At 70.7% G+C, this 113,446-nt stretch carries 103 protein-coding genes and 3 pseudogenes (1 of these 106 cut by a window edge); 52 read left to right on the top strand and 54 right to left on the bottom strand.

The annotated features are described in order from the left end of the window. Nucleotides 1–591: glycoside hydrolase family 43 protein (locus I4J89_RS19890; RefSeq protein WP_196415505.1), on the top strand; the 591-nt coding region annotated here is incomplete at its 5' end. Here the strand turns inward: I4J89_RS19890 and I4J89_RS19895 are convergent. The 3 genes from I4J89_RS19895 to I4J89_RS19905 form a co-directional block, all read right to left on the bottom strand. After that, nucleotides 592–1,989, bottom strand: a complete 1,398-nt coding sequence (locus I4J89_RS19895; RefSeq protein WP_196415506.1) for a hypothetical protein — start codon at nt 1,987–1,989, stop codon at nt 592–594. Nucleotides 1,990–2,079: 90 nt separating this feature from the next. Further along, on the bottom strand, nt 2,080–2,484 hold the full coding sequence (locus I4J89_RS19900) for an aminotransferase-like domain-containing protein (protein WP_196415507.1): 405 nt from the start codon (nt 2,482–2,484) through the stop codon (nt 2,080–2,082). Continuing rightward, the gene (locus I4J89_RS19905; RefSeq protein ID WP_196415508.1) at nt 2,412–3,452 is read right to left on the bottom strand and encodes an aminotransferase-like domain-containing protein; all 1,041 of its coding nucleotides are present in this window, start codon (nt 3,450–3,452) and stop codon (nt 2,412–2,414) included. The genes I4J89_RS19900 and I4J89_RS19905 overlap by 73 nt, the downstream gene beginning before the upstream one ends. A 44-nt stretch (nt 3,453–3,496) precedes the next feature. Between I4J89_RS19905 and I4J89_RS19910 the strand changes: the two genes are divergently transcribed. Then, entirely contained in the window at nt 3,497–4,657 is a 1,161-nt protein-coding gene (locus tag I4J89_RS19910) for an MFS transporter (protein WP_196415509.1), read from the top strand. On the opposite strand, the gene I4J89_RS19915 is transcribed toward I4J89_RS19910, so the two are convergent. The 3 genes from I4J89_RS19915 to I4J89_RS19925 all read right to left on the bottom strand — a co-directional run bounded on the left by I4J89_RS19915 (nt 4,617) and on the right by I4J89_RS19925 (nt 6,001). Next, the gene (locus I4J89_RS19915) at nt 4,617–5,135 is read right to left on the bottom strand and encodes an SgcJ/EcaC family oxidoreductase (protein ID WP_196415510.1); all 519 of its coding nucleotides are present in this window, start codon (nt 5,133–5,135) and stop codon (nt 4,617–4,619) included. The genes I4J89_RS19910 and I4J89_RS19915 overlap by 41 nt on opposite strands. 66 nt (nt 5,136–5,201) lie before the next feature. Beyond that, nucleotides 5,202–5,624 carry a MarR family winged helix-turn-helix transcriptional regulator gene (locus I4J89_RS19920; RefSeq protein ID WP_196415511.1) on the bottom strand — a complete coding sequence of 141 codons (423 nt, stop codon included), beginning with the start codon at nt 5,622–5,624 and terminating at the stop codon, nt 5,202–5,204. Further along, nucleotides 5,621–6,001: a hypothetical protein gene (locus I4J89_RS19925; protein WP_196415512.1), complete on the bottom strand. Its 381-nt coding sequence runs from the start codon at nt 5,999–6,001 to the stop codon at nt 5,621–5,623. Before I4J89_RS19925 ends, I4J89_RS19920 begins: the two co-directional genes overlap by 4 nt. A gap of 70 nt (nt 6,002–6,071) precedes the next feature. Between I4J89_RS19925 and I4J89_RS19930 the strand changes: the two genes are divergently transcribed. The 4 genes from I4J89_RS19930 to I4J89_RS19945 all read left to right on the top strand — a co-directional run bounded on the left by I4J89_RS19930 (nt 6,072) and on the right by I4J89_RS19945 (nt 8,299). Continuing rightward, complete coding sequence (locus tag I4J89_RS19930; protein ID WP_309238384.1) at nt 6,072–6,899, top strand: helix-turn-helix transcriptional regulator; 828 nt, start codon at nt 6,072–6,074, stop codon at nt 6,897–6,899. Nucleotides 6,900–6,919: 20 nt separating this feature from the next. Next, entirely contained in the window at nt 6,920–7,345 is a 426-nt protein-coding gene (locus I4J89_RS19935; RefSeq protein WP_196415514.1) for an Rrf2 family transcriptional regulator, read from the top strand. Continuing rightward, a complete protein-coding gene (locus I4J89_RS19940; RefSeq protein ID WP_196415515.1) occupies nt 7,342–7,953 on the top strand; it encodes an NIPSNAP family protein in 612 nt (203 codons plus the stop codon). The genes I4J89_RS19935 and I4J89_RS19940 overlap by 4 nt, the downstream gene beginning before the upstream one ends. A gap of 112 nt (nt 7,954–8,065) precedes the next feature. Beyond that, complete coding sequence (locus I4J89_RS19945; protein ID WP_196415516.1) at nt 8,066–8,299, top strand: hypothetical protein; 234 nt, start codon at nt 8,066–8,068, stop codon at nt 8,297–8,299. Nucleotides 8,300–8,303: 4 nt separating this feature from the next. On the opposite strand, the gene I4J89_RS19950 is transcribed toward I4J89_RS19945, so the two are convergent. Then, the gene (locus I4J89_RS19950; RefSeq protein ID WP_196415517.1) at nt 8,304–8,900 is read right to left on the bottom strand and encodes a hypothetical protein; all 597 of its coding nucleotides are present in this window, start codon (nt 8,898–8,900) and stop codon (nt 8,304–8,306) included. 152 nt (nt 8,901–9,052) lie between these two features. Between I4J89_RS19950 and I4J89_RS19955 the strand changes: the two genes are divergently transcribed. From I4J89_RS19955 to I4J89_RS19975, 6 genes and pseudogenes are all read left to right on the top strand, one after another. Next, on the top strand, nt 9,053–9,442 hold the full coding sequence (locus I4J89_RS19955) for a hypothetical protein (protein ID WP_196415518.1): 390 nt from the start codon (nt 9,053–9,055) through the stop codon (nt 9,440–9,442). A 1,084-nt stretch (nt 9,443–10,526) separates the two neighbouring features. Further along, nucleotides 10,527–10,721, top strand: a complete 195-nt coding sequence (locus tag I4J89_RS19960; RefSeq protein WP_196415519.1) for a hypothetical protein — start codon at nt 10,527–10,529, stop codon at nt 10,719–10,721. Next, the gene (locus tag I4J89_RS19965; protein ID WP_309238385.1) at nt 10,688–13,426 is read left to right on the top strand and encodes a helix-turn-helix transcriptional regulator; all 2,739 of its coding nucleotides are present in this window, start codon (nt 10,688–10,690) and stop codon (nt 13,424–13,426) included. The genes I4J89_RS19960 and I4J89_RS19965 overlap by 34 nt, the downstream gene beginning before the upstream one ends. A 184-nt stretch (nt 13,427–13,610) precedes the next feature. Further along, nucleotides 13,611–13,850: pseudogene (locus I4J89_RS51970) on the top strand (hypothetical protein); the annotation flags it as partial. 76 nt (nt 13,851–13,926) lie between these two features. Beyond that, complete coding sequence (locus I4J89_RS19970; protein WP_309238386.1) at nt 13,927–15,345, top strand: GGDEF domain-containing protein; 1,419 nt, start codon at nt 13,927–13,929, stop codon at nt 15,343–15,345. A 45-nt stretch (nt 15,346–15,390) separates the two neighbouring features. Further along, nucleotides 15,391–17,007 (top strand): methyl-accepting chemotaxis protein, encoded by a 1,617-nt coding sequence (locus I4J89_RS19975; RefSeq protein WP_196415520.1) that lies wholly within the window; start codon nt 15,391–15,393, stop codon nt 17,005–17,007. 4 nt (nt 17,008–17,011) lie between these two features. Here the strand turns inward: I4J89_RS19975 and I4J89_RS19980 are convergent, their stop codons facing one another. Continuing rightward, nucleotides 17,012–17,839, bottom strand: a complete 828-nt coding sequence (locus I4J89_RS19980; RefSeq protein WP_230859291.1) for a phytanoyl-CoA dioxygenase family protein — start codon at nt 17,837–17,839, stop codon at nt 17,012–17,014. Nucleotides 17,840–17,888: 49 nt separating this feature from the next. On the opposite strand from I4J89_RS19980, the gene I4J89_RS19985 reads away from it, so the two are divergent. Beyond that, complete coding sequence (locus tag I4J89_RS19985) at nt 17,889–18,905, top strand: LacI family DNA-binding transcriptional regulator (protein ID WP_373688146.1); 1,017 nt, start codon at nt 17,889–17,891, stop codon at nt 18,903–18,905. Between the two features lie 32 nt (nt 18,906–18,937). Here I4J89_RS19985 and I4J89_RS19990 read toward each other — a convergent pair whose 3' ends face one another. Beyond that, the gene (locus I4J89_RS19990; RefSeq protein ID WP_196415523.1) at nt 18,938–19,126 is read right to left on the bottom strand and encodes a hypothetical protein; all 189 of its coding nucleotides are present in this window, start codon (nt 19,124–19,126) and stop codon (nt 18,938–18,940) included. 195 nt (nt 19,127–19,321) lie between these two features. Continuing rightward, nucleotides 19,322–20,572, bottom strand: coding sequence for a metallophosphoesterase (locus tag I4J89_RS19995; protein WP_196415524.1), 1,251 nt, complete (start codon nt 20,570–20,572; stop codon nt 19,322–19,324). A gap of 241 nt (nt 20,573–20,813) precedes the next feature. Between I4J89_RS19995 and I4J89_RS20000 the strand changes: the two genes are divergently transcribed. The 5 genes from I4J89_RS20000 to I4J89_RS20020 all read left to right on the top strand — a co-directional run bounded on the left by I4J89_RS20000 (nt 20,814) and on the right by I4J89_RS20020 (nt 25,781). Continuing rightward, nucleotides 20,814–22,265 carry a glycosyl hydrolase gene (locus I4J89_RS20000; protein WP_196415525.1) on the top strand — a complete coding sequence of 484 codons (1,452 nt, stop codon included), beginning with the start codon at nt 20,814–20,816 and terminating at the stop codon, nt 22,263–22,265. Between the two features lie 264 nt (nt 22,266–22,529). Further along, a complete protein-coding gene (locus I4J89_RS20005) occupies nt 22,530–23,054 on the top strand; it encodes an AGE family epimerase/isomerase (protein WP_230859292.1) in 525 nt (174 codons plus the stop codon). 58 nt (nt 23,055–23,112) lie between these two features. After that, nucleotides 23,113–24,021: a PfkB family carbohydrate kinase gene (locus I4J89_RS20010; protein ID WP_196415526.1), complete on the top strand. Its 909-nt coding sequence runs from the start codon at nt 23,113–23,115 to the stop codon at nt 24,019–24,021. Next, on the top strand, nt 24,018–24,944 hold the full coding sequence (locus tag I4J89_RS20015) for an extracellular catalytic domain type 1 short-chain-length polyhydroxyalkanoate depolymerase (RefSeq protein WP_196415527.1): 927 nt from the start codon (nt 24,018–24,020) through the stop codon (nt 24,942–24,944). Before I4J89_RS20010 ends, I4J89_RS20015 begins: the two co-directional genes overlap by 4 nt. A gap of 60 nt (nt 24,945–25,004) precedes the next feature. Beyond that, nucleotides 25,005–25,781 carry a hypothetical protein gene (locus I4J89_RS20020; protein ID WP_196415528.1) on the top strand — a complete coding sequence of 259 codons (777 nt, stop codon included), beginning with the start codon at nt 25,005–25,007 and terminating at the stop codon, nt 25,779–25,781. A gap of 509 nt (nt 25,782–26,290) precedes the next feature. On the opposite strand, the gene I4J89_RS20025 is transcribed toward I4J89_RS20020, so the two are convergent. The 5 genes from I4J89_RS20025 to I4J89_RS20045 are packed head-to-tail and all read right to left on the bottom strand — an operon-like array spanning nt 26,291 to nt 34,206. After that, the gene (locus tag I4J89_RS20025; protein WP_196415529.1) at nt 26,291–28,777 is read right to left on the bottom strand and encodes a carbohydrate binding domain-containing protein; all 2,487 of its coding nucleotides are present in this window, start codon (nt 28,775–28,777) and stop codon (nt 26,291–26,293) included. Then, nucleotides 28,774–31,149, bottom strand: a complete 2,376-nt coding sequence (locus tag I4J89_RS20030) for a glycoside hydrolase family 2 protein (protein ID WP_196415530.1) — start codon at nt 31,147–31,149, stop codon at nt 28,774–28,776. Before I4J89_RS20030 ends, I4J89_RS20025 begins: the two co-directional genes overlap by 4 nt. Beyond that, a complete protein-coding gene (locus tag I4J89_RS20035; protein ID WP_196415531.1) occupies nt 31,146–31,967 on the bottom strand; it encodes a carbohydrate ABC transporter permease in 822 nt (273 codons plus the stop codon). Before I4J89_RS20035 ends, I4J89_RS20030 begins: the two co-directional genes overlap by 4 nt. Then, nucleotides 31,964–32,896, bottom strand: coding sequence for a carbohydrate ABC transporter permease (locus I4J89_RS20040; RefSeq protein ID WP_309238387.1), 933 nt, complete (start codon nt 32,894–32,896; stop codon nt 31,964–31,966). The genes I4J89_RS20035 and I4J89_RS20040 overlap by 4 nt, the downstream gene beginning before the upstream one ends. Continuing rightward, the gene (locus I4J89_RS20045) at nt 32,893–34,206 is read right to left on the bottom strand and encodes an ABC transporter substrate-binding protein (protein ID WP_196415532.1); all 1,314 of its coding nucleotides are present in this window, start codon (nt 34,204–34,206) and stop codon (nt 32,893–32,895) included. Before I4J89_RS20045 ends, I4J89_RS20040 begins: the two co-directional genes overlap by 4 nt. Nucleotides 34,207–34,440: 234 nt before the next feature. Between I4J89_RS20045 and I4J89_RS20050 the strand changes: the two genes are divergently transcribed. Further along, a complete protein-coding gene (locus tag I4J89_RS20050) occupies nt 34,441–35,592 on the top strand; it encodes an ROK family transcriptional regulator (RefSeq protein WP_196415533.1) in 1,152 nt (383 codons plus the stop codon). Between the two features lie 141 nt (nt 35,593–35,733). Beyond that, the gene (locus tag I4J89_RS20055; protein ID WP_196415534.1) at nt 35,734–36,774 is read left to right on the top strand and encodes a YncE family protein; all 1,041 of its coding nucleotides are present in this window, start codon (nt 35,734–35,736) and stop codon (nt 36,772–36,774) included. A 32-nt stretch (nt 36,775–36,806) separates the two neighbouring features. Here the strand turns inward: I4J89_RS20055 and I4J89_RS20060 are convergent, their stop codons facing one another. The 4 genes from I4J89_RS20060 to I4J89_RS20075 form a co-directional block, all read right to left on the bottom strand. Next, nucleotides 36,807–37,880, bottom strand: a complete 1,074-nt coding sequence (locus I4J89_RS20060) for a CinY protein (RefSeq protein WP_196415535.1) — start codon at nt 37,878–37,880, stop codon at nt 36,807–36,809. Nucleotides 37,881–37,988: 108 nt separating this feature from the next. Beyond that, a complete protein-coding gene (locus tag I4J89_RS20065) occupies nt 37,989–38,459 on the bottom strand; it encodes a GvpU-like protein (protein WP_196415536.1) in 471 nt (156 codons plus the stop codon). A gap of 64 nt (nt 38,460–38,523) precedes the next feature. Continuing rightward, on the bottom strand, nt 38,524–39,954 hold the full coding sequence (locus I4J89_RS20070) for a GGDEF domain-containing protein (protein WP_196415537.1): 1,431 nt from the start codon (nt 39,952–39,954) through the stop codon (nt 38,524–38,526). A gap of 69 nt (nt 39,955–40,023) precedes the next feature. Beyond that, complete coding sequence (locus I4J89_RS20075; RefSeq protein ID WP_196415538.1) at nt 40,024–40,308, bottom strand: antibiotic biosynthesis monooxygenase; 285 nt, start codon at nt 40,306–40,308, stop codon at nt 40,024–40,026. A gap of 66 nt (nt 40,309–40,374) precedes the next feature. Between I4J89_RS20075 and I4J89_RS20080 the strand changes: the two genes are divergently transcribed. After that, a complete protein-coding gene (locus tag I4J89_RS20080) occupies nt 40,375–40,821 on the top strand; it encodes a MarR family winged helix-turn-helix transcriptional regulator (RefSeq protein WP_196415539.1) in 447 nt (148 codons plus the stop codon). On the opposite strand, the gene I4J89_RS20085 is transcribed toward I4J89_RS20080, so the two are convergent. Next, a complete protein-coding gene (locus I4J89_RS20085) occupies nt 40,811–42,022 on the bottom strand; it encodes a low temperature requirement protein A (RefSeq protein WP_196415540.1) in 1,212 nt (403 codons plus the stop codon). The genes I4J89_RS20080 and I4J89_RS20085 overlap by 11 nt on opposite strands. Nucleotides 42,023–42,116: 94 nt before the next feature. Further along, entirely contained in the window at nt 42,117–42,824 is a 708-nt protein-coding gene (locus tag I4J89_RS20090) for a hypothetical protein (protein WP_196415541.1), read from the bottom strand. 93 nt (nt 42,825–42,917) lie between these two features. Between I4J89_RS20090 and I4J89_RS20095 the strand changes: the two genes are divergently transcribed. The 7 genes from I4J89_RS20095 to I4J89_RS20125 all read left to right on the top strand — a co-directional run bounded on the left by I4J89_RS20095 (nt 42,918) and on the right by I4J89_RS20125 (nt 49,797). Beyond that, nucleotides 42,918–43,154 carry a hypothetical protein gene (locus I4J89_RS20095; RefSeq protein ID WP_230859293.1) on the top strand — a complete coding sequence of 79 codons (237 nt, stop codon included), beginning with the start codon at nt 42,918–42,920 and terminating at the stop codon, nt 43,152–43,154. 21 nt (nt 43,155–43,175) lie between these two features. After that, entirely contained in the window at nt 43,176–44,915 is a 1,740-nt protein-coding gene (gene frdA / locus I4J89_RS20100; RefSeq protein WP_196415542.1) for a fumarate reductase (quinol) flavoprotein subunit, read from the top strand. A gap of 1 nt (nt 44,916) precedes the next feature. Next, nucleotides 44,917–45,660 carry a succinate dehydrogenase/fumarate reductase iron-sulfur subunit gene (locus I4J89_RS20105; RefSeq protein WP_196415543.1) on the top strand — a complete coding sequence of 248 codons (744 nt, stop codon included), beginning with the start codon at nt 44,917–44,919 and terminating at the stop codon, nt 45,658–45,660. Further along, the gene (locus I4J89_RS20110; RefSeq protein ID WP_196415544.1) at nt 45,657–46,058 is read left to right on the top strand and encodes a fumarate reductase subunit C; all 402 of its coding nucleotides are present in this window, start codon (nt 45,657–45,659) and stop codon (nt 46,056–46,058) included. The genes I4J89_RS20105 and I4J89_RS20110 overlap by 4 nt, the downstream gene beginning before the upstream one ends. Continuing rightward, nucleotides 46,055–46,420, top strand: a complete 366-nt coding sequence (gene frdD, locus I4J89_RS20115) for a fumarate reductase subunit FrdD (protein ID WP_196415545.1) — start codon at nt 46,055–46,057, stop codon at nt 46,418–46,420. Before I4J89_RS20110 ends, frdD begins: the two co-directional genes overlap by 4 nt. A 60-nt stretch (nt 46,421–46,480) precedes the next feature. Further along, on the top strand, nt 46,481–48,040 hold the full coding sequence (locus I4J89_RS20120) for a beta-N-acetylhexosaminidase (RefSeq protein ID WP_196415546.1): 1,560 nt from the start codon (nt 46,481–46,483) through the stop codon (nt 48,038–48,040). A gap of 212 nt (nt 48,041–48,252) precedes the next feature. Further along, nucleotides 48,253–49,797 carry an MDR family MFS transporter gene (locus I4J89_RS20125; protein ID WP_507236529.1) on the top strand — a complete coding sequence of 515 codons (1,545 nt, stop codon included), beginning with the start codon at nt 48,253–48,255 and terminating at the stop codon, nt 49,795–49,797. A 39-nt stretch (nt 49,798–49,836) separates the two neighbouring features. Here the strand turns inward: I4J89_RS20125 and I4J89_RS51530 are convergent, their stop codons facing one another. The 6 genes from I4J89_RS51530 to I4J89_RS20155 form a co-directional block, all read right to left on the bottom strand. Further along, nucleotides 49,837–50,622: a CAP domain-containing protein gene (locus tag I4J89_RS51530; RefSeq protein WP_196415547.1), complete on the bottom strand. Its 786-nt coding sequence runs from the start codon at nt 50,620–50,622 to the stop codon at nt 49,837–49,839. 152 nt (nt 50,623–50,774) lie between these two features. After that, a complete protein-coding gene (locus I4J89_RS20135) occupies nt 50,775–51,587 on the bottom strand; it encodes a matrixin family metalloprotease (RefSeq protein ID WP_196415548.1) in 813 nt (270 codons plus the stop codon). A 28-nt stretch (nt 51,588–51,615) separates the two neighbouring features. After that, the gene (locus I4J89_RS20140) at nt 51,616–53,034 is read right to left on the bottom strand and encodes a hypothetical protein (RefSeq protein WP_196415549.1); all 1,419 of its coding nucleotides are present in this window, start codon (nt 53,032–53,034) and stop codon (nt 51,616–51,618) included. Beyond that, a complete protein-coding gene (locus I4J89_RS20145; RefSeq protein ID WP_196415550.1) occupies nt 53,034–53,246 on the bottom strand; it encodes a hypothetical protein in 213 nt (70 codons plus the stop codon). Before I4J89_RS20145 ends, I4J89_RS20140 begins: the two co-directional genes overlap by 1 nt. Nucleotides 53,247–53,330: 84 nt before the next feature. Next, nucleotides 53,331–54,326: a hypothetical protein gene (locus I4J89_RS20150; protein ID WP_196415551.1), complete on the bottom strand. Its 996-nt coding sequence runs from the start codon at nt 54,324–54,326 to the stop codon at nt 53,331–53,333. Continuing rightward, nucleotides 54,323–54,679, bottom strand: coding sequence for an STAS domain-containing protein (locus I4J89_RS20155; protein ID WP_196415552.1), 357 nt, complete (start codon nt 54,677–54,679; stop codon nt 54,323–54,325). Before I4J89_RS20155 ends, I4J89_RS20150 begins: the two co-directional genes overlap by 4 nt. 138 nt (nt 54,680–54,817) lie before the next feature. Here I4J89_RS20155 and I4J89_RS20160 point away from each other — a divergent pair, with 138 nt between their 5' ends. The 4 genes from I4J89_RS20160 (at nt 54,818) to I4J89_RS20175 (ending at nt 59,996) form a co-directional block, all read left to right on the top strand. Further along, a complete protein-coding gene (locus I4J89_RS20160; RefSeq protein WP_196415553.1) occupies nt 54,818–55,579 on the top strand; it encodes an ATP-binding protein in 762 nt (253 codons plus the stop codon). Between the two features lie 5 nt (nt 55,580–55,584). Further along, nucleotides 55,585–56,790: a PP2C family protein-serine/threonine phosphatase gene (locus I4J89_RS20165; RefSeq protein WP_196415554.1), complete on the top strand. Its 1,206-nt coding sequence runs from the start codon at nt 55,585–55,587 to the stop codon at nt 56,788–56,790. A 79-nt stretch (nt 56,791–56,869) separates the two neighbouring features. Continuing rightward, nucleotides 56,870–58,567, top strand: coding sequence for a polysaccharide deacetylase family protein (locus I4J89_RS20170; RefSeq protein ID WP_196415555.1), 1,698 nt, complete (start codon nt 56,870–56,872; stop codon nt 58,565–58,567). A gap of 58 nt (nt 58,568–58,625) precedes the next feature. Then, nucleotides 58,626–59,996 (top strand): FAD-binding oxidoreductase, encoded by a 1,371-nt coding sequence (locus tag I4J89_RS20175; protein WP_196415556.1) that lies wholly within the window; start codon nt 58,626–58,628, stop codon nt 59,994–59,996. Nucleotides 59,997–60,008: 12 nt separating this feature from the next. On the opposite strand, the gene I4J89_RS20180 is transcribed toward I4J89_RS20175, so the two are convergent. After that, a complete protein-coding gene (locus tag I4J89_RS20180) occupies nt 60,009–60,947 on the bottom strand; it encodes a DUF1295 domain-containing protein (protein WP_196415557.1) in 939 nt (312 codons plus the stop codon). Nucleotides 60,948–61,080: 133 nt separating this feature from the next. Between I4J89_RS20180 and I4J89_RS20185 the strand changes: the two genes are divergently transcribed. The 4 genes and pseudogenes from I4J89_RS20185 to I4J89_RS20200 all read left to right on the top strand — a co-directional run. Beyond that, on the top strand, nt 61,081–61,386 hold the full coding sequence (locus I4J89_RS20185) for an STAS domain-containing protein (protein ID WP_196415558.1): 306 nt from the start codon (nt 61,081–61,083) through the stop codon (nt 61,384–61,386). Between the two features lie 138 nt (nt 61,387–61,524). After that, nucleotides 61,525–62,283: an RNA polymerase sigma factor SigF gene (locus tag I4J89_RS20190; protein WP_230859294.1), complete on the top strand. Its 759-nt coding sequence runs from the start codon at nt 61,525–61,527 to the stop codon at nt 62,281–62,283. A gap of 29 nt (nt 62,284–62,312) precedes the next feature. Then, nucleotides 62,313–62,651: an STAS domain-containing protein gene (locus I4J89_RS20195; protein ID WP_196415560.1), complete on the top strand. Its 339-nt coding sequence runs from the start codon at nt 62,313–62,315 to the stop codon at nt 62,649–62,651. A gap of 82 nt (nt 62,652–62,733) precedes the next feature. Further along, nucleotides 62,734–64,014 (top strand): annotated as a pseudogene (locus I4J89_RS20200) (dihydrolipoyl dehydrogenase family protein); the annotation flags it as partial. Nucleotides 64,015–64,097: 83 nt separating this feature from the next. Here the strand turns inward: I4J89_RS20200 and I4J89_RS20205 are convergent. Next, nucleotides 64,098–65,471, bottom strand: a complete 1,374-nt coding sequence (locus I4J89_RS20205) for a glycosyl hydrolase family 18 protein (RefSeq protein ID WP_196415561.1) — start codon at nt 65,469–65,471, stop codon at nt 64,098–64,100. 286 nt (nt 65,472–65,757) lie between these two features. Here I4J89_RS20205 and I4J89_RS20210 point away from each other — a divergent pair. Both I4J89_RS20210 and I4J89_RS20215 read left to right on the top strand, forming a co-directional pair. Beyond that, nucleotides 65,758–65,939 (top strand): annotated as a pseudogene (locus I4J89_RS20210) (IS481 family transposase); the annotation flags it as partial. A gap of 510 nt (nt 65,940–66,449) precedes the next feature. Further along, the gene (locus tag I4J89_RS20215; protein ID WP_196415562.1) at nt 66,450–67,196 is read left to right on the top strand and encodes a hypothetical protein; all 747 of its coding nucleotides are present in this window, start codon (nt 66,450–66,452) and stop codon (nt 67,194–67,196) included. 203 nt (nt 67,197–67,399) lie between these two features. Here I4J89_RS20215 and I4J89_RS20220 read toward each other — a convergent pair whose 3' ends face one another. From I4J89_RS20220 to I4J89_RS20235, 4 genes are all read right to left on the bottom strand, one after another. Then, the gene (locus I4J89_RS20220) at nt 67,400–67,966 is read right to left on the bottom strand and encodes an RICIN domain-containing protein (RefSeq protein WP_196415563.1); all 567 of its coding nucleotides are present in this window, start codon (nt 67,964–67,966) and stop codon (nt 67,400–67,402) included. A 538-nt stretch (nt 67,967–68,504) separates the two neighbouring features. Continuing rightward, nucleotides 68,505–69,245 (bottom strand): MBL fold metallo-hydrolase, encoded by a 741-nt coding sequence (locus tag I4J89_RS20225; protein ID WP_196415564.1) that lies wholly within the window; start codon nt 69,243–69,245, stop codon nt 68,505–68,507. Beyond that, nucleotides 69,242–70,030, bottom strand: coding sequence for an alpha/beta hydrolase (locus I4J89_RS20230; protein ID WP_196415565.1), 789 nt, complete (start codon nt 70,028–70,030; stop codon nt 69,242–69,244). Before I4J89_RS20230 ends, I4J89_RS20225 begins: the two co-directional genes overlap by 4 nt. A 69-nt stretch (nt 70,031–70,099) precedes the next feature. Continuing rightward, nucleotides 70,100–72,772 carry an ATP-binding protein gene (locus tag I4J89_RS20235; RefSeq protein ID WP_196415566.1) on the bottom strand — a complete coding sequence of 891 codons (2,673 nt, stop codon included), beginning with the start codon at nt 72,770–72,772 and terminating at the stop codon, nt 70,100–70,102. Nucleotides 72,773–72,904: 132 nt separating this feature from the next. On the opposite strand from I4J89_RS20235, the gene I4J89_RS20240 reads away from it, so the two are divergent. After that, complete coding sequence (locus I4J89_RS20240) at nt 72,905–73,744, top strand: patatin-like phospholipase family protein (RefSeq protein WP_196415567.1); 840 nt, start codon at nt 72,905–72,907, stop codon at nt 73,742–73,744. A gap of 75 nt (nt 73,745–73,819) precedes the next feature. Then, nucleotides 73,820–74,194 carry an STAS domain-containing protein gene (locus tag I4J89_RS20245; RefSeq protein WP_196415568.1) on the top strand — a complete coding sequence of 125 codons (375 nt, stop codon included), beginning with the start codon at nt 73,820–73,822 and terminating at the stop codon, nt 74,192–74,194. Between the two features lie 39 nt (nt 74,195–74,233). Here the strand turns inward: I4J89_RS20245 and arfA are convergent, their stop codons facing one another. Genes arfA through I4J89_RS20265 form a run of 4 tightly spaced genes read right to left on the bottom strand, consistent with a single transcriptional unit; the run spans nt 74,234 to nt 78,919 of the window. Continuing rightward, the gene (gene arfA, locus I4J89_RS20250) at nt 74,234–75,742 is read right to left on the bottom strand and encodes an arabinosylfuranosidase ArfA (RefSeq protein ID WP_196415569.1); all 1,509 of its coding nucleotides are present in this window, start codon (nt 75,740–75,742) and stop codon (nt 74,234–74,236) included. A 3-nt stretch (nt 75,743–75,745) separates the two neighbouring features. After that, nucleotides 75,746–76,630, bottom strand: a complete 885-nt coding sequence (locus I4J89_RS20255) for a carbohydrate ABC transporter permease (protein WP_196415570.1) — start codon at nt 76,628–76,630, stop codon at nt 75,746–75,748. Next, complete coding sequence (locus I4J89_RS20260; RefSeq protein WP_309238388.1) at nt 76,630–77,571, bottom strand: carbohydrate ABC transporter permease; 942 nt, start codon at nt 77,569–77,571, stop codon at nt 76,630–76,632. Before I4J89_RS20260 ends, I4J89_RS20255 begins: the two co-directional genes overlap by 1 nt. Before the next feature lie 10 nt (nt 77,572–77,581). After that, nucleotides 77,582–78,919: an extracellular solute-binding protein gene (locus I4J89_RS20265; RefSeq protein ID WP_196415571.1), complete on the bottom strand. Its 1,338-nt coding sequence runs from the start codon at nt 78,917–78,919 to the stop codon at nt 77,582–77,584. 198 nt (nt 78,920–79,117) lie between these two features. Here I4J89_RS20265 and I4J89_RS20270 point away from each other — a divergent pair, with 198 nt between their 5' ends. From I4J89_RS20270 to I4J89_RS20280, 3 genes are all read left to right on the top strand, one after another. Beyond that, complete coding sequence (locus I4J89_RS20270; RefSeq protein WP_196415572.1) at nt 79,118–80,248, top strand: glycoside hydrolase family 12 protein; 1,131 nt, start codon at nt 79,118–79,120, stop codon at nt 80,246–80,248. Between the two features lie 111 nt (nt 80,249–80,359). Continuing rightward, the gene (locus I4J89_RS20275; protein ID WP_196415573.1) at nt 80,360–82,702 is read left to right on the top strand and encodes a glycoside hydrolase family 9 protein; all 2,343 of its coding nucleotides are present in this window, start codon (nt 80,360–80,362) and stop codon (nt 82,700–82,702) included. 136 nt (nt 82,703–82,838) lie between these two features. Then, nucleotides 82,839–83,522 carry a SprT family zinc-dependent metalloprotease gene (locus tag I4J89_RS20280; protein WP_196415574.1) on the top strand — a complete coding sequence of 228 codons (684 nt, stop codon included), beginning with the start codon at nt 82,839–82,841 and terminating at the stop codon, nt 83,520–83,522. A gap of 5 nt (nt 83,523–83,527) precedes the next feature. Here the strand turns inward: I4J89_RS20280 and I4J89_RS20285 are convergent, their stop codons facing one another. The 4 genes from I4J89_RS20285 to I4J89_RS20300 form a co-directional block, all read right to left on the bottom strand. Continuing rightward, on the bottom strand, nt 83,528–86,128 hold the full coding sequence (locus I4J89_RS20285) for a putative bifunctional diguanylate cyclase/phosphodiesterase (protein WP_196415575.1): 2,601 nt from the start codon (nt 86,126–86,128) through the stop codon (nt 83,528–83,530). Between the two features lie 79 nt (nt 86,129–86,207). Then, nucleotides 86,208–87,563 carry an alpha/beta hydrolase gene (locus tag I4J89_RS20290; protein WP_196415576.1) on the bottom strand — a complete coding sequence of 452 codons (1,356 nt, stop codon included), beginning with the start codon at nt 87,561–87,563 and terminating at the stop codon, nt 86,208–86,210. 61 nt (nt 87,564–87,624) lie between these two features. Then, on the bottom strand, nt 87,625–88,458 hold the full coding sequence (locus I4J89_RS20295) for a helix-turn-helix transcriptional regulator (RefSeq protein ID WP_196415577.1): 834 nt from the start codon (nt 88,456–88,458) through the stop codon (nt 87,625–87,627). Between the two features lie 2 nt (nt 88,459–88,460). Beyond that, the gene (locus I4J89_RS20300; RefSeq protein WP_196415578.1) at nt 88,461–89,246 is read right to left on the bottom strand and encodes a DeoR/GlpR family DNA-binding transcription regulator; all 786 of its coding nucleotides are present in this window, start codon (nt 89,244–89,246) and stop codon (nt 88,461–88,463) included. A gap of 56 nt (nt 89,247–89,302) precedes the next feature. Here I4J89_RS20300 and I4J89_RS20305 point away from each other — a divergent pair, with 56 nt between their 5' ends. The 4 genes from I4J89_RS20305 (at nt 89,303) to I4J89_RS20320 (ending at nt 92,750) form a co-directional block, all read left to right on the top strand. Next, nucleotides 89,303–90,178, top strand: coding sequence for an SIS domain-containing protein (locus tag I4J89_RS20305; protein ID WP_196415788.1), 876 nt, complete (start codon nt 89,303–89,305; stop codon nt 90,176–90,178). Further along, nucleotides 90,175–91,062, top strand: coding sequence for a 1-phosphofructokinase family hexose kinase (locus tag I4J89_RS20310; RefSeq protein ID WP_196415579.1), 888 nt, complete (start codon nt 90,175–90,177; stop codon nt 91,060–91,062). Before I4J89_RS20305 ends, I4J89_RS20310 begins: the two co-directional genes overlap by 4 nt. A gap of 11 nt (nt 91,063–91,073) precedes the next feature. Beyond that, a complete protein-coding gene (locus I4J89_RS20315; RefSeq protein WP_196415580.1) occupies nt 91,074–91,907 on the top strand; it encodes a class II fructose-bisphosphate aldolase in 834 nt (277 codons plus the stop codon). A gap of 243 nt (nt 91,908–92,150) precedes the next feature. Next, the gene (locus I4J89_RS20320; protein WP_196415581.1) at nt 92,151–92,750 is read left to right on the top strand and encodes a hypothetical protein; all 600 of its coding nucleotides are present in this window, start codon (nt 92,151–92,153) and stop codon (nt 92,748–92,750) included. 79 nt (nt 92,751–92,829) lie between these two features. Here I4J89_RS20320 and I4J89_RS20325 read toward each other — a convergent pair whose 3' ends face one another. From I4J89_RS20325 to I4J89_RS20345, 5 genes are read right to left on the bottom strand one after another with little or no spacing between them, the layout of a single operon-like run. After that, on the bottom strand, nt 92,830–93,906 hold the full coding sequence (locus I4J89_RS20325) for an amidohydrolase family protein (protein WP_196415582.1): 1,077 nt from the start codon (nt 93,904–93,906) through the stop codon (nt 92,830–92,832). Next, a complete protein-coding gene (locus tag I4J89_RS20330; protein ID WP_196415583.1) occupies nt 93,903–94,820 on the bottom strand; it encodes a carbohydrate kinase family protein in 918 nt (305 codons plus the stop codon). The genes I4J89_RS20325 and I4J89_RS20330 overlap by 4 nt, the downstream gene beginning before the upstream one ends. Then, nucleotides 94,817–96,100, bottom strand: coding sequence for an alpha-glucosidase/alpha-galactosidase (locus I4J89_RS20335; protein WP_196415584.1), 1,284 nt, complete (start codon nt 96,098–96,100; stop codon nt 94,817–94,819). Before I4J89_RS20335 ends, I4J89_RS20330 begins: the two co-directional genes overlap by 4 nt. A 57-nt stretch (nt 96,101–96,157) precedes the next feature. Then, entirely contained in the window at nt 96,158–97,498 is a 1,341-nt protein-coding gene (locus I4J89_RS20340) for a DUF4832 domain-containing protein (RefSeq protein ID WP_196415585.1), read from the bottom strand. A gap of 10 nt (nt 97,499–97,508) precedes the next feature. Next, nucleotides 97,509–99,389 (bottom strand): DUF4832 domain-containing protein, encoded by a 1,881-nt coding sequence (locus I4J89_RS20345; RefSeq protein WP_196415586.1) that lies wholly within the window; start codon nt 99,387–99,389, stop codon nt 97,509–97,511. 102 nt (nt 99,390–99,491) lie between these two features. On the opposite strand from I4J89_RS20345, the gene I4J89_RS20350 reads away from it, so the two are divergent. The 5 genes from I4J89_RS20350 (at nt 99,492) to I4J89_RS20370 (ending at nt 105,471) form a co-directional block, all read left to right on the top strand. Further along, nucleotides 99,492–100,373 carry a carbohydrate ABC transporter permease gene (locus I4J89_RS20350; protein WP_196415587.1) on the top strand — a complete coding sequence of 294 codons (882 nt, stop codon included), beginning with the start codon at nt 99,492–99,494 and terminating at the stop codon, nt 100,371–100,373. Then, a complete protein-coding gene (locus I4J89_RS20355; RefSeq protein WP_196415588.1) occupies nt 100,370–101,239 on the top strand; it encodes a carbohydrate ABC transporter permease in 870 nt (289 codons plus the stop codon). Before I4J89_RS20350 ends, I4J89_RS20355 begins: the two co-directional genes overlap by 4 nt. Before the next feature lie 21 nt (nt 101,240–101,260). Further along, nucleotides 101,261–102,607, top strand: a complete 1,347-nt coding sequence (locus I4J89_RS20360; protein WP_196415589.1) for an ABC transporter substrate-binding protein — start codon at nt 101,261–101,263, stop codon at nt 102,605–102,607. A gap of 147 nt (nt 102,608–102,754) precedes the next feature. Next, nucleotides 102,755–104,251, top strand: a complete 1,497-nt coding sequence (locus I4J89_RS20365) for a glycoside hydrolase family 36 protein (protein WP_196415590.1) — start codon at nt 102,755–102,757, stop codon at nt 104,249–104,251. A 59-nt stretch (nt 104,252–104,310) separates the two neighbouring features. Further along, nucleotides 104,311–105,471, top strand: coding sequence for an ROK family transcriptional regulator (locus I4J89_RS20370; RefSeq protein ID WP_196415789.1), 1,161 nt, complete (start codon nt 104,311–104,313; stop codon nt 105,469–105,471). 7 nt (nt 105,472–105,478) lie between these two features. On the opposite strand, the gene I4J89_RS20375 is transcribed toward I4J89_RS20370, so the two are convergent. The 8 genes from I4J89_RS20375 to I4J89_RS20410 form a co-directional block, all read right to left on the bottom strand. Continuing rightward, nucleotides 105,479–106,123 (bottom strand): response regulator, encoded by a 645-nt coding sequence (locus I4J89_RS20375; protein ID WP_309238406.1) that lies wholly within the window; start codon nt 106,121–106,123, stop codon nt 105,479–105,481. Nucleotides 106,124–106,125: 2 nt separating this feature from the next. Beyond that, nucleotides 106,126–107,514, bottom strand: coding sequence for a sensor histidine kinase (locus tag I4J89_RS20380; RefSeq protein ID WP_196415592.1), 1,389 nt, complete (start codon nt 107,512–107,514; stop codon nt 106,126–106,128). A gap of 14 nt (nt 107,515–107,528) precedes the next feature. Then, nucleotides 107,529–108,329 (bottom strand): ABC transporter permease subunit, encoded by an 801-nt coding sequence (locus tag I4J89_RS20385; protein ID WP_230859296.1) that lies wholly within the window; start codon nt 108,327–108,329, stop codon nt 107,529–107,531. Beyond that, complete coding sequence (locus tag I4J89_RS20390; RefSeq protein WP_196415593.1) at nt 108,326–109,063, bottom strand: ABC transporter ATP-binding protein; 738 nt, start codon at nt 109,061–109,063, stop codon at nt 108,326–108,328. Before I4J89_RS20390 ends, I4J89_RS20385 begins: the two co-directional genes overlap by 4 nt. A gap of 204 nt (nt 109,064–109,267) precedes the next feature. Then, nucleotides 109,268–110,155 carry a carbohydrate ABC transporter permease gene (locus I4J89_RS20395; protein WP_196415594.1) on the bottom strand — a complete coding sequence of 296 codons (888 nt, stop codon included), beginning with the start codon at nt 110,153–110,155 and terminating at the stop codon, nt 109,268–109,270. Then, a complete protein-coding gene (locus I4J89_RS20400; RefSeq protein WP_196415595.1) occupies nt 110,155–111,060 on the bottom strand; it encodes a carbohydrate ABC transporter permease in 906 nt (301 codons plus the stop codon). Before I4J89_RS20400 ends, I4J89_RS20395 begins: the two co-directional genes overlap by 1 nt. Nucleotide 111,061: 1 nt before the next feature. Further along, on the bottom strand, nt 111,062–112,462 hold the full coding sequence (gene ngcE, locus I4J89_RS20405; RefSeq protein WP_196415596.1) for an N-acetylglucosamine/diacetylchitobiose ABC transporter substrate-binding protein: 1,401 nt from the start codon (nt 112,460–112,462) through the stop codon (nt 111,062–111,064). Then, a protein-coding gene (locus I4J89_RS20410) for a serine hydrolase domain-containing protein (RefSeq protein WP_196415597.1) crosses the window boundary here: on the bottom strand, nt 112,459–113,446 show its 3' portion. The gene runs 770 nt beyond the window's last position; 988 of the gene's 1,758 nt are visible here — the last part of the coding sequence; its start codon lies off the right edge, out of view; it ends in the stop codon at nt 112,459–112,461. Before I4J89_RS20410 ends, ngcE begins: the two co-directional genes overlap by 4 nt.

Raw genomic sequence — 113,446 nt, forward strand, 5'->3', positions numbered from 1 at the left:
GACCTCGGCAACGAGTGGGCGCTGGACGCCAGCGTGCTCAAGGTGGGCAGCAACCTCTACCTGATGGGCACCTACAACGCCGGCGGCTCCTACGGGCAGTCCAACTTCATCCAGCGCCTGACCAACCCCTGGACGCTCACCGGCTCCCGGGTCCGGCTCAGTTCGCCGACGCTGTCCTGGGAACGGCAGACCGGCGCGGTCAACGAGGGCCCGGAACCGCTCTACCGCAACGGCCGGGTCATGGTCGTCTACTCGGCGTCGGCCTGCTGGGGCCCGGACTACAAGCTCGGCCTGCTCACCCTGACCGGCAGCGATCCGATGAATCCGGCGCACTGGACGAAGAGCCCGAACCCGGTGTTCCAGCGCAACGACGCCAACGGGGTCTTCGCGCCCGGCCACAACGGCTTCTTCAAGAGCCCCGACGGCACCGAGGACTGGATCGTCTACCACGCCAACGACTCCGCCGGCGGCGGCTGCGACATGAACCGTTCCACCCGAGCCCAGAAGTTCACCTGGAACACCGACGGCACCCCCAACTTCGGCACCCCTGTCCGCCTCGGAGTCACCCTGACCGCTCCCTCCGGGGAGTAGTCAGACCGGGCCGTGCCGCGGTGTCGACGGCGGATCGGCCTCCGGCGGAACCAGCTCACCGACGCGACGGATGTACTCGGCCTGTTCAGCGTCGGTGAGCTGGTATTCCGTGGCGCAGGCGACGAGAGCAGCGCCGGCATCGGACAGGGACTCGGCGGTGTTGCGCAGGATGCCGGCCAGCATGTTCCGCGCCTCGCCGAACCTGGCCAGGGACCGCCCGAAATAGGTCGCTGCCGACCCACCAGGAGCGCACGTGTCCAGCGCCGCCGCGGCAGCGGTGTACTGACCCGCGGCGCCGGGCAGGTTGACGTACCCCGCCCGGTACACGTCGGCGACGGCCACGACGACGTCCGGGTTCATCGGGACGTCGTACCTGTCGATCGTCAAGGTTTCCATGGTGTGCGGTCCGTCGGCCAGAGCAGGGCGTTCCAGCCGCAGGTCCGGGCTCGCGAACCCCGTCCTGCTGTCCAGATCCTGGTCCAGCAGGCCGGCAAGCGTCGCGTCCAGCTCAGCGAGTCCCTGTTCGACGGTGGTGACGACCTGGTGAGTCGACTCGATGATCTGCGGGGCGGCGGTGCCCTCGATCGGGGCCTCGTTCGGAGGCTCGTCCTGCTTGCCCCGCACGTAACCGGCGACGCTGGTGGTGAACGAGATGGTGCCCATGATCGCCGACAACGGGGGGAAGAGCGACAGCGCACCACTGATCATCGACGTCCAGGACAGGGCCTCCACGTCATCGGCCTGCCCAGGGCCGCCGGACTCGCCGTTGAGCCGTGCGATGCAGGTGTCCGCGATGGTCAGCAGGTACCGGTGGGCGGTGGTGACCGCCTCGTGGCAGCTCTGCGCGACCACGGCGAGGGACAGGGCGTACGCCTGCTGCTGTCGTGACGCCAGGTGGAAGGGCTTCAGGAAACGGGTCTGGAACGACGTCGCGGCCTTGCCGGTCCACTGTTGCTCGTTGATCAAGCCGTCGACCGGCAGGACCCATTCACCGAAGGCGTACTCGATGCGGTCGTAGACGCTTGTCGGTGCCCCGCCCGCGCGTGCCACCTGGTGTTCGGTCCCGCCCAGCTTGCCGACCATGACCGTGTAGTCCAGCGGATCCAAGCCGTAGAACGCCTCGATCCGGGAACGCAACGTCATCAGGTTGTCGCTGAGGATCCGCCACTCCTCCCGCATCGGCCGCGCCGCCTCGTCGGGGCTGAGCGCCGGAGGCACCACTACCGGATCCTGCGGCTGCCTCGGGTCGGGCACCACGTTGCCCTGGTCGTCCAGCATGAACTTGTTGACCTGTAGATAGTCCTTGAACCACTGCAACGCCAGGCGTTCGATCTCGGCCAGCTTGGGCGGCATCTCGTCCACGAGACGCTTCGGCACCAAGTCGATCAGGATTCTCATCGCACCCACTCCCCCGAAGTCGGTATCGTCCTCTTTCGATCGTGGCACGCACGGTGATCGATAGACAGGTCGCCGACCGGCAACTCGGGCTCAGCCGCGGATGGTGGCGGCCAGTTCGCGGACGCCGGCTCGCAGGCGGGACTCGGTCATCTGGGAGTAGCCGAGGATCAGGGTGGGCGGATGGCCGCCGCCGATCCGGTAGTCGCTCATCGTGGCCAGGGCGATTCCCCGGGACCGGGCGCGCGCCGCGACGGCCGCCTCGTCGACGGTGTCCGGCAACTCCACCGTGACGTGCAGCCCGGCGGCGATGCCGCGGATGGTGGCCGCCGGCAGCGACTCGGCCAGGGCCGCGATCACCGCGTCGCGGCGGCGCCGGTAGCGCAGTCGCATGCGGCGCAGGTGCCGGTCCAGGTCGCCGCGCTTCAGGAAGTGCGCGAAGGCCAGCTGTTCGATGCGGGCGGTGCCCTGGTCGTGCAGCAGCTTCTCCTCGCGCACAACGTCCACCAGTGACGGCGGGAGGACCATCCAGCCCAGCCGCAGGGCGGGAGGGAAATTTTGCTGGCGGTTCCGGCGTACACCACATGGTTTTGATCCAGGCCTTGAAGCGCGCCCACCGCCGGCCGGTCGTAGCGGTATTCGGCGTCGTAGTCGTCCTCGATGGCGATCGCGCCGCAGGCGCGGAGCCAGGTGATCAGTGCGGTGCGGCGCTCCGGCGCCAGCACCACCCCGGTGGGGTGCTGATGCGCGGGCGTGAGAATCACCGCGCCGACCTGGGCGGCCTCCAGTAGGTCGGCCTTCAGGCCCAGATCGTCCACCGGTACGCGCACCGCCTCCAGCCCCGCGCGGCTGATGATCCGGTCCTGCTCCTGGTTGCCGGGGTCCTCGCACGCGATCCGCCGGGCGCCGCGTGTGGCAAGTGCCCGGCAGATCAGCCCCAGGCCCTGCTGGTAACCGCTGGTGATCATGATCTGTTCGCGCCCGGCCACCACCCCGCGGACACGGCCGAGGTAGTCGGCCAGGCCGTCGCGCAGCGCGTCGATGCCGAAGACGTCGCCGTAGCCGAGGTCGGCGACGGTGATCTCGTTGACCGCGTCGCGCAGGCAGCGGGCCCAGGCGGCGCGCGGGAACGAGGAGACGTCGGGGCGGGCGGGCATGAAGTCGAAGCGGACCGCGAGCGCGGTGTCCGGCCTCGGCGCTGCCGTCGCGGCGTGCGGGAACGGCCCGGGCGCGACCCGCGGCTGGGCGCCCTGCCGCAGGGCGAGATAGCCCTCGGCGGCCAGCTGGGCGTACGCGTCGACGATGACCTTGCGGGAGACGCCGAGTTGCCGGGCCAGGTCGCGGGTCGACGGCACCGGCGTGCCGGCCCGGAGGCTGCCGTTGCGGACGGCGTCCCGGATCCGGCCCTGGATCTGCGCGGTCAGGGTGCCGGGACGGTCCTTCGAGACGGTCAGCAGGAACTCCACTGGTCCCCTTTTCGGTCGCGGCACTGGATCTGTTATTTGTACCAGTGAAGGACGACCGTGAGGACATGCTCTTCTCCGCGTCGGTCGTCGCCCGCCTCCCCCTCGCCACGTTCAGCATCGGCCTGCTCGTGCACGTCGAGCAGCTGTCCGGTTCGTACACCGCGGCCGGCGCGGTCGCCGGTGCCCTCGCGGTCGCGCAGGGCGCCGGCGGTCCGCTGCTGGGGCGCCTCGTGGACCGGCGCGGGCAGACCGTGGTGTTGTTGAGCTCGGCGACCGTCGCCGGAGCCGGGCTCATCGCGGTGGCCATGATGCCCGCCGGTACGCCGCTGCCGGCCCTGCTCGCGCTGGCCGCGCTCATCGGGCTGGCCACTCCGCCGGTCGGGGCGTGCATGCGTACGCTGATTCCGGTTCTGCGCCCGGGGGCGGACAGCCGGCGCCGGGCGTACGCCGCGGACGCCGCCGCCACCGAGCTGACCTGGGTGTCCGGGCCACCGCTCGCCCTCGGCCTCGGCGCCCTGGCCGGCACCGGCACGGCGCTCACCGCCGCCGGGATGATCCTGATCGCGGCCACCGCCCTCTTCGCCTCGTCCCGGGCCTCCCGTGGCTGGCAGCCCACCCGGACGCGGCGGGCGCGGGTCAGCGCCCTGGCCTCACCGGACATGCGCACGCTGGTGACCGTGATGATCGGCGTCGGCGTGGTGTTCGGCGCCACCGAGGTCGCGGTGACCGCCTCGGCCGGTCCGGCCGCCGGACTGCTGCTCGGCCTCTGGGGTGCCGGTTCGCTGGCCGGCGGGGTCGCCGCCACCCGGCTGGGCGGCGGCGCGACCGACGGACGCCGCTTCGCCTTACTGCTGGCCGCGCTGGGCGTGGGACACCTGCTCCTCGTCGCCGCGTCGGCCCGGGTGATCGTGGCGGCCGCATTGATCGCTGTCGCGGGTTCCATGATCGCGCCGGTCCTGGCGAGCTCCTACGCGATGGTCGACTCCGCCGCACCCGCCGGTACGGCAACCGAGGCGTTCGCCTGGCTGGCCACCGCGACCGCGATCGGCACCGCGGGCGGTGCGGCGGCCGGTGGCGCGCTCGCCGATCTGGCCGGCCCCGCGTCCGGCTTCGTCCTCGCCGGTGCCGCCGGACTGGTCGCGGCGGTCGTCGCCGTGACCCGGATCAGCGGGTCGCCGGCACCTCAACCGGCCGCAGCGGTCTGACCCGGGTGTTCTGGAAGGAGGTGTAGAGCCAGCGCCCGTGGCGCTTCACCGCGACGTTCGTGTTGACCGAGAGGGCCTCGCCGGTGCAGGCGGACTCGCCGGGCCAGAGCACACAGCCGCTCCGCACGATGACCGCGAGGTCGGACTCGACGAACCGGATCCGCTCGTCCTGCTGGAGCAGGCGCGTGCCGCGCAGATAGGTGGTGAAGTAGTAGCCCATGCCCTCCTCGATCCCGGCGCGGGTGCTCATGTGGTCGCCGTTGAACGTGACGAGGTCGGCGTCGGGCGTGTAGAGCGCCGCGTACGCCCGGGCGTCGCCGCGCGCCCAGGCCTCGTCCTGGCGATCGCGGAGATCGCGCAGGGCGGCGAGGTCGCGGTCCCGGCCGGTTCCGGCCGACGCGGGAGCGGTCGCGGGCAGCAGGGCGGCGATGATTACCGCCACGGCGGCGCCTGTCATGCGGCTGGCGTATCGACTCATGCCATCACGGTAGGAAGCCGTGACGCCTCGCCGGAACGCCCTGCGGAGGGATCCCGGAGTCCTCCCTCAGAGGTACTCGTAGGAGCGGTCGATCAACTCCGTCATCGCCTGCTGGAAGTCGCTGCGCCGCCGCGGGCTCCAGGTCTCGGTGAGCCGGTCGAAGACCCGCTCCTGCCACTCATGTGCCTGGCTCAGCATGGTGTGGCCGGCGGGGGTCACCGTCGCCCAGCGCCGGCGGCCGTCCGAGGCGGATGCCCGCATGGTCAGATATCCGGCCTCGGCCGCGCTCTTGATCAGCCGTGATGCGCCGCTCTGGTCGATACCGATCTCGTGGGCGACGGCATTGACCGTCGCCTCGATCCCCCGCCGGGTCAGCGAGTGGACCGCCTCGGTGACCAGCACGAGCCGGCCCTGCTCGGCCTCCGACGACCTGCGTGACCAGTGCCGGACGAACGCGAACAACACCTGTCCCGGCCCCGGGTCGCTCATTCGGTGGCCGCCATCTCGCGGCAGATGTAGGCCAGCTCGAGCGCCGACCTGAGGTCGGGCAGCCGGAGCGAGGCGGTCACCTTCTCGCCGGTCACCCGGAACACCGTCGCCACCCGGGTCGGGGAGGTGCTCTCCGGCCAGGTCGCGTCCTCCTCGACGACCATGAGGCGCTCACTGACCGGATGCCATGACCGCGGCACCAGCTTGATCCCGGAGCGTTCCACCCACCCGGCGAACTCTTCGGGGCTGATCGGGCCGGCGCCCTTGGGCCCCAGGACGGCGATCGGATCGCCGACCGCCCGGGCCGAACGCTCCGGGTCGGCGCTGTTCACGCTCGCATGCCACTCGTTGATGGCTGCTTCAAGTGCTGAGTCCATCGCCGAAGTGTATGCGAAACGCATATTCTTGGCACCGAGAGTTGTCATACCCCGCGCGTACGTTCGGCTCGTGCTCTCGTCCGCTGTCCTGGCCGCTCGGCCCGAGTTCACCGTGGCCGCGGTGACCTGCCGCGAGGACCACCGCGGCTGGTCCGCGGCGGAGTCGCACGACCGCTTCCGGGTCGTCATCGTGCGCCGGGGCAGGTTCCGCAGACAGACCGGCGGTGTCCGTGCCGACCTCGACCCCACCGTCGCCTACCTCGGCGTGCCCGGCGAGGTGGAGCGCTTCGCCCATCCCGCGGGCGGCGACATCTGCACCTCGGTCACCGTGACCCCGGCACTGTGGCGGAGCATGGCCGGGGACCGGCAACCGGTGCGGCCGATCGTCTACGTCGACGGAGCGGTGGATCTGGCCCATCGGCGGGTCCTCGTCGCCGCCCGGACGGGAGACGTCGATTTCGCACTCGCCGAGCGACTGTTGACGCTGATCGGCCATGCGATCACGCAGGCCGTCGCCAAGCCCGTCCCGAGCGCACGCTCCGGCGACCGCCCGCTCGTCGGTGCCGCCCGCGAGGCGATCGGCACCGGCCATCCCGCCTCCGGCGCCCTGCTGCCGCTGGCGGCTCTGCTCGGCGTCTCGCCATACAGGTTGAGCCGGGCGTTCACCGCCGAGCTCGGGGTGTCGCTGACCCGATACCGCAACCGGGTCCGTGTCGCCCGCGCCCTGGACCGGCTGGAGGCCGGTGAGACCCGGCTCGCGATGCTCGCCGCCGACCTCGGCTTCGCCGATCAGGCTCACCTGTGCCGCACCGTGCGTGCCCACGTGGGGCACACGCCGACCGCACTGCGCCGCCTGCTGACACGGACGGTCGAGCCCGGCGTTGCGTCGCACCCTTGATTGTAATAGAAATGGTTACGATGGCTTCGAACAGCAGAGTGACGATCGCGGCGCACGCACTGGCGTGGCTGGAGCTCGCCCGCCGGCGCGGGCACCCGTCGCTGACCTCCGACGAGGTGGCCGCGAGCGTCAACACGAACCCGGTCATCCTGCGGCGCAGCCTCGGTGACCTGCGCCGGGCCGGCCTGGTCACGGTCCGGCGCGGCACCGGGGCGGGCTTCTCGCTGGCCCGGCCGGCCGAGGAGATCTCGATGTACGACGTGTGGACGGCCGTCTCAGCGGAGCCGCTGCTCGCGCTGCACCACTCAGAGCCGAACCTGGAATGCCCGGTGGGCCACGGCATCCGGCCGGTCCTGACCGACGTGTACGACGAGGCGACCGCCGCGTTCGGAGCGGCGCTGGCCCGGCGCACGATCGCCGACATCTTGGAGAGGATCCTGACGTGATCGTGGAGCTTCGGCAGTACACGCTGCGCCCCGGGCGCCGCGACGAGCTGATCGAGCTGTTCGACAAACAGTTCGTCGAGTCGCAGGAGGAGCTGGGCATGGCGGTGCTCGGCCAGTTCCGCGACCTCGACCAGCCCGACAGATTCGTCTGGCTGCGCGGCTTCCCCGACATGGCGGTGCGCGGCCGGGCACTGCGCGAGTTCTACGGCGGCCCGGTGTGGAAGGAACACGGTCCCGCGGCGAACGCCACGATGATCGACTCCGACGACGTGCTGCTGACGCGCGCGATCGTGCCGCCGCCGGCGTTCCCCCGTGACGGCGAACGCGCGGACTCGGCCATGCGGGCAACGATCTGGTACCGCGATCGGCCGTTCGACGACACGTTCACCCAGTGGTTCGCCGGCCTGAACACCGGCGCCGTCGCGGTCCTGTCGACGGAGTACGCCGAAAACAACTTCCCGGCCCTGCCGGTGCGCGAGGGCGAGCACGCGTTCGTCTGGTTCACCCGGCCGGTAAACGCCGGCGAAATCGAGGCACCCGAGCGATTCGGCGTGGTGAAAACCGAGCAGCTACGTCTGATGCCGACCGCCCGATCCGCGTTTCGGTGAAGCCTTCACCGATGACGACGGGTACCACGGCCGCTGTCAGTACATGTCGTTCGTCGTCGAATATCACATAAATTGGAAGGACCGGCGATATACCCACGAGGAAGTCGAGAGAATGGTGCGCCGGGAACCCGAAGAAGACGGCTGCGTCGGTGCCGTCGAGCTGCCCCGGGTGGACACCCCGGCGGGGGCGATTCTCGACGAGAAGATCGGAGCCCGCGCCTGGTCCGAGAACGCGATCGTCGAGGTCGGGTTCGAGAACCTCCCGTCCACCATGGAGACGCTGACTTCCCGCGCTGACGACATGACCGCCCTGCTGAAAGATCTGCTGACCGCCCTGAGGCGATAGCCGGTCAGAGGAGGTCGCCGCCGGCACGCCGGATGCCGAAGTTGCGGGATATCAGGTCGGTCACCAGAGACGACATCATGTTCCCGTCCCCTCCGGTGGCGCTCCACAGCAATGCCGCCACCGGTCCCTCTACCCGCACCGTCACCGCGGGCAGGACTCGCGCCTCGACCGACTGTGTGGGTTTGAGAACACCGGGCACCGGTGCCGGCCCTGCGGCGAGCGACGGTTTGTGGCATGGCAGGCATCCGCCGGTCGCGCCGGTGAGGACGTACCGGGTCACCGCCGCGCGGTGCACCGGCTTCCACTGGTGGTCCCCGCATCCGGAACAGGTGACACCCGGAAGATAGGCCGCGGCGGCCGAGTGCGCGTCCGCCGCCTCTCGCGTTTCTTCGGCATGCTCGCCACACCGCCGCGGATCGCCCGGGTCAATGGCGAGCGCGAGCCACCGTGGCTGCGCGCCTCCGGGAACGCACGCCCAGTAGCGTTGCGCCCGCGCGAAACCGTCAGTAGTCGCCCCAGGGCGCCGACGTAGCGCCAGAGCGAGCAACACTCGCCCATCTGGGCCGATCGTCAGCGCGAAGCGGTCCGCCAGTTCGGTCACGGCCCGACCATCGGCAGCGCGACGTCCGGGACAAGCAAATCCGCCCGACGAAATCGTCCCCAGCGCCGCAGCAGGTGCGGTGCTTGTCAACATTTTGTCCCACACCCCTGCGGCATGCTGCCGGTCAGCACATCGTCTATTGAGGAGGCTTCATGAAACTGCTCCGTGCCCTGCGCACCGCCGTGGCCGCGACAGCCGTCTCCGCCGCGCTGACCCTGGGACTAGCCGCACCCGCCCACGCCGCGAACGTCGACTGGGACTGCGGGAGTTACCCCGGCTATTGGCACCTCTGCGGTACCTACACCGGCACCAAGGAGGTGTACTACAGCGGCCAGGCCGGTCTCGTGAAGAACTCCGGCAGATGGGAAGTCGTGAACCAGCCGGACAGCGGTTTCACGCTCGTCCTGCGTGTGTGGCCGGACAGCACGCGCTCGATCGACTACCCGGCGAGCACCAACGGCCGCATCCTGTCCTACAACATCTACGCCATCCAGATCGTCGTCGTCGGTCACGAGACGAGCAACCGGATCTTCGTCTCGTAAGAGAACACGGGGACTTCGACTCGACTGGCTCCTGCCAGTCGAGTCGGATGCTGAGCGGCAGCCGGTGGTCACGGCGTCCGGGCCGGCCACGCTCCCCCGCCGCACGAGCCGATCGAGCAGTTTGGTCTCACTGCGCGGCAAACGCTCACGCTCGTCCGCCGGCAGCTCCGCGAGAGCGTCCCAGAAACCGCACGCATCGAGCACGCCGGCCCCGCACGATGGTCGCCTAAACCCTTTCGAAGTACGCGTAACCGGCGTCCCGCCGAAGCCGACCCCGTTCCCGCTCTCCCAGCGCCAGCCCGGCTCCCCTCACCGCCCCAGCGCGACCGCCGAGAAACAGCATCACCTGCCGGTCACGGCGACGAACAAGGGCAAGCGCGGCCCGCCGCCTGCGGCCCTCACCGGCATACCGCCCACGGCACGCCCGGCGCCGCCGCCCGAAGTACATGCTGCGGTCGTCACGGGTTGGCGCACGGCGGAAGTGACGTTGGGTAGCCGGAATGGGGTGGGCTTGCGGCCGGCCTCGCGGATCGTGGTGGTTCGGGTGGAAGCGACGGCACCGCATACCCGAAACCACCACGCAACGCGGTGACCGGCAGTGGTCCCGCGCCGATCGCGGAGCCGCGAGCGGCCCTACTACCCGGACCCGGCACCCAGGGCGCTGGCAAGCAACCACCACGAAACCGCCCCCGGCACGCAGCCCGGCCGCGTGGCAAGCAGCCACCACGAACCGTGCCCGGCCCCGCGAACCCCGGGCACGCAGCCCGGCCGTGTGGCGAGCAACCACGCCCGCAGCGGGACGGACTGGTGTTTCCCGGCGGCCGCGCTGGGGCGGTGAGGGAAAGCCCGGCTCCGCCGGGAGAGCAGGGACGGGTCGGCTTCGGCGGGACCGCCGGTCACCCGTACCCCGAAGAAGCAGGACCCGTAATGCAACCTCGACCCGCGAAGGCCGTATAGGTATGCCTAGACGGACCACGCGGCCCTTCTAAACCCCGCTGACCAGCGAAGATAGGTAAGTGCTTCTGATGTGGCAGCCGCCTTGCCGACCGAGGATAGATCTATCAACGGACGAAGGAGATAGGCCATGTTGAATCACCCGGACCTGCTGCTGGACCTGGCGCACGACCGTCACCGTGAGCTGATCGCCGAGGCCGACCGGGGGCGTCTGCTCTCCATGGCGCGCATGGTGCGGCGGGGCAGGAAAGCCCGTTCGGCCCGCGGACGGCCCGCCGGTACCCTGGCGTCGTGCGAACCATCCGCGGTGGTGCCAGCCCGGTGATGATCGGGCGGGACAGCGAGCTGCGCCGGTTGGCGCGGCTCGCTTCGGCGCGTGAGCCGGCGGTCGCGATCATCGCCGGCGAGCCGGGCATCGGGAAGACGCGGCTGGTGCACGAGCTGCTGGCGACCGTGCCGGCCGGGACCGTGGTGCTGGTCGGCCAGGCGGAGCCGGGCTCGTTGTCCCGGCCCTACGAGGTGCTGCTGGACGCCATCGACGGCCGCCCGGAGGTCGATGAGGACCAGCTGGCGGCGCTTGCCGACGCCGAGCGCAGCCCGGTCGAGCGGTTGCACACCGGTCTCGCCATCCTGAGCGATCTGATCGGCGACTCGCCCGCGGTCATCGTCTTCGAGGACCTGCACTGGGCCGACTCGGAGAGCGCGGCGTTGTTCGAGCGGATCGCCGACCAGCGCGGGCCGCGCCTGCTCATCGGGACCTACCGGCCGGACGAGGTCACTCGCCGGCAACCGGTGGCCGGCCTGCTGGCCCGGTTGGAACGCCGGCACGCGGTCACGCACGTGCGTCTGGATCGTCTCACTCCCGCGCAGACCGCGGCGATGCTCGCGGCGGCGACCGGCGCGCCGGCGCCGATGCGCGCCGCGACGGCGCTGCATCACCGCACCGGCGGCAATCCGTTCTTCCTGGAGGAGCTGCTGCGCGCGCTGCCGGGGTACGACCTGGAGGCGCTGGTCGAGCAGCCGCTGCCGTGGAGTCTCGCCGACGTGTTGCGCCGCCAGGTCGACGACCTCGACCCGGTCAGTCACCGGATCGTCGAGGCGGCCACCGTGCTCGGCCACCGCATCCCGTTCGACCTGCTCGCCGATGTGACCGGTGCCGGTGAGGACGAGCTCATCGCCGTGCTGCGCGACCTGGTCACCCGGGGCGTGCTGGTGGAGTCCGGTGAGGACGAGTTCGCGTTCCGGCACGCGCTGGTGCGCGAGGCGATCGCCGACCAGATGCTCGGCCGGCAGCGCCGGCGGCTGCACGAGGCGGCGCTGGACGTGCTGCTGAGCGGTGGCAGCTCCGACCCGGCCATGGTGGCGCACCACGCGCGCGGCGCCGGCCGGTACGAGGACATGATCGCCGCGGCCCGCAGCGGTACCGCGCTCTACCTCTCCATCGGCTCGGCCTATCAGGCGCTGCAACTGGCCGAGATGGGTCTCGACGAGGTGCCCGAGGACACCGACCTGCTCGCCGGTGCCGCCCGGGCCGCCTGGCTGGCCGGTCTGCTGGACGACGCCCAGCGGTACGGCCGGCGCTGGCGGGACCTCGCCGCCACCGCGACCGACCGGGCCGAGTCGCTGTACCTGCTGGTCCGGATCGCGTGGGAGTCCCGCGAGACCGACGACATGCGCGCTCTGACGCACGACATCGAGACCTTGATCGCGCAGCTCCCGCCCGGTGCCGGTCAGGCGCGTGCGATGACGGCGATCGCGCAGTCGGCGTACCTGCGCGACGAGCTGGACGCCGCGCTGCTCTGGTGCGACCGCGCGCTGGCGCTGGCGGACGAGTTCGGCCTGCCGGACGTTCGCCTGGCCGCGCTGCTGGAGAAGGGCTCGACGCTCAGCGAGCGCCCGCACACCGCCGCCGACGGCCGCAAGATCCTGTCCGGCCTGGTCGACGAGGCCGAGGAGGCGGGCGAGTGGGTGCTGGCCGCCCGCGCGCTGCACACCCTGGTGAGCGGCGAGCCGCCCACCTCTCCGGCCGAGCATGCCGAGGCCCTGGAGCGGATGCGTGTCGACGCCGAGCGGGCCGGCTTCGAGTCGCTGGCGGTGGCCACCTACTTCCAGGGCCGGGCCCGGCTCGCCGTGCGGGCCGGCGACCTGGGCGCCGCGATCACGGCGCTGGAGGAGGGACGCGAGCAGGACCGTAGCTACCGGCGCCGGGGGCGCTGGGCCGACTACCACGGGGTCTTCCTCGCCGGGCTCTACCTGGAGGCCGGCGAGTTCGACCAGGTCGAGCAGCTGGTCGCCGACCTGGCAGCACTGCCCAACAACCCGCCGACCACGATCCCCGGCCTCGCGTTCCACCTCGCCTGCCGCCGCGGCGACCTGCCGCGCGCGGAGGCGACCCTGAACGATCTCGTCGCCGCGATGGCCGCGCAGACATGGCGCAGCGGCGAACAGGCGCACGACCTGATCTCCGCCGCGCTGGAGATCGGCCTGCCGGCGCACCGGCTCGACCAGATGGCCACCGTGCTGCTCGACGACGACGTGTGGGACGCCTACCGGACGCTCGTCGACGCCCAGGTCGCCGAGGCGCACGGCCGGCACGCCGAGGCACTGGCCGGCTATCTGTCCATCACCGACTCGCACACCCTGGGGCCGGCGATCCGTGGCACCGTACGCGTCGGTGCCGCCCGCTGCCTGCTCGCGGCCGATCGGCGTGCGGAGGCCACCGCTCAGGTGGAGGCGGCCGTGCCGCTGCTCGCCGAGTGGCGTGGCTGGCGGGTGGCCCAGCTCGCCCAGGTCCGAGCCCAGCTCGGCATGGCCCCGATCGACGCGCCGCCGGCGGTCACCGGCCCGGCCGCGCTGACGCCTCGCGAGCGGGAGGTGGCGGTGCTGATCAGCGACGGGCTGACGAACAACGAGCTGGCCCGGCGCCTCTACATCTCGCCGAAGACCGCCGCCGTCCACGTGTCGAACATCCTGCGCAAGCTGGGTGTCTCGTCCCGGACCGAGGTCGGCGACCTCGTCGGGCGGCACTGACCGCCGGCCTGTGCCGTACCCGACATCGCGCCCGACGTCAGGTTCTCCGCCCGCCGGCCGATCAAAGGAGGCGAGCGAAAGGCGGACTGACCGGGTGAGAACTACCCAGAAGGTGTCGAACGAGCTGAGCGGGTTGCGGCTCGGGACCGAGCTGGGCCGCGGCGCCTCCACCACGGTGCACCGGGTGCTGCGCGACGGTGTCCCGTACGCCCTCAAACGCCCGGTCGAGGACGCACCCGGCCTGCTCACCGCGTTTCGGCGCGAGGCCGCGCTGCTCGCCTGCGTCGACGATCCGGGCGTGCCGCGCATCCACACGGTCGGCACCTACGACGGGTTGCCCGCCCTCGTGCTCGGCTACCTCCCCGGCGGTTCCCTCGCCGACCGGCTGGCCGACCAGCCGCTGCCGCAGGAGCGGGTGGTCGAACTCGCCGCCCGGCTCGCTCGCGCACAACCGGTACGGGCTGGACTCGCGGCGCCGCAAGGTCCGTACCGAGTTCGGCGTGGACGACGGCGGGTCGGCCCGGCTGGCCACCGGCACCCCAGTGGCCGGCCGCAACCGCCAGTTGGAGGCGTTGCAGCAGGTCAGCGCCGCCGCGGCGACCGTGCTGGACCCGCAGCAACTGGCCCGGGTGGCGCTGGACGAGACACTGCGCATCCTGGGCGCCGAGCGGGCGCTGATGTTCCTGCTCGACGAGGCCGGTAACCCGGTGCCGTACGCCGGGCGCGGCGCCGGCGGCGAGGATCTGACCGAGACCACCACGTACGGCGCGTCGCTGGTGCAGCGGGTCGCCGATACGCACGAGGCGCTCGTGGTCACCAGCACCGAGCAGGGCGCCGCGCTGGGCTCGCGTAGCACCGTGGCGTACGGCCTGCGCAGCATCCTGGTGGCGCCGGTGCGTTTCAAGGGCGCCACGCTCGGGATCGTCTACCTGGACAGCCGCCTCGCCCGCGGCATCTTCACCGACGACGACGTCGCGGTGCTCACCGCCGTCACCAGCCACGTCGCGGTGTCCCTGGAGACCGCCCGCGCCGCCCAGCTGCACCTGGCCGTGCGGGCCGCACAGCAACAGCAGGCCTTCTCCGAGATGCTGCGGGCCGGCCTCGCCGAGCTGAGCGCCATCCAGGACCCGGGCCAGGTGCTGCGGGCCCTGTTCGCCATGCTGGTGAGCCGCGTCGGCGCGGACGCCGGCTGCCTGGTCACCGACGGCGTCATCGAGGTGGCCGGCGGCGCCGACCCGGCGATGCTCGGTGGTCCGCCTCCGGACGGAGTGTTCGGGCTCCGGGTGCCGCTGGAGAGTCCGGAGGGCCGCGTCGGAGAGGTGCTGCTCGGCGCGGAGACCTTCGACGACACCGCCCGGCAGGTCGCGGCCGCCCTGGTCGCGCAGGGCATGATCGCCTACGACAACGCCCGGCTGTTCAGCCGGGTGCAGGAGCTGGCCACCACCGACGCACTGACCGGGCTGCACAACCGGCGGCACTTCCACGCCCTGGCCGGCGCGTTGATCGACGCGGCCGCGCGCGGTGGGCGCGGCCTCGCGGCCGCCATGCTGGACATCGACAAGTTCAAGAGCATCAATGACACGTACGGGCACGGCGTCGGCGACGAGGTGATCCGGACGGTCGCCTCCCGGATCGGCGCGGTGATCCGCCGAGCCGACGTGCTGGGCCGGTACGGCGGTGAGGAGTTCGCCGTGGTGCTGCCCGACCACGACGGGCTCGCCGTGTCACTGGCCGAGCGGGTGCGCGCCGCGGTGGCCGCCGAACCGGTGCTCACCGCGGCCGGGCCGATCCCGGTGACGATCAGTGTCGGGCTCGCCGAGCTGGACCCGCTCGACTCGCTCGACCGGGTGCTGGCGCGGGCCGACCACGCGCTCTACCGGGCGAAGGAGGGCGGCCGCAACCGCGTCGCGATCTCCTGATCAGGCTATGCCTTTGGAATCGGCGGTTGCGACCGATGGAACTAGGTGGCCCCCACCAAGTTGCACACCCTGCTGGCGCGCATGCCGATCGGCCGCGCCCTCCGTGCCGGATTCACCGTCGTGATCGCATTGCTGGTGGTGTCGGCGGCGGTCGCGGCGTTCTTCCTGCACCGGGCGACCAGCCAGGTCGCGGAGCTCGCCAAGACCGGCGTACCGGCGATGCAGGTGGCCGGCGACATCAGCGGCCTGATGAACAAGTACCGCAAGGAGCAGTGGGAGTACCTCGCGCTGCCGCTGAGCGACACCGAGACCCGCACGGACACCGTCGACGCGATGGCCGAGGAGGACGCCGACATGCGCGCCCTGTTCGCCGACTACCGGGCCCTGTCGACGAGCGCCGAGACCCGCGCCATCCTGGACCGCTTCGAGGGCCACTGGGGCAAGTACATCGAGGCCACCGCCTCCGAGGTCGCACTCGCCGACGCCGGCGACGCGGCCGCGGCCCGGGAGACCTTCGACGCCGGCCCCGGCGACGAGGAGTGGGACGGCCTCAAGGACAGCCTGGCCGCGCTGGGCGAGCAGCACACCGCCGAGTCGAACGCGACGAGCAAGTCCGCCGACCGCCAGGCGATCATCGCGTTCGGCGCGCTCGTCGCGCTCCTCGCCGCCGCCGTATCCGTCGCCCTGGTGGTACGCCGGACCCTGACCCGGCGCATCACCGACGGTCTGGAGCAGTTGTCCTCCGCGGCCCGCGGCATCGCCCGCGGTGAGCTGGACCAGCGCGTGCACGTCGAGGCGGAGGACGAGGTGGCCGAGGTGGCCGCCGCGTTCGACGACATGGTCGCGTACCTGACCGCCAAGGCCGAGATCTCGCAGCGGATGGCGACCGGCGACCTCGCGGTGTCCGCCCCGGCCGCGTCCGCGGGTGACCGGCTCGGCGTCGCCTTCACCGAGATGATCGAGAACCTGAACGACTCGGTCCGCCAGGTGCACCGCTCGGTCGCCGATCTGGACAGCGCCTCGGTCGAGCTGGACGGCGTGTCCGACGAGATCCGCTCGGCCGCCGCCGAGGTGGTCGGCAACGCCGAGCGGCAGGTGGACCTGATCTCCGCGGCGCAGCAGGCGGCACGGGCCACCTCCGGGTACGTCGACGAGGGCGTCGACACGGTGAGCGACCTGACCCGGGTGATGCGCGACCTGGACGACAAGGCCGCCCGGATCGGTGGGATCGTCGGGGCGATCACCCGGATCGCCGGGCAGACCAACCTGCTGGCTCTCAACGCGGCGATCGAGGCCGCCCGGGCCGGTACGCAGGGCGCCGGCTTCGCCGTGGTCGCCGGTGAGGTGCGCACCCTGGCCGAGGAGAGCGGCGAGGCGGCACAGACGATCGCCGCGCTGGTCGCCGAGATCCAGCAGACCAGCGCGGAGGCGGTCACCGTCGTCGACGACCAGGCGCGCGGCGCGTTCGAACGGATCGCCGGTGGCACCGCCGAGTTGCACTCCGCGCTCGACGCGGTGGGCTCGTTCGCCGGGGCCAACCAGAGCTCCACCGAGCGGATGGCGGCAGCGACCTCGACCGCCGCGGACCAGGTGCGGCAGCTGACCGCCACCGCGGCCGGATTGCGGCAGGTGGCGGGGCGGTTCACCGTACGCGACAGCTGAGCCGTCAGGCGTCGCCCATGACCAGGCCCTCGATGGTGTGCTTCTGGGTGATCGGGGTGAGCCGCTCGACGACCGGGCAGGCCAGGTGGTCGCGCACCTCGGGCGGCAGGGTGGCCCAGAACGTCTCGGTGACGGCCAGGTCGTGCTTGTCGCTGTTGGTGGCGTCGGCGGCGTCGACGCCGAGCACCAGCACCGGCCGGGAGACCTGCGACCGGTTCTTGGTGCCGCGGTGGATGGTCAGCGCCGACCGGGCGGAGATGTCGCCGCGCTGCGGGTACTTACGCACCGCCCGCTCCTCGTAGCGGCGGTATCGCGGCTTCGGCGGGAACATGCCGTGCCCGAAGTCCGGCTCGTCGTCGAACTGGGTGCCCGGAGCGATCTCGAACGGGCCCATCTCGTCGGTGGTGTCCACCCCGGTCAGGTTGAAGGCGAGTGAGTCGAGCCGGCCCTCGGTGCGGGTCACCTCGGGCATCGGGAAGTCGCGGTGCCACGGCTGGTTGACCGCGCCGGCGAACGGGATGTCGAACCCCAGCTCGACGATCCTGTAGTCCTCGCCCAGCACCGCGGTGCAGACCGCCATCACCCAGGGGTGGGTGACCAGATCGACGAAGCCGCTCATCTGCTCCGGGTGGATCTCCACGTAGTACCGATGGGGGCCGCGCCCGACCGCGCCGCCCGGCCGCGCCTTCGCCTCGTCGAACGCGGTCTCGATGTCGGCACGCATCCGGTCGGCCCAGGCCACGCTGAACGCGCCACGCAGGGCGGTGATGCCGTCGGTGTAGATGGCTTCGCGGGCCTTCCGCCCGGCGTCTGCATCGAGGAGAGTCGTCATGCACCCCATGTTGCAACGTGGCATGCAACGTTGCAACCCGGCGGCTAGCATGTCTTCCGTGACTGCGAATCTGCGCCAGGTCGCCGAGCGCGCCGGCGTGTCCGTCCGCACCGTGTCCAACGTCGTCTCCGGCTTCCCGCTGGTGGCGCCGCAGACCCGGGAGCGGGTCCAGCGCGTGCTGGACGAGATGGGCTACCGGCCGAACGCAGCCGCCCGGCATCTGCGCGGCGGGCGGTCCGGGCTGGTCGCGCTGGTCATCCCGGAGATCGCCTCGCCGTATTTCGGCGAGCTCGCCGGCCATCTGGCCGACGAGGCCGAGAAGCGCGGCTGGACCCTGCTGGTCCAGCAGACCGGCGGCGACGCCCGCCGGGAGCGGGAACTGCTCGACGGCGTACGCGGTCAGGCCGTCGACGGCCTGGTGATGAGCCCCTGGGCGCTCTGCCCCACCGACCTGCGCCGCCGGCCGGACGCCGCCCCGCTCGTGCTGCTGGGCGAGCAGGACGCCGACGGCCTGCTCGACCACGTCGTCATCGACAACGTCGCCGCCGCCCGCGAACTCACCCGGCACCTGATCGAAACCGGGCGCACCCGCATCGCCGCCATCGGCCTACAGCCGCACCTGACCAACGGCACCGCGGCTCGGCGGCTGACCGGCTACCGGCAGGCCCTGGCGGAGGCCGGGCTGCCGCACGACCCGGCCCTGGAGATCCCGGTGGCACAACTGCACCGCGCCGACGGCGCCGCCGCCATGCGCGGCCTGCTCGCCGCCGGGATCGACGCCGACGCGGTGTTCTGCTTCAGCGACCAGCTCGCCCTCGGCGCCCTGCACGTCGCCACCGGGCACGGCCTGCGGGTTCCGGCCGACCTGGCGGTGGCCGGCTTCGACGACGTCGAGGACGGCCGCTACGCCAATCCGTCACTGACCACCGTGTCACCCGACAAGCCGGCGATCGCCCGGGCGGCGCTCGACTGCCTCGCCGAGCGGCTCGCCCCGGGCACCGGGCCGGCGCCGGCCCGCCACATCGTCGCGCACCACCTGGAGATCCGCGGCAGCACGGCCGGCTAGACACAGATCGATCACGAAGTCTGTATGGATAGTCAGCGAGAGGTTGCCGTCACGTAGGTGATGTTGCGAACCGGCACTAGGTGGGTGCTGTGGTCGTCGCCGAACCGGAGTACCGCATCGCGATCTCCCAGCTGACCGGCGACGTACTCGGCGGTCTGCTCGTCGACTTCGACGTCGCGGTGTATGTCGGTTCCGACGAAGCGGATACGAAGCTTGGGCATGATGGTTCCCCTTCCGGTTCGGCCGTCATCGACCAGAGTGCCCGAGACGTGCCAGCCGGCGGCCGGGATCGTGCCGTTTCCCGGCGGCCGCGGTGGGGCCGCACGCGGCAGCCGCTCGCGTGGGTAGGGCGGGGACGGCGTCGATCCGGCGGTTACGGCCGGTCACGCGTACCCCGAAAGAGCCGGCGCCGGACTTCAGGCCTGGCGCGACGCCAGCTCGACGACGGTGATGTCGGAGGGCGCACCGACCCGGACCGGTGGCCCCCAGGCGCCGGCGCCGCGGCTGACGTAGAGCTGGGTGTCGCCGTAGCGCTCCAGGCCGGCGTTCGTCGGGTTGGCCAGCTCGGCGATGTAGTTGCCCGGCCACAGCTGGCCGCCGTGGGTGTGCCCGGACAGCTGCAGGTCGACGCCGTGTTCCACCGCCTCGTGGATGGCCACCGGCTGATGGGCCAGCAGAACCGTCGCACGAGTCCGGTCCCGGTCGCCGAGGGCCGCGGCGAAGTCCGCGCCACCGCCGCCGTCGCGTTCGCCCGAGACGTCGTCCACGCCTGCCAGGTCGAAGCCGGGCAGCTCGATCCGGGTGTTGCGCAGCGGCTGCATGCCCAGTTCGCGCACCTTGGCGACCCATGGCTCGACGCCGGAGATGTACTCGTGGTTGCCGGTCACGAAGTAGGTGCCGAGCCGCGAGCGCAGCCCGCGCAGTGGCTCGACCGAGCCGGCCAGGTCCTCGACGTCGCCGTCGATCAGGTCGCCGACCACGGCGATCAGGTCCGGCTGGGTCGCGTTGATCGTGTCGACCACGCGCCGGCAGAAACCGCTGCCGAGGACCGGGCCGAGGTGCACGTCGCTGACCACCGCGATGCGCAACCCATGGGCGGAACGCGGCAGCTTCGCCAGCGGCACGGTGATCCGTTTGACCGTGGGGCCGTTGAGCGTGCTGTAGGTGCCGGCACCGACGGTGCCGACGGCTATCGCGGCGGCCGCACCGCCGGCGACCCGGGAGACGAAGGTCCGGCGGGAGATTTTGTTCGGTACGGGCTCCGAGGTGTTCTCCACGGGCGGTGCCGCCCCGGCCGGTGTCGCTTCCCGGGCCGGTGTCGCGGGCGCCGCCGGCACGGGTTCGGGGCGGCGGGCGAGCCACAGGCTGAGCAGGGGCCGCACCACCTCGCCCGCCACTGCGCCGAGGAACAGGTAGAGGAACAGCGCCAGCCACAGATATCCGGGCCAGGCAACGATCCGCGCGAGGGCGTGCGGCAGCCCAGCCTGCTCCCCGGCCAGGCCCCCGACGGCCAGCAGTGGGCCGGCGATGAACACCGCGGTGCCGGCCCGCCGCCACCCGGTGCCGGGTGCGGTGGTGTCCCGGACGAGTCTCCGCCAGACGTACCAGTGTGCTGTCGCCAGGATCGCCAGCACCAGGGCCAGCACGAGCGCGAATACGAGGATCACCCGGCGAGGTTACGCATTGCGCGCTGAGCCCCTGCTGAGGGTTCGCCGGCGTGAGAGCGGCCACCTACGGCACCCTGAATGTTTTCTTAGATTATTAATCTAATATTGACAGTCATGTCATGTCGGTCGCATGCTGGCCTCCACCAGCCGGCCGGAACCCCGCTCTCGAATCCGTCCCCCAACGGAGGTCCCTGATGGCCGCTGTGCAACGCCACCCATCCCTCAGCGCCGAAAGAGAACGATGAGAAGAACTCGCTCCTCCCGCGTGATCGCCGCCGCGGCCGGAATCCTGACGGCCTCCCTACTGATCGCGGGAATCGTCCGGACGGCCGGGCCCGCGGACGCTTTCGCGGCGACCTCGAAGGCCACCGTCATCAACTATCTGCGTTCGATCACCGGGTCGAGCATCGTGTCCGGGCAGCACAACAAGGAGCCGGCAAGCAGCCCGGCGCAGTACACGCAGCAGGTACGCAACGTCACCGGTCAGTTCCCGGGCCTGTGGGGTGGCGACATGATGTTCCGCGCCGACGACCAGGCCAACCGGCAACGAGTGGTCGACGAGGCCAAGGCGCAGTGGGCGGCCGGCTCGCTCGTGGCGCTCACCTGGCACGCCTGCTCGCCGACGGTCGGTGCCACCTGCGAGTTCGACGGCGGCGTGAAGACGCAGATCTCGAACGCCCAGTTCCAGGAGGTCGTCACCGCCGGCACCGCACTCAACAACACCTGGCGCAGCCGGATGGCCGCCGTCGTGCCGTACCTCAAGCAGCTCAAGGACGCCGGCATCCCGGTGCTGTGGCGCCCGTTCCACGAGATGAACGAGACCTGGAACTGGTGGGGCGGCCGGCCCGGGGCCAACGGCGGCGCCAAGATCTACCAGCAGATGCGCGACTACTTCGACAGCCAGGGCCTGGACAACCTGATCTGGGTGTGGAACGTGCAGGACAACCCGACCGCCAACTGGGCTCAGTACTACCCTGGCGCCAACTACGCCGACGTCGTGTCCCTGGACGTCTGGTGGAAGAGCCACCCGTCGGCGGCGGACTACTCGCAGATCCAGAGCGTCGCGGCCGGCAAACCGATCGCGATCGCCGAGATGGGCAAGGTGCCGAACGCGTCCCTGCTGAGTTCCCAGCCGCGCTGGGCGTACTTCATGATCTGGTCTGAGCAGTTGCTCGGCAGCAACTCGACCGCGGAGATCCAGGCCGCGTACAACCTGCCGCGCGTCCTCAACCGCGGTGAGATCAACATCGGTGCCGGTCCGGTGACCCCGACGACCGGTTCGACCACCGCGCCGGCCGCCCGCACTGGCAAGATCCGGGCGGTCGCCGCCGACAAGTGCGTCGACGTCGCCGGGGCGAACGCCGCGAACGGCACCCAGGTCCAGATCTACACCTGCGACGTGGGTGGCTCCGCCCAGCAGTGGACGGTCGGCACCGACGGCACGATCCGCGCTCTCGGCAAGTGCCTGGATGTCGCCGCGGCGGGAACCGCTGACGGCGCGAGGATTCAGATCTACGACTGCAACGGCGGCAACGCCCAGCGGTTCACCTACAACGCCGCGACGCGCGATCTGGTGAACGCCGGCTCGGGCAAGTGCCTCGAAGTCCGGGCGGAGGCGACGGCGAACTCGACGCCGCTCCAGTTGTGGACGTGCAACGGCAAGGCCAACCAGGACTTCACCCTGCCGGCCTGACGGACGCGGGCTGCCGGCTCCCTCGTCAGTCGAGTGTCGAGGTGGCCGGCATGCCGCTATTCCAGCCGGTCGGCGGCGAGACCAACGGAGATTCCTCACCCGGGCGCCCGCGCGGCCGGCGGCAGAGGCAGGAGACGTCTCGCGCCCGGTGTGGTGGCCCGCATGGCGGTGCGGGTCGCCGTCATGGTCATGGCCTCGGCGGAGGCCGGTCTCGGTGGTTGGGCCGCGGGATCACCCGCACCACCAGCAAAGGAGTAGGACCCGTTGAACACCAGCTGGCTCGGTGACGAGTCCGGGCGCCTGCTCGACTTCGGCCGAGGCTTCGCGCACCCGCTGGGTGGAGCGGCCTGGCTACGCGCGGACGGAACGCCCGACCTCGGCGCTCCCGTCTACACCTGGATCACCGCGCGCATGGCGCACGTCTACAGCCTGGGGCATCTGCTCGGCGTACCCGGCGCCGGTCCGCTGGCCGACGCGGCGCTGGCAGGTCTCACCGGCATCCTGCACGACCGGGACAACGGCGGCTGGTACCCCAGCGTCGCACCCGACGGCCGGCCGGAGGCCGGAAAGTCCTGCTACGACCACGCCTTCGTGGTGCTCGCCGCGTTCGACGTCACCGGCCGTCCGGACTGCCTGCACCGGGCGCTGGCCATCACCGAGCGGACCGTGGGCTGGGGCCGCCGGTACGGGTGGCGGCTGCCGGAACACTTCGACGCCCAGTGGAATCCGCGGCCGGACTATCACCGCGAGCGTCCGCAGGACCCGTTCAAGCCGTGCAGGCCATGCTGATCCCCCGAGCCCCGCTGACGCCCGGCCTGGCGGCGGCCTGCGCGACCGGAGCGGTGCGATGAAACGCTTCCTCGTGGTGCGCGAGTCGATCCTGGACGTCATCGCCGAGTCGGGGCGGGAGCGCGAGCTGCCCGGCGGCAGCCCGGCCAATGTGGCCGTCGGCCTGGGCCGGCTCGGTCACGACGTGGGCCTGTGGACGCACATCGGCGCCGACCCCTCCGGCGACCTGCTGTGTGAGCATCTCACCAGCTCGGACGTGGACCTGCTGGCCCCGATCACCGGTACGAGCTCACGGGCACTCGCCCGGATCCAGCCCGACGGATCCGCGCGGTACGACTTCTCCGTCGACTGGCCACGATGGCCGGGCGGCCCGGCCCCGACCGTGTCCGCACACCACCTGCACACCGGTTCGATCGCCGCGCTCATGACACCCGGCGGCGGCGACGTCGAGCAGCTCCTGCGCGACCGGCGTACGACCACGACGATCAGTTACGACCCCAACATCCGCCCCTCGCTCGTCGGCGAGCCGGACGACTGCCGCGCCCGTGTGGAAGGCATCGTCACCTCCAGCGACGTCGTCAAAGCCAGCGACGAGGACCTCGCCTGGCTCTACCCGGGCATGCCGGCGTTCGACGCCGCACGACACTGGCTCACCCTGGGACCCGCCCTCGTCTGCGTGACGCTGGGCGCGGACGGCGCCTTCGCAGTCGCCGGCGAGTCCCACGTCTCGGTCCGGCCGGTCCCCGTCACCGTCGTCGACACCGTCGGTGCCGGTGACGCATTCATGGCCGGCCTGCTCGACGCCCTGTGGGACCGGCGGCTGCTCGGCGCCTCGGCACGCCCACGGCTGCGGGCCGTCACCACCGGCGACATCCGCCGGGTGCTCTCGCACGCCGCACTCGTCGCGGCCCTCACGGTCACGCGTGCCGGGGCCGCACCACCTACCAGGGAGGAACTGCCCGCATGAGATGGCCACTGACCTTCGCGATCGCCGCGCTGGTGAGCCTGACAGCACCGGCGTCGGCGGACGCCGCGGCCCGCTGCACGAGTGCGCTGAAACCCGGCGATCACACACTGCCGGTCACTTTCCAGGGCCGGCAGTATCCGGTGAACGTCTACGTACCGGCGGGCGCGCGGGGCGCCGCGGTCATCAACCTGCACGGCACGCAGAGCACAGGCGCCGGTCAGCTCGAGTACAGCGACATGAGGTCGACGGCCGACGCCGGACGGTTCCTGGTGCTGGCGCCCTCGGGGGCGATTCCCGCCGCCGGCGGTTTCGCCTGGAACGTCCCGGGAGTAGGCACCCCGCCGGCCGGCGCCCGCGACGACGTCGCCTTCCTGGACCAGGTCATCACCACCGCGACCACGTCGCTGTGCGTCGACCGCACCCGGGTGTACGGCACCGGCTACTCCGGCGGCGGCCGGATGATGTCGGCTTTCGCCTGTCACCGGCCGCACCGGATCGCCGCCATCGCACCGGTCGCCGGCCTGCGAGCCGGCCGGCCGGATCCGGTCGACACCTCGAAGCTCGATCCGCTCTCGTGCACGCCGGGCCGCGCCGTCCCCGTGATCACGTTCCACGGCCTGCAGGACGCGACCAACCCCTTCCCGGGTGGCGGCTCGCCGTACTGGGGCTACTCCGTACCGGCCGCGCAGCAACGCTGGGCACAGATCAACAAGTGCTCGGATCGGCCACGGACGACCACCGTCAGCACGAACGTCTCGAAGGTGTCTTACCAGCGCTGCCGCGGCGGGGCGGAGGTCGTGCTCTACACCATCGCGAACGGCGGGCACACCTGGCCGGGAACCTCGGTGGACAACGGCAACGGCACGGTGACGCACGAGATCAACGCCAACCGGCTGATGTGGCAGTTCTTCGAGCGGCACTGAGCCTTGCGCCATATCGATCATCTGCGATGATGGGAGCGCTCCCAAACCCGAGGAGATCCCATGCGCAATCTTGTCGCCGCGTTCACCACCGCCCTCCTGCTCGGCGCGACGGCCGGCAGCGTGCCGGCCGTCGCGGCGGGTGCCGCCCACCGCGGCTCCTGCACACGCGACCTGCTCTTCTGCGAAGACTTCGAACGGCTGCCGCCCGGCGGTCCCAGTACCCTGAACTGGGGCGTGGACACGCGCAACGGCACGCTCGCCGTGGAGCGGGCCCGCCGCGGTAATCAGGTGCTGCACGTACACACCCTCGACAACGGGCGCGCCTTCCTGCGCGTCGACGACTTCGCCGCGCCGGGCAACCGCTTCTACGGCCGGATGCGGCTGCGCGTCGACGCCTTCCCCACCGCTCCCGACTGGGCACACTTCACGCTCGTGGAGGCGACCGGCACCGGCAGTCCGGAGGTCGTCCGCCCGATCGGCGGCCAGTACGCGCCCACCGTCCCCGGCATCTTCTGGGGCGTCGGCGCCGACGGCGGCCCGACCGGCGACTGGACCAACTGGCGCGAGTCCGCGCCGGTCACCGAGGACACCTGGCAGTGCTTCGAGTGGCTGCTGGACCCGGCGGACAACCGCGTCACCGTCTGGATCGACGGGACGGCGAACCCGGAGCTGACCGCCTCCACCACCGAACACGGCGGCAACGACGTTCCCTTCATCCTGCCCGCGGTGAACACCGTGAAGATCGGCTGGCAGCTCTACCAGGGCGGCACCACGCCGGGCGAGTTCGATCTCTGGATCGACGACATCGCGCTCTCCACCAAACGCCTCGGCTGTTGAGCGGCCCGGCCGATGCCGTGGTCGAGGTCAGCCCTTTCCGGTACGGGTGACCGGCCATCCCTGACTACGGAAGCCTTCTAAGCCCGGCCCGGCCCGGCACGGCACGGCACGGCCCGGGAGGCGGTGACAGCCATCAGGCACAGCCGGGTCCGCTTTTCCGGCCTGTTTGATCATTCGGCTGTGCGCGAGGGCTGCTTGGCGGCACTTGAAGCAACCCTGGCGCCCAGCCGGCCCGCAAAACTCTGCCTCGTCGACCACCGAGCTAGGAACAGTGGCTGATCCACACCACACCGGCCATGCCCGGACGGCCAGACGGCAGCCACCGGCTGACCGCAACCAACCCGGCCAACCGCAAGCACTAGCGGGCTGCCGGGCACCGCTTAAGCGCGGCCGCCGGGAAGCTGTGCGTGCTGTTTCCCGGCGGCCGCGTTGGGGCCGCGCCCGGCAGCCCGCTCGCGCTGGGAGAGCAAGGACATCCGGTCACCCGTACGTCAAAGGCATGCCCTCAATCAGGCGGCGGGATACGCCCGCACGTCATCGACGATCAGCTGGCCGGAGTCGCCACCGCCCAGATAGACGGACAGCTGCGTGACCTTCTGCAGATCGAGATCCCCGCTGGGCGCCCACGGCGGTTGCGCGAACGACGTGAACGGCACCCGGACGACCCCGGACCCGCCTCCCGCGGGCAGCGTGTGCTCCCAGTACACCCCGGCGGCGACGAACTGGATCGTGATGCTCGCTTGTGTACCGGATCGATCCAGCCACAACTCGATGCCCTGCTGGCCCCACAGGTCCACGGCGCCCGCGAAGGTCCGGGTGACGCCGGCATAGCCGGCCGCGCCCGCAGTGACGTCGAGTCGCATGGCCCGGCCTGCACCCGTGGGTGACGCCACGAGCGAGGTCGTGACCGGATCCCCGCCGGTGTTCCGCACGTACGCCGCGGTGAGCGAGGCGTCGTCGGCGTACCCCTCGTAGTCGTCGATCGTGGCCGGCGCCGTCGGCACCGCCCGGGTGGTGAAGGTGCCGGCCGGTGCGGTCGTGCTACCGGCGGCGTTCGTCGCCCGCACCCTCCAATACCAGGTCGTCGCGGGGTCGAGATCCCGCGCCGACGTGAAGGTCGGTTCCGCCAGCCCGGTCACGCTGATCTCCGGGTCGCTCAGATCCGCGTTTCGGGAAACCGTGAGGGTGTAGTAGCCCGCACCGGCGGCCGGAGTCCACGAGTAGGTCCGGGGTCCGATGACGCCGGTGGCCCCGGAAGCCGGTGTCACCAGTTCAAAGGGAGCCGGCGCGCTGTTCACCGGCGCGGGGTCCGCTGCCCACAGGGTGGCCCCGGAGACGCCGGTGCGCTTCCCGGTCCAGGCGATGCGCACGTGGTCGGCGTCCGCTGTGGACGCGGTGACCGTGAACCCGGACGAGCCACGCCGGTCGACGTCGGCCCGGACGGTACGCCAGGTGGTTCCGTCGTCCGACACCTGCACCTTGACGTCGGGACGCTGCGCTGCGAGCACCTCGAACCGGACCCGGCGGGTCCCCGCCCGGTGCCAGCTCACCCACGCTTCTCCCGTGCCGGTCGGCCGGACGACGGCGCGGTCGTCGCCGGGTTGGATCTCGACGCCGGCGTGCCCGGCGGCGATGTCGAAGGTCTCCAGCGGATCGGTCAGGACCGTCTCGCGGCCTCCGGCGTACAGCGCCGGTGAGGACGCGCCGCCGGCGGGCACGACGCGGTACCAGGCGTCACCGGGAGCGGTGAGATCCGTCCACGGTGTGTCGTTGTCGGTGAGCAGCCCGCTGTGCGCCGCCTTCCAGGGGCCGTGCGAAGTCCGGGCTCGTTCCACCCGGTAACCGGTGGCACCGGCCGCGCCGCGCCACTCCACGATGTTGAGGCCACCCCGCTTCGTGATCGAGGTGATCAGCGGGGTGCCGGCCGGCCGTCGCGCCGCCGAGGCGCCGAGAGCCTCGGCGTACGCGATCTGCGCCTGGTTCGCCGCGGTCATCCGCTCGTCGTCGCCGGGGTAGTGGATGGTGAACCCGTCGTCGTGCTGCACGAATCCGTGGCGGTCGTGGTGCCCGAACAGCGACCACGACAGCATCCCGGTGACGTTCCGGTCGGCCACCAGGGGGTCGAGCAGGGAATCGCTCGCGGCGGTGGAGGCGTACTCCCCCGCGATGTAGACCTTGCCGGAGGCGGCGACCGTGGCGGCGTCCGCCCGTATCTTCGCGGCGGTCGGCGGGTAGTAGTGCACGTCGACGATGTCGACGTCCGGGGCGGACAGGGTGTCGGGGTCGATGTCGAACCGGCGGCCCGCGGCGATGAGCTGGCGCGGCGCCCACTTCGCAAAGAGCGAAGCGTTGGTGTTGATCCACTCAGGCGTCATGCCCTCGAGTTCGTTGCCGAGCTCCCACGCCATGACGGCCGGGTCGTCGACCAGACGCTTGCCGGTCAGCGGGTTGACGTGGTGCATGACGTGCGACACGTACGCCTGGTAGTCGGCGATGACCCGCGGATCGGTGTAGAACGCCGAGTCCGGCAGCCCGTACGGTTTCGTGAAGTCCGCGTGCCCACCGTGGTAGTACGCCCAGTTGTCGGTGAGCGGCACGATCAGCCGGAGACCGATCTTGCCGGCGTAGGCGATCGCGTAGTCGGTGGCACGGAACGCCTCGTCGTTGTAGCCGGCCTCCTTCGACGGAAGCAGGGTCTTCGGGTGCCCGGACGAGACGAACATGTGGGACCGGACCACCGTCATCCCCATCGCCTTGGCGGTGTCGAGCGCGTCGCGGATCCGGAAGTAGGTCGGGTAGTCGACGCCGCCCACGTTCTCGTCGAGCCCGAGCCAGTAGATGTTGGTCCCGGCGAAGCGGAACTGCCGGTCCCCGATCTTGAGCTGGGTGCCGTCCCTGGTGACGAAGCGGTCACCGCCGGCGGCGGCCGGCGACGGGGCGGCGGCCACGGTGGTCAGGAGGGTGAGGACGACTATCGCGGCACGGAACACTCTCATTCGGCACTCCCACTGCGTAGGACGGACGCCAGGTCGGTGAGCACCCACGGGTCCTTGACCGAGCCGGGGTCGAGCTCGGCCGGGGCGCGTACGTGCAGGGTGGTGGACTCGCCCGGCAGCAGCGTGACGAAGCCCTTGTCGACGACCGCGCCGGGGTGCACGCGGTCGGGTTGCAGCAGCACGTCGCGGGCCAGCCCGGTGGCGTGCACGGTCACGTCGAGGCCGCCCGGAACCTGCTCGGCGGTGACGGTCAGTCCGGGATCGGCGAACTCCTCGGCCTCGAACCACAGGGCCCGCTGGTCGTCCAGGCAGGCCACCAGCAGGTCACCGTTCGGCACCGGGATCAGCGCGACCGACCGGGGCGCGACCTCGACCTTCTCGATGATCGAGTAGACCAGCCGGCCCGCGGTGTCGCGCCGTTCGATGCGCAGCGGGCCGGTCCACGGTTCCGCGTGGTCGTTGAGGACCGCCACCACGAGACCGCCGTCGCGGCGCTGGATGGTCAGGGCGCGGTCGGCGTACATCTCGCGCAGCGCGAAGTAGAGCGGTTTGTACCGGCCGGCGCCGTCGATCGCCGCCCAGGACGTGACCGGCCACAGGTCGTTGAGCTGCCACACGATCGTCCCGGCCGTGTGCGGCCAGTGCGAGCGCCAGTGCTCGACGCCGGTACGCACCGCGCGTACCTGATTGAGCTGGGTGAGGTAGTGCCAGGCCTCGGTGGATTCCGGCGCCGCGAAGTGCGGCGCCAGGCCGCGCGCCAGCTTGCCGTTGCCGTCCTCGGCCTTCTGGTGGTGCAGCACGCCGGGCGAGTCCGGCAGCATCGGCTCGTCGGAGATCGCGTCCCGCAGGGTGCGCCAGGCCGGCGGTGCCTGCCAGCCGAACTCGGCGACGAACCGCGGTGTGGAGTCGCGGTAGTGCAGGTAGTCCTGCCGGTTCCACACCTCCCAGGAGTGGAAGGTCTGGTGGTCCGGGTCGTTCGGCTCGTGCTCCCAGGAGCCGGACCACGGGCTGCCGGCCTGGTAGGGCCGGGACGGGTCGAGCTCCGCGACGATCTCCGGCAGAACGGAAAGGTAGTACTTCTCGCCCCAGCTCAGGTCGTCGGGCCAGCTCATCGCCCCGTGCAGCCATAGGTTCTCGTTGTTGCCGTTCCAGGTGATCAGGCTGGGGTGCGGCGACAGCCGGGTCACGTTGTCGCGCGCCTCGGCGACCACCTCCGAGTGGAGCGGCTCCTCCTCCGGGTAGCAGGCGCAGGCGAACAGGAAGTCCTGCCAGACCAGCAGCCCGAGCTCGTCGCACACCTCGTAGAAGGCGCGATCCTCGTAGATGCCGCCGCCCCACACCCGGATCAGGTTGACCCCGGCGTTCGCGGCCTCGCGCAGCCGCAGTTCGTAGCGTTCGCGGGTCATCCGGGACGGGAAGATGTCGTCCGGGATCCAGTTGACGCCCTTCGCGAACACCGGCTCGCCGTTGACGTGGATGACGAAGCGGGTGCCGGCGTCGTCCGGCGACCGATCGATCTCGACACTGCGGAATCCGGTGCGCCGCTCCCATCGGTCCAGCTCACGGTCGCCGTCGAGCAGCACCACGGTCAGCGTGTAGAGCGCCGGTTCGCCGTAGCCGCGCGGATTCCACGGCGTCACCCCGGGGATGTCCAGCGTCGCGCGTACCGCATCGGTGTCAAGATCAAGCGAGGTGATCTCCCGGCCGTCCAGGAGGATCTGCGCGCGCAGCGCGCGATCCTGAGTGCGCTCGATCTCGCAGGTCAGGTCCAGCTTTCCGGCATTTTCGGCGTACGTGCAAAGCGGACGCACCGCCGCGAGCCGTGCCGTGCTCCAGCCCTCGAGCCGGACCGGTCGCCAGATGCCGGCCGTGACCAGCGTCGGTCCCCAGTCCCAGCCGAAGCTGCACGCCATCTTGCGGATGAACTGGAACGGCTCCGGGTAGGCGTTGGCGCGCGGCCCGACCAGGCTCTTCACCCGCTCGGCCTCGGTGTACGCGGAGGTGAAGTGCACGCTCAGCGGCTGCGGTCCGGCACCGACCAGCGAGGTGACGTCGAACCGGTAGGTGCGGTGCATGTTGCGGGTCTCGCCCAGCGTGGTGCCGTTGAGGTCGACGCGGGCCACCGTGTCCAGGCCCTCGAAGACCAGGTCGATCCGCTCGTGCTCGGGGCCGTGCCAGGCCACGTCCCGCTGGTATGTCCAGTCGGCGCGGCCCACCCAGGCGACGGCGAGCTCGTTGTCGTCCAGGAACGGGTCCGGGATGCGGCCCTGCCGGAGCAGGTCGGTGTGCACGCTGCCGGGCACGGTCGCCGGGACGGCGACACCGTCGCCGTGCAGCTCCCAGGAGCCGGACAGATCTTCCACTGAGGTCATTTGGTCGCTCCCGCGGTGACACCGTTGTAGATGAAGCGCTGCAACAACAGGAAGATCACCACGGTGGGGATGATGACGATCATGGTGCAGGCGGCGATGGTCTCCCACTGCGCTCCGTACGGGCCCTTGAACCGGAACAGCGCCGTGGAGATGACGTTGAGGTCGGGCGATCGCATGTAGAGGAACGGGATGTAGAACTCGTTGTAGATCGCGATTCCCTTGATGATCACCACGGTCGCGATGGCCGGCTTCATCAGCGGCAGGATGACCTTGCGGTAGATGGTGAACCGGGACGCGCCGTCGATCATCGCGGCCTGGTCCAGGCTGGGCGGGATCGACTGCATGAACTGCAGGAAGATGTAGATCGAGATGATGTCCGTGCCCATGAACAGCACGACGGCCGACCAGGGTGTGTTGACCAGGCCCATCGACTTGACGATCTGGTAGGTCGCGACCTGGGTGGTGACGCCGGGAACCAGCGCGGCGACCAGGAACAGGCCGAGGATCAGGCGCTTGAACGGGAACCGGAAGCGATTGATCGCGTACGCCGCGAGCGTGCCGACCGCGACCGTGCCGACCAGCGAGACCACCAGGATGAGCGTGGTGTTCAGGAAGCCGCGCAGCATGTGGCCCTCGGACCAGGCGGTGACGAAGTTGTCGACGTTGAACCAGTTCCGCGGCGGGGTGAGCGGCCCGCTGGTGCTGTACTCCTCGCGCGTCTTCAAGGAGGCGAAGAGGACCACCACGAGCGGGACGAGGACCACCACCGAAGCCAGCACCAGGGAGGCGTACTTGGCGGTGCGAGCCACGTGCCTCATGACAGGTTCACCTCTTCGTCGGGGAGGAGCCGGCGCTGGACCCAGGTCATGACGAGGACGATCAGCAGCAGCACGACCGCCATGGCCGAGGCCAGGCCGATCTGCCGGAACTGGAACGCCGTCTCGTAGGCCTGGACGACGAACGTACGGGTGCCGTTCGCGCCGCCGGTCATGATGAACGGGATCTCGAAGACCGCGAGGCTGCCGGAGATCGCCAGGATGAAGGAGAGGCTGATGATCCGCCGGATGCCCGGCGCGATGATGTGCCGGAACTGGTGCCACCGGTTCGCGCCGTCGATCTCCGCGGCCTCGTAGATCTCGCCCGGGATCGACTGGATCGCGCCGAGGAACAGCACGAAGTTGAGCCCGGTGAACCGCCACACCGACGTGCCCGCCAGCGAGAGGTTCGCGATGTCCGGGTCGCCCAGCCAGAGCCTGGTGTGCTCGCCCAGCCCGATCAGCCGCAGCACCGTGTCGAGGGTGCCGTCCGGCTGGAACAGGTAGAGGAAGACGAAGCCGACCGCGACGCCGTTGAGCAGGTAGGGGAAGAACAGGATGCCCTTGAACAGATTCCGGAAGCGGGTGTTGAACGACAGGATGACCGCGAAGTACAGGGCGATCGCGATCTGTGCGAACGACGCGATGAAGTAGTAGAGGCTGATCAGGAAGACCCGCCAGTACCGCTCGTCGGTGAACACCCGGACGTAGTTGTCCAGGCCGGCCGGGTCCATCGTGACGTCCAGGCCGTCCCACTTGTGGAAGCTGTAGAACAGCATGTTGCCGACCGGCACGTAGGTGAACGTGATCAGCAGGATCAGCGCGGGCGCGACGTACAGCCACGGGCTGTGCCGGAGCCGGCGCCGGGGCGGGCCGGACACCCGGCCCGCCATGACGGCGGGCCGAGTACCGGGAATGACCTGACCGGTCACTGCATCACCTGAGACTGGGCGGCGCTCCACCGCTTGTTCAGGTCGGCGAAGTACGACTCCTTGTCGCCCTTGGCGGCACCGCGGGCGATGTCGACCAGCTTCTGCCGGTAGATGTCACCCTTCAGATCGATCTCCGACTCCTTGATGATCTCGTCCTCTTTGCCGGCGTTGGTGGTCGCCGCCGGAACCTCCATCAGCTCGACGCCGGTGGCGGTGAAGTCCTGCAGCCCCTTGGGCAGCTGCTGGTCCACGGCCGGCGGGATGGCCTGCTGGTCCGCGGCGAAGCCGGACTCGTTGACGAACCAGTCCAGCCAGGCCCGTGCGGTCGCCTTGTTCTTGGAGTTCTTGCTGACGGCGGCCAGTTTGTCGCCGTCGATGGCGGCGTGGAACTTGCCACCGGTCTGGTAGGGGAACGGCCAGAAGGCGATGTCCTCGGGGTTCGCCTTGGCGGCCTTGGCGGCGTCCTGCATCTGCGGGACGGCCCACGAGCCGAGCAGCATGGTGGCGACCTTGCCGGTGGCGATCATCGGCTTGGAGCCTTCCCAGTTGGTCGTCAGCGGGTCCTTCTCGCTGAGCTTCTGGTTCACCACGTCGTACAGCAGGCTGTCGGTGAGGTACTGGATCTTGCCGGGCTGCCAGGGCTCGGCGTCGGCCGGGAAGGTGTCGTTGATCTTGGGATCGGCGAGGACGGCGCGGTGGTTGTTCCACTCGCTCAGCGGCCAGCCGTCCTTGTAGTTGGTGTAGTACGGGATCGCGTCGGTCTTGTCGGCGATCGCCTTGAGCCCGGCCAGGAACTCCTCCGGCGTCTTCGGTGGCGCGGTGACCCCGGCCTCGGCCCAGATCCGCTTGTTGATGACGAAGCCCTTGGCGATGCCGCCCAGCGACAGTCCGTACCCCTTGCCCTCGTACACCCCCGGGTCGATGAACCGGTACTTCGCCTTGAGCTCGTCGACGGTGCCCAGCGGCTCGAAGAACTGGCTGTACTGGTCGATGGCGACCACGCTCGGGATCAGCAGCACGTCGCCGTAGTCACCGCTGCCGAGCTGGGTGGTGACGTCCTCCTCGTAGTTCGTCACGCCCTCGAAGGTGACCTTCGTACCGGGGTACTTGGCCTCGAACTTCTTGGCGTACTCCGGCAGCTTCGTGGTGACCAGGTCGGTCCGGTTCGTCAGGACGGTGATGTTGCCCTTGACGTCGCCGGAGAAGTCGCCGGTCGTTCCGGTGTCCTCGCCCGCACCGCCGGTGCAGCCGGTCACCAGAGCGAGTGCCGCAACCGCACCGACACCGAGGAGATGCCTTCTATTGATCATCGCGTACCTGTCCTGATCGGCTCGATGAGGGCGGATGCGTCACCGCCCGTTGAGCGCAAAGCATGGTGTGGCGTTACGGCGCTGTCAAGGTTAGATTACTAATTTAATTGATGCTGCCGCAGGTCACGGCACTGCTAACCGAGCTGGTCGGGATTCGAAGATCATTAAGGGACGGGTACGGTAACGGCCGGGCGGAGTCGCCGCTCACAGCACGAAGCGGAGACAACGACCGCCATGGCACGTCGAGAAACGCCCGCGGCAGGGCCGGGAAGCCGCGCCCTGATCGTCGATGTCGTCCGTTCCGCGGTGACCATCAGCCGCGGCGAACTGGCCGACCTGACCGGGCTCACCCAGCCGTCCATCTCCAACATCGTGCGCGACCTCATCGCCGACGGCATCATCCACGAGATCGGCTCGGCCGGATCGGCCCACGGCCGGCCCCGCAAGCTCATCGCCATCAACCCGGGCAACCGGTTCGGCGTCGGATTCCACCTCGGACCGGACACCGTCACCTGCGTGGCGATCGATCTCACCGGCGGAGTGGTCGGCCGCGAGGTCGTACCCCGGCTCCCGGACGAGATCTGGCCGGCCGAGCGGCTCGCCGCGCGATTCGAGGACTTCACCGAGTGCCTGGACCTGTCCCGGGACCGCGTCGAGGGTCTCGCGATCGTGGCGCCGGCCTCCGCACCCGAACTGAGCGAGCTGCGCCCCGAACTGATGGAGCGCATCGGCGTACCGGTGCTGGTGGAGAACGACGCCGCGGCCGCGGCGCTCGGCGAGTTCTGGAGCCGCCGGGTGTCCCGCGACCAGTCGTTCGCATCCGTCTACCTGTCCACCGGGATCGGCGCCGGGCTGGTCTTCGGCGGCGCGCTGTTCCGCGGGGCGAACTCCGGCGCCGGCGAACTCGGCCACATGTCCATCCGCTTCGACGGGCGCCCGTGCCCATGCGGCAGCCTCGGTTGCGTCCAGCAGTACGCGTCCACGAGCGCCACGGTGAAGGCCGCGCGCGAAGACCCGGAACTACGGGCACGACTGCCCCTGGACGGCACCGAATCGAGCGCCTATGACGCGATCGCCCGGGCCGCCGTGAACGGCGATCCGGCCGCGTGCGCGGTCCTGGAGCAGGCGGCCGACTACCTCGGCATGGCCGTCACCTCCATGGTCAACGTCCTGGACCTCGGCCGTCTGGTGCTCACCGGACCCGGCGTCGCGCTGGCCGGCTCGGTCTACGCCCGCCGGTTGCGCGCTCACCTCGGCCGGACCGCGCACTCCCGGCAGCGCCACGGCCTGTCCGTGGAACTCTCCGCACAGCCACGCGACGCGGCAAGCATCGGCGCCGCCGTACTCGTGGTCCAGGCCGCCGTCGCTCCCGGCCACACGGGATAGCAGCTTGCCCGGCTGTGGTACATCTTCGATTTTCGATCGGCGCACGGGGGTGGCCGATCTGCGCGGTGACGCCGCACCTGTTCGCCACTGTGCCGACCTGATCCTCCATGCGCGGCCACGTACGCGTTAAAAGGGGGAAAGATGACAAACGTCAAGAAGCTCGCACTCGCCGCGGCCTGCGCGGCCGGTGTCCTCGCCGGCCCCGCGCCGGCGGCGGCCGCACCGCCGGCCGTGACCGTGCTCCCGTTCAGCAGACCGGCCGATGTCGTCTCGACCGGCGACCGCGTCTTCATCAGCGGCGGCCGGGACGCGTCGCAGATCGTGGTCACCGACGCGGCCGGCACGGTGACCGGCTCCCTCGACGGCCTTCCCGGACCCACCGACCTCCAGTTGAGCAACGACCGCCGGGTCCTGTTCGCCGCCCTGCCGGCGGCCAACGCCATCGCCGCCTTCGACACCGCGTCGCTGCAGGAGACAGCGCGCTACTCCACCGGCGCGGGCGCCTGCCCGTCCACCCTGGCCATCACCGGCCGCTACCTCTGGTTCGGATACGGCTGCGGCCAGTGGGACAGCAACATCGGCCGGGTCGACCTGCGCCGGCCGGCCGTGGCCACCGGCCTCGCCGGGCAGACCTTCTTCGTCCCGCCGCTACTCGCCGCCGCCCGCCTCAACCCGGGCGTCCTGCTGGTCGGCGAGCCCGACCCGTCCCCGTCACGACTGCTGGCGTACGACGTGGGCACCGGCGGCACGCTCACCCTGGTCGGCCCCCCGGCCGGCGTTCCCAACCACGAGTTCCTGGCGGACATCGCTCTCGACCCGGCCGGGGCGACGGCGTACACGGCCGCCGGGTTCCCGTACCTCGTGCAGGCGTTCGCGATGACCGACCTGACTCAGCCGGTTCGCACCTACGACACCGGGCCGTACCCGGCCGCCGTCGAGCTCTCCCGCAACGGCCGGCGGATCGCCGCGGCGGCCCAGACGCCCACCGGTCCGCATCTGTTCGTCTTCGCCGTCAACGGTTCCGTGATCGCACAGACCGACCTGTTCGGACAGGCTCGGTACCTGGTCTCCGGCGGCCTGGCCTGGGCGCCGGACGGCCAGCGGCTCTACGCCGTCACCTACAACGACGCCGACCCGGCCGTCCGGGCCGAACTGCACGTGTTCACCGTGTCGGCCGGCTGAGCCGACTCTAAAGCCGGCGGAGCTGCTGCCGTTCATCGAAAGCGCCTCCGCCGGCCGCGCCACCGCAACAACAGGGCGGCAAACCCCAAAAACAGGATCAAAACCACCAAAACCCACGCTACGGTACGCCCTACGCCGGCCCCACGGCAGTCGTCCGCCGGATCATCGCGGGTGAGCGCACAGGTCATCATCGACGCACGCCTCGCGCCGTACTCACCGCGCAACGCGTCCCGGAGTTCCTGCCACTGATGACGCGTCTCGACGATGGCGCCGGTCACGGCCTTCTCGAAATTGCGGCCCACCTGGCCCCGCGGCGTTCCCGGGCTCGTCACACTGCCGCTGACCGGGTCGATCAGGCCGTTGTCCTTGTTGAGGGCGGCGTGCGTGACCCGCCGTTCGCAGTTGCCGACGCCGGGAACCCGGTCCTGCAACACGAAGCAACCCGTCGACAGGTCGTGCGGCACGCTTGGTGCGCCGGTGCCACGCAGGTCGAGGACGGGGCTCGGCGCCGGCCGGTTCAGCCCGGGCGGATTGTCGGCGCCGATCGGACGGGCCGGATCCGCCTCGTCGGCCCAGGAACTGTGCGCGTAGAAGTCCTGCACACCGTGCAGGGCGCGCCCGAAGCTCTCCAGGGCCGTGCACTTGGCACGGGACTCGCCGTGCTCCTCCAGGCGGCAGGCGGTGTCGAGGCGTGCCTCGGCGGCGATGACCCCGCCCTGCTCGTCGAGCAGGGCACCGGCGTTGCGGACCGCTTCCTGGAACCGGCGGCGCAGGTGGGCGACGCAGTCGCCGATCGTCGCCGTGGCCTGGTCGCGGGTGCGTGGATAGTCGCCGGCCAGGAAGTCGGCGTCGTCGCAGTGCGCGGCCGGAACGCTCACCTCGGTGCGGTCGGGCGCCCCGACCGCACCGAATCCCCTACCGTCGCCGGCCAGCTGGTCCATCGACACCGGCTGGAAGCAGCCGGCGTCCGGTCCGCGGCCGGCCGGGCAGGCGAGCGCCGCACGGGTGATCCGTTCGTGCTCGCGATGCTGTCCCCCGCCCTCGATCGTTCCGAACCCCGGCAGGAGCAGCGATACGAGCAGTACGGCCCCGGCTCTTGCCGGCATCCTCGCTCCGCCCATGCCGCGACTCCGTCCGATGCGTGCTCGGGGCGCGCTGACCCGGTAAGCCTTCTCCGGTGCGCCCCGGCATGCCTCATCCGCCGCGGATGGGCCTCAGCCTTCGACGCGTCCCGGTGTCCAGCCGCAGACGTCGCTCAGGCGGCCGCGCCACAGCCGGCCTGGTCCGGTCGTGGCCTGACCGGGGCGGGAGATGCGGGCGTTGCGCAGGTGGATGTACTTGGTCGGGGCGGACAACGCCTGGTACTGGCGGTACGAGATCTCCTCGCCGATATCCCGGCTCTTCACGGCGGCGTGGGCGAGGTCGGACTGCTCCTTCACGTACTCGGCCATGCCGACGTAGTAGGCGTCCTCGTGGTCGTTGAGTTCACTGAGCTCGGCGAACCACTGCCACTGCGGGATGAGCTCACCGTCCACGACGAGACCGCCCACGGTCAGGGTGAACGGTGTGCCGGGATCGACGTACTCGACGAGCTGATCCGTGAGTGAGACGTAGTTGGCAAGTACGCCGTCCGGCTCGGACCAGTCGGAGCGGAGGGCGCGGATGTCCAGCATCGGATCAGACATATCCCCAATCTAGGGCAGCGGCCGCCCGCCTGATCGCCTCTTCGCGCAGGTCAGACCCTTCCGGTCAGGAACCGGCCATCACCCAGCGGCCGCGGCCCTGCTTCTTCGCCTCGTACATCGCCATGTCGGCGGTGCGCAGCACGTCGCCGTCCTGGGCCGGCGCGTCCGGGCCGTACGCCGCGATGCCCACGCTCGCGCCGACGTCCAGCACCTCGCCGCGGAACGGGATGGGCTGGGCCACGCCGGCGAGCACCCGCTCGGCGAGCCGGACCGCCTCCGCCTGCGGCAGGTTCGGGCAGAGGAGCACGAACTCGTCGCCGCCGAGGCGTACCACCAGGTCGGTGTCGCGTACCGCGGCGGACAGCCGCTGTGCCACGGTGGCCAGCACCAGGTCTCCGGCCTCGTGCCCGTGGCTGTCGTTGACCTGCTTGAACCCGTCGAGGTCGAGGTAGAGCACGGCGACCGGAGCGGAGCGCCGCGGCATGACTCGTTCCAGTTCGGTGGTGAGCACCGCCCGGTTGGCCAGACCGGTGAGGGGGTCGTGCCGGGCCTGGTAGGCCAGCTGGGCCTGGGCCTTCTCCTGCTCCCGGACGGCGAAGGTGAACCGGGTGAGCACGAATCCGGTGCTCAGCGCGGTGGCGACCAGCGCGACGACCGCGTTGCGCTCGAGTCCGGACTGGAACAGCGTCAGCGTCGGCGCGGTCAGGAAGGCCAGCCCGAGGAAGAGGACCCGGGACGGGTGCAGCACGTTGACCTCGTGGCCGGCACGTGTCAGCTCGGCCCGCCGCGGGTGCAGGCAGGCCGCGATGATCAGCGCGTTGCCGAGCATGATCAGCGGCCCGATCTTGGACACCAGGCTGTAGTCGAGGAAGTACGGCAGCACGTTGTAGGAGATGTCGATCGCCAGGTACAGCACCACGGCGCCGAACAGCAGGCGGGTCGGTGCGGTGCGGTCGCCGGGTGACAGCGCGATGAACAGCACCGCGGCCAGCAGCACGACGTCGGCGATCGGATACAACGCCGGCACGATCACCTCGGCCGCCGTGTACCCCATACCGAGCGTCGGCATGATCAGGAACTGCCAGCTCGCCAGGCCGGCGGCCACGGTGAGGGTGAGCCCGTCGAGCACGGCACTGCGCAGCCGGCCGGGCGCGCGGCGCCGGGCCATCATGGTCAGGGCCACCGCCACCAGCGGGTAGCCGGCCAGCCAGAACGCGTCGGCGACGCCGACCGGAGGAACGCTGGACAGGTAGTAGTAGACGACTTCGATGATGTCGCCGGTCAGCCACAGCGTCTGGGCGATGGCGGTCAGCACCCACGGGCGGCGCTCCGGGCCCGGCGCCGTACGTCTGACCGCCAGCCACGCCATGGTGCACAGCGCCACGTAGGTGACGAGGTAGAGGACGTTGCCGAACGTCGTGTCGTACGTCGCGATCGACCCGGCCACGGCCGCAGTCGCGATGCCGAGCAAGAGCCAGGTCCCGCGGGATGTCATGTGCAGACCTTCGGCCGGCGGCGGTCCGACCTGCGGCCGCCGCCCAGTGTGCTACGCCACACCGACGGGTCAGTGCGCCGTCCCATCCTCCGAGCTGATCAGTTCGGCGATCGCGGCGAAGAACGCGGCGATGCCGGGCCGGTTGGCACCCTTGGCCCGGGACGCGGCGAAGTCCTCCGGGCCCGCCCAGTACACGACGTCGAGCCACTCGTCGCCGGGCAACCGGACGAGGTGAGCGTCGAGGAAGCCGGCACGGTCGGCACGGAAGTCGGCGAGCATGGCGGGACGCGCGGCCAGCAGGTCGCCCGCGCGCTCCGGGTCCACCCGGAAGCGGGTCAGTTCAACGGTGGTCATACCGCGGAGGATATAGTCCAATAACTGGACCGTCCAACAGTTGGACTAAATCTGGAGGTGCGCGTGGTGCGACGTAGCGCACGCAAGACCGAGTCGCCCGATCTCGGCATCCTGGCGGCCCGGCTGCTGTTCGGGCTCCAGGCCGACCTGTTCCGCCGCGGGGCCGAGCTGGGCTTCGGCGACCTGCGACCCAAGCACGGCGCGGTGCTGGCGTACCTCGACGAGGACGGCCTGCGGCAGGCCGAGCTGACCCGGCTCGCCGGGCGGAACAAACAGACGATCGGCGCGATCCTCGACGAGCTGGAGAAGCTCGGGTACGTCACCCGGGTGCCCGACCCCGCCGACCGCCGGTCCCGGCTGATCCTCCCGACCGAACGGGGCCGGCAGTGGATGGAGTTGTCCGACCGCATCGTCGCCGACATCGAGCGACGCCATGCCGAAGCTGTCGGCGCCGAGGAGTACGCCGCTTTCCTCCGGACCTTGACGGCCGTGACCGGCGCTGTCAGACCTTAGCGGTACGCACCTCGCCGGCGCGGTGCAGCAGAAACCCGATGACGACGCCCGCGGCCAGCACCGCGGCGAGCAGGCCCACGGTGAGGATCGGAGACAGGTCGAGCAGGGGGATGAGCAGGGCCAGTGGCACGCCGGCACCCGGCCAGAGCAGCGTCCCGCGGATCCGGCGGCCCAGCTGGGCCTGCATGACCGCGGCACTGAGCAGATAGCCGGCGGTGGCGATACCGAGCACCCATCGGGTCCCGGCGGTGAGGTGCGGGTCGGCGCCGTGCAGCACGGCGTGTTCCAGCCCGACCGCCACGGCGGCGAGCGAGACCGCGAGCGGCAGGTGGATGTACACGTAGAAGTCGTGCACACCGTGCTTGGTGACCTCGTCGCCCTCCACGGCGAGCCGCCGTTTCGCCGCCCCGCCGGACAGATCGAAGTAAATCCACCACAGCGCCGCGGCCGCCGTGAACGCCAGCGCAGCCGTCCCGACCACGGCCGGCTTCCAGCCGCCGTCGTGCAATCCGGTCACGATCGCCGCGACGGACTCGCCGAGCACCAGGATGACGAACAGCCCGAATCGTTCCGGCAGGTGCTCCAGGTGCAGCGGGACCGCGTCCTTCAGCCGGGCCGCGGCCGTCGGCCAGACCACGTCCAGCAGCACGCCCGCACCCCACAGCCAGTACCGGGCCGGCGCCGGGACGGCGAGCGAGGCCAGCCAGATCCCGGCACCCAGCGAATGCCCGATCAGGTACAGCCGGGCGGTCGAGCGGGCCTGCGGTACGTGCCACCACGCCCGTAGGTAGCCCCCGATCAACGCGAGGCGGATCAGGACGTAGCCGAACACGAACCAGCGCCCGGTGGGCTCGTCGATCTTGTCAACGGCGGCCGCCATCGCCACCACACCGGCCATCGCGGTCAGCGTGAGCAGGCGGAACACCGCGTCGTCGGTGTCGAACCGGTTGGCGTACAGGGTCGCGCTGGCCCACGCCCACCAGCCGATCGTCAGGACGGCGGTGAAGATCAGCGCGCCGTGCCACGTCTCGTCCTTCGCCAGCACATCGGCACAGCGCGCGACGAACAGCACGAACGCCAGGTCGAAGAAGAGCTCCAGGCGGGTCGCCGAACGGTTCGACTCCTGGTTGAGGTCCGGCGGCCGGACCGGCTCGACCTGTTCGGCCTCTTCCTCGTCGAGGTCTTCGTGTGTCTGGCTCATGGTGCCTCCCGATCCGCCGCTGCGTGCACCGACGGACTACCCGAGCGGCACCAGATCACACTGCCCGGGCGCCGGGCACGCGAGCCAGCTCGCTCTAGGTCCAGGCGACGCTCAGCAGGACGTTCTCGAACAGCGTCGCGTACCGCTCGTAGGAGTCGACCGGGGCGGTCGCATCGACCCGGAACCAATAGCCGTCGACCGGTACGAACACGGTGGATCCGCGGATCGTCCGGTCCTCCGACGTGATGGTCCAGTCGAACCGTTTGCAGTCGATCGTGAGCGCGGACGGTGCGGGCCGTCCTGACTCCGGGTCCGCGCCGACTCGCGCCCGGAAGATACGCATCGTGGTCTCACCGATGATCCGCAGGCCGTCGCGGGCCAGTGCGCGCCGCTCGCTGACAACCGATCCGACTCGGGGTGAGCGCACGTCGAGTGCGGCGGCGACCGTACCGTCGCGATCGGGTGCGGTGACCAAGATCGACTCCTGGCCGTTCCGGATCGGGTGCTCGTCCGTGTCCTCCCACGCCGCGGGGTAGCCGACGACGAGGCCGAAGGTCGGTTCGCGCCAGGTCTTCAGGCGTACCGCTGCCGCCTCCTGCCGGCGCTCCTCGCCCTCCTGCCACTTGCCGAGCCACCAGCCACCCGCGGTCATCAGCGACACGACGACCATACCCAGCGAAAAGGTCCGCAATGGTCGCCCTTCGAGCCAATGCGGCCTGTCGAAGAAGTTCGCGATCGTCCCGAGCACGAAGCCGAGCGAGCCCATACCCAGCATCGCCGCCATGATCGTGTATTTCGGCACGCATCAATGCTCCCATCTGTCGCGTCTTCCGCTCATGAACGCGTGGTGGGAGTCTGAACGGACCGGGTCCCCGCCACATCGATGGGGGTAAACATGGTCGGATCACGATCCGCGTTCGAACCGGAGCAGGCCCCGTGCGGCAAGATCGTCGGAGGTGACTGCTATCGCGACAATGACGGCGAGGGTCTCGTCGTCTATGACCTCTCCTACTCCTGCGGCTGCCGGAGGACCCGGCACGAGTACCACGACGGCACCGTGACCACGCAAGCGATCCGCCACGGCCGCCGGCACAAGGTGCTCTCCGACGAGCATTCCGAACACCCGGTCTGACGCCGCGGCGGAGGAGAGCCGATGAGCCTGTCCCATGACGTCGTCATCGTCGGTGCGGGCGGAGCCGGGCTGCGCGCCGCCATCGCCGTGGCCGAGGCGGAGCCCCGCCTCAGTGTGGCGCTGGTGTCCAAGGTGTACCCGATGCGCAGCCACACCGTTTCGGCCGAGGGCGGGGCCGCCGGCGCGATAAGCGCCGATGACAGCCTCGAGGAGCACGCGTACGACACGATCTCCGGCGGTGACTGGCTCTGTGACCAGGACGCGGTCGAGAACTTCGTCGCCGAGGCCCCGCGCGAGTTGCTCCGCCTGGAGCACTGGGGCTGCCCGTGGAGCCGGGAGCCGGACGGACATGTCGCGGTGCGCGCGTTCGGCGGCATGAAGAAGAAGCGCACCTGGTTCGCCGCCGACAAGACCGGCTTCCACCTGCTGCACACCCTGTTCCAGACCTCGCTGAAATACTCGAACATCACCCGGTACGACGAGTGGTACGTCAGCCGGCTGCTCGTCGACGACGGCCGGGTCTGCGGTGTGGTGGCGCTGGAGCTGATGTCCGGCCTGATCGAGACGATCACCGGACGGTCCGTGGTGATCGCGACCGGCGGTGGCGGGCGGGTGTTCCCGTTCACCACCAACGCCGCCATCAAGACCGGTGACGGGATGGCGCTGGCCTACCGGGCCGGCGCGCCGCTCAAGGACATGGAGTTCGTCCAGTACCACCCGACCGGGCTGCCGTTCACCGGCATCCTGATCACCGAGGCCGCCCGTGCCGAGGGCGGCTGGCTGCTCAACAAGGACGGCTACCGCTACCTGCAGGACTACGACCTCGGCAAACCCGAGCCGGGCCCGGTGCTGCGCAGCATGGAGCTGGGCCCGCGGGACCGGCTCTCGCAGGCGTTCGTGCACGAGATGGCGAAGGGCCGCACGATCAATTCACCGTACGGCCCGGTCGTGCACCTGGACCTGCGCCACCTCGGCGAGCGGACGATCGACGCGAAACTGCCGATGGTGCGCGAGCTGTGCCGCGACTACGAGCGCATCGACCCGGTCCATGAGCTCGTCCCGGTACGTCCCGTCGTGCACTACATGATGGGCGGCATCCACACCGACCGGAACGGCGTCACTCCCCTCGCCGGCCTCTTTGCCGCCGGCGAGACCGCTTGCGTGAGCATCAACGGCGCCAACCGGCTGGGCTCCAACTCGCTGCCGGAGTGCCTGGTGTTCGGGGCACGCGCCGGGCGCGCCGCCGCCCTCTACGCCGTCGAGGCCCCGCCACCGGCGTTGGCCGTGGAGGCACAGGGCGACGACGAGCGGCGCCGGCTCGACGAGGATCTGCTGCGCCGTAGCGACGGCCCGGACCGGATCTCCTCGATCCGCACCGAGATGCAGGCGATCCTGGAGGACGCCGCCGGCATCTACCGCGACGGCGACAGCCTCACCAAGGCCACCGACAAGCTGCGCGAACTCAAGGAACGTGCGGCCACCGCGGCCGTCGACGACGCCAGCCGGCGCTTCAACACCGAACGGGTGGCCGGCCTGGAACTGGCCGGCATGCTCGAGCTGGCCGAATGCATCCTGCACAGCGCGCTGCGCCGGGAGGAGTCGCGGGGCGCGCACCAGCGCACGGACTTCCCCGAGCGCGACGACAAGCGTTTCCTCGCCCACTCTCTGGCGTACCGCGAATCCGGCGGCTCGCCGCGCGTGTCGCACCTGCCGGTGACCATCACACGCTGGCCGCCCGGCAAGCGGGTCTACGGGAGATGACATGGATCAGATCACGTTGCGGGTGGCCCGGTACCGGCCGGACGACGAGGAGACGGAGCCGGTGCTCGTCGACTACGACGTGCCGCTGCGCCCCGACTGGGCGGTGCTGGACGGCCTGAACTACATCAAGGACGAGCTGGACGGCACGCTGTCGTACCGGTGGTCGTGCCGGATGGGCATCTGCGGCAGCTGCGGCATGATGGTCGACGGCGAGCCCAAGCTCACCTGCGCCACCTTCCTGGTGGACCTGGCCCCCGGCCCGGTACGCATCGAGCCGCTCGCCAACTTCCCGGTGATCCGCGACCTGATCGTCGACCTCACCGACTTCATGCACAAGCTGAGCAGCGTCAAGCCGTGGCTGATCCGCCAGGACGAGCAGCCGGTCGAGGACGGCGAATACCTGCAGACACCCGCCCAGCTCGACGAGTTCAAGCAGTTCAGCATGTGTATCAACTGCATGCTCTGCTACGCGGCCTGCCCGGTGTACGGGTTGGACGGCTCGTTCGTGGGCCCGGCGGCGATCGCGCTGGCACACCGTTACGACCTCGACTCGCGCGACGAGGGCGACCGGCAGCGGCTCACCATCCTGGCCCAGCCGGACGGTGTCTGGGACTGCACGTTCGTCGGGGAGTGCTCGACGGCGTGCCCCAAGGGCGTCGACCCGGCGGGCGCGATCCAGCAGGCGAAGCTGGCGGCCGCGCAGGAGGCCATGAAGTCCCTGCTCCTCCCCTGGCGGTCGCGATGATCTCCCCGTTGGAGGCCAGGTACTACCGCCGGCGCATGCCGCTGCTGTGGTGGGCGCACCGGCGCTCGTACGCGATCTTCGTGCTACGCGAGCTCTCCAGCGCGTTCGTCGCGCTGTTCATCGTGGAACTGCTTCTTCTGGTACGCGCGACGGCGCGCGGCCCCGCGGCGTACGAGAGCTTCCTGGACACCATGGCCCACCCCGCCATGATCGTGCTGAATCTGATCGCGCTCGCCTTCGTGCTGCTGCACGCGATCACGTTCGCCAACCTGACCCCGCGCGCCATGATCGTCCGGTTGCGCGGCCGGCGGGTGCCGTCGCGCGTCGTCCTGGCCGGCGTCTACGCCGGATGGCTGCTGGTCACGGCCTTCCTGGCCTGGCTCCTGGTGGCGGCATGACCAGCCCGCGCCGGGTGACACCCGAGCCGTTCGTCTGGTTGATGTTCAGCGCGGGCGGGGTGGTGGCCGCGCTGATCCTGCCGGTCCTGCTGGTCCTGTTCGGCGTGGCCATCCCGCTGGGCTGGGTGGAGGCGCCGGACCACGCACACCTGCTCGCCGTGCTGCGCCATCCACTCACCCGGCTGGCCCTGTTCGGGGTGTGCGCCCTCGCGCTGGTGCACGCCGCGCACCGGCTGCGCTTCACCGTCGAGCACACGTTCCGGCTGGGCCGCTACGACCCGGCGATCGCCACGGTGACCTACGGCGCCGCGGCGGCCGGCGCGGCGGCCGCCGCCTATCTGCTGCTGACCGCCTTCGGCTGAGGGCGGAGCTTATTGAAAACAGTCTTCACAGATCGAGTGTCCTGTATGTAGCTTCGGGAGATGCGTACTCGTCTCGCAGTTCTCCTCGCTTGCGTGCTGTCGCTGACGGCCGCCTCGGCACCGGCCGAGGCGACGCGCCCGGCGGTCGCCCTCGGCAGCGTCGTGCCCGCACCCGTCGAGGTGCGCCCGCACGGCTCCGCGTTCCAACTGACTGAACGCACGGTCATCGCGGCACCGCGATCGGCGCGGGCCGTGGCCGAGCGTCTCGCGGAAGCACTCCGGCCGGCCACCGGATACCGGCTGCCCGTGGTCGACCGGGCCCGGGGCGGCACGCCGGTCATCTCGCTCGCGTCCGGGCGGGAAGAGGCGCGGCTCGGTGCGGAGGGTTACCGGCTGCGCGTACGGCGCTCCGAGGTCACGCTGCGGGCCAACAGCAACGCCGGCCTGTTCGCCGGCGTGCAGACCCTGCTGCAACTGCTCCCGCCGGCGATCGACGCGGCCACCCCGCAGCGCAACCGGTGGACGGTGCCCGGCGGGGAGATCGTCGACTACCCGCGGTTCGCCTATCGCGGGGCGATGCTCGACCTGGCCCGGCACTTCCACACGCCGGCCGAGATCAAGCGGTACATCGACGAGATCAGCCGCTTCAAGGTCAACCACCTGCACCTGCACCTCTCCGACGACCAGGGATGGCGCATCCAGATCGACTCGTGGCCGCGGCTGACCACGGTCGGCGGCGCGCCGGGTACCGGTGTCGACGGTGCCGGCGGCGGCTACCTGACCAAGGCGGACTACCGCGAGCTGGTGCGCTACGCCGCCGGCCGGTACGTGACGATCGTCCCGGAGATCGACATGCCGGGTCACGTCAACGCCGCCCAGGTGGCGTACCCGGAGCTGACCTGCGACGGGGTCGCCCCGCCGCCCCGCACCGACACCGCGGTGGGCTACAGCTCGCTCTGCATCGGCAAGGAGGTCACCTACCGGTTCGTCGAGGACGTGATCCGCGAACTGGCCGCGATGACGCCCGGGCCGTACCTGCACATCGGCGGCGACGAGGCACACGCCACCACCGACGACGAGTACCTGACCTTCCAGGAGCGGGTGCTGCCGCTGGTGGCCCGGTACGGCAAGATCGCGTACGGCTGGAACGAGATCGCCCAGGCACCCGCCGCCCGCCGGGCGGTCGCCCAGTACTGGGGCCTGACCACCGAGAACGCGACACTGGCGGCGGCCGTGGCCGGCGGCACAAAGGTGATCATGTCGCCCGCCAACCGCGCCTACCTGGACATGAAGTACGACCCGGCCACCCCGCTCGGGCTGAACTGGGCGGGCTACATCGAGGTGCGGACGGCGTACGACTGGGATCCGGGCACCTACCTCACCGGCGTACCGGAGAGCGCGGTGCTCGGCGTGGAGGCTCCGCTGTGGTCGGAGACGCTGCGCGACCTGGACGACATCGAGTTCATGGCGTTCCCGCGGCTCGCCGCGATCGCCGAGCTCGGCTGGTCACCGGCGCGGGACTGGGCGTCCTTCCGGACGCGGCTCGGAGCCTACGGGCCCCGGTGGGAGCAGCGCGGTGTCGGCTTCTACCGCTCGCCCCAGATCGACTGGGCGGGGTAGCCGGCGAGATCAGCTGAGAAATACGAAAGGGAAAGGAGACCAACTCCTTTCCCTTTCTAACGTATATCGCACCCCGGGGCTTGCGGCAAGACCCGGGTGAGGGCGCAAAATCGCTGGCCGAGGCCGGGAACCCGACGGAACGGAAATCTTCGAACGCGATTCCGCTCCCGGCCTGCCTAAGGAGAGAAGTGACAGTTCACTCTCAGTCAGCTGTGCCCGAAACCACCGCGAACCGGATGTCGCACGCCGAGGTGATCCAGGCACTGTCCGGGCTGATGCTCGGCGTGTTCGTCACCATCCTGGCGTCGACGATCGTCTCCAACGCGCTGCCGCGCATCATCGCCGATCTGGGCGGCAGCCAGTCGGTCTACACCTGGGTGATCACCGCCGAGTTGCTGGCGATGACCGCGACCGTGCCGCTCTGGGGCAAGATGGCCGACCTGCACAGCAAGAAACTGCTGATCCAGCTCGCGCTGGTGCTGTTCGCCTCGGGCTCGCTCATCGCGGGTCTCGCCCCGGACGTCACGGTGCTGCTGGCCAGCCGCATCGTGCAGGGCATCGGCGCGGGCGGGATGGGCGCGCTCGCGATGGTCGTGATGGCGGCGATGATCCCGCCGCGCGAGCTGGGCCGCTACTCCGGCGTCTTCGGCGCGGTCTTCGGCGTCGCCACCATCGCCGGCCCGCTCATCGGCGGGGTCCTGGTCGACACCTCCTGGCTGGGCTGGCGCTGGTGCTTCCTGATCGGCGTGCCGTTCACGCTGGCCGCGATCGCCCTGCTCCAGAAGACGCTGCACCTGCCGGTGGTCCGCCGCGAGGTGACCATCGACTGGCTGGGCGCGCTCCTGATCATGTCGGGCGTCTGCACCCTGCTCATCTGGTCGAGTCTGGCCGGCCACCACTTCGCCTGGGGATCGTGGCAGACCGCGGTGTTCGTCTGCGGCGGCGTGCTGCTGCTCGCCCTGGCGCTGCGGGTCGAGTCGCGAGCCGCGGACCCGATCGTCCCGCTCGGCATCTTCCGCAACCGCACGCTCAGTCTGGCCGTGGTGGCCAGCACGCTGGTCGGGGTGGCGATGTTCGGCGGCACGGTGTTCCTGTCCCAGTACTTCCAGATCTCGCTCGGCAAGTCGCCGACGGTCGCCGGGCTGATGAGCCTGCCGATGGTCTTCGGTGTGCTGGTCTCCTCCACCGTCAGCGGGCAGCTGATCACCAGGTTCGGGCGCTGGAAGGCGTACCTGGTGGCCGGTTCGGTGGTGATGACCGGCAGCCTGCTGCTGCTCAGCACCATCGACGCGGACACCGGCATGGTGCGGCTGGCGGCCTGCATGGCGCTGCTCGGCATCGGTGTCGGCATGCTCATGCAGAACCTGATCCTCGCCGCGCAGAACGACGTGCCCGCCGCCGACCTCGGCGCTGCCACCTCGACGCTCACCTTCGCCCGCAGCATGGGCGGCGCGATCGGGGTGAGTGCACTGGGCGCGGTGCTCGCCGAACGGGTCACCTCGCTGTTCACCGAACGGCTCGGCCCCGCGGCGACCACCGGTGGCACGGTGCCGGACGTGAGCGTCCTGCCGCCCGAGCTGCTGGCGGTGGTCAAGGACGTCTACGGCACCGCGACCGCGGACCTCTTCCTGGTCGCGGCGCCGATCGCGTTCCTCGCCGTACTGGCGGTGCTCTTCATCCGGGAGAAGCCGCTGTCCACGCTCACCGGCGACGAGCGCCGCGCCCGCGAAGCCGGTCCGGCGCCGGAGTCCGCCTGATACGCCCGCGGCTCATCGAGCCGCGGGCGCCTGGCCCGCTCAGAGCGGCGACGCGAAGTTCTGCGTCCAGTACAGGGTGCCCTTCGCGGACTTCGTCACGCCCACCCCGATGTGCTTGTAACCGCAGTTCAGGATGTTGGCCTTGTGCCCGGCACTGTTCATCCAGCCGTCCATGACGGCCGCCGGGGTGGTGTAGCCGGCCGCGACGTTCTCGGCGACGCCGCCCCAGCGGTAGCCCTCGGCGGTGACCCGGTCACCCATGCTCGCCTCGCCGGGCAGCTGGTGCGACATGGTGTTCTTCTCCGCCTGCAGGTCGGAGTGCTTCTGCGCAGCCTTGTGCAGGCGCGATTCGCCGGCCAGCGTGCCACAGCCGGCCTTCTTGCGCTCCTGGTTGACCAGCTGGATCACCTCGGTGATCACGCCGGAGTCGGCGGTGGACCCGGATCCGCCGGTCTCGCTGGGCTTCGACGTCTTGGTGGTCTTCGTCGGTGCCGGGGACGGGCGCTTGCTCGGCTTGGTGGAGGTGCGGCTCGGCCGGGGAGCCTTGGTCGCCGTCGGTGAGGGCCGGCTACTCGGGCTGGCTCCGAGGCTCGCGGTCGCGGACGGCGCGGGCACTGTCACCGACGGAGCCGCCTCGGGCTCCTGCTCGCTCTCCACCACGGTGTCAGCCGGGGCGCCGTCGGAAGCAGTCGCGGCCAGGCTGGAGTCCCGGTCTCCGGAGGGTGACTGCGCCGAGGCGATCCCGGCGTAGCCGACACCGATCGCGCCGAGTGCACAGGTGGCGATCAGGGCGTAGCGGAGCCGCCGGGAGGGAGGGGTGGGCACGAACTTTCACCTCGATCTTGTGGGCACGGACGTATCGCCCGGCTCAGGTAGGGCCGGGACCACTATCCGTGCCGACACCAGAGATCGCGAGATCCTAAGGAAGCCTTAAGGATCAACTCATGGAAAGATAACGCCGCCGCTCCCCCAGACGATCAGTCGGCGTAGAAGAACTCCGAGTGGGGTCCTCCGTACACCAGCCGGGCACCCGTACGGTCGAAGGCGGTGAACTGGAGCTGCGGGTCACCGACGCCCTCGGCCACGTAGTGCATCACCGACTTGGGGTCGTACTCGGTGAGGTCGACGGTGCCCTCCAACGACTCGGGGTTGAAGATCTCCGGCGCCCCGGGCCGGATGTGCTCGTGCCGGAAGCCGAGGGCGTGGCCGAGTTCGTGGCGCATCACGCCGACCGTCGAGAACGGACCGTTCGGGTCGAAGAAGCCGTCGAACGCCCAGACCACACGCTCGGTGACCGCCTGGTCGGGGAAGAACGCCATCGCCACCACGCTGCCGCCACCCTGCTGGCGCACCACGGGGAAGGTCACCTCGCCGAACTGCAGGCCCTCGTCGGTGTCCTTGGCCACCACGTGCTCGAACTCGATGCCACAGATGCTCTGCCAGTCGGCGGTCGCGGAACGCATGCAGCTGACGACCGCCTCGTACTCCTCGTCCCGGGTGAACGACGGGCGCCACACCGCGTAGGTCAGCTTCCGGCCGGGGCGCCAGCGCAGGGTCTTCCCGTCCCGTTCGATGCCGAGCAGGCCCTGCTTCTCGGCGTTCGGGTCGCCGTTCACCGCCTCGGCGATCTCGATGCGGCGTGCGGCGTACGACAGGACGCCGGCCTCGCTGAGGCCGATGTCGCCCTCGACGACGAACTTCTCGGTCTTGATGCCGAGCGGTTCGCAGACCAGCTGCACCCGCGGCGCCTCGGTCTTGATCTGATCCACCAGTTCGGTTGTCCTGATCATCTTGCCTCCTTGTCGGGTTCCGGTTCGGTCAGGTCAGGCCGAGATGGCGGGCGAAGTCAGCGCCGGCCATCCGGTCCACCAGCCGCAGTTCTCGCTGGATGTCGGGGCCGCCGAGCGTCGTCTCGCGCTCCATTAGCCTCTCCCGGGTCGCGATCGAGGACCGCGTGCCGACCAGCCGTTGCCCGACGATCTCCTCCGCCAGCAGCTGGTCGAGTTCGCGGCTCCGGTAGGTGGCGGGGTTCTCCCGATAGGCGTGCATCGAGGCCGCCACCCAGGTACGGACGTCGAACACCACCGGGGCGGACTGCATCCGGAGCCGCTTGCTCCCGACGAGCCTCGCCTGCTCCTCACGCTCGGCGCCCCACGGCAGTACCTCCGCCAGACGCCGGCCACCGAGGGCGAGCCAGCGGCGGTCCATCAGTGCCGCTGCGACGATGGGGACGTCATCGGCGTACGTCTTGGACGGTCCTTCGATCTGGCCGTAGGTCTCGGTCCACTCAGCCGGCGCCGGCGTCTGGACATGGTCGAGGAATCGCCGGCACAGGGCGACGCGCAGCATGCGCGTCGGATACCGCCCCGGCTTCTCCACGTTGATCGGCTCGAGCCGGACCTCGTCGCGTGCGTCCGCCAGCTCGACGGTCAGGCTCTCCAGGAACGCGCTGCCGGTGGCCAGCACGCCGATCACATCGGCGAAGATCTCGTCGCGCCAGGCCGACCAGACCTTCTTCCGTACGCCGCCGGCGTCCTTCTCGAAGGCCGCTTCCCTGATCGCGGTCGCCGCCTCGCCGACCAGGCGCAGATCCTCCGCGATGACGTGCCCGACCTCGTGGCCGATCAGGCAGGTCTCGGGCATGCGGTTCGCGATGTCCCACGGCATCCCGATGACCGGCACCGGCAGCTGTTGCAGGGCGGCCTCGAACACCTGGAGATCCTTCGCGTCGAGGCCGGGTGGATGCAGGGTCTTCGTACGGGCCTGGGCGAACGGTGTGCGGTCGGTGCTGTAGAAGACGAGCGGGGGTTCCCGGACTTCGGTGGCGGACACCCCATGCGCGGCGGAACCGGTGGCGGCGTTCAGGAACGGCTGGTAGCAGGCCCAGGCCAGGTCGTCGGCCGCACCGAGGTGTGCGGTGAACGCCGCGGTGTCCCGCTGACTGAGTTTGTCCCGGAAGAAGTCCCACACCAGGTGGACGCTGCCGACACCGCGCCGCAGCTTCGGCAGATCGTCCACCGTGCCGGCGAACGGCGGCTCGGTCGCACGGGCGACCGGTGTGCCCTGCACGATGGCCTCGAGCATGCCGCTGAGGTAGTCGCTCAGGCGCAACACCTGGGTGTGGTGCTGGGGCAGGTCGCCCTGCTTCGCCGTACGCCGGAGCCATCGCTGGAGGTCGGTGTCGAAGCCGGCCGCCCTGGCCCGCAGCCGCTGGATCGAATCGTCGAAGAGGCTCATCACGCCCTCCCCAGTTGGTAGCGCCGGTCTGGACGGTTGGTGCTGACCGCGATGGCGTCCCGCCACCTTGATCGGTCGAACTGCAGGTCGCCGGCGATCTCGGCCAGCGTTCTTCCGTACCGGAGATGCTCGATCAGCCGCCGCAGCCGGGCCGCACCGCCGGCCGGCTCGTCGCCGGCCTTCCACACCGAGAGGACGTAATCGGCCATCATGCCGCCTCGCAATCGTCCGCCACTCGAAACTAGAGCCGGCGCGGAGGCGATAAATACCTACAACCCGACGGAATGCCGGTCGGATCATCCAAACCCGAGTACTGGAACGTCCACACACACGTCGGGAAGCCCCGCCGACGGCCACGCGACCAGCAGGGTGAGGACGTCGCCGGCCGGCCTGCTCAAGACGAACTCGGCCGTGGCGCGGTACGCCCGGTCGTCGCCGCCGAACGAGCAGGTGTGCGGCTCGACCCAGACCGCGTCGCGGTCGTGCACCGCCGCGATGGCCGCACCCGGGCCGCGTGTGCGCAGATACCCGGGATCCGGGACGCTGGGCGGGGGCCGGGACGGCGGGTAGTCGCCGGCCATCGCGGCCCGCGCTCGTTCCTCGCCGGCCACGCTGAGGATCTCCACCGACAGCGCCGTACCGACGGCGGTGAGGCGGGTGAGCACGACGGCGGCGTCACCATCACGGCTCAGGACCCGCGGCGCCGCGACGATCCGCCCCGCCTCGATGGCCGGCTCGTCGACGTCGAGACCGCCGACCCGGTGGCGCAGCGGATCCGGGGGACGCCCCACCCGCAGCGGCGCGTCCCAGATCGAGATGGTGTCGCGTTCGACAGTCGCTCGATCCGGCAGCGACAGGTCGACCACGGTCTCCGGAAACCCGATCTCCGGCCACGCGAACACGACCGGCACGTGGTCGAACAACGGCGGAAGGGCGAGCACGGTACGCAGACTCGGCCCGTGGGTGCCCTCGAAGTGGTCACCGCTGCTCGACGACCACGAGCCGAACTCCCAGTGCGCCCGCCCGCTCTGATCCAGCCATCCGACCCGCAGGTCGATGCCCTCGTCATACGGCGGCAGGAGCCGGCGCGGGGCCGCCGGTGGCCCGGTACGCCCGGCGCGGATGTCCGCCTGCCGTTCGCTTGCGTCGCGCCGGTCCAATGGACGGCGCGCCAGCAGGTCGAGCTCCAGCCCGGTGGGCCGGGAGATCGCGTGCACGATGCCGACGGTCAGCTCCGGTCGCTCCACGATCAGACCCGCGTCGTGCGCCGGCACGCCCAGCGTCTCCGTCATCGATCTTCGCCGCGGGCCGGGTCCAGCGGCTGACGGTATCCGAGCAGATCGAAGATCAGGGCCACGGCGGGGCTGACGCCGACCACCGTGATCCGGTGACCGGACCGCACCGCCAGCTCATGCGTCCTGAGCACGGCACGGGCGCCGGCGCAGTCGATGAAGTCGACCGCGCCCAGGTCCATTTCGATGGGACCGGGCAGGGCCGGAAGCGACTTCTCGAACTGCTCGAGGAAATCCGGCGCGCCGACCAGATCCAGATCACCGCTCACCGTCAGCCGGGCAGCGGCCTGTTCGCCCGCCGGCGTGACGGACAGCTCCGGACTCCGAGCCGCTGGTTCCCAGGGCAGGTCCATTGATCCTTCTCAACTCAGCCAGTCCTTCACGATACGCGCGGGTTGCCTCTATTCAGCGATACGGTCCGAGATCCGGTTTCCCGAGCCCGGGTGGGGTACCTACCCTCATATCGAGCATCGCCGAACAAAGGCATTCGGATGGAACATCCCGTGCGGGTCGACGTCACAGCGCAGGACACGGTCCGAGTCGTCCTCACCGGATCGGTGATTCTGGTACGGCACGACGAAGTCCTCCTGCTTGTCGATCGGGCGATGAAAACCGAGCCGTGCACGCGGATGTCCGTCGACCTGAGCAACGTCACGTCGCTGGACTCGTCCGGCGTCGCCCTGTTGCTCCTCCTGCGTCGTCGTGCTCTTCGAGCCGGCGCGACGTTCCACCTGCACGGGACCCGTCATGATGTGCGACAGCATCTGCAGATGGCCGGCCTGACCATGTTGCTCGGACTGACCGCGCCCGCCACCGACGCGGCCGTACCCGCGCACGGCGGCGCCGACGGCCGGGTCACGGCCGAGGTCGAAGTCCTCGACCAGCCGTTCGGACTGGACGACATCAGAATCGTGCGGCACCGCCTGTCCAGGTACGGCGTCAGTTCCGGCATGTCCGAGATGGACCAGTACAAGCTGCTGCTCGCCGCGACCGAGGTGATGGCCAACTCGGTGCGGCACGGCGGTGGCCGGGGACACATCCGGGTCACCAGCCGTGGCGACCACCTGATCCTCGAGATCAGCGACCACGGCCCCGGCATCCCCCGCCGCTATCTGGAGGACCGCCCGCGGCCCCGGCCCGGCCGGATCGGCCTGGCCGGTCTGTGGCTCGTTCGCCGGATCTGCGATCGGGTGGACATCGACACCGGAGCGGGGGGAACGATCGTGCGGCTGACCGTCGCCGCACCGCGCTGAACAGCATGGACGAGCCGCGGGACCTGCTCATGACGGCCTACCGGGTGCTGGGCCGGTCACTGAACCTGCACCGCAACGCCGCCATCGCCGTGCGGCTCGCGGTGCCGGCGCTGGCCGGGGCGGCGGTACTCGTTCTCACCTTCGACCAGCAGGCGCACTGGTGGACACCGGATCGGAAGGGTACGGACGTCCCGGCCGAACTGCCCCGGTGGATGCGGGACGTCCTCGCCGAAGCGGACGGCATCCGGGCGCGCCCGCTCCCGGCCGGCCGGTGGCCGCTGCCCGGCGGTACGGAGCACGACGGCCACGGGGTGGTCGTACGCCTGTCGTGCGCCTACCAGTGCCAGGGCGTGCTGGTGCTGCTGCGCGGCGCGGATCAGCCGGCCGCCGCCGACGCAGATCTGTCGCTCGCGGCGCGGTTCGCCGCACCGGTCAGCAACGCTGTGACGGCGGCCCTGCTCTACCGCGACCAGGTTCGACTCGCCGAAATCCTCCGCGCGGCCCTGCTGCCCGCCCCGTTGCCGTCGGTCGCGGGCATCGAGCTGGCGTCGGCGTACCGGCCGGCACGCGAGGCGCAGCGCATCGGCGGCGACATCCTGCACGTCGAGTCCCTGGACGGCGAGAGCGCACTGTGTGCTCTGGGCGACGTATGCGGCAAGGGCGTCGAAGCGGCGGTGGCCGGCAACCGGCTGCGCATGTCCCTGCGAGCCCTGCTCCCGGTCACCAGGCAGCCGCTGGACATGTTGAACCTGCTCAACGAGGCGACCTTCGATCCCGAGGGCGCGGACGTGACACAGTTCGCCACGCTGCTCATCGGCGTCGTGCGGGTGTTGCCGCACGGTGGCGCTCTCGTACGGCTGGCCGCGGGCGGTCACCCACCCCCTCTGGTGGTGAGGCACACCGGCGTGGTGCGAGCGCAGCAGATCGGCGGCATGATGCTCGGAGCCGACCGTCCGGCGCGGTTCGCCGAGGCCGTGATCCGGCTCGCGCCGGGCGAGAGTTGCGTGCTCTACACCGACGGTGTGATCGACGCCGAAGGCGGCCCGCGCGGAACGGCGTTCGGTCAGCAGCGGCTCGTCGCGCTGCTCACCGAGTACGCCGGCAGGCCGGCCGCGGTGGTGGCGGAACGGATCGAGCAGTCCACGAGCGACTGGCTGCACGGAGCCGATCACGACGACATCGCGGTGCTGGTGGTACGAGCATCCTCGTGAGCACCGGCTGACCACATCGACGATCTTCGGTATGGTGGGAGCGCTCCCGGCCTGCCCGCTCCGCTCACCAGGGGTGTCGATGAAACGCTTCGCCGCACTGACCGCAGCCACCGCGCTCGTCGCCGGCCCGACCGTGGCGCACACTCCGGCAGCCGCCACGGCCACCGGTGGGACCTGCGCCGGATACGTCGGGCTGACCTTCGACGACGGTCCGACCACCGGCAACACCGCGGCCCTGCTGGACGCCCTGCGGCGCGCCGGGCTGCGAGCCACCATGTTCAACACCGGGCAGAACGTCGAGGCCAACCCGGACCTGGCCAGAGCCCAGGTCGCGGCGGGCATGTGGATCGGCAACCACAGCTGGGACCACCCGCACCTGACCCAGCTCACCGAGGCCGAGCAGGCCGCACAGATCTCCCGGACCCAGGACGCCATCCGGCGGGTCACCGGGGTGACACCGGATCTGTTCCGGCCGCCCTATCTGGACACCGACGACGCCCTGCGCGCCGTGGAGCGGCGGTTCGGGCTCACCGAGATCAACACCGACGTGGACTCGCAGGACTGGAACAACGCCACCGTCGAGCAGATCGTGGCGAGCGCCGGCCGGCTGGCCGACGGCGATGTCATCCTGATGCACGACTGGCCGGCGAACACCGTCGCGGCGATCCCGCGGATCGCCGTCGAGCTGCGCGAACGGCGACTGTGTTCCGGGCGGATCTCCCCGGTCACCGGGCGGGCGGTGGCACCGCAGACCCGGGCCCTCGCCCGGGCGCACACCGCCGGCCGGGTCGACGACCGTGGCGCCGGGGTGCGTTACACCTGGCCCGGCGTCTACTTCGAGGGGCGTTTCCGCGGCACCAGCGTCGGGATCGTCCTCGACGACGCCGTCAACGACTACGCCGTCCAGGTCGACGACGGTGCCCCGGTCGATCTGGTGACGCCGGGACGGATCACGCACTGGGTTCGCGACCTGGCCGCGGGCGTCCACACCGTACGGATCGCCAAGCGCACCGAGAGTCCCTGGTCGCCCGGCCAGTTCGGCGGGTTCGTCGCCGGACCCGGCGGCGCCGTTCTGAGCGAGCCCGCCGCCCGCCATCGCCAGATCGAGTTCATCGGCGACTCGTGGACCGCCGGGTACGGCAACATGTCCACCAGCCGCGACTGCACGCCGACCGGCGGCGTCGACCGCAACTCCAACGCCGACCAGACCTTCGGCGCCCGCACCGCCCGCGCTCTCGGCGCCGACTACCAGCTCAACGCCTGGTCCGGCATGGGCATGGTCCGCAACTACAACGGCGGCAACGCCGGCGTCGACTACCGCACCTACTACGACCGCACGCTCCAGGCCGCCGACACCGCGGTGTGGCACCGCCCGGCCGGCTGGCGGCCGCAGGTCGTGGTGATCGGGCTGGGCATCAACGACTTCTCCACGGCTCTCCGCCCCGGCGAACCGTGGGCTGACGAAGCCGCCCTCGCCGCCGACTACCGCGCGGCCTACCTCGCCTTCCTCGACAAACTCCGCCACCGGTACGGCCCGCACACCTACTTCGTGCTCACCTACCCCGACATGGGAACCGCGGCCCTGGCCGACTCGATCGAGCAGATCGCCGAGCAGCGTGCCGCCGCCGGTGACCGCCGGGTCCGCGCCCTGCACTACGACAACGCCGCCCTCGGCCTCGACCTGCTCGGCTGCGACTGGCACCCGTCGGCCCGCGACCACCAGCTGCTGTCCGGCGCGCTCACCTCGTTCCTCAGCGGCCTCCCGGTGCGATGGTGACATTCACGAGTCGTATTCGTGACGGCACGACGCGTGAACGGCGGGGTACGGTCGCCGGATGAGCGCCACCAGCGCAGCCACCGATGCCGCCGCTGTCCGCCTGCTGCGGCAGCGACTCGGCGAACGTTTGATCGTGGACGGTGACGAGGCGTTCGCCACCGCCCGCCGGGTCTGGAACGCCGACGTACACCGCCGGCCCGCCGCGATCGCCCGCTGCGCGGACTCGCGCGAGGTCAGCATCGCGGTAAACGTGGCCCGGGACGCCGGCATGCCCGTTTCGGTACGCGCCGGCGGGCACGACTGGGCCGGCCGGGCACTCCGCGACGGCGGCGTCGTCATCGACCTCACCCGGATGCGTGGCGTACGCATCGACGCCGCCGGCCGCACGGTCAGCGTTCAGGGCGGCGCGACCGCGGCCGACCTGCTCACCGTGACCACGCCCCGCGACCTCGTCACCACCACCGGCGTCGTCAGCTCGGTCGGCATGGCCGGACTCACGACCGTCGGCGGATACGGCGGGCTGATCGGCCGATACGGGCTGGCACTGGACAATCTGCTGGAGGCCGACGTCGTCCTCGCCGACGGTACCCACGTGACGGCCGGGCCGGACGACGACGGCGAGCTGTGGTGGGCGCTGCGGGGAGGCGGCGGCAACTTCGGTGTCGTGACCCGGCTGCGCTACCGGCTGCACGAGCTGCCGGTCGTGCTGGCCGGCATGCTGATCTTCCCGTTCGGCGAGGCCGCCGCGGTTCTCGCCGGTTACGCCGACGTCGTGGCGGACGCTCCGGACGAGCTCACCGTCATGTGCGGCTTCCTGCCCGGTCCGGACGGCGGGGCGATGCCGTTCCTCTGCCCGTTCTGGTCGTCGGCGGACGCGGCCGCCGGGGAACGAGCGATGGCGCGGCTGCGTTCCCTCGGCCACCCGATCGTGGATCAGGTGGGCCCGATGCCGTACCTGGCTTCGCTGGCGATGTTCGACGGCAACATCTCCGACCGCAACCACTACCTGCTGGGCAGCCGCTGGTTCCCCGAGGTGTCGCCGGTCGTCGCCGAGGCGCTGATCGCCGGGGCCGCCGCGCTGCCGTCACCGTACTCGGCGCTGATCATCAACCGGTTCCACGGCGCGGCGGCACGGGTCGACCCGGCCGCGACGGCTTTCGCCATGCGGACTCCGCACCAGGTGGCCGAGGTGATCGCGGTGTGGCAGCCGGGTGAGCCGTCGCAGGCACACCGGGCCTGGGTCGACTCGGTGGTGACCGCGCTGGATCCGACAGCGCTGCCGGGCGGCTACCCGAACCTGCTCGGGCCCGGCGAGAACGAGCGGGCCCGGACGTCGTACGGGGCGAATCTGGACCGGTTGCTGGCCGCCAAGCGCAGGTACGACCCCGGCAACGTCTTCGCCTCCGCGGTACCAGCCTTGCTCGACTGAACCGGCGATCGGTCACCCGCCGTTCCCGCGCGGCCGGGGCAGCAGCGCCGGGACCCGGCGCATGTGCTGCGCGTACGCCGGGCGGCGCGCCAGCGATCTGCGGTCCATCATCGGCACGCTCACGAACGCGAACAGCAGCACCATGACGATCGGGCCGACGACGGTCCACCACCAGCCGGGTGCCGCCGCCACACCGAACAGCCACATCCCCCACCAGAACGTGATCTCGCCCAGGTAGTTCGGGTGCCGCGAGTACCGCCACAGCCCGCGATCGATGATCCGGCCCCGATTGGCGGGATCGCCGGCGAAGCGGTGCAACTGCCGATCCGCGACCGTCTCGATCACCACGGCGGCAGCGGTCACCGCCACCGCGGCGAAGTCCAGCAGGCCCCACGGCCGGCCGGTCACCGTCACCGCGGGCCAGACCGCGAGCAGACCGGCGAAGACCACGAGCGTCGGCATCAGCTGGATGCCGGTCAGGTTGATCAGCCACCACGGCAGCCGGGCGGGCCGCTGCTCCCGCAACTGCACGTACCGCCAGTCCTCGTGACTCAGGCCCCGCCACGACGCCGCCCAGTTGGCGGTCAACCGGATCGACCAGGCGAGCACCAGCACCAGCACCGCCGCTTGCCGCCCGGTGACCTCGCCGAGGTCACCCCCGGCCGACCACAGCACCCACGCGATCACGATCACCGCCGGGGCGACGCTCCAGTACGGGTCGTAGACGCTCGCGTTGGCGACCACCACGCTCGCCGCGAACACGACCAGGGTGGCGACCAGGTCGGCATAGAACGTGAGCAGCAACGGGTGCGGACCACGCACGGTGGCGACAACCGCCCAGGCGGCGAGGCCGGCCACGATGTAACTCAACGCTACGACGACGAACCCGACCGGCCGCGACGAGGCGGCAAGGCTCCGGCCCACCCGGTACGTTCCGCGATCCGCTGCCATACGGAGAGAATAGGCACACATCGATCAATTGGGGGTGCCGGCCGGGTGATCTTGATCGTGCCGGAGGGCACCGGCGCAGCCGGGCGAGTAGCCTGGGTACCGCCCCCATCCCCACCCGGGAACGAGCCCTGAAGTGATCATCCGTTCCCCTTCGTCACCCTCCGGCACGGCGCGTGTGAGCGTCGCCGGGGAGATCGACATGGCGACCGCCGACGACTTCAGAGTGGCGCTGCGGGACGCCGTGACCACCGGCGGCGTCGACACGGTCGTGGTCGATCTGGCCGAGGTGACGTTCTGCGACTCCTCCGGCATGGCGGTGCTGGACGAGATGTACGGCCTGGCGTCCGACAGACACATCACGTTCCGCCTGGTCAACCCGCAGAAGAGCGTCCGCCGGGTGCTCGAGATCCTCGGGATGACGAGCCTGCTGCACACCTGAAAAGTCCCGGGGTTTGCGGCCGTAGCCCGCCGGGGCAATACGGTGACGCAGGTGTAGCCACTTTCATACGCGAGATGTCCCGATCCGTCCCGCATGCGAGCAGGCCGACGCGCTGCCCGACCGCAAGGGAGCACGGGCATGACCGCAACCACCGAACGGGCCGGCGAGCTGATCAGCGCGATGGCCGTACTTCCCGAAAGCCATCACTCCCGGCGGGCCCTGCGGGACCGGACGATCGAGGCCTGGCTGCCGCTGGCCCGGCACCTGTCCTACCGGTACGCCAACCGGGGCGAGCCGCGCGACGACCTCTACCAGGTCGCCGTGCTGGGGCTGATCAGGGCCGTCGACCGGTTCGAGCCCGACCGGGGCGTCGACTTCGCCGCCTTCGCCGTTCCCACCATCGTCGGTGAACTCAAGCGGCACTTCCGGGACAAGACCTGGTCGGTACGCGTACCCCGCCGCCTCCAGGAGCTGCGCCTGGCCATCGCCGGCGCCAGCGGCGCGCTGAGCAACTCCCTCGGCCGCTCCCCCACCGTCGCCGACATCGCCGGTCACCTGGGCATCAGCGAGGACAGCGTGATCGAGGGCCTGGAGGGTGCCCGGGCCTACAACGCGACCAGCCTGTCCACGCCGATGGCCGAGGGCGGCACCGAACTCGGTGACACCCTGGGCGGCGAGGACGCCGGCTATGAGCTCGCCGAGCTGCGCATCGCGCTCGGCCCGGCGATGGCCGCCCTGGACGAGCGGGAGCAGAAGATCGTCAGTCTGCGCTTCTACGGCAACCTCACCCAGACGCAGATCGCCGAGCAGATCGGTGTGTCCCAGATGCACGTGTCCCGCCTGCTCACCAGGGCACTCGCCAAGCTACGGTGGCAACTCGACGGCACTGCGGCTTGAAGTGCGGTCGAGCACCGGAAGGAAGCACCGTGACCGATTCCCCGTTATGGGCTTCCCGCGTCCAGGGCCGCGACGACTGCCGCAGCGTCGCACTCAGCGGCGAGCTCGACTTCGACATGGCCTATGACCTGCAACGACTCTTGATCGAGCAGCTGGACCGGCCGGACACCCGCACAGTCGTCGCGGACCTGTCCGAGGTCACTTTCCTGGACTCGGCCGCCCTCGGTGCCCTGCTGATGACGCTTCGCCACGCGAGCGCACACGAGCAGAACTTCACCATCGCCCACGTCCCCCAGGGCGTACGCCGGATCCTGCAGGTCGCTGGCGTGTACGGCCTGCTCTCCGGGGAGGATCCCCGCCTCGGCTGACCGGGTCCGGCGTCTGTGCCTCGCCCCGGTCTTGCGTCAGGGTGGAGGACGTAGAACCGGGCTTCGGGAGAAGAGGTGGGACATGAGCGACTACGACGTGATCGTGCTCGGCGGCGGCTCCCCCGGCGAGCACTGCGCCGGCGCTCTGGCGGCGGGTGGCCTGCGGGTCGCCGTGGTGGAACGGGAACTGGTCGGCGGCGAGTGCTCCTACTACGCGTGCATTCCGTCGAAGACGCTGCTGCGCCCGGGTGAGGCGGTACACGCGGCGCGGGAGGCGCAGGCCACCGCCGAGATCGATGTGGAACGCACGCTCGCCTGGCGCGACTTCATGGTGTCCGGCTACTCCGACGCGGGCCAGCAACAGTGGCTGGCCGACAACGGCATCGATCTGCTGCGCGGCACCGGCCGGCTCGCCGGGCCCGGCGCGGTGGAGGTGGCCGGTGAACGGTACACCGCGGAGCACGTCGTCATCGCCAACGGCGCCGCAGCGTTCATTCCGCCCGTTCCGGGCCTGCGGGAACTGGACGGCGTGTGGACCAGCCGGGAGGCCACCGGCATGAAGCAGGTCCCGCGCCGGCTGATCGTGCTCGGCGCCGGGCCGGTCGGCGTCGAGATGGCCCAGGCGGTGCGCCGCCTGGGCGGCGAGGTGGTGCTCACCTCGCACGGCGACCGGGTCCTGCCGCGCGAGGCCGCGCCGCTGGGCCAGGCGCTCGGCGAGGTCCTGCGACGCGACGGGATCGAGCTGGTGCTCGACCCGCGGGCGACCGCGGCCGGACGTGCCGGCGACGACTACGTCCTCACCCTCGACGACGGCCGAGAGCTGCGCGGCGACCGGCTGCTGGTCGCCACCGGGCGGCGACCGCGCGTGCACGACATCGGCCTGGACACCGTCGGAGTGAGCGCGAACGACAAGGGCGTCCCGGTCGACCGGCGGCTGCGAGCGGCCGAGAACGTCTGGGTGATCGGCGACGCCACCGGCCTGTGGATGCTCACCCACGTGGGCAAATATCAGGCCCGGGTGGTGGCGGACAACATTCTGGGCCGGCCGCGCGAGGCGGACTACACGGCGGTGCCGCGTGTCGTGTTCACCGATCCGCAGGCGGCCGCGGTGGGCGCGACCGAGGCGCCGCTGAGCGCGACCGTCCCGATCGCCGAGGTCGCCAAGACGGCGACCTACACCCGGGAGTACGCCGAGTCGAACGGCTTCCTGACCCTGCTCAGCGACGGTGACGTGCTCACCGGCGCGTACGCCCTGGGTCCCGAGGCGGGCGAATGGCTCCAGCAGGCGACCGTGGCGATCCGCGCCCGGATATCCCTGGACGTGCTGCGTGACGTCATCCAGCCGTTCCCGACGTTCTCGGAGATCTACGTCGCCGCGCCAAACGCCCGGCGCAAGTGCCCCGCGGCCGCCCCGCCCCCGGCCGGGGCCGGGCCGGCCGCCTCAGGTCAGGGCAGCGTCCAGCGCTGGTTCGCGCCGGCGAAGCAGTCCCAGATCTGCAGCCGGGTGCCGTTGGCCGAGCTGTTGTTCTGCGCGTCCAGGCACCTGCCGCTGGCCGGGTTGCGCAGCGTGCCGTTGGACTGGGCCTGCCACTGCTGCGCGCCGGTGCCGTTGCAGTCGTAGATCTGCGTCAAGACGCCGTTCGCGGTGCCGGCGGCGGCCACGTCCAGGCACTTGCCGAGCGCCCGGATGGTGCCGTCACCGCCGACCGTCCAGGTCTGCGCGTTCGTACCGTTGCAGTCGTAGAGCTGCACGGCCGTGCCGTTGGCACTGGCGGCCCCGGCGACGTCGACGCACTTGCCGCCGATGCCGGTGATCCGACCGGTCCGTCCGGTCGGCGGGTTGGTGGGCCCGCCGCCGCCCATCACGGTCTCGTAGATGGCGCTGACCAGTGAGTTCGTTCCGGTGGCGTCCTGCGACAGCTCCCAGTTCATGATGCCGCCGGCGTTCGCCATGGCCCACTGCGTCTTGCGCCGGATGGTCGGCAGTCCGTTGTAGCACTCACCGGAGGGTGTGCAGTCCCGGTTGGCGTTGGCCGGGTCCTGGGCGACCAGCTGGGCGTACGTCAGATAGCCGGGCCGGCTGTAGAACGGCACGCCCAGCACGGTCTTGGCCTTGGGCAGGCCGCGGCTCTTCCAGAAGTTGGCCGCGTTGATCGACCACTCGTAGTTCGCGTGCGGGCTGCCGCCGTCGTACGCCATGATGTTGAGCCAGTCGACGTAGCCGAACACCGCCGGCTGCACCCCGGAGGCGGTGCCGCCCTCGCTGACCACCGCCGCGGTGAGCAGCTTGCCCTCGTTGTGCAGAGCGGTGCTGAGCTGCTGCATCAGCGCGGTGTAGTTGTTCGCCGAGGCACCCGGGTCCGGGTACTCCCAGTCCATGTCGACGCCGTCCAGATTGTACTGACGGACCACGCTCATCACCGAGTTGACGAACGTGGTCCGGGTGCCGGCGTTCGCGGCCAATGACTCGAAGGCCGAGTCGTTGCCGTCGTTCCAGCCGCCGATCGCGAGCGAGATCCGGGTGTTGTTCTGGTGTCCGAGCGTGACGAGCTGCTGGAGTTTGGCGGTGTTCTCGATCGGCTGCAGCGTGCCGTTGGCGTTGGGCAGCGCGAACGAGTAGTTGATGTGGGTCAGCTTGCTGTACTGAACGCTGGTGACGCTGCCGGCCCAGGACGGCATGTAGCCGACGCTCTTGAAGCCGTTGGGCAGCACCGCCGCCTGGGAGACGCCCTGGCCGGCGAGCGCGATGGCGGTTCCGGCCGCGGCGACCGCGAGCGCCGCCGCTGCCGACGCCCACCTGCTTCTTCTCCTGATGGTCATGGGGATCGCGACCCTTCGTGTCCGGCGCGGAGCGCCGTTGGGGATGACTGCGGGTCGTCAAAGATTAAGAATGTTTACAGAAGTCGGTCAATATAAGCCGCCGGTTCCGCAACAAAATGACGTGTTACAGAGCCGGGCTTGATCCACATGCTGGCCAAGAGTCAGGCATGCCGCATCACCATGCCTTTAGCACGTCAGTGCTAGTCGTATCTGTTGTCGTCGGTCGTCGTTCGACGGCCCGCCCCAACGGAGCGGGTGCTCCCTCGGTCTGGTGGACGTGGTGCCGCGTAAGCGCCCTCGGGAGGATTACCGGCGGTGGGAGCGGGCGGTGTCGATGGAGTTGTGGCAGCTCGACATCGTGGACGGTATCCGGTTGGCCGACGGCTCGGAAACGAAGATTGTCACCGGGGGGATGACCGTTCCCGGTTCTGCGTGATCGCCACCGTGGTGCGCCGGGCCACCGGCCGGCACTAGGGCTGCGGATCTCGGCGAACGAGCGGGCGTAGTGGATCAGGGCGAGGACGTCGTCCCAGCCGTACGCCTCCGCCTCCGCCCCGGCGACGTCCAGCTCGTCGCCCAGGTCCTCGCCCTGGGAGGCCTCGATGAGCGCGTACGCGTGCACGATCGCGGCGGCATGGGCGTCGCCCCCTCCGATCCGGCACAGCCCACCCCCTCCGTCGCCCCCTTCCCCGAACACCATCGAGTCGCGGGCGGCAGATCTGAGGGAGTGGGCAGGAATCGCATCCGCCGAGCAGGTCGCGCCGCAGGCCGGACGGGCGACACGGGCCAGGCGTTCGGGTGCCCAGGGCAAGGCGATCGGCCACCCCAACGGGGCGGCGCACGAGTCGATCTTGGACTAACGTCGTGCGAATCTTGCTCTGGATCTTCTTCCGGGGCGAACTAGACACATTGGAGGGCGGGGGCCCGATGCGCATCGCGCGTTTCCTTATTCCGGCAGTTGCCCTGACGGTGGCCGTGGTGGCCGCACCCACGGCGGCACTGGCCGCGCCGAAGGCCGCGGTTGCCATGACGTTCAGCGCCACGCCTGACCCGGTGGCGGTGGGCGAGACCATCACGTTGTCCGGACGGGCGGCGGCCGGCAAGACCGGCAACGCCGGAACGGTGGAGTTCTACTTCCGCAAGGATCGATCGCCGCGCTACACCCGTGTGGCCACGACGAGCACGGCGGCTAACGGCACGTTCAGCCGCGCGGTCAAGGCGACTGCGTCCGGCACCTACCTGGCGGTCTACCGCGGCAACAAGCACCGCAAGTCGGCCAGCCGCGCTGACCACGCCTCGGTGTTCACGACCCGCACCACGACCAAGACGGTCTGGCAGTACAGCGGGACCGACGTCGAGTGCGGCCCTGCGACCAACGGGTGCCACATCTTCAGCGGTGACCTGAAGATCCAGCCCGGTCCGCTGAACGTCTCGTTCCTCGCGCAGTGCACGCAGCCCAAGCCGTCGTTGATGATGGGCTTCACCAACGACCCGGCGAACACCGCGCCGACCCCGGATCCCGGGCAGTACGCAGCACCGGGCTGGCGGTGGTGGCCCATCGGCGGCGCCACCGGCGGTGAGTTCGACCTCGCCCCGGCGATCACGCAGGGCCACTTCTATGTGCACGCCCTCGTCAAGCCGGCCTTCGGCCCGGCCCACCCGACGACGACGTGCACCATGTCGGTGACCGCCACCCAGCAGGTCACCGAGACGATCCCCGTCTGATCCGTTCCGCAGCGCGGGCCCCGACCGGTCGGTCGGGGCCCTTTTTCTTGCTCCGCCGGGTCAGCGGGTTTCGACCCGGTACTACAGCTGCGGATTATGCAGGTTATCGGCCTCGACCGGAATGAAATGACGTTTCATAACACCGGGTCCGCGAGGCGGGCGGCCGCCCGCCTCGGACCCCCAGGTGTACCGACTGCGTCGGCCTAGGCGAACTGCAACTGCTGGTTGGGGGCGCCGTTGCAGGTCCACTGCCCGGCTGCGGCGCCGTTCTCGGTCCGGTATCCGATGATGTCCACGCAGAGACCCGAATGCATGACCTGGAGCATGACGTTGTTGCCGATCGCCAGCATCCGGAACGTCTGGTTCGGGGCGTAGTTGCAGCTGTACTGGCCGAACCTGGCCCCTTCGGCCCGGCTGTAGCCGATCAGGTCAAGACACTTCAGACTGTGGCCGACCTGGAGGATGAACTCGTCCTGGCCCGGGTGCCACAACATGTCCCACCGCTGGTTGGGCTCGTAAGCGGGGTTGCACGTCCACTGCCCGGCCGGCGCCCCGTCGTCAGTGCGGTAGCCAATGATGTCCAGGCACTTCTGGCTGTGCTGGAAGCGCAGCCTGAACACACTGGCCAGTACGACGTCGGCGGCCTCCTGCTGAGTGACGACGCGCCAGCCGGCCGGCACCGCCGGCGCGGCCTCGACAGCAGTGGGTGTCGCCACGCTCAGCATTCCCGCCAGTGCTGCGGCCACCAGGCCGCTCAACAGCCTTCTCATTTGTTCCCCCGTTCTCGACGGCTGTGATGCTGCCATTGTCAGGCACTCACTCCGGAAGCATCACAAACCGTCAAGCACCAGACACCGACCCACCGATGAGGACGAAATCCTGTCTCGGCTGCAGCGGTACAACGTGGGACTCACCCCGGTTCAGGTCCAGCGGCGCGCGCCGGCCAGCAAGTCGCGCTCGGCCGGATCAATGCGGAAGAACGTCACCTGTTCGCGTCCGGACACCATTCTGGGTCGAGGTCTGCCTGCTGGTCTCGCTTCTTCGGGGTACGCGCAACCGCGGTCCCGCCGAAGCCGACCCCGTCTCCGCTCTCCCGGCGCGAGCCCGGCCTTCCGCACCGCCGCCCCAACGCGACCGCCGGGAAACAGCATCACCTGACGGTCACGGCGGCGAACGCGGCCCTAACCGGCATAGCGCGCCCGGCGCCGCCGCACGCAACCGCGACGGCAACGTGCCCGGTCCTCCCGTAGCGCGACGGATCGGCGTTTCCGGCGGCCGCGCAGCGGCCGGAACGGACAGCCCGGCTCGTCACACCTCGGTCGGCACTCCCGGGTTGAGCCAGGTGAGGGTGTCCGGCGGGAAGGCCGCCGCCACCTGTTCGCGTCCCTCGTGGAAGTGGGACCAGCCCTCGTAGTGCACCGGCACCACCCGGCGGGGCCGCAACCGGGCGACCAGCCGGGCGGCGTCCCGGCCGGTCATTGTGTACTTGACCGGCCCGGTCAGGCCGAACTGGACCTTGCCGAGGTGCAGGATCGCGGTGTCCACGCTCAGCCGGTCGGCGACCTCCTTTACGCCGCCGTACAGCACGGTGTCGCCGGAGATCCACACCACCGACGAGGTGCCCGGCGGTCGCAACGCGAAACCGATCGCCTCCCCGACGACCGGCCGGCTCAGTGGCGGGCCGTGCCGGGCCGGGGTGGCGGTCACCGCCACCCCGCCCACGGTCGTGGTCCGCCACGGCGCCAGCCCGGCCGCGTTGCCGCCGAGCCGCGCGGCGCCGCTGACCGTGGTCAGCACCAGCGGCACCGACGGGAGCAACGCCCGGCCCGCGTCGTCCAGGTTGTCGCCGTGCTGGTTGTGGGTGAGCAGCACGGCGTCGATCCGGCCCAGTTGCTCGACCGGAATCGCCGGCCCGGCCGTCTTCACCGACGAGGTCCCCAGGCCGAACGAGTACCGCCGGCCCGGGGCGTCGAACGTCGGATCGGTGAGCAGCCGTACCCCGGCCAGCTCGATCAGCGTGGTCGGCCCGCCGATGTGGGTGATCTTCATCGGGCGTGCCGCAGCGCCCAGTCCAGTACCTCGTCGGCGATCTGCTCCCAGCCCTTCTGAGCCGGCAGCAGGTGTGCGTACCCCTGGTACTCGCGGATCTCGGTGACCGTGTCCGACTTGTAGTGCTTGTGGTTTGACCGCTGGATCTCCGGGGGCATGATGTGGTCCTCCGAGCCGGAGACGAACAGCAGCGGCGCCCGGTTGTCGTTGTGGTAGTCGACCCAGGTGTCCTGGTGTCCGGGCTGGAAGTTGGCGAGCACGCTGCCCCACAGGATGCCGCCGTTGGCGGGGATGTGGTAACGCTCGTACAGCGCCTTTGACTCCTCGTCGGTGAACGTGTTGGTGAAGGCGTACTTCCACTGCTCCAGGGTCAGGCCGACCGCCTTGTGCCGGTTGCCCGGTGACTTGAGGACCGGGAACGTGGACTTGACCTGGGACAGCGGCACCACCCGTACGCCCTCGGTGGGCGCCGAGTTCATCGCCACGCCGGCCGCGCCGTAGCCGTGGTCGAGCAGGATCTGGGTGAACGCGCCGCCCGCCGAGTGACCGATGATGATCGGCGGCTCCGGCAGCGCCCGGATCTGCTCCTCCAGATGCGCGATGATCTGCGGCACGGTCACGTTCACGATCGGCGTCGGATCGGCGTTGAGCGCCTCCACCTCGACCTCGAAGCCCGGGTATCCCGGCGCGATCACCCGATGCCCCTTGGCCTCGTAGTGCGCGATCCAGTTCTCCCAGCTACGCGGCGTCACCCAGAAGCCATGGACGAGAACGATGGGTTTCATGCTTCGTGCTCCTCACCTGAGACCGATACTCAACGTAAGATCCACAGCTCCCTCTTCGCGTACGTAGGACTACGTACTGTCGTCGGCCATCGCCCGGACCAGCTCACCGCGGGACTTGATGCCGAGCTTCGGATAGATCCGGTACAGGTGCGTGGTGATCGTGCGCGGCGACAGGAACAGCCGCTCCGCGATCTCCTTGTTGCTCAGTCCCTCGGCCGCCAGCCGGGCGATCTGCTGCTCCTGCAGGGTCAGGGCACCGGCCGCGTCGACCGGCCGGCGCAGCGACTCACCGGATGCGCGCAGCTCGGCCCGGGCCCGCTCGGCCCAGGGTGCGGCACCGAGCGCGTCGAAGGTCGCGGCGGCCGAGCGCAACAGCGGCCGTGACTCGGCGGCCCGGCGCTGGCGGCGCAGCCACGCCCCGTACGCCCGCTCCAGCCTGGCCCGCTCGAACGGCCACTCCGACAGGTCGGCGGCGAGTGCCGTCTCGAAGGTTCGCGCGTCGCCGGCCAGGAGCGCCTCGGCGTACCGCAACGCGACCACCAGCGCTGGTGAGCCGCACTCCCCGGCCACCTGGCTGAGCTGCGCCGCGATGTCCCGCAGCGCATCCTCCTCGCCGCTCCAGGCGGCCGCCTCGGCCAGGTGCCCGAACGTCACGAACCGCAGGTACGGGTGGTAGGCGACGTCACCCGGGTCGAAGATGCGGTGCAGCTGCCGGTACGCGTCCGCGGCCCGTCCACCGGCGAGCGCCTCCACCCCGCGGATGGCCTGGACCAGCGCGAGCATCGGCAGCATCCCGCTCGTCAGCAGAACGCTCTCTCCCTGGTCAGCGGCCTCCCGGGCGGCTGCCGCGTCGCCGGTCAGCGCCTGGGCGTGGCCGAGCATCAGCCGGGCCGTCAACGCCCACGCCGCCTGGCCGGTCTCGGCAGCGAGCGCCGCGGCCTCGGCGGCGGCCGGCAGGGCCACCCGGGTGTCGCCCAGGCTCGCCGCGGTGAACGCCTGGCTGGTCAGCAACTGGGCGAGCAGGCCGACCCGGCCCTGGGCCCGCACCCCGGCCACCGCGGCCGCGAAGAACTGCGCCGACAGATGCAATGCGCCGATCCCGCCGGCGCTCAGGCCGAGCAGCTGCTGTTCGGCCGGGGCCAGGTCGAAGCGGGTGATCAGCTGCGTCATCCGCTCCAGCGTCACCGCACCGCGCTCGATCGGCGCGATCAGCCCCACCGTGGCGATCATCCGGGGGTCTTCCTTGGGCGCGTCGAAGTTGTCGGCGACCGTGAGGTACGCCTGGATGGTCTCCACGGACGCGTTCGACCAGTAGAACCGCAGGCTCATCGCCACCAGGGCGCCGACCGCCCGCTGCTCGTCGCCGTCGCGGCGCAGCGCGTCGATGAGCTCGGCGTACACGGTCAGCCGTGCGTTGCCCGACCAGCCGGTGATGGAGAACTGCTCACGCAGATAGGACAGCCACGCCTGGTCGGCCGGGCGCAGCTGCTCGTCGACCACGTCGGTCAGTAGCCGCCGCGCCGCCGCGATGTCACCCTGCTCGGCGGCGACCTCGGCGGCCGCCAGCAACCGGCGGCCGCGCTCGGCCGGGTCCTCGCTCAGCTGCACCGCCCGCTGCAACGCGGCCAGCGCCACGGTGGCCGCCTGGCGGTGCCCGGCCCGGGTCGCGGTCTCGGTCAGTTCCCGGGCCAGCGTCTCGTCCGGGCCGGTCGCGGCCGCCGCGCGATGCCACACGTGCCGGTCCGGGTCGGCGACGGTCACGGCGGCCAGCGCGGCGTGCACGCTCCGCCGCTGGGTCACGCCCACCGACTGGTACAGCGCCGAGCGCAGCAATGGATGCCGGAACCTCAACCGGTACGTGTCGTCGACATGAACCAGCCGGGTCGTCACGGCCGGTTCGACGTCGCCGACGGTCACCGGCTGGCCTGTGTACCGGCCGCTCGCCGCGAGGATCTCGTCGAGGCCGTCCCCGTCATCGAGGGCGGCGACCAGCAGCACGGCCCGGGTGGCGGCGGGCAGTTCGGCGACGAGGGCGGCGAACGTACGCTCCACCCGGGTGCTCAGCGGCAGCCACGACGGCAGCAGCGCCGCACCCCCGGAGGCCGCCGCCACCGCGCCCAGTTCGACCAGGCCGAGCGGGTTGCCCGCGGACTGCTCCAGCACCCGCTCGCGCAACGGCGGCGACAGGTCCGGCGCGACCGAGGCCAGCAGCGCGCCCGCGTCCGCCGGTGACAACGGCTCGAGTCGCAGCTCCGGCAGCCCGGCCTGGGTCAGCAGCTGGTCGACGTCGTCGCCGTCGCGGGTGGTCAGCACCATCGCCACCGGGTCCGCACCGATCCGGCGGGCCGCGAACGTCAGCGCCTCCCACGAACCACGATCCAGCCAGTGCGCGTCCTCGACCGCCACCAGGACCGGCTCCGGCTGCGCGCCGAGCAGGTCCAGCAGGTCCATGGCCGCCCGGTACGGCGTATCGATCTCGTCGGCCCGGGCCGGGCCGCCACGGCCCAGAGCCCGGAGCAACCGGTGCAGTCCGGCGTAGGGAATGTGGACCTCGGCCTGCACCCCGCTGACCCCGGCCACCCGCATGCCGCGCTCGGTCGCCAGCGCCGACACCCGCGCCAGCAGCGCGGTCTTGCCGATCCCGGCCTCGCCACGCAGAACCACGGCGCCGCCGGCCTGCGCGACGGTCCGGTCCAGCAGCCCGGTGACCGCGAGTATCGGTGCGTCGCGCCCGACCAGCATTCGATCCGCCCCCAAATTCGAATGTGGTGATCCGGTTCAGTATCGCTGAACTCACATGCGCCGATCCGGCTCGCCGCGCGTGTTTCTCCGCACGGCGTGCCGGCATAGCGGCCGGGTGCTTGGATCCGGTACATGAGTGTCGACGGCAAGGCTCTGGTACTCGGCGGCGGCGGCGTCACCGGCGTCGCGTGGGAGATCGGGCTGCTGCACGGCCTGGCCGAGAACGGCGTCGATCTGACCGATGCCGATCTGTTCGTCGGGACGTCGGCCGGGTCGTCCGTGGCCGCTCAGGTGCTCTCCGGCGTACCCTTCAATGATCTTTTCGCGGCGCAGCTCGCCGACGCCGGCGGCGAGATCGCCGCCCGGATCGGTCTGGGCAGTCTGCTGAAGTTCGTGGTCGCCGGCCTCTGGCCGGGTGATCCGGCGCGCGGCCGCGCCTGGCTGGGCCGCCAGGCGCTGCGCGCGCGGACGGTGCCGGAGGCCGAGCGGCGCGCGGTGATCGCCCGCCGCATCGGCGACGGCGGCTGGCCGGCGACCCGCTTGCGCATCGCCGCGGTCGAGGCCGAGACCGGTGAGGTACGCGTCTTCGACGCGTCCAGCGGCATCCCGCTGGTCGACGCCGTCGCCGCCAGCTGCGCGGTGCCGTTGACGTGGCCGCCGGTGACGATCGGCGGGAAGCGTTACATCGACGGCGGAGCCCGCTCGGTCGCCAACGCCGACCTGGCCGCCGGCTACCGGCAGGTGGTGGTGCTGGCCCCGGTGACGCAGTCGGTGCGGCCCTCCGGCCGGCCGCAGGCGCAGGTCGCGGCTCTCGGGCCGGGGGTGCGCACCGCGGTGGTGTCACCGGACCGGGCGGCACGCGCCGCGATCGGCCGCAACGTGCTGGATCCGGCGCGGCGGCGACCGGCCGCGGAGGCCGGGCGGGCGCAGGCGGCGGCCGAGGCGGAGCGCCTACGCACCGTCTGGCAGTGACGCAAATCGATGACAATGGGTGAAAAGCGCTACCCCCGACGTGAAACCCCCGATATTTGCTGGTAGACAAATATCGTGACGGACGACTACTTCTCCATCGCCGCGGAGCCGGCCGGCACGGACGCCGCCGGGTCGGTGACGTCCCGTGTCCGGCTGGCCGGCGAGCTCGACATCGACAGCCGCGAGGAACTGCGTGACGCGCTGCTCGGCATCGTCGCCGCCGGCGGCACCGGGCGCATGGTGGTCGATCTCCAGGACGTGCGGTTCATCGACTCGGAGGCGATCGGCGCGATCATCGAGGGCTACGTCGCCGCCGACCAGGCCGGGATCGCCTTCCGGCTGACCAATGCCGGCGGCATCGTCAAGCGGGTGATCGACACCATCGGCCTCGACCACCTGCTGGACACTCCGGAACCGGGCGGCGCGGGCAGCGATCAGGAGTCCGCCTGACGCATCCGCGGCGCCTCGCAAGGCGTCAGCCGGAAGGCGTCAGCCTGCCGGCTGGAATCTGATCATGTTCCAGGACAGGGGTGGCAACGCGGCGATGCCGTGACCGTCGGCCACCTTCACATCGTCGAGCCGGCGCGGGACGACCCGGTCCGGCGCCTCGGCCGTGTTCACCGCGTCCGCGTCGGTGTCGGCGATCACCACGTGCTCCGCTGTGATCAGGCCCGGGCAGGCGCGCAGATCCAGGTCCAGGGCCGTCTGCTGCCGCTGGTCGCGGTTGACGGCGAACACAGTCAGCGTGCCCGGCTCCTCGTCGTGCACGGCGACGGCGTCGATCAGCGGCACGTCTCCGTACGCCGTCGTCGCGTACCCCGGTGCCTGAAGAACCGTGCGCAGCACCGTGCCGCGACCGTTCAGCGAGGTCAGCGCGAAGGGGTGGAAGCTGGCCTGCCGCCAGGCCGGGCCGCCCGGCTCGCAGCGGATCGGCGCTATGACGTTGACCAGCTGCGCCAGGCAGCCGATCTTGACCCGGTCGGCGTGCCGGAGCAGCGAGATGAGCAGGCTGCCGACGACGACCGCGTCGGTGACCGAGTACGTGTCCTCGATCAGTCGCGGCGCCTGCGCCCACTCCAGGTTCTCCTCGCCGGCGAAACGGGCCTGGTACCAGACGTTCCACTCGTCGACCGAGAGGTTGATCCGCTTGCGGTGCCCGCCGGTGGCCCGGACGTGGTCGCAGGTGGCCACCACCTCCTCGATGAACCGGTCCAGGTCGACCGCGCTGGCCAGGAAGCTGTCCCGGTCGTCGCCGTGCTGCTCGTAGTAGGTGTGCAGGGAGATGTAGTCGACCTGGGCGTACGTCTCGGCCAGCACCTCGGCCTCCCACGCACCGAACGTGGGCATCCGCCGGTTCGAGCTGCCGCAGGCGGCGAGCTCGATGGTGGGGTCGACCCGGCGCATGGCCTTGGCGGTCTCGGCGGCGAGCCGCCCGTACTCGGCGGCGGTCTTGTGGCCGATCTGCCAGGGGCCGTCCATCTCGTTGCCGAGGCACCACAGCTTGACCCCGTACGGCTCGGGTGAGCCGTTGGTCCGGCGCAGGTCGGACCAGGCGGTGCCGCCGGGGTGGTTGCAGTATTCGAGCAGGGCGCGGGCCGCGTCCACGCCGCGGGTGCCGAGGTTGACCGCCAGCATCGGCTCGCTGCCGACCCCACGGGCCCAGTGCAGGAACTCGTCGACGCCGACCTGGTTGGTCTCGATCGAGCGCCAGGCCAGATCGAGGCGGCGCGGCCGCTGTTCGCGGGGGCCGATGCCGTCCTCCCAGGTGTATCCGGAGACGAAGTTGCCGCCCGGGTAGCGCAGGATCGGCACACCCAGCTCGCGGACCAGGTCGGCCACGTCGCGGCGGAACCCGGCGTCGTCGGCGGTGGGGTGGCCGGGCTCGTGGATGCCGGTGTAGACGCAGCGGCCCATGTGTTCCACGAAGGAGCCGTACAGGCGCGGGTCCACCTCGGCCACGCGCAGCCGGGGGTCGATGCCGAGGGTTGCCTGCCGCATGGATCAACCCTTCAGGCCGGTACCGGCGATGCCTTCGACGATGCGGCGCTGGAAGAACACGAACAGCAGGACGAGCGGTAGCGCGCCGAGGATGGCCGAGGCCATCGTGTCGGCGTACCGGATGCCGTAGGTGCCCTGCACGGTGGCGAGGCCGACCGGGATGGTCATCAGCTTCGGGTTGGTCATCACCAGCAGCGGCCAGAGCAGGTTGTTCCAGCTCCAGACGAAGGTGAAGATGGCGACCGCGGACACCACCGGCCGGCTCAGCGGCATGACCACCCGCCAGTAGGTCCGGAAGAAGCCGGCGCCGTCCACCCGGGCCGCCTCGTCCAGTTCCCGGGGCACGCCGTCGAAGAACTGTTTGAAGATGAAGACCGCGATGGCGGCGGGCACCTGCGGGATGATCACCGCCCAGTACGTGTTGAGCAGCCCCAGCGCGGCGAACTCCTTGAACTGCGGCACGATCAGCACCTGCTGCGGGATCATGATGCCGATCAGGACGAACCAGAACACCAGCCACCGGTACCGGAACCGCATCCGGGACAGGGCGAACGCGGCCATGCTGGCGGTCAGCACGGTCGCCGCCGCGGTCAGCGTGGAGGTGATGAAGCTGGACGCGTACCAGTTCCAGATGTCGCCCTGCCCCAGCAGGGTGCGGTAGGACTCCAGCGTCGGGTTCTCGATCATCCAGGTGGGGTTGGTGGTCTCGGCGTTCGGTTTGAGCGAGGTGTCCACCGCCCAGGCGATCGGCACCAGCCAGATCACCGCGAACGCGATCAGCACCCCGGCGCAGAACCCGTTGAAGAGCCGGGTCCGTCGATCGATCTCCTCGCGGGTGACGGTGGGCGCGGTGTCGCGCCGTTGGCGGGTCTCGGCGACGATGGTCATCACAACCCCTGTTCCTGACGCCGGGTGAGCAGCACCCACACCGCGGAGACGGCCAGTACGACGAGGAAGAACAGCGTCGACACGGCCGAGGCGTAGCCGACGCGGAAGTCGGTGAACCCGACGTCGTAGACGTATTCGAGGACCGGGCGGGTGCTGAAGTTCGGCCCGCCGCTGGTCATGATGTACATCTGGTCGAAGACCTTCAGCGAGGCGATCACCTGGAGCACCACGACCAGCGAGGTGGTGCGGGCCAGCATCGGTACGGTGATCCGGCGGATCTGGGCGATCGGTCCGGCACCGTCGATCGCGGCCGCCTCGTACAGCTCACGCGGGATGTCCTGCAGGCCGGCGAGGTAGAGCACGAAGTTGAAGCCGAGCGTCCACCACACGGTGGTCAGGGCGAGCGACCACATCGCCACGTCGGGGTCGCCGAGCCAGCCGGGCTCGGTGAAGCCCAGCGCGGTGACGAACCGGCCGAGCAGGCCCAGCTCCGGGGTGTAGATCCACATCCAGATCAGGGCGACGACCGCGGACGGCAGGACGTACGGCAGGAAGAACGCCAGCCGGAAGAACCAGCGCCCGCGGCGTACCCGGTCGGCGAGCAGGGCGAGCACGAAGGCGAGCACGACCAGCGGGGGTGTGGTGAGGATGGTGAACCAGATGGTGTGCCACATCGACTCCCAGAAGGCGGGGTCGCCGAACGCCTCGGCGTAGTTGCCGAGGCCGGCCCAACTGCCGAGACCCTCCTTCACGAGGCTGGTGTCGAACAGGCTCATCAAGACCATGTAGAGCGTCGGTCCGATGATGAACAGCAGGTAGAGGACGAGGAACGGGGCCATCATCAGCAGCGCGGGGCGGCCGTGGCCGGGCTGGACGTCGGCGTCGCGCAGGGCGGGAGCGACCTGCTCAGCCGGTCGATCGGGGGCGGTAAGCGTCGTCACGTCGACCTCCTCAGACCGGCGAGGGCAGGGCCGCGAGGGCGGTGAGCTGGGACCGGATCTGGGCGATCGCGGCCTGCGGAGTGAGCTGGCCGCTTTCGACGGCGCCGACCGCCGAACCCATGACGTTCTCGAAGTTGGACCCGGATCCGGAGTACCAGGCGGGCTCGTCGTAGACGGCGGCGTCGGCGGCGGCCGCGTAGTTCGACTGCGGGGTGAGCTTGCGGTACGCGTCGCTGTCCGCGACCGGCATCCAGGACGGCACGTGCCCGCCCTCGGCCCAGGTCATGCTCTGGTCGAGCAGCGCCCTGATGAAGCCGAGCGACAAGTCGAGCTGTTCGCGGGTCTGGTCGTCGCGGCGGGGCAGCACCAGCGTGTGCGAGTCGGCGTGCACGGCGTAGGTGCCACCGAAGACATTCGGCAGCAGTGCCATCCCGAACGGCATCTTGGCGGTCTGGAAGGTGCTGATCTCCCATTCGCCGTTGATGTGGAACCCGGAGCCGCCGGCCGCGAACAGCGCGATGGCGCCCTGGTAGTCGATGGCGCCGGGCATCAGCTTGCGCTCGACGGTCAGCGTCCGCAGGTATTCCAGGACCTGCTGGGCCTTGGCGTCGTCCAGGACGACCCGGGTGCCCTCGTCGGCGATCACCTGGCCGCCGAGCTGCGCGTACATGGTGTGGAAGATCCGCCAGCAGCTGGCCGGGTCGGCGTTGATCCCGTGGGTGGCTCCGAACTGGCCGGTGACCTGCTGGGCCTTGGTGAAGGCGTCGGTCAGGGCGTCCGGCCCCTCGAGGACTTTCAGGGCGCCGGCGTCGTCGAGCAGTCCGGCCTCGTCGCAGATGTCGGTGTTGTAGAACAGCACCATCGGGTGGGTGTCGATGGGGATGGCGTAGGCGCGCCCGTCGATCAGCCCGGCCTCCCAGGCCCGCCGGTTGAACATCTCCGCGGCCATGCCGTGCCGGGCGAGGTCCTCGGGGCGCAGTTCCTGAAGGAGCCCGGCCTGCTGCATCGTCTGCATCCGGGTCAGGTGCGACACGGCGACGTTCGGCGGCTTGGCGCCGACCGTGGCCAGCGACAGCTTCGTGTAGTACGGGTTGCCCCAGGCCAGCGTCACGGCCTGCACCGGGATGCCGGGGTTCGCCGCGCGGTAGCCGGCGACCATCTGCTGCATGCGCAGGCCGTCGCCGCCGCCGAACAGGTCCCAGTACTCCACGGTGCCTGGGTCGAGTGGGGTGTTGGCCAACCCGGCACCGACCGGTGTCGAACATCCGGCGAGGGTGGCCGCGCCGGCGCCGGCCAGGACGGCACTCAGCAGGCTGCGGCGGGAGAGAACGCGATGGTCGGTCTGCATGAGCTCGGCCCTCCACCCTGATCCTTTGACGGGCGTCACTCACATTAAGACCATGTAACGCGTCGTGATACCGGAGTTACCTCAAGTGGCATAACAGGCGACGCGCGCCGCTTCTTCTCATGAATGTCGATGTGTTGTAACGTCTCGCGGGAGCGCTCCCACAATCCCCATTGGGTTCCCGGCCCAAGAGGAGCTTCCATGAGACGTGCCTTCCGTTCCCTCACCGCCGCCGCCCTGTTCGCCGTCGCCGGCGTGACCGGGTTCGTCGTGGCCCAACCCGCCCAGGCCGACACGCTGATCTGCGAGCAGTACGGCGCGACCACCATCGGCGGCCGCTACGTCGCGATGAACAACCGGTGGGGCGGCACCGCCGAGCAGTGCATCAACGTCACCGACACCGGCTTCCGGATCACCAGCCAGCAGAGTGTCGGCAACACGAGCGGCGCCCCCGTGTCGTACCCGGCGGTCTACTACGGCTGCCACTACACGAGATGCTCGCCCGGCACCAACCTGCCGATGCGGGTCGGATCGATCAGCAGCGCCACCAGCAGCGTCAGCTACACGTACGTGTCCGGCGCCACCTACAACGCGTCCTTCGACATCTGGCTCGACCCCTCACCGCGCACCGACGGGGTCAACGCACAGGAGATCATGATCTGGTTCAACCGGCAGGGCTCGATCCAGCCGATCGGATCGGTCGTCGGCACCACCACGATCGGTGGGCGCACCTGGGAGGTCTGGCGAGGTAGCAACGGCTCCAACGCGGTGATCTCGTACGTCGCGCCGTCCCCCATCACCAGCTGGAGCTTCAGCGTCCTGGACTTCATCAACGATGTGAAGGCGCGCGGCGCGATCACCGACTCGTGGTACCTGACCAGCATCCAGGCCGGCTTCGAGCCGTGGATCGGCGGCGCCGGCCTCGCGCTGAACAGCTTCAGCGCGTCGGTCAACGGCGGCGGAACGACCAGCCCGCCGCCCAGCAACCCGCCGCCCAGCAATCCGCCGGGCGGCACCGCCTGCCGGGTCAGCTACGCCACCAACGTGTGGAACTCCGGCTTCACCGCGAACGTCACCGTCGCCAACACCGGCAGCGCCGCGATCAACGGCTGGGCCCTCGGGTTCACGCTGCCCTCCGGGCAGGCCGTGACCAACTCCTGGGGAGCCACCCTGACCGGCTCGTCCGGTGCCGTCACCGCCCGCAACGTGAGCTACAACGGCAGCATCGCGGCCGGCAGCAGCGCCACCTTCGGGTTCCAGGGCACCTACAGCGGTAGCTTCGCGGCACCGTCCAGCTTCACCCTCAACGGAACCACCTGCACCAGGGGGTGACGCCACCCCGGCCAGCGTTCCGGCGGGCGCGGAGATGACCGCGCCCGCCGGGCACGCGTTTCTTAACTTTCCGTTGATATTGGGAGCGCTCCCATGAAACGATGCCTGTCTATGAGGAAGAAACTCGGCACCGTCCTGGCGGCCGCCGCGCTCGGCGCCGGCCTGCTCTGGGTAGCCTCACCGTCCGACGCGGCTGCGGCACCCCCGCACAGCTACGGCGAGGCACTGCAGAAGTCACTGCTGTTCTACGAAGCCCAGGTGTCGGGCAAGAAGCCGTCCTGGAACCGGGTGTCCTGGCGCGGCGACTCGGCGATGACCGACGGTGCCGACGCCGGCCTCGATCTGACCGGCGGCTGGTACGACGCCGGCGACCACGTCAAGTTCGGGCTGCCGATGGCCTTCACCACCACGATGCTGGCCTGGGGCGCGGTGGAGAACCGGGACGCGTACGCGAGCTCCGGGCAGCTCACCCACTTGCTGAACAACCTGCGGGTGCCCAACGACTACTTCATCAAGGCGCACCCCAGCGCGAATGTGCTCTACGGCCAGGTCGGCAAGGGCGACGACGACCACAAGTGGTGGGGGCCGGCCGAGGTGATGCCGATGGCGCGTCCGGCGTACAAGATCGATGCCAGCTGTGGCGGCTCCGAGCTGGCCGCCGAAACGGCGGCCGCGATGGCCGCCAGCTCCCTGGTCTTCCGGCCCACCGATGCGGCGTACGCGGACCGGCTGCTCACCCACGCGAAGCAGCTCTACACGTTCGCCGACACCGTCCGGAAGAACTACCACGAGTGCATCACCGACGTGACCTCGTTCTACCGGTCCTGGAGCGGTTACGCCGACGAGCTGGTGTGGGGCGCGATCTGGCTGCACCGGGCCACCGGCGACCCGGCCTACCTGGCCAAGGCCGAGGCGGGCTACGACGCGCAGGGCAACGAGAACCAGACCAGCACCAAGATGTACAAGTGGACGATCTCCTGGGACAACAAGCAGTACGGCAACTACGTCCTGCTGGCCCGGCTGACCGGCAAGCAGAAGTACCTCGACGACGCGAACCGCTGGCTCGACTGGTTCACCGTCGGCGTGAACGGTGAGAAGGTGCGCACGTCACCGGGCGGCATGGTGGTGGTCGACTCGTGGGGCGCGCTGCGCTACGCGGCCAACACCGCGTTCGTCGCGCTGGTGCACAGCGACCATCTCAGCGACGCGACCCGCAAGCAGCGCTACCACGACTTCGCGGTGCGGCAGATCAACTACGCGCTCGGCGACAACCCGCGCAACTCCAGCTATGTGATCGGTTTCGGCGCCAACTCGCCGAAGAATCCCCATCACCGTACGGCGCACGGCTCCTGGTGGGACAGCCAGCAGGTTCCGGAACAGACCCGGCATGTCCTGTACGGTGCGCTGGTCGGCGGGCCGTCGTCGCCGGACGACGCGTACACCGACAGCCGCGGTGACTACGTGATGAACGAGGTGGCGACGGACTACAACGCCGGGTTCACGTCGGCGGTCGCGCGGCTCTACGGCGAGTTCGGCGGGGCGCCCCTCGCGGGCTTCCCGGTCGCGGAGAAGCCGGACATCCCGGAGTTGTCGGTCGAGACGACGGTCATGCAGAACGAAACCCGGTCGACCGGGGTGAAGGTGATCGTCTACAACAAGTCGGCGTTCCCGGCCCGGGCGCTGACCGCCGGCAAGTTCCGCTACTACTTCACCCGCGACGACAGCTCGGCGTTGCAGGTCAGCTCGCCGTACACGCAGGGCTGCCCTGGTCCCACCGGCGCGAAGCAGCACTCCGGCAACGTCTGGTACGTCGAGGTGGACTGCACCGGCCACACCATCGCGCCGGCCGGGCAGTCGGCGCACCGGATGGAGGTGCAGCTCAAGATCGGGGTCGCCGAGGGCGGCACGTGGAACCCGGCCAACGACCCGTCCTACCAGGCGGCCGCCGGCCCGAACCGGGGTGTGCCGCTGTATGACGGGTCGGCGCTGGTCTGGGGCGCGGAGCCGGACGGCACGCCGCCGTCTCCGTCCCCGTCGGTGTCCGTTTCTCCGTCCCCGTCGGTGTCCGTTTCTCCGTCGCCGTCGGTGTCCGTTTCTCCGTCGCCGTCGGTCTCCCCGTCGCCGTCCTCCTCGCCGGCGGCCGGCTGCAAGATTGCCTACACGACCAGCGACTGGAGCGCCGGCTTCACCGCGACCGTGACGATCACCAACGGTCCGGCCGCGCTGAACGGCTGGAGCCTGACCTTCCCGTACGCCGCCGGCCAGAAGGCGACGCAGGGCTGGTCGGCCACGGTGACCCAGTCGGGCACTCAGGTGACCGTCACGAACGCGAGCTGGAACGCAAACCTGCCGGCCGGCGGCACGGTGAGCTTCGGCTTCAACGGCACGCACACCGGCTCGAACCCGCCGCCCACGTCGTTCACCCTGAACGGCACACCCTGCACGGCCGGCTGACCCTCCGCTGATCGGCGAGCCGGCCCTGGGCCGGCTCGCCGCGGGCGACTCGAATCACACTGTGCGCACGGCAACCGACCCGGGCAGCCCGGGCCCGGCCGGGTCATCATGGAGTGGTGACGAGGAGCCACACGTTTTGGACCTGACTGAAGCACGGGAACTCGCGGCCGGCCTGATGGCCCGCCACCAGCTCACCGATTGGCGCCTCACCTTCGACGATGCGAAGACCCGCGCCGGGATCTGCCGCCCGGCCCGCAAGGAGATCGGGCTCTCCCGCCCGCTCCTCCGGCTGTACTCGCCCGAGCAGGTCACCGAGACGGTGCTGCACGAGATCGCGCACGCCATCGCCGGTGCCGGGCACGGCCACGACCGGGTGTGGCGGGCGGTCGCCGTCCGGATCGGCTGCTCCGGCACCCGCTGCGTACCGGAGGACGCGCCACGCGTCGACGGGCCGTGGGAGGGTGTCTGCCCGGCCGGCCACCATACGACCGTGCACCGCCGGCCCATGCGGGTCCGGTCCTGCTCACGGTGCTCCCCAGCGTTCGATCGGTCGGCGGTGTTCGCCTGGACACACCGCGGGGCCCCGGCGCCGATGCACCCGCGCTATGTGGCCGAACTGTCCCGCATCCAGTCCGGCCGGACCGCGGACAAGACCATCCCGCTGCAGGTCGGCGACCAGGTGCGGCTCACCGGCCGCGGAAAGTACGGCGGTCTGGTCGGCACCATCGTCAAGCGGGGACGGAGCCGCTACCAGGTGCGGACCGGCGTAGGCCTGCTGAACGCCCCGTTCACCACGGTCGAGCCGGCGCACAGCAGATAGGGGCCTCAGTCGCGTCGCCGCGCGGCCTGGTGCTCTTCCAGGACGGCTTCCAGGTGCTCGGCCGGCATCGGGCGGCCCAGCAGGTCACCCTGGCCGAGCCGGCACCCGGCCGCCAGCACGGTGTCCAGGTCGGCCGGCTCCCGCACGCCGTGGGCGACGACCTGCATGCCCAGCCGCTGCCCGAGCGTCACGGCCACGTCCACGAACGCGTTCTCGTCGATCTTGAGCAGGTCGATCGGGAGGATCCGCAGCCGGCTCAGCGAGGTGGGGCCGGTGCCGAAGTCGTCGACCGCGGTCCGGATGCCCTGGGCACGCAGGCGACCCAGTTGAGCCGCCACGTCCCCGGCCGCGGGCTGGTGCACGTCGTCGCGTACGTCGGAAAGGTGTTGCTCGGAGATCTCGATGACCAGCGCTGCATGCGGCAGCCGATGATTCTCCAGGGCGGTCTCCAGACCGGCCTGAAAGGCCGGGTCGAGCAGCTCGCGCGGCCGGACGTTGACGGACAGCCAGAGCGACGGGTGCAGCCGCCGCCACTCGGCCAGCAGCCGGCATGACCGGTGCAGCACCCAGTGCTCGATCTCGGCGAGGTTTCCCAGGTCTTCGGCGAGCGCGAGCAGCTCGCCGGCCGGCACCGGGCCGAGCGTGGGATGCCGCCACGCCGGCAACACCTCGACCCCGGCCGGGCGCCGGCCGGGCAGCTCGACGATCGGCTGAAAGCGCAGCTCGATCTCCCCGCGGGCCAGCGCGCCGGGCAGGTCCTGCTCGAGCGTGGAGCGGCGCATCAGGCGGGTTTCCATCTCCGCGTCGTACCACTCGATGGCCGCCGGCGGCCCAGACCGGACGGACCGGAGCGCGAGCGCGGCCCGGCGGATCACCTCCTCGGTGTCGCCGTCGCCCACGTCGGTCAGACCGGCCCAGGCGGAGAGGTGCGAGACCGTGCCGGCCACCGTGTACGGCGCGGACAGCGCGTTGACCAGCTGGCTGGCGAGCAGGTGGGCGCGGACCGCGCCGCAGTGGGTGAGCACCGCGAACCTGGTCTCGCCAAGCCGGGCCGGTACGTCGGCGCCGGCCACCGCGGTCCGCAGCCGGCGAGCCGCCTCCACCAGTACGCACTCGGCCAGGTCCCGGCCGTGCACGTCACCGATCGCGGTGAGCCCGCCCAGCTCGATCACGATCATCGCGCCGGCGTCCGGGGTGAGTTCGGCGGCACGCAGCATGCCCTCCCGGTTGGCCAGGCCGGTCTGCTGGTCCAGGTGCGTGGCCTGCCGCAGCGCCTGTTCGAGGCCGTGCAGGTGGGTGATGTCGCGGATGTGCACGACCAGCGTGTGCCCGGGCTCGGCCGGATCCGGTCCGCTGATGGTCCAGGCCGTCTCGCGCCACCGGCCGAAGCCGTCGCGCAGCCGGACCACGATGCCGTCCGCGTCCTTACCGGACATCCGCGCGGTCAGGTGTGCGTGCACGGTGTCGACCTGATCGGGGTGCACCAGCACCGACACGGTACGGCCGAGAACCTCCTGCTCGGAGAGGCCGAACTGGCGTGCCGCGGCCGGTGACTGCCAGCGGACCGCGAGGTTCGAGTCCAGCACCATCGCGACGTCCGCCGAACCGAACATCAGATCCCGTAACCGATTGCCCTGATCGGTGAGGTGCCCGGCCTGACGCCGCAACGCGATCGCCGACACCCACTCCCTCGTCGCCACCGCCGCCACCGCGACCGTGCCCAGCAGGATCGACGTCGCGTCCACGCCGCCGCCGTTGATCAGGTGGTAGACCGTGACCAGCGCCGAACCGAGGATCAGCAGGGCCAGCAGCGGGAAGCTCGCCGCCGGTTCGCTGCCCGGCGGCGGCATCGGGCCCACGTCGGGAGAGATCCGCACCGACCCGTACCAGAGCAGGCCGGCGGCCACGTTCACCGCGATCCCCGCCACCACGGCCGCGATCGCCGCGTTCGGCACGCCGGGGAAGTCCAGGCCGATGACCAGAGCGGTCAGCCCGATCAACGACAACGCCGCGGCCGGCCCGCACCATTGCAGCGCGGCCCGGTGCCGGATCGCGTGGACGCCGCTGACCGCGACGGTCGCGGCGGCACCCCCGCCGAAGACCAGCGCGGTGATCGATGCCCCGCGCCGGTCGCCGTCGCTGAACAGCAGCACCCACGACGAGAAGATCAGGCAGGCCGTCACGCCCAGCGTGTCCAAACCGAACCGCAGCCGGCCCAGCAGGTCCCGGCGCTGGTGCGGCCGCAGGATCGCCACCAGGTACATGCCCGCGACCAGGAACAACGTCACCAGTGGAATCTCAGCCGGCAGCGGAACCCCGTCGACTCGCACCTCCGGCGCCACCAGGACGGCGATCCCGCTACCCGCCCCGGCCAGCGCGCCGAGCCCGATCCCGCCGGCCAGAGCGAGGACACGCGGGCGCGGCCCGGCGGCCCGCCCGGACACGGCCGCCGTCACCATCGCCACAGCGATCACACCCGAGCAGGCCGTGACCAGCCCGGCCACAGCGGCCACCGGGGGCCGGCCGAGCGCCACGACGTGCCCGATCAGCACCAGGAGCGCGGGCACGGCGTAGAGCGCCGGCCGGAGAGGGGTTCCGCCTGCCATCAGCGCCGTCCAGGGGTTCGTACAGAACTGCTGCACCGATTAACGACGAACCCTCGAAACGGTTACGGCTCATGGGGTGTCAGCACCCGGAACCCAGGAACTGCTGCACCGCCCGGTCCCCCTCGGCGTTGCGGCCCTGGATCGAGTGACCCATGCCCTTGATGACGACCAGCCGGCCGTGCGGTGTGCGGGCCGCCTGCTCCCTGGCCCACTCCACCGGCGTGGACAGGTCACGGTCCCCGTTGATCAGCAGCACCGGCATGGTCAGCCGGTCGTACGGCGGCCGCGGGTTGGGCCGCGACACCGGCCAGTGCCGGCAGCCCTGGACGATGCCCTGCTCCACCGCGGTCCGCGGTTCGAACGGCCACGCCTCGGCCGGGGAGATCTTGTCCAGTGCGCGGGTCACGGCCTCGTCCCGCTCGTGCAGCGGCGTCGACGAGTCACCCCACGGCGCACTGCGCAGGTCCGCGCAGAGGGTGGCCAGGTGCAGGCCGGCGCTGAACTCGGCCGGTGGCGTGAACCCCTGCCGCAGGCCCTCGATGGCGGCGTTCAGCGGGCCGGGGTCGCCCTGCGCGGCCCGGTGCAGCAGGTCGAGGACCGGGTAGAACCCGGTTCCGGTCAGCTTCGGGTCGACGATGCTGGCGATCACGAGCAGGTCGAAGACGCCGACCCCGTTGTCGTAGCGGCGTACCACGCCGGCGAGCTCGGCGGCCGGGTCGTAGCCGCACCGCTGCTCCCGGCACGCGCTGCGCAGCACCGAGCCGGCCCGGTGCAGGCTGTCCAGGTAGAGGGCGTCGGGATCGTTCTGCGGTACGACGGAGTCGAGGACCATCCGGCGTACCCGGTCCGGATGGGTCAGGCCGTACTGGGCGGCCACGAAACTGCCGTACGAGACACCGTCGAGCGTCCACCGGGCCACGCCCAGCGCGCGGCGCAGATCCTCCAGATCGGCCACGGTGTCCGCGGTGGTGTAGTGGTGGCGGTCCCGGCCGAGCAGGTCCGCGCACTCGCGTACGGCGGCCGGCGACGGCGGTGTGACGTCCGAGGAACCCACCTCGGCCTGCAACCGCGGGCAGTCGATCGCGCCGGCGCCGGTCCCCCGCTGGTCGATCATGACCATGCGGTAGTCGTCGAGCAGGTACGACAGCCGCTGCGCAATCCGCGGCACCAGGGCCGGACCGGGCTGGCCGGGTCCGCCGGACAGGACCATCAGCACACCCCGGGGCGCGTCCGCGTTGCCGGCGACGGCGACACGCAGCCGCAGCGTGCCGGGCCGGCGGCCGCTCCGGTCCAGCGGCACGGTCAGATAGGAGCAAGTGAAGGTGGTGATCTCGGGGCAGGGCTGTGCGCCGGTGAGGGCGGGACCCGTTCGGTGCCCGGCGCCGGCCGGAACGGTCAACACAGCGGTCATCAGGATGGCGATCAGCGCTGACATGGCATCCATGCGACACCGGGTCAGCGGCCGCGGCGTTGGACATTCATGCTCGTTGAGGTCGTCAGCCCAGCATCCGCTTGACCGTGCTCGGTGGCCGGCCGAGATGCTTGCGGACGACCCGGGTCAGGTGTGACTGGTCGGCGAAGCCGTAGCGGGCGGCCAGAGTACGCAGGCAGTCGGCGCCGTCCTGGAGCTCGCCCAGTACCGCGCGGATCCGCATCCGGTTGCGATAGTCGGTGAGGGTCTCCCCGGTGACCGCCCGGAAGAGCCGGCTCAGGTGGTGCGGCGAGCAGTTCACCTGGGCCGCGATCTCGGTCAGCCCGTACGCGTACCGCCCGTCGGCCAGGACTTCCCGGGCGTCCGCGACGAGCCGCCGGTGCGCCGCGGCGGTCGACGGGCGCCGAGGGACCGATCCGGAGGCCTGCGGCGCGAGCCGGTCCAGGATGGCGTGCAGCCGCTCGGCCACGGCGAGCGGGTCGAAGTCCTGCCGGCAGGTGGCCAGGAGGACCCGGTGGTGCAGGTCGGTAGCGTCGTCGAGGGGGAACGAGTACGCCGGCGCGGGCCACCGGTCGGAGACCTCCGGGTCGAGTTCGATCGCGGTGAAGGTGTCGCCGCAGCCCAGCGGATGTGCCACCCGCAGCTCGTCACCGGGACGGGTCAGGATCGCGGCACCACTGTCGACGAAGACCTCCTGACCGTTGACCTGCAACAGATAGGCGCCGGATCGGGGCAGCACGAGCCGGTGGACCGACTCGTACGCGAGCCGCCCGAACCGCTTGCCGTCCACTCCGCAGCGGGCCTCGAACAGCCGCATGCCGTCGAGGTGCCCGAGGCATCGGCCGCTGCCGGGCTGTCCGGCGTACCGGGCGCGGCACTGCTGACATGTCCATCGCATGGTCAGGCCAGCATGACGCGTACCCCGGCCTCCTCGATACGGGCGATTTCGTCGTCCGGCGCACTGGCGTCGGTGACCAGCACGTCGACCGCCTCGATCGGGCAGATCCGGGCGAACGCCCGCCGGCCGATCTTCGAACCGTCGGCGGCGACGATCACCTGGGCGGCGCTCTCGACGAGCAGGCGGTTGATGTCGGCTTCGCCCTCGTGGTGGCAGGTGGCGCCACGGCCGGTGTCCAGCCCGCTGACCCCGATGATGGCCGCGTCGATGGTGATCCGGCCGAAGATGCCGGTCGCGAGGGGACCGATCAACTCGAACGACTGCGACCGGGCCACGCCGCCGGTGGAGACCACCTTGACGTGTGGGCGGACCACCAGCTCGTTGGCGATGTTGAGGGCGTTGGTGACGATCGTCAGGGCCGGTTCGCCCGGCTCGTTCCGCAGGTCCGCCTGGGTGGCGAGGGCGCGGGCCACCTCGGTCGTGGTGGTGCCGCCGTTGACGCCGACCGTCGAGCCGGGCACGACCAGTGCCGCCGCGGCGGCGGCGATGCGCTGCTTCTCCACGGCGTTGCGGGCGGCCTTGTACCGCAGCGGCAGCTCGTAGGCGACGGTGTGTGCCACGACGCCGCCCCGGGTGCGGGTGACCATCTGCTGCTGGGCGAGCTCGTCGAAGTCGCGCCGGATGGTGGCCGCGGAGACGTCGAGCTCCTGAGCGGCCTCCTCGATGCTCAGCCGCTTCCGGTCGGACAGCAGCTCCAGGAGGGTGTTCCACCGCTCGTACCTACTCACGGCCGCAAGCATAGGCGTTGCAATCTTCTGCAATGTATCGCTAGTTTCATTGCATGATGTTGCATGTCGAGATCGAGATCGACAGTCAGCCGGAGTGTTGGCGCCGAGCCGTCGTGCTCGCCGAGAACACGCCGGCGCTGCCGCGTACCGGCGAACGGGTGGCCGTCGTCGGTTGCGGCACGTCGTGGTTCATGGCGCAGGCGTACGCGGCACTGCGCGAAACCGCCGGGCGGGGACTCACCGACGCGTACGCGGCGTCCGAGTTTCCGCCCGGGCGCGACTACGACCGGGTGCTGGCGCTGACCCGCTCCGGCACCACGACCGAGGTGCTGCACCTGCTGGCCGCCCTTCGTGGCCGGGTGCCGACCACCGCCATAACCGCCGACCCGGGCAGCCCGGTGACGCGGGCCGCCGACGACGTCGTGGTGCTGGACTTCGCCGACGAGCGTTCGGTGGTGCAGACCCGATTCGCCACCACGCAACTGATGCTGCTGCGCGCACACCTGGGCCAGGACACGACCGCGGCCATCGCTGACGTGGAACGCGCGCTGGCGCAGCCGCTGGGTGCCGGCCTGGTGACGGCGGAACAGTTCACCTTCCTCGGCTCCGGCTGGACCAACGGGCTGGCGCAGGAGGCGGCGCTGAAGATGCGCGAGGCGGCCGGTGCCTGGACCGAGGCGTACCCGGCGATGGAGTACCGGCACGGGCCGATCAGCATCGCCGCACCCGGCCGGGTGGTGTGGATCCTCGGGGCGACCCCGGCGGGCCTGACCGAGCAGATCACCGCCACCGGGGCCACGCTGGTCACCGCCGAGCTGGATCCGCTGGCCGATCTCGTACGCGTGCAGCGGCTCGCCGTAGCCGTGGCGCGCCACCGGGGCCTGCACCCGGACGAGCCGCGCCACCTGACCCGCTCGGTCATCCTCCAATGATCATCACGGTCACCCTGAACGCAGCGCTCGACATCACCTACGGCATGACGAGCGTGGCCATGGGCGACACCAACCGGGTCGCCCGGGTGCTGGAGCGGCCCGGCGGCAAGGGCCTCAACGTGGCGCGGGTGCTGCACACACTCGGCGAACCGGTGCTGGCCTGCGGACTGCTCGGCGGCGGCACCGGCGAGGCGGTCCGGGCACAGTTGACGCTGGCCGGGATCGACGCGGCGTTCACGCCGATCGAGGGCGAGTCCCGGCGGACCGTCGTGCTGGCCGAGCCGGACCGCACCACCCTGCTGAACGAGCCGGGACCGCGGGTCACGGCAGACGAGTGGCAGTCCTTCCTGGCCGACTTCCACCGGTTGACGGCCACCGCGGGCGTCGTGGTGCTCTCCGGGAGCCTGCCGCCGGGCGTACCCGTCAACGCCTACGAGACTCTGGCGGTCGCCTGCCGGCGGGCCGGCGCCGGCGTGATCCTCGACGCCGACGGCGAACCACTGCGACACGGCCTGGCCGGGCGGCCGGACATCGTCAAACCCAACGCCGGCGAGCTGTTCCGGCTCGGCCTGCCCGCCGAGGCGGTGCGTCGGGCCGGGGCCACGGCCGTCGTCGTCTCCCGGGGCCGCGACGGCCTGCTGGCACACACTCCCCACGGCAGCTGGACCGCGACCCCACCGGCGATCACCGGCAACCCCACCGGCGCCGGCGACGCCCTGGTAGCGGCCCTGGCCTGCGGCCTGGCACACGACTGGAGCTGGCCCGACCGGCTCCGGCACGGCGCCGCCCTCTCCGCCGCGGCCGTGCGAGCCGAGGTCGCCGGCGCCTTCGAGCCGGCCACCTACCGGGCTCTCCTCCCCCAGATCCGCCTCCAGCCCCTCTGAAGGACCCCGCCATGCCCCTCGTGAACATCGCCGACATCATCACGCCGGCCGCCATGACCGGCCGCCCGGTCGGCGCCTTCAACGTCGTCCAGCTGGAACACGCCGAAGCCATCGTCGCCGGCGCGGAACGCGCCCAGGCACCCGTCGTGCTCCAGATCAGCGAGAACTGTGCCCGCTACCACGGCGCGCTCGCCCCGATCGGTGCCGCCACACTGGCCGTGGCCCGGGTCGCCACCGTGCCGGTGGCCGTCCATCTCGACCACGCGACCACCGCCGACCTGGTCCGGGAAGCCGTCCGGCTCGGCTTCGGCTCGGTCATGTACGACGCCTCCGCCCTCGGCCACGACGCCAACATCGCCGCGACCCGCGACGTCACCGGCTGGTGCCACCGGCACGACGTCTGGGTCGAGGCCGAACTCGGCGAGATCGGCGGCAAGGACGGCGTCCACGCGCCCGGCGTACGCACCGACCCCGCCGACGCGGCCGCCTACGTCCAGGCCACCGGCGTGGACGCCCTCGCCGTGGCCGTCGGCAGCTCACACGCCATGCTCACCCGCGACGCGGTCCTCGACCTCGACCTGATCGCCGAGATCCACGCCGCGGTGCCCGTGCCGCTGGTGCTGCACGGCTCCTCCGGCGTACCCGACACCACCCTCACCGCCGCCGCCCGCCGCGGCATGACCAAAATCAACCTGGCCACGCACCTGAACAAGGTCTTCACCACCGCCATCCGCGACCACCTCACCCGCGAACAGCACACCGCCGACCCCCGCGCATACGGCGCAACCGGCCGGGCGGCGCTGAGCAACGAGGTAACCCGCCTGCTAACCAAGGTCCTCGTCTGAACCCTTCTGGATCGAGGTCCGCTCTCCGGTCACGCTCCTTTCTCAGTACGCGTGACCGGCGTCCCGCCGAAGCCGACCCCGTCCCCGCTCTCCCGGCGCGAGCCCGGCTTCCCCGCACCGCCCCAACGCGACCGCCGGGAAACAGCAGCAGCTGCCGGTCACGGCAACGAACGCGGCCGGCAACTACTCGCGAGCGCCCGCCCTCACCGTCATGACGATCACCGGCAGTGGAACGATGGAGCGATGCTCTGGCCGGTCCTGCTCGACACTGCTCCGCGCGACACCACGTGGTCACTCGGTGAACGGGTCTCGACCCGCCTCAGATGGCTCGACGACCCAGATCTTCCCGACGACCTGGTGCTGCACCAGGTCGTCGTGCCGGCAAGCACGTTGCCCGATTTCCACGGGCAGCCCTGGGCGCAACTCATCGAGGCCGGCGACCTGCGCGCGGTCCGGGAAGGCGAGCATCGGGCGGGTGACGTCACGCTCGACGGATGCCTGGGCTTCGACGCCTTTCTGCGGATCATCGGTGAGTTGCCCGTCACGGTGGGCATCGTCCGGCGGGTTCGAGTCGTGCATGACCTGCACGATCGCGGCACGAGTGAGTGGATCCGCCGACCCGGGTGCGTGCGCCTGACCGACGTCTCCGATGCCTGCCCCACCCGCCTGCGCGACGAACCGTCATTCGGCGAACCGACGCCCGACGACTGGGAACCCGAGCCAGGCACCGTGCAGTTCATGAGCCCTGAGGAGTACTTCCGGCTGGCCCGCGACCACCTCCCGGCAGAGCAGTGGCAGGCCCGCGGCTTCCTCGTCGACTTGGAGATCGCCGGTCCCGCCTGATGCGCACGTTGCCGGGGCAGAGGTAGCAGCCGGGTCGCGGGTGGCACCGGCTCGACCGGGCCCTGCCTGGGGCAGCCACTCACCGGTGAGCTGGTTGTAGCGCCGATGCGGTGCCGCCGGCAAGGTTCAGGAGGCGGCGGGCGTTGCCGGCGTACACCTGGGCCAGCACTTCGGGAGGCAGCCCGATCGCCGAGATGTCCCAGCGGCCTTGCGGTGGCACGCGGGAGCCGGGGGCGTACGGAAAGCATTCGTCCTCGGTCTCCAGGAAGCGCCAGTAGACCTCGTACGCCGAACGGGTCGGCGGAAAAGCGTCGGAGCCGAACAGCACGCGGTCGGGATGCTTGAGGATCAGGCGGCGGGTGGCGCGCGGCTGCCGGCCCAGTTCGGCGAGGCGTCCGCCGAGGTCCACGTGGAAGTTGGGGTAGCGGGTCAGCATGCCGTCGACCCAGCCCAGGTCCTCGGCCGCGCAGCCGACGTGTGCGCCGATGAACGTGGTGCCCGGCGCCGCGGCCACCACGTTCTCCAAAGCCTGCATCAGCCGGTCGAACGTGGGGTGACCGGGTGCGCCGAACCACCACGAAGGGTTCTCCGCCAGCTCCTCCAGCCGCTCGTTGCGATTATCCAGCGGCGCGAAGAAGGCGATCGGGTCGGCGGTGTGGATGAGCACCGGCAGGCCCAGCTCACCGGCGGCCGCGAAGACGTCGCGCAGCCGCGGGTCGTCGGGCAGCACCCGCGCACCGCTCGCGTCGGTCACGCTCAGACCGAGATCCTTCCAGACCTTGACGCCTCGGGCGCCGGCGTCGCGGGATCGGCGCAGGCCGGCGATCAGCGCACCGGTCGGGTCGGTGCCTCGCAGCAGCGACCAGTCCAGGTGGCAGAAGGTGGGAAACCGGGCGGGGTCGTAGCGGGCGATGTTCGCGTCCAGCTCCGCGCCCCAGCGGCCGTCGAGGTTGACGATGGTCCGCACGCCGACCTCGTCCATCAGGTCGAGCAGCGCGGGAACGTCCGGGATGAGCCAATCACCGCCGCCGAGCCAGCGCCCGAGGTGGTTGTGGACGTCGACGGCGGGCGTCGACGCGCGCGGCACGTGGGTGAGCGGCCGGCGGAGGGTGGGGACGGGCATGTAGTCGCGCAGGAGCAGGTCGTCCAGGTTCATGCGGTGCTCGTCTCCGTACCGATCTCGGTCATGGTGGGTTGGGCCGCGGTGCCGCCGGCGGCCCGGGTGGAGAGCGCGCCGCATGCGGCGGCGAGCCGCAGGCTCGTGGTGAGGTCCGCGCCGCCGAGGTGGCCGGCGAGGAAGCCGGCGTTGAAGCTGTCGCCGGCGCCGACCGTGTCGACCGGGGTCGCGGGCCGCCCGGGCACGGTGATCGGTCCGCCGTCCGCCCAGGCCAGGGCGCCGCCGGCGCCGCGTTTGACCACGACGAGGCCGCCAGACGCGGCGAGGGCTTCGGCCGCCGCAAGAACGTCATCGGTACGCGTGAGCGCGAGCGCTTCCGCCTCGTTGGGCAGGAAGATGTCGGTCCGCGCGATCGCGTCGGCGACCCCGCTGTCCCAGCGGCCGGACGGGTCGTCGTTGGTGTCGAGTGACGTCGTGATCCCCCGGTCCCGCAGGCCGGCGAACCATGCCGGCAGCCCCGCGGCGAGCCGGGGTTGCAGGAAGTAGGAGCTCACGTGCACATGCCGGGCCGACACCGGTCCGATGTCGCCGATCCGGAGCAGCGGCAGGCAGCCCGGCGCGGTGAGAATCGCCCGGTCATCGCCGCCGGCGAGTACCACGGTCAGCGCGGTCGCCACGGAAGGGTCCACGACGCAGCCGGTGACGTCGACGCCGCGCTCGCGCAGCGCGTCGAGGCAGAACCGCCCGGCCGGATCGTCGCCGACCCGGCCGGCGAACGCGGTGCGGAGCCCGAGCCGCGCGGCGCCGCAGGCGGTGATCGCCGCGGAGCCGCCGAGTGTCAGCGCGCCGCCGGCCACGAGGCGTTCCCGCTGGCCCCAGGGCAGGTCGGCCGGTGCGCCGGAGAGCACCGCGTCGGGGTTGGCGTCCCCCACGACCAGCAGGTCGAACGTCATGCGCGCAGCCCTTCGGGGAGCAGCGGGCCGTGGGCGCGGGTCAGCGCGTCGCACATCTGCTCGATCGCGTCGACGGTCAGCGTCGCGGCGGTGTTGGGGTCGGCCATCGCGGCGTGCCGTACCAGCCGCGGATCGCCGGTCAGCGCGGCCTCGACGGTGAGCTCGCCGACGCTGACGTAGGGCCGGTTGACCGCGGCGAGCTGCGGCGGCAGGGCACCCATCGGCTGGGGACGGGCGCCGGTGGCGTCGACCAGCGTGGGCACCTCGACCGCGAAGCCGTGCGGCAGGTTGTCGATCAGCCCGTTGTTGGGCACGTTGGCGACGATCCGGCGGGGTGTGCCGGTGACCATGCTGTGGATCACCTGGGGCGCGTACTCGGTGGTGTCGCTCTCCAGATCCAGTGGGGCGCCGTCGCGGATCGCGGCGTACTCGGCGAGGTTGTTCTCGCTGACCGTCAGGTACTCGCCGACCGGGATGCGCAGCCGGGCGATCTCCGCGTCGTGGTGCAGGTACCACGGCACGTACTCGGCGGAGTGCTCGCTCGTCTCGGTCGGGTAGTAGCCGAGCCGGCGGTACATGTCGACGCGTACCCGCCGGCGCAGCTGCGGATCGGCCTCGATGGCGGCGTCGAGTGCCGGGTAGAGGTCGGTGCCGTTCCGCTGCCAGCGCAGGATCCACGCCTGGTGGTTGACGCCGGCGCTGTCGAACTCGACGTCGCCGAACGGCACGCCGACGATGTCGCAGAGGCCGCGGATGGTCCAGTGCACCGAGTGGCAGAGCCCGAGCACCTTGAGCCGCGGCGCCACCCGGGCCAGGTAGGTGACGTTCATGGCCATCGGGTTGGTGTAGTTGAGCAGCCACGCGTCGGGGCACAGTCGCGCCATGTCGGCGGCGATGGCGTCGAGCACCGGGAAGGTACGCAGGCCGCGGAAGATGCCGCCGACGCCGATGGTGTCGCCGATCGTCTGGCGCAGGCCGAAGCGGGCCGGCACGTCGAAGTCGGTACGAGTGGCCGGGTACCCGCCGACCTGGATGGCGTTGATGACGAAGTCGGCGCCGTCCAGGGCGGCCCGCCGGTCGAGCGTCGCGACGACCTCGGGCCGGACGCCGTACGCGTCGGCGATGCGCCCGGCCACCGAAGAAGCCGTGGCCAGCCGTCCGGGGTCGATGTCGTGCAGGACGAGGCGGGCGCCGGTGAGCTCGGGGAAGCCGAGGATGTCGGTGATCAGTTGCCGGGTGAACACGACGCTGCCCGCGCCGAGGAACACGATGGTCGTCATAACCGGTCTTTCGCTCCGGTGGCCGGCCAGGCGCCGGAGCGCCCGGCCGGCCCTGGGTCATGGGTTGACGGAGCCGAGGGTGAGCCAGCCGGAGCCGGCGTCCTGGCTGGTGTTGGCGAAGCGCAACGGGACGCCGCCGCGCATCGGGTTGGCCACCCGCAGCACGATGTCGTGGCGGCCGCGCAGACCGTGGGTGTTGATCCGGGCCGACAGGTGCGTGGGGTCGGCGCCGGGTTGGATGCCGGCCACGGTCCAGGGGGTCGGCCAGCGGCGGACGATGCGGCCCTTGCTGTCGACGGCGGCCAGCTCGGCGCGCCAGTCGTAGTAGAACGGCGCGGTGCCGCGGTTGGCGACGCGGACCTGCACCCGGTCGCGGGAGACGGCTGTTTCGGCGACGCTCAGCTCGTACCCCAATGATTGTGCCGCCTTGACGGCTCGCTGGAGCTTGTCGCCGCTGAAGCCGGCGCCCGCGAAGGCCGCGTGGTTTATCAGCCAGGAGGCGTGGGTCTGCGCGACCGATTCGGCAAAGCTCTCGTATTGCGTGCAGCTGACCGGCTCGTCCCACAGGCAGGACTGGATCTCGGGCCGCAGTTCGCCGCCGATCGGCTGCTGCCGCCACTTCTCGGTGACACCGACGTCGATCAGCTGCTGCACGAAGTGCCAGGACGTCGGCGGCAGGGTCGAGAAGGCGAACGAGTCGTCGTGGTAGCCGATGTTCAGGCTCTTGTTCTCCGGGCTGGGGTAGCGGGCCAGCAGCCGGGTCCGGTTGAAGGCCGCCTCGTAGCGGTTCAGGATCCTGGTGAGGATCTCGGTGCTGGGCATCCAGTTCTCGGGTTGGGTGGTGCCGTCGTAGGGCCAGGTGTGCCACTCGCCCCAGAAGCCGATCAGGCCGAGGGTGATGAATCCGATCCGCGGGTCGCCGTCGTAGCGGCGGCCGAGGGCGGTGATGAAGCTTTCCAGGGCCGCGACCAGGCGGGGGTCGCTGTAGTCCGGGGCGACGCTGACGCCGTTGTTGCCGAATTCGGTGTACGGACGGGTGAGCAGGCCCTGGTCCAGGAGGTACTGCGGGATACCGGTGGGCCGGCCGGGATAGTCCAGGTAGAACCGGAACACGCCCTGATGACCGCGTGCGGCGATCTCGCCGAGCTGCCGTTCGAAGGCGTCCCAGTCGAACTGATCCGGCCCGGTCATCACGTCACGCAGCGGCAGGTAGAACCACTCCATGCTGTGCGGGAAGGTCTGGAAGTCACCGGCGAACGGCATGAACCCCTTGAGCGGGTTGTCCGCCGGAGCGGGTGCGTAGGACAGCGGAGTCCACCGCGGGCCGGGTTTGGCGATCGCGGGTGTGCCGACGGCCATCGTGAGGGCGGTCAGCAGGGCAACTAGTGCTCTTCGCATGTCGGGTTCCTCAGCTGATCGTGATGCGGTCGATGTCGGGTGCCCAGCCGCTCGGGTTGGCGATGGTGATCGAGGTGGTTCCGGCGGGCAGGTTGAGGGTCACGCTGGTGCTGCCGACGGAGTCCCAGCTGCCGGTCGGCGCGAACGTCACCGTCTGCCCGTTGACCACGGCGGTACGGGTGACCGCCGTCAGGTAGTGGATGGTCACCGTGCGGGTCCCGCCGGTGATGCCGGGGAACGTGAGGGTGCCGCCGTTGCCGAGGTAGCCGACCTTCGAGCCGCCGGAACAGGCCGCGCAGGCGGCGACGATCGCTCCACCGCCCCGCGTCGCCGCCTCGGCCTCGAAGCTGGACAACGAGGAGCCGCCGACGGTCACCGCGCCCAGCCCGAGCCAGCCGTCGGCCTGCTGGGTGGCGTTGGCGAAGCGCAGCGTCTTGCCGTTGGTCAGCGGGTTCTTCACCCGCATGACCCACTGGTACGAGCCGGCGGCGACACCGGACAGGTCCACGCCGTGCTGGAAGTACTGCCGGTGGCCGAAGTCGCGGTAGCTCGGATCGGCGCCGACGTTCCACTCCGGGAAGTTGCGGATCGTCAGCGGCTGGACTTTACGCAGGTCCCAGGGGGTGTCCCAGGTACGCACGACGGCACCACTGCCGTTCTTCAGGCCGAGAGTGACCGTCCACGGGTAGTAGAACGGGGCCACGCCGGAGTTGGCGATCCGCACGCCGACGTTCGTCGTACCGCTCGCGGTGTCCCGGTAGTAGGCGTTGTCGACGGTGAGGTTGTAGCCCATCAGCCGGACCGCGGCGCCCACGTTCGCGTCCCCGGCCGCATAGCCGGCGCTCTGCTCGTTGATCATCCAGGTGGCGTGCTCGAGCTCGATGCACGCCTTGAGGTTGTCGACCGCCCCGGAGCCGTTCGGCCAGTGCTGGAACGCCGTGGACTGGATCTCCGGGCGCAGCTCGCCGCCCATCGAGCTGGTGATCCATTTGTTCTCGGTGCCGGCCGCGAGGGTGCGGGTCAGCTGCGAGTACGAGGCGCCACCCAGCGACGCGGGCAGCGTGACGCCCTGCAGGGGTGAGCCTTCGCGGTAGCAGAACGAGTCGTCGTGGTAGCCGATGTCACGGCTGTTGGCGGCACCACCGGCCAGGTCCGGGTAGCGGATCTCCAGCTTGGTGGTGTTGAAGGCGGCGTCGTAGGCGGCGATCAGCTGGGCGCCGTTGGCGTCGCCGGGCATGTAGTTCGGGCGTCCGTCGGCCGTGTCGGTGTCGTACGGCCAGGTGTGCCACTCCCCCCACAGGCCGACCAGCCCCAGGTGGATGAACCCGAGCCGGGGATCACCGTCGTAGCGGGCCCCGAACGCGGCGATGAAGTTCTTCAGCGCGTTGATCAGGAACGGGCTGTCGTAGTCGGGGTGGGTGACGTTCCAGTACGTGTCGGAGCGCATCGCCACGTTGCCGTTGAAGCAGGCCGGGATCGCGTTGCCGGGGTGGCTGCCGGTCCCGCCGGGATAGGTCAGGTAGACGCGGATCGCGGCCTGATTGCCGTAGCCGGCGGTCTCGGCCAGCATGCCGTCCACGATCGACCAGTTGTAGCTCCCGCAGTTGGAAGCGTTGGTCATGATCTCGGACAGGCCGAAGTAACCCCAGGTCAGCGAGTGCGGGTAGCCGGTGTTCTGGTTGCCGCCGGGTGAGTAGAACCGGGCCCAGCCCTTGAGCGGGTTGTCGATCGGGCCGGGTGCGGCGGTCAGCGGGTGGGCTTGCAGTGCCGGGTCGGGGCTGGACGGCGCCGCGGGGCGCGGCGGCGGTCCGGCGGGGGCGGCTTGGGCGGCGGTGGGCACGAGCAGCGCGAGGACGAGTGCGCCGACTGCGGCCAGGGAGCGGGTTGTCATCGATGTTACCCCTTAATTACGAAGAGGTATTGACAAAATATTGAAGGTCTACATCATTATTCGACATCGGGTCGGCTGGCAAGACCGGGATTTGAGGCGAGGATGAGCTCGACAAGACAACGCGACGACCGTCGCGCCGCGTGGTGGTTCCTGATACCGGCGCTGGCCGGGTTCGCCGTCTTCTACGGCTATCCGGCCGTCCGCGGCGCCTGGTACTCGGTCACCGACTACACGCTGCTCAACACGCCGTCGTTCGTGGGCGCGGAGAACTACACCACGCTCGTGAACGACGGCAAGTTCTGGTACTCCCTGCTGGTCACCGGCTGGTACGTGATCCTCAACATCGGCTCACAGACCGTGCTGGCGCTTGGCGTCGCGGCGCTCATGCACCGGCTGACCCGCTCGGTCGTACTGCGGGCGACGCTGCTGCTGCCCTGGCTGGTCCCGAACGTCACCGTCGCCCTGCTGTGGATGTGGCTGCTCGACACCAACCTCGGCTTCGTCAACCACCTGCTCACCGCGATCGGCCTGGACACGGTCGGGTTCCTCACCGACGCGACCTGGGCGATGCCGTCGATCGCCGCCATCAACACCTGGGCGTACACCGGGTACACCGCGCTGCTGCTCTACGCCGGGATGCTGCAGATCCCGCAGTACCTCTACGAGGGAGCGTCGATCGACGGCGCCGGCGAGTGGCGGATGTTCCGCAGCATCACCCTGCCGCTGCTGCGCCCGGTCCTGGCCCTGGTGCTGGTGGTCTCGCTGATCGGCTCGTTCCAGATCTTCGACACCATCGCGGTCACCACCCAGGGCGACCCGGCCTCGGCCACCCGCGCCCTCTACTACTTCATCTACGAGCAGGCCTTCACCTACTTCAAGATGGGCTACGCCGCCGCCGCGGCCGTCTTCCTGACGCTGATCCTCGGCGTGCTCACCGCCATTCAGATGCGCCTGCTGCGCGCCTCCCGATCGGATCTGGCATGAGAACCGGCCGCATCCTGGGCTGGGCGGTGCTGGCCGTGATCGTCGTGGCCACCGTCTTCCCGTTCTGGTGGATGGTCCGCACCGCGCTGACCCCCGCCGGCGACCTCTTCACCGACAACGCGGGGCTGCTGCCGCAGAACCCGACCCTGATCAACTTTGCCCGGGTGCTGGGCCTGACCAGCGAGGCCGAGGCCCGCGCCGCCGGCGGCTCCGGCGCGCACATCGACTTCGCCCGCTACATCCTCAACTCGGCGATCTACTGCACGCTGATCGCCGGCTTCCAGACCCTGTTCTGCGCGATGGCCGGGTACGCCTTCGCCCGGCTGCGCTTCCCCGGCCGCGACCTGGTGTTCGCGGTCCTCATCAGCGCCCTCATGGTCCCGCCGATCTTCACGCTGCTGCCCAACTTCGTGCTGGTCAAGGACCTCGGCCTGATGAACACCATGGCCGGCATGGTGGCGCCCACCATCCTGATGACCCCGTTCGCCGTGTTCTTCCTCCGCCAGTTCTTCCTCTCCCTGCCACGTGACGTGGAGGAGGCGGCGATCCTCGACGGCAACGGCCCGTGGGGCATCTTCTGGCGCATCGCGCTGCCGATGAGCCGCGGCCCGCTGATCACCATCGGGCTCACCACGATCGTGTGGGCCTGGAAGGACTTCCTCTGGCCGCTGCTGGTCGGCCGCGGCGAGGACAACCGCCTGGTCACCGTCGCGCTCGGCGTGTTCCTCCAGCAGTCACCCAACACCCAACCGGACTGGACCGGGCTGATGGCCGCCTCGACGCTGTCGGTCCTGCCCGTCCTGGTGCTGCTCGTCCTGATGGGCAAGCGGCTGGTCCAGTCCCTGAACTTCACCGGCAGTAAGTGACGATTTAGGAGAGAGATTCAGATGATTCGCAGAACCCGCGCCGGGGCAGCAGTACTGTCACTGGCTGTCATCCTCGGCCTGGCCGGCTGCTCCGACTCCGGCTCCGATTCTTCCGACGGCCCCGTCACCCTGGACTACTGGCTCTGGGACGACAACCAGAAGGCCTCCTACCAGGCCTGCGCCGACGCGTTCACGGCCGCCAACCCGACCATCACCATCAAGATCACGCAGTCCGCCTGGGACCTGTACTGGCAGAACCTGACCACCCAGCTGGCCGCCGGCGAGGCGCCCGACGTGTGGACCAACCAGGGCTCCTACTATCCGCAGTTCGTCACCTCGAACCAGATCCTCGACATCCAGCCCTACGTGGACGCCGACAAGGTCGACCTCACCCAGTACCAGGGCGGCCTCGCGGACCTGTTCACCAAGGACGGCAAGCGCTACGGCCTGCCGAAGGACTGGGACACCATGGCCCTGGTCTACAACACCGGCTACCTCGAGAAGCTCGGCATCAAGGCCGCCGACCTGCAGAACCTCACCTGGAACCCGGCCGACGGCGGCAGCTTCGAGCAGCTCATCGCCAAGGCGACCACCGACACCAGCGGCCGCAACGGCCTCGACCCGGCCTTCGACAAGAGCAAGATCAAGACGTACGGGTACCTGCCGGAGTGGGCCGACGGCTCACAGGGCCAGAACGGCTGGGGCAACCTCGCCGCCATGAACGGGTTCACCTACCTGGACAAGAACCCGTGGGGCACCCAGTACAAGTACGACGACCCGGCCCTCGCACAGACCATCGAGTGGTTCAAGTCGCTGATCGCCAAGGGCTACAGCCCGCCGCTGGAGAAGAACTCCTCGCTCAGCCGGGACACGGTGATGCAGTCCGGCAAGGGCGCGATCACCATGGCCGGCTCCTGGACCATCAACACCTACCTCGGTGACGCCAAGACGAAGTTCGCGTTCGCGCCGCTGCCGGCCGGGCCGCAGGGCCGCAAGACGGCGATCAACGGCCTGTCCGACGCGATCTGGGCCGGCACCGAGCACAAGGACGCGGCCTGGAAGTGGGTCAAGTTCCTGGGCTCCGCCGACTGCCAGAACATCGTCGGCGGCAACGGTGTGGTCTTCCCGGCCATCAAGTCGGCCAGCGACAAGGCCCTGGAGGCGCACAAGAGCAAGGGACGCGACGTCCAGCCGTTCATCGACGAGGCACAGGCACCGAACGGCACCTTCTTCCTGCCGATCACCGACCACGGCAAGGAGGTCAGCCAGATCGTGCAGGACGCCATCCAGTCGTCGGTACTCGGCCAGTCCGACTCGGCGAGCGCCTTGACGAAGGCGAACGAACAGGTCAACGCGCTGTTCAAGTAGTCGACCGTGGGGGGGGGCCCCGGGGTGCCCCCGCACCACAACACAACCACAAAGGAGAAAACCGGGTCATCGGGGTGTCATTGTCGCCGCCGGGGGGGGGGGCCGGGGGTGACCCGCCGCACCTCTCAACACCTGACAGGGAGAAACATGGCATCGCTCATCGAGTTGGCCGGCCGTACCTTCGCGCTCGTCTCCGACGGTCCCGGCCACCCGCGGGCAGCCGACGGGGGGCTGATCCTGCCGCCCGGGCGGGTCGCGCTGCTGCACGAACTGGGCGACGCCCTCTTCTACCGGCACGGGCAGAACTCCTGGAGTCCATGCGGGTGGCGGCGGCTCTCCGAGCCACCGCTGCGCATCGCCAACCCGGAACGCCGGGTCACCGCCGACGACACCGTCTGGGACGACCCGGCCCGCCATCACTCCTCCGCCGTGGCCGCCCTGGACGCCGGTGACGGCAACGTCCTGCTGCTCGGCGCGCTCGGGCTGGGCACCGCCCGCCTGTCGGCCGACCGCGACACCCTCGCCGGCTGGTACGAGCACGGCGCCCAGCCCTGGTTCGCCGCGTACGGCCCGGAACAGGAGGTGTTCGCCGCCTACACCCGGCAGCTGTCCGCCCGGCTGGGCAGCAGCGCCCGCCGGGCCGGCAACGTCTGGTGCTCGTGGTACGCCTACTACGAGACCATCACCGAGCAGCAGCTCACCAAGGACATCCAGGACCTGGAGGGCCTGGCGTTCGACGTCGTGCAGGTCGACGACGGCTGGGAGCGGCTGGTCGGCGACTGGCAGCCCAACGACAAGTTCCCGTCCGGGATGAAGTCGCTCGCGGACCGGATCAGCGACGCCGGCATGACACCCGGGCTGTGGCTGGCCCCGTTCATCGCCCTGCCCGGCTCGGAGTTCGCGCGCCGGCACCCCGACCTGCTGCTGCGCGACTCCCGCGGCGAACCGGTGATCGCCGGCAACAACTGGGGAACCGGCTACTACGCGCTCGACCTGTCCCGGCCCGCCACCCGCGACCACGTCGCCGAGCTCATTCACCGGGTGGTGCACGAGTGGGGCTTCAAGTACCTCAAGCTGGACTTCATCAACGCCGGCGCCGCGCCCGGCGAGCGCGCCGGCGGCGGCGAGCGCGAGCAGACCTACCGGGACGCCCTCACCCTGGTACGGCAGGTGGCCGGCGACGACGTCTACCTGCTCGGCAGCGGCGCCGTCCTGTTGCCCTCGCTCGGCATCCTCGACGGCCTGCGCAGCGGCCCCGACGTCGCGCCGATGTGGCAGAACTACGCCAGTGACGACCCGTCCGACGCCATGGCCCGCAACGCCGTGGTCAACGCGCTGCACCGGCTCTGGCAGCAGCCGCTGGCCGAGGTCGACCCGGACGTCGTGTACTTCCGCAGCCGCCTCAACCTGCTCACCGACCAGCAGCTCGCCTGGCTGCGCGACCTCGCCGACATCTGCCGGTTCCGCGCCGTGTCGGACCCGCCGAGCTGGCTGACACCCACCGAGCTGGACGATCTGACCACCTATCTGGCGGCGCGGCCGGACGTCCGGCGGCTGGACCGCTACCGGTTCAGCGTCGGCGGGCGGGAGGTGGACTTCGCACCGGTGGTCACACCCGCCGCCCAGGCGTACCCGATCACCTGATCCCTGCGCTAGTTTGTAAAGCTCACAGCGTATTAGGCGAGGAACAAGACTTGACCGAGGTGACGACCACCGGAGCAGACCTGCCCCGGCTGCGCGAGCTCAACTCGCTGAGCATCGTGCGCGCGCTCCGCAATCACCCGCCGTCCACCGTCACCGAGCTGTCCCGGCGCACCGGCCTGTCCCGGCCGGCCGTCGACGTCATCGCACAGGGACTGGTCACCGACGGCTGGGCGAGCGTGCTGGAGCCCGGCGCCAGCAGCGCGGTCGGCCGCCCGGCCCGCCGATACCAGTTCCGGGCCGGCGCCGGCCACGTGCTCGGCGTCGACGTGGGCGTGCACAAGATACTGGCGTTGCTCGCCGATCTGGACGGCGACATCGTGCACAGCGTCCGCCACGCCGTCGATGCGCAGGCCGGTCCCGCCGAACGGCTCGCCGAGCTGGACGAGGTCGTCAGCGCCTGCCTGACCGGGGCGGGCAAGACACCGACGGACATCTGGGCGGTCACCGTCGCGGTCACCGGTGCCGTCGACTCGTCCGGCCGGACCAGCTTCTTCACCCCGCTGCCCGGCTGGAAGAGCGTCGACCTGGCCGCGCATCTGAGCGTCCGGTTCGACTGCCCGATCGTCGTCGAGAACGACTGCAAGCTGGCCGCCCTCGCCGAACGGTGGAAGGGCGCGGCGAGCGACGCCGACGACATCGTCTACCTGCTCGCCGGCATGCGCACCGGCGCCGGGCTGATCATCGACGGGGTTCTGCGCCGTGGTTTCGGCGGCGCGGCCGGCGAGATAGGCGCGCTCCCGCACGTCCGCTGGCTGAAGGCGCCCGGGCATCTGCAGAACTGCCCCGGCGTCCCGGAGACCGTCGGTCCCGACGACGCGGCCGCGTGGGTCTTCAACGCCGCCCGCGAAGGACACAAGGCCGCCCGCAGCGCCGTCAGCCGTTACGTCAAGGACCTCGCCGTCGGCGCCGCCGCCCTGGTGCTCACCCTGGACCCCCAGGTCGTCGTCTTCGGCGGCGGTTTCTCCCGCTCCGCCGACCTGGTGCTGGACCCGCTGCGCCGCGAGATCGAGCGCCTCTGCCTGCGCATGCCGGAGGTACGCGCCTCCACCCTGGGCGCGGACTCGGTCGCCCTCGGCGCCCTGAAGCTGTCCCTGAACGAGGTCGACCAGCGCCTGTTCAGCGCGGGCCTGTCCGCCCCGGTCGCACCCCGCCGCACGTGACGCGGACTTACGAGCTCAGGTAGCGCAGGACCGCCAGAACCCGGCGGTTGTCGGCCTCGTCCTGGGGCAGCCCCAACTTGTCGAAGATGTTCGCGACGTGCTTCTCCACGGTTCCGCCGGTCACCACGAGCGCGTCGGCGATGCCGGCGTTCGAACGCCCCTCGGCCATCAGCGCGAGCACATGGCGCTCGCGCGGGGTGAGCGCCGCCAGGCCGTCGGCGCGGCGGCTGGCGCGCAGCAGCTGGCCGACGACCTCGGGGTCGAGTGCCGTGCCGCCCGCGGCGACCCGCTCCAGCGCGTCGGTGAACTCGGCGACGTCGGCCACCCGCTCCTTCAGCAGGTAGCCGGCGCCCGCCGCGTTGCCCTCCAGCAGCCGGGACGTGTACTTGGTCTCGATGTACTGGGACAGCACCAGCACCCCGGTGCGCGGGTGCCGCTGGCGGATCTCGAGCGCGGCGCGCAGCCCCTCGTCGGTGTGCGTCGGCGGCATTCGGATGTCGGCCACCACGACGTCCGGCTGATGCTCGGCCACCGCGGCCAGCAGCGCGCCGCCATCGCCCACGGCAGCGCACACCTGGTGGCCGCGGTCCTCGATCAGCCGGGCCAGCCCGGCCCGGAACAGGGCCGCGTCCTCGGCGATCACCACTCGCACCCTCATGCGTGCAGGGGAAGTTCGACGGTGATCGTCGTCGGGCCGCCGGGCGGGCTCGCGATCGTGAGCCGGCCGTCCACCACGGCGACCCGTTGCGCGAGCCCGGACAGGCCGGTGCCCCGGGCCGGGTCGGCACCGCCCGTACCGTCGTCGGCGACGCTGAGCAGCAGGACGTCCCGCTGTCCGGCCGCCCGCACGGCGAGCTTGTTCGCGTAGCTGTGCTTGGCCGCGTTGGCCAGCAGTTCGGCGGCGCAGAAGTACGCGATGGTCTCGATCGCGGGGGTGGGCCGGACCGGGATGCTGACCTCCAGATCGACCGGGATCGCGCGGTCGGCGGCCAACGAGGCGAGGGCGTCCGCCAGCCCGTTGTCGAGCACCGGCGGGTGGATCCCGCGGACCAGGCTCCGCAGCTCACCGAGCGCGTCCTTGGCGCCCCGGAGCGCGGCGTCGACCAGCTCGCGGGCGGCGGCGGCGTCCCGGACCTCGCCGCTGGCGCCGAGCTTCTCCCGGGCCATGCCGAGGTTCATGGCCAGCGTGGCCAGCCGGATCTGCGCGCCGTCGTGCAGGTCCCGCTCGAGCCGCCGCAGCAGGGCGGCGGAGTCGTCCACGGCCAGCGCCCGGCTCTGCTCCAGGTGGTGCAACCGCTGCGCCAGCCGCCCGGGCCCGAGCAGGCCCCGGATCAGCCAGGCGTCGGCCGACGTGACGGCCCTGATGACCCACGGGGCGGCCAGCAGCATCGCCGCTCCCGCCGCGGCGGCGGCGAACGTGCCGGGCAGGGTCGCGACGCGGAACGTGCCCTCACCGAACATCCCGAACGGCGTGAACACCGGCACCGGGCTCAGCCGGACACCCGGCGGGTGGTTGCGGAACGCACCCCACCAGAGCGGGTAACTCAGGTTGACCAGCCCGCCGATCCAGAGGAACACGGCGTACAGCTCGAGCAGGCTGACCGGCAGCTTGGCCAATTGGTAGGCGATGACCCGCCAGCCGGCACCGTCGCGCGGGCCGGGCCAGGCCCGGCCGCCGGGACTCCGCCGCACCGGCGGCGGCGCCGCGACCCGTACCCCGAGCAGCCCGGCCGCGAGCCTGCGCTGCCCCGAGCCGAGCTTGCGGGCCGCTCCCGTCGACACCGCCAGCACGAGCAGCAGTCCCACGCAGACACAGGCGAGGGCCACGTGGGCCACGGACGGGTTGCCCCGTCCGCCATCGGCCACCAACCAGATCAGATCCACCGTGACGACGAAGAGCACCAGCGGATTGAGCAGCGCGGACGGCAGTCCGGCCAGGCAGAACAACAGCTCGCGGCCCAGGCGCCGGGTGAACGGCGCCGCGACCGCCGCGCGGGCGACCGCCCGCGGGTCCGCCGTCGACGTGGTCACCGGAACGCCCATGCCGCCATCCTCCCCTACGCGTCCCGCCGGGCCAGCAGCCATCCGCCGACCGCCAGTGCGATCACGGCGTACAGTGCCAGCACGCCGAGGCCGGCCCACGCGGACAAGAAGTCCGGACAGGACGCGCCGTCCGTGCCGCAGGTGACCGGCATGGTGGTGCTCAGCGAGTTCGCCACGATCAGGATCGGCATGTACGACGCCACGCCATGAGCCATGATGCCGATGAACTGCGCGACCACGTACACGCCGGCCACCAGCACCCCGACCGCGGCCGCGGTGTGCCGGATGATCGCGCCAAGGCCCAGGCCGAGCAGCCCGATCAGGCAGTAGGCGGCCCCGGTTACCGCGACCGCGCGCAGCACCCCGGGCTGGCCCAGCGTGGGTGCCGCGACGCCGTCGCGCAGCGTGGCCCCCACGGCGAAGAACGCGATGAACGACGCCGCCTCCCCGACGACCAGGGTCACAGCCCCGAACACCGCCGCCTTCGCCGCCAGGATCAGCGGGCGCCGCGGTACGGCGGCCAGCGTGGCCCGGATCGTTCCCGAGGCGTACTCGCTGGTCATGATCAGTACGCCGAGGACACCCGTCAGCAGCAGGCCGGGCACCACGCCGGCGAGCGCGTTGTTCGTCACGTCCCCCGAGGCGTTCCGGGTGTTCACACCCACGGCGACGCCGATCCCGACCGTACCGGCGGCCGTGACGACCAGGGTCCACCAGGTCGAACGCAGGCTGCGCAGCTTGATCCATTCCATCCGGGCCACCTGCGCCAGCCCGTACCGGCCGCTCGGCACGCGGGTCTCCGCGGTCGTGGTCATGACGTCGCCTCCTTCGCCGTGCTTCCCTGGTACTCGACCGCCGCGCTGGTGAGCCGGAAGAACGCGTCCTCCAGCGACGCCGACCCGGCGGACAGTTCGGCGACCGTGGTGTCCGCGAGCAACCGCCCCTGCCCGATCACCACGAGCCGCTCGGCGGTCAGCGCCATCTCACTGATCAGGTGGCTGGACACGAACACCGTGCGGCCCTGCGCGGCCAGCGACTTCAGCAGGTCGCGGATCCAGCGGACCCCCTCCGGATCCAGCCCGTTCACCGGCTCGTCCAGCAGCAGCACGGCCGGATCGCCGAGCAGCGCCGCGGCGACACCCAGGCGCTGCCCCATCCCGAGCGAGAACTTCCCGGCCCGCCGCCCGGCCGCGCCGGTCAGGCCGACCATGTCGAGCACCTCGTCGACCCGGGCCCGCGGGATCGCGTTGCTGGCAGCCAGCGCGGCCAGATGGCTGCGGGCGCTACGGCCCGGGTGGAATGCCCGGGCCTCCAGCAGCGCGCCGACCTCACGCAGCGGCCAGCGCAGCTCGCGGTAGCGGCGGCCGCCGACCCGCACCTGGCCGGTGTCCGGCCGGTCCAGCCCCAGGATGAGCCGCATCGTGGTGGACTTGCCCGACCCGTTGGGGCCGAGGAAGCCGGTGACGCTGCCCGGCCGCACGTCGAAGCTGAGCGCGTCGACCGCGACCGTCGGTCCGTATCGCCTGGTGAGATTCCGGGCCTCGATCACCCGAACTCCTTCCGTCGGTTGTTCCTACGGAAGATGACGCTAGGCAGGCGGCGGCGTGGCCGGGACCCGGCTGACGGCCGTCTTCGGCTGGGGGATTTCCCCCAGCCGAAGAGACTTCGTGGTCAGGGTCCTGCCCGGCCCAACGTGGGTGCTGTCTGGCGGCCGTTGAGACAGCATTGAGCGTGGGCCAAGCAAGATCACCTTCTAGCGGAGCTGGCCGGCGGCCAGTCCGCTCTGGACCTGGCGGTGGAACAGCAGGTAGCCGGCTATCACCGGCAGCATGGCTATGGTCATGCCGGCGAACAGGCCGCTGAAGTCGCCGCGGTAGCCCTCGTTCACCGCGAGCGCGGTCAGTCCCTGCGCCAGCACCCACTTGCGTTCCGCTCCCTCGCCCTGCATGAGCACGATCGGCAGCACGTACTGGTTCCACTGGAACAGGAAGTTGAAGATGCCGACGCTGACCAGCCCGGGCCGCGCCATCGGCAGCATGATCCGGAAGAACAGCCCGAAGTGGCCGCAGCCGTCGACCATCGCGGCCTCGGCCACCGAGGTGGGCAGGGTGCGGAAGAACGCGGTCAGGAAGAACACCGTGATCGGCAGCGAGTAGGCGGCGTAGACCAGGGTCAGGCCCGGCAGGGTGCCGAGCATGCCCAGGTTGCGGACCACGAAGAAGAGCGGGACCAGGGCCAGGAAGACCGGGAACATCATGCCGCCGACGAAGGCGTAGTAGACGATCCGGTTGCCGCGGAACCGGTAGCGGGCCAGGACGTACGCGGCCATGGCGCCGAGCAGCATGGTGAGGGTGAGCGCGCCGGTCACCACGAGGGCGCTGTTCAGGAAGTAGCGGCCGATGTGGGCCTCGTTCCAGGCGCGGCTCCAGTTCTCCCAGCGCAGCTCCGAGGGCAGGCCCCACGGTGAGGTCAGGATCTCCTCGTCGCTCTTGAACGAGCTGAGCACCGCCCATACCAGCGGCAGGGTGGTGAGTAGCGCCCAGACGGTCAGGAAGAGGTGGGAGAACACCGCCGGCCGGGCAGCGGCCGGCGGTGTCTCCACGGGTGGCGTCTGACGACGGGTCTCGGTCAGTACCGCCATCACAACTCCACCCGGTCACGGCGGGTCACCTGGAGGAACATGGCCGCCACGGTGAGGGTCAGGAAGAACATCGCCACGCCGATGGCCGACGCGTAGCCGAACTGCCCGTCGGCGAAGGCGGTCTTGTAGAGCCGCAGGCCGACCACGTCCGACGACGAGCTCGGCCCGCCGTCGGTGATGATCTGCACGATGGCGAACCCGTCGATCGCGATGATCGCCAGGTAGACCCAGGCGACCTGGATGGTGTCCCAGACCAGCGGCACGGTGATGCGGACCAGGGTGGTGACCCGGCTGGCGCCGTCCAGCAGCGCCGCCTCGTACAGGTCGCGGGGTATCGACTGCATGGCCGCGCTGAACAGGACCACGTAGAAGCCCACGTTCATCCAGATGAGTACGACCAGCACGCACCAGAACGAGAACCGGGGATCGCCCAGCCAGGCCATGGCCAGCCCGTCCAGGCCGACCGCGCGCAACGCTCCGTTGATCATGCCGGTGTGCGGGGCGTACATCTCCTTCCACAGCACGCCGATGATGGCCACCGACAGCACCTGCGGGAAGAAGTAGACGATGCGGTAGAAGCCGGCTCCGCGTACGCCGTGCACGCCCACCCGGTCCGCGCGGCCGCCCACGCTGATCATCGAGGCGAAGAAGAGCCCGAGCAGGATCGTCGCCACCGGCAGCAGCAGGAGCAGCAGCCCGTTGTGCCGCAGCGCGTTCCAGAAGTAGCCGTCGCCGAGCAGCCGCTGGAAGTTGTCCAGGCCGATGAACTCGTAGGTCGGGGACAGCCCGCTCCAGTTGGTGCCGGAGATCTGGAACGCCTGCGCGTACGGCGAGATGACGAAGATGCCGTACAGCAGCAGGGGTGGTATCAGGAAGGTGGCGATGAACAGTCGCTTTCCGCGCACGTCAGGCCCGCTTGTACTTCTTGATCGCGGGGTCCTGGGCGAACTCGTCGGCGGACTTCTGGACCTTGTCGCACCACTGCGCGGCGGTGATCCGCTTGGCGTACAGCTCGGCGCAGGCCGCGTCGATCCGCTCGCGTTCCAGCTTGCGGTAGTACGAGTTGTACAGCCAGGTGAACGTGCCGCCCTGGGCCGCGTCGATCATCCTGGTCACCGAGGTGAGGCCCGGGCCGAGTTCGATGCCGGCGCTGGAGCCCTGCACGGCGGTGAGGCTGCTGACCTTGCGGGTGAAGTCGGAGGCGCCCTTCTGGGAGAGCATGACCCGCAGGTATTCCAGGCCGCCGCGGACGTTCTTGCCCTTGCTCGGCACGATGAACGGCTCGCTGCCGGTGCCGCGGAACGCCTCGAACGGCATCTTGTCGCCGGTGGTGAGGCTGGGCGTGGGCGCGACGGCCATCCGGAAGTCCGGCGGGGTGACCGACTTCTGCTCGTTCTCCAGCCACGATCCGCAGGACAGGAAGGCGGCCTTGCCCCGGCACCACTCGGTCTGCGCCTGGATGTGGTCCATGCCCGCGGCGCCGGGTTGCAGGTAGCCGTCCACGGCCAGCTGGTAGTACGCCTCGGCGGCGGCCTTGACGGCCTCGTGCTTCCACGCGTTCGGCTCGAGGTTGTCCATCGCCTTGATCACCTCGATGCCGCCCATCTTCCCGGCGGCGGCGACGATCGGCCAGCTCATGTAGCGCGAGTGCTTGCCCGGGTACGTCCAGGGCGCGATCCCGGCCGCCTTGATCGTCTTGCAGAGGGCGATCATCTCGTCCCACGTCTTCGGGTACTCCCAGCCCCGGGACTCGAAGAGCTTCTGCGAGTACCAGATGCCGTAGGCCGAGTACGCGTAGTTCAGCGACAGGAACTTCCCGTCGTACGAGCCGACGTCGACGATGCCGGGCAGCAGGGTGTCGCGGACCTTCTTGTTCGGGTCGTCGAGGCTGGGGGCGTCGAGCAGTTCGCCGAGATCGGCCAACGCGCCCTGTGCGACCAGGCCGTTGAAGTCGATCTGACTGGCGCCGGAGTTGTTCACCACGTCCGGCGGGTCACCGGCGACGAAGCGGGGTTGCAGCGTCTCGGCGATCTGCTGGGTGGCCGAGTGCTTGATCTGCGCCTTGGGGTAGCGCTCCTGGTACATGCTCTGGTGCGCCTTGGCGTACTCCTCACCGAAGCCGCCGTTGAAGATGACCACCTCGAGGGCCGCGTCCTCCTTGACCCCGAGGGGGTTGTTCGCGCTCGTCGCGCCCTTGGCGTCGTCGGTGGAGTCGTCGCCGCCCATGGCGCAGCCGCCGAGTGCACCGGCCGCGGCGGCACCCGCCGCGCCCTGGATGAGCCCGCGCCGACTGATCTTGTATGTCATGTTCCGGCTCCCGTCTCTGCGTTCGGTGGGGTCCAGCCGTCGGCGGCGAAGGTGGTGCTGCCGTCGACGAGAATCGCTCCGGGCTCGATCACCCGGAGACGGTCGAGCAGGACGCCGCGGCCCTGGTTGGCGGCGTCGGTGCGGTAGCTGAAGCGCAGCTGGGTCGTGCCGGCCGGCACGCCGGCGGTGACCAGCCACCAGTGGCGGCCGCCGAAGCCGGTGAGCGTGCCGTCGCTGGTGAACGATTGGCGGCCCGAGCGCAGGGTCATCGGCACGGGCGTCCAGGTCGCGCCGTCGGCCGTCGACTCGACCGCTGCCGTGTCGAAGCGCGGCTCGGTGTCGTACCAGATAAGGAACGCGGCTCGCGCCTGCGTGCCGGCCGCGCGCCGCAGCGGCGCGGTCAGCGTCATGACGGCGCTGTCGCGCCGCTCCGTGCGCCAGGCCCGGCCCGCCTTGATCGGATGGGCGGCGGCGAAGGTACGCGCCAGAGCGCGCCGCGCCACGTTGTTGCTCCCCCACGCCCGGTCCGGGTGCACCCGGTTGCTGAGCAGGATGAGGAACGACTGGTCGAGCGGGTCGATGACGACCGACGTGCCGGTGAATCCGGTGTGCCCGAAGGTGACCGGCGAGGCCATCCCGTCCATGTACGCGTGCTTGCCCAGCTCGAAGCCGAGCCCGCGGGCGCTGTCCGGATACCGCGGCAGCAGGTCCGCGTTGTAGTTGACCAGGGCCTGCCGGACCATCGCCTCGGACAGCACACGCCGCCCCCGGTAGCTGCCCCCGTTGAGCAGCGTCTGGCACAGGATCGCGAGGTCGCCGGCGGTGGAGAAGACGCCCGCGTGCCCGGCGACACCGCCGAGCGACCAGGCGTTCTCGTCGTGCACCTCGCCCCGGACCATGCCACGGTTCACGTAGGGCTGGTACTCGGTGGCGGCGGTCCGGTCGCGCAGCTCGGGTCCGGGCCGGTAGCCGGTGTCGCGCATG

This window comes from Actinoplanes aureus (genome assembly GCF_015704865.1).
GTDB classification, from domain to species: Bacteria; Actinomycetota; Actinomycetes; order Mycobacteriales; family Micromonosporaceae; genus Actinoplanes; species Actinoplanes aureus.

What these genes read in the sequence shown, in the direction of transcription:
- I4J89_RS19895 (WP_196415506.1), bottom strand. Translation starts at nt 1,989, where the DNA reads ATGAGAATCCTGATCGACTTGGTGCCGAAGCGTCTCGTGGACGAGATG.
- I4J89_RS19915 (WP_196415510.1), bottom strand. Translation starts at nt 5,135, where the DNA reads ATGAGTCGATACGCCAGCCGCATGACAGGCGCCGCCGTGGCGGTAATC.
- I4J89_RS19920 (WP_196415511.1), bottom strand. Translation starts at nt 5,624, where the DNA reads ATGAGCGACCCGGGGCCGGGACAGGTGTTGTTCGCGTTCGTCCGGCAC.
- I4J89_RS19925 (WP_196415512.1), bottom strand. Translation starts at nt 6,001, where the DNA reads ATGGACTCAGCACTTGAAGCAGCCATCAACGAGTGGCATGCGAGCGTG.
- I4J89_RS19935 (WP_196415514.1), top strand. Translation starts at nt 6,920, where the DNA reads ATGGCTTCGAACAGCAGAGTGACGATCGCGGCGCACGCACTGGCGTGG.
- I4J89_RS19945 (WP_196415516.1), top strand. Translation starts at nt 8,066, where the DNA reads ATGGTGCGCCGGGAACCCGAAGAAGACGGCTGCGTCGGTGCCGTCGAG.
- I4J89_RS19955 (WP_196415518.1), top strand. Translation starts at nt 9,053, where the DNA reads ATGAAACTGCTCCGTGCCCTGCGCACCGCCGTGGCCGCGACAGCCGTC.
- I4J89_RS19960 (WP_196415519.1), top strand. Translation starts at nt 10,527, where the DNA reads ATGTTGAATCACCCGGACCTGCTGCTGGACCTGGCGCACGACCGTCAC.
- I4J89_RS19980 (WP_230859291.1), bottom strand. Translation starts at nt 17,839, where the DNA reads ATGACGACTCTCCTCGATGCAGACGCCGGGCGGAAGGCCCGCGAAGCC.
- I4J89_RS19985 (WP_373688146.1), top strand. Translation starts at nt 17,889, where the DNA reads ATGTCTTCCGTGACTGCGAATCTGCGCCAGGTCGCCGAGCGCGCCGGC.
- I4J89_RS19990 (WP_196415523.1), bottom strand. Translation starts at nt 19,126, where the DNA reads ATGCCCAAGCTTCGTATCCGCTTCGTCGGAACCGACATACACCGCGAC.
- I4J89_RS20000 (WP_196415525.1), top strand. Translation starts at nt 20,814, where the DNA reads ATGAGAAGAACTCGCTCCTCCCGCGTGATCGCCGCCGCGGCCGGAATC.
- I4J89_RS20010 (WP_196415526.1), top strand. Translation starts at nt 23,113, where the DNA reads ATGAAACGCTTCCTCGTGGTGCGCGAGTCGATCCTGGACGTCATCGCC.
- I4J89_RS20015 (WP_196415527.1), top strand. Translation starts at nt 24,018, where the DNA reads ATGAGATGGCCACTGACCTTCGCGATCGCCGCGCTGGTGAGCCTGACA.
- I4J89_RS20020 (WP_196415528.1), top strand. Translation starts at nt 25,005, where the DNA reads ATGCGCAATCTTGTCGCCGCGTTCACCACCGCCCTCCTGCTCGGCGCG.
- I4J89_RS20025 (WP_196415529.1), bottom strand. Translation starts at nt 28,777, where the DNA reads ATGAGAGTGTTCCGTGCCGCGATAGTCGTCCTCACCCTCCTGACCACC.
- I4J89_RS20030 (WP_196415530.1), bottom strand. Translation starts at nt 31,149, where the DNA reads ATGACCTCAGTGGAAGATCTGTCCGGCTCCTGGGAGCTGCACGGCGAC.
- I4J89_RS20035 (WP_196415531.1), bottom strand. Translation starts at nt 31,967, where the DNA reads ATGAGGCACGTGGCTCGCACCGCCAAGTACGCCTCCCTGGTGCTGGCT.
- I4J89_RS20045 (WP_196415532.1), bottom strand. Translation starts at nt 34,206, where the DNA reads ATGATCAATAGAAGGCATCTCCTCGGTGTCGGTGCGGTTGCGGCACTC.
- I4J89_RS20050 (WP_196415533.1), top strand. Translation starts at nt 34,441, where the DNA reads ATGGCACGTCGAGAAACGCCCGCGGCAGGGCCGGGAAGCCGCGCCCTG.
- I4J89_RS20055 (WP_196415534.1), top strand. Translation starts at nt 35,734, where the DNA reads ATGACAAACGTCAAGAAGCTCGCACTCGCCGCGGCCTGCGCGGCCGGT.
- I4J89_RS20060 (WP_196415535.1), bottom strand. Translation starts at nt 37,880, where the DNA reads ATGCCGGCAAGAGCCGGGGCCGTACTGCTCGTATCGCTGCTCCTGCCG.
- I4J89_RS20065 (WP_196415536.1), bottom strand. Translation starts at nt 38,459, where the DNA reads ATGTCTGATCCGATGCTGGACATCCGCGCCCTCCGCTCCGACTGGTCC.
- I4J89_RS20070 (WP_196415537.1), bottom strand. Translation starts at nt 39,954, where the DNA reads ATGACATCCCGCGGGACCTGGCTCTTGCTCGGCATCGCGACTGCGGCC.
- I4J89_RS20075 (WP_196415538.1), bottom strand. Translation starts at nt 40,308, where the DNA reads ATGACCACCGTTGAACTGACCCGCTTCCGGGTGGACCCGGAGCGCGCG.
- I4J89_RS20085 (WP_196415540.1), bottom strand. Translation starts at nt 42,022, where the DNA reads ATGAGCCAGACACACGAAGACCTCGACGAGGAAGAGGCCGAACAGGTC.
- I4J89_RS20095 (WP_230859293.1), top strand. Translation starts at nt 42,918, where the DNA reads ATGGTCGGATCACGATCCGCGTTCGAACCGGAGCAGGCCCCGTGCGGC.
- frdA (WP_196415542.1), top strand. Translation starts at nt 43,176, where the DNA reads ATGAGCCTGTCCCATGACGTCGTCATCGTCGGTGCGGGCGGAGCCGGG.
- I4J89_RS20105 (WP_196415543.1), top strand. Translation starts at nt 44,917, where the DNA reads ATGGATCAGATCACGTTGCGGGTGGCCCGGTACCGGCCGGACGACGAG.
- I4J89_RS20110 (WP_196415544.1), top strand. Translation starts at nt 45,657, where the DNA reads ATGATCTCCCCGTTGGAGGCCAGGTACTACCGCCGGCGCATGCCGCTG.
- frdD (WP_196415545.1), top strand. Translation starts at nt 46,055, where the DNA reads ATGACCAGCCCGCGCCGGGTGACACCCGAGCCGTTCGTCTGGTTGATG.
- I4J89_RS20120 (WP_196415546.1), top strand. Translation starts at nt 46,481, where the DNA reads ATGCGTACTCGTCTCGCAGTTCTCCTCGCTTGCGTGCTGTCGCTGACG.
- I4J89_RS20135 (WP_196415548.1), bottom strand. Translation starts at nt 51,587, where the DNA reads ATGATCAGGACAACCGAACTGGTGGATCAGATCAAGACCGAGGCGCCG.
- I4J89_RS20140 (WP_196415549.1), bottom strand. Translation starts at nt 53,034, where the DNA reads ATGAGCCTCTTCGACGATTCGATCCAGCGGCTGCGGGCCAGGGCGGCC.
- I4J89_RS20145 (WP_196415550.1), bottom strand. Translation starts at nt 53,246, where the DNA reads ATGATGGCCGATTACGTCCTCTCGGTGTGGAAGGCCGGCGACGAGCCG.
- I4J89_RS20150 (WP_196415551.1), bottom strand. Translation starts at nt 54,326, where the DNA reads ATGACGGAGACGCTGGGCGTGCCGGCGCACGACGCGGGTCTGATCGTG.
- I4J89_RS20155 (WP_196415552.1), bottom strand. Translation starts at nt 54,679, where the DNA reads ATGGACCTGCCCTGGGAACCAGCGGCTCGGAGTCCGGAGCTGTCCGTC.
- I4J89_RS20160 (WP_196415553.1), top strand. Translation starts at nt 54,818, where the DNA reads ATGGAACATCCCGTGCGGGTCGACGTCACAGCGCAGGACACGGTCCGA.
- I4J89_RS20165 (WP_196415554.1), top strand. Translation starts at nt 55,585, where the DNA reads ATGGACGAGCCGCGGGACCTGCTCATGACGGCCTACCGGGTGCTGGGC.
- I4J89_RS20170 (WP_196415555.1), top strand. Translation starts at nt 56,870, where the DNA reads ATGAAACGCTTCGCCGCACTGACCGCAGCCACCGCGCTCGTCGCCGGC.
- I4J89_RS20175 (WP_196415556.1), top strand. Translation starts at nt 58,626, where the DNA reads ATGAGCGCCACCAGCGCAGCCACCGATGCCGCCGCTGTCCGCCTGCTG.
- I4J89_RS20180 (WP_196415557.1), bottom strand. Translation starts at nt 60,947, where the DNA reads ATGGCAGCGGATCGCGGAACGTACCGGGTGGGCCGGAGCCTTGCCGCC.
- I4J89_RS20190 (WP_230859294.1), top strand. Translation starts at nt 61,525, where the DNA reads ATGACCGCAACCACCGAACGGGCCGGCGAGCTGATCAGCGCGATGGCC.
- I4J89_RS20205 (WP_196415561.1), bottom strand. Translation starts at nt 65,471, where the DNA reads ATGACCATCAGGAGAAGAAGCAGGTGGGCGTCGGCAGCGGCGGCGCTC.
- I4J89_RS20220 (WP_196415563.1), bottom strand. Translation starts at nt 67,966, where the DNA reads ATGAGAAGGCTGTTGAGCGGCCTGGTGGCCGCAGCACTGGCGGGAATG.
- I4J89_RS20225 (WP_196415564.1), bottom strand. Translation starts at nt 69,245, where the DNA reads ATGAAGATCACCCACATCGGCGGGCCGACCACGCTGATCGAGCTGGCC.
- I4J89_RS20230 (WP_196415565.1), bottom strand. Translation starts at nt 70,030, where the DNA reads ATGAAACCCATCGTTCTCGTCCATGGCTTCTGGGTGACGCCGCGTAGC.
- I4J89_RS20235 (WP_196415566.1), bottom strand. Translation starts at nt 72,772, where the DNA reads ATGCTGGTCGGGCGCGACGCACCGATACTCGCGGTCACCGGGCTGCTG.
- I4J89_RS20240 (WP_196415567.1), top strand. Translation starts at nt 72,905, where the DNA reads ATGAGTGTCGACGGCAAGGCTCTGGTACTCGGCGGCGGCGGCGTCACC.
- arfA (WP_196415569.1), bottom strand. Translation starts at nt 75,742, where the DNA reads ATGCGGCAGGCAACCCTCGGCATCGACCCCCGGCTGCGCGTGGCCGAG.
- I4J89_RS20255 (WP_196415570.1), bottom strand. Translation starts at nt 76,630, where the DNA reads ATGACCATCGTCGCCGAGACCCGCCAACGGCGCGACACCGCGCCCACC.
- I4J89_RS20265 (WP_196415571.1), bottom strand. Translation starts at nt 78,919, where the DNA reads ATGCAGACCGACCATCGCGTTCTCTCCCGCCGCAGCCTGCTGAGTGCC.
- I4J89_RS20270 (WP_196415572.1), top strand. Translation starts at nt 79,118, where the DNA reads ATGAGACGTGCCTTCCGTTCCCTCACCGCCGCCGCCCTGTTCGCCGTC.
- I4J89_RS20275 (WP_196415573.1), top strand. Translation starts at nt 80,360, where the DNA reads ATGAGGAAGAAACTCGGCACCGTCCTGGCGGCCGCCGCGCTCGGCGCC.
- I4J89_RS20285 (WP_196415575.1), bottom strand. Translation starts at nt 86,128, where the DNA reads ATGGCAGGCGGAACCCCTCTCCGGCCGGCGCTCTACGCCGTGCCCGCG.
- I4J89_RS20290 (WP_196415576.1), bottom strand. Translation starts at nt 87,563, where the DNA reads ATGTCAGCGCTGATCGCCATCCTGATGACCGCTGTGTTGACCGTTCCG.
- I4J89_RS20295 (WP_196415577.1), bottom strand. Translation starts at nt 88,458, where the DNA reads ATGCGATGGACATGTCAGCAGTGCCGCGCCCGGTACGCCGGACAGCCC.
- I4J89_RS20305 (WP_196415788.1), top strand. Translation starts at nt 89,303, where the DNA reads ATGTTGCATGTCGAGATCGAGATCGACAGTCAGCCGGAGTGTTGGCGC.
- I4J89_RS20310 (WP_196415579.1), top strand. Translation starts at nt 90,175, where the DNA reads ATGATCATCACGGTCACCCTGAACGCAGCGCTCGACATCACCTACGGC.
- I4J89_RS20315 (WP_196415580.1), top strand. Translation starts at nt 91,074, where the DNA reads ATGCCCCTCGTGAACATCGCCGACATCATCACGCCGGCCGCCATGACC.
- I4J89_RS20320 (WP_196415581.1), top strand. Translation starts at nt 92,151, where the DNA reads ATGCTCTGGCCGGTCCTGCTCGACACTGCTCCGCGCGACACCACGTGG.
- I4J89_RS20325 (WP_196415582.1), bottom strand. Translation starts at nt 93,906, where the DNA reads ATGAACCTGGACGACCTGCTCCTGCGCGACTACATGCCCGTCCCCACC.
- I4J89_RS20330 (WP_196415583.1), bottom strand. Translation starts at nt 94,820, where the DNA reads ATGACGTTCGACCTGCTGGTCGTGGGGGACGCCAACCCCGACGCGGTG.
- I4J89_RS20335 (WP_196415584.1), bottom strand. Translation starts at nt 96,100, where the DNA reads ATGACGACCATCGTGTTCCTCGGCGCGGGCAGCGTCGTGTTCACCCGG.
- I4J89_RS20340 (WP_196415585.1), bottom strand. Translation starts at nt 97,498, where the DNA reads ATGCGAAGAGCACTAGTTGCCCTGCTGACCGCCCTCACGATGGCCGTC.
- I4J89_RS20345 (WP_196415586.1), bottom strand. Translation starts at nt 99,389, where the DNA reads ATGACAACCCGCTCCCTGGCCGCAGTCGGCGCACTCGTCCTCGCGCTG.
- I4J89_RS20350 (WP_196415587.1), top strand. Translation starts at nt 99,492, where the DNA reads ATGAGCTCGACAAGACAACGCGACGACCGTCGCGCCGCGTGGTGGTTC.
- I4J89_RS20355 (WP_196415588.1), top strand. Translation starts at nt 100,370, where the DNA reads ATGAGAACCGGCCGCATCCTGGGCTGGGCGGTGCTGGCCGTGATCGTC.
- I4J89_RS20360 (WP_196415589.1), top strand. Translation starts at nt 101,261, where the DNA reads ATGATTCGCAGAACCCGCGCCGGGGCAGCAGTACTGTCACTGGCTGTC.
- I4J89_RS20365 (WP_196415590.1), top strand. Translation starts at nt 102,755, where the DNA reads ATGGCATCGCTCATCGAGTTGGCCGGCCGTACCTTCGCGCTCGTCTCC.
- I4J89_RS20380 (WP_196415592.1), bottom strand. Translation starts at nt 107,514, where the DNA reads ATGGGCGTTCCGGTGACCACGTCGACGGCGGACCCGCGGGCGGTCGCC.
- I4J89_RS20385 (WP_230859296.1), bottom strand. Translation starts at nt 108,329, where the DNA reads ATGACCACGACCGCGGAGACCCGCGTGCCGAGCGGCCGGTACGGGCTG.
- I4J89_RS20395 (WP_196415594.1), bottom strand. Translation starts at nt 110,155, where the DNA reads ATGGCGGTACTGACCGAGACCCGTCGTCAGACGCCACCCGTGGAGACA.
- ngcE (WP_196415596.1), bottom strand. Translation starts at nt 112,462, where the DNA reads ATGACATACAAGATCAGTCGGCGCGGGCTCATCCAGGGCGCGGCGGGT.